117 protein-coding genes and 2 pseudogenes (2 of these 119 cut by a window edge) are annotated in these 112711 nt (G+C 68.5%); 45 read left to right on the top strand and 74 right to left on the bottom strand.

The annotated features are described in order from the left end of the window. Together NF4_RS18115 and NF4_RS18120 are read right to left on the bottom strand one after the other, a co-directional pair. On the bottom strand, positions 1 to 80 hold the beginning of the coding sequence (locus tag NF4_RS18115) for a manganese catalase family protein (protein WP_063128500.1). It extends 811 nt beyond the left edge of the window; the window shows 80 of its 891 coding nt (coding positions 1-80); its start codon is at positions 78 to 80; its stop codon lies off the left edge, out of view. Between the two features lie 293 nt (positions 81 to 373). Further along, the gene (locus tag NF4_RS18120) at positions 374 to 1306 is read right to left on the bottom strand and encodes an AMP-binding protein (protein WP_063128501.1); all 933 of its coding nucleotides are present in this window, start codon (positions 1304 to 1306) and stop codon (positions 374 to 376) included. Between the two features lie 165 nt (positions 1307 to 1471). On the opposite strand from NF4_RS18120, the gene NF4_RS18125 reads away from it, so the two are divergent. Then, complete coding sequence (locus tag NF4_RS18125) at positions 1472 to 2761, top strand: PucR family transcriptional regulator (protein ID WP_063128502.1); 1290 nt, start codon at positions 1472 to 1474, stop codon at positions 2759 to 2761. A 13-nt stretch (positions 2762 to 2774) separates the two neighbouring features. Here NF4_RS18125 and NF4_RS18130 read toward each other — a convergent pair whose 3' ends face one another. From NF4_RS18130 to NF4_RS18140, 3 genes and pseudogenes are all read right to left on the bottom strand, one after another. Next, a complete protein-coding gene (locus NF4_RS18130; RefSeq protein ID WP_063036269.1) occupies positions 2775 to 2960 on the bottom strand; it encodes a rubredoxin in 186 nt (61 codons plus the stop codon). 1 nt (position 2961) lies between these two features. Further along, positions 2962 to 3141 (bottom strand): rubredoxin, encoded by a 180-nt coding sequence (locus tag NF4_RS18135; RefSeq protein ID WP_063128503.1) that lies wholly within the window; start codon positions 3139 to 3141, stop codon positions 2962 to 2964. Beyond that, positions 3141 to 4363: pseudogene (locus NF4_RS18140) on the bottom strand (alkane 1-monooxygenase). Before NF4_RS18140 ends, NF4_RS18135 begins: the two are co-directional and overlap by 1 nt. Before the next feature lie 176 nt (positions 4364 to 4539). On the opposite strand from NF4_RS18140, the gene NF4_RS18145 reads away from it, so the two are divergent. The 3 genes from NF4_RS18145 (at position 4540) to NF4_RS18155 (ending at position 6136) form a co-directional block, all read left to right on the top strand. Beyond that, complete coding sequence (locus tag NF4_RS18145) at positions 4540 to 5145, top strand: TetR/AcrR family transcriptional regulator (protein WP_063814623.1); 606 nt, start codon at positions 4540 to 4542, stop codon at positions 5143 to 5145. Between the two features lie 117 nt (positions 5146 to 5262). Next, positions 5263 to 5772 (top strand): Zn-ribbon domain-containing OB-fold protein, encoded by a 510-nt coding sequence (locus tag NF4_RS18150; protein ID WP_232330536.1) that lies wholly within the window; start codon positions 5263 to 5265, stop codon positions 5770 to 5772. After that, positions 5759 to 6136: a hypothetical protein gene (locus NF4_RS18155; protein ID WP_157120430.1), complete on the top strand. Its 378-nt coding sequence runs from the start codon at positions 5759 to 5761 to the stop codon at positions 6134 to 6136. Before NF4_RS18150 ends, NF4_RS18155 begins: the two co-directional genes overlap by 14 nt. Positions 6137 to 6174: 38 nt before the next feature. On the opposite strand, the gene NF4_RS18160 is transcribed toward NF4_RS18155, so the two are convergent. Then, the gene (locus tag NF4_RS18160; RefSeq protein WP_063128506.1) at positions 6175 to 7023 is read right to left on the bottom strand and encodes a TIGR03620 family F420-dependent LLM class oxidoreductase; all 849 of its coding nucleotides are present in this window, start codon (positions 7021 to 7023) and stop codon (positions 6175 to 6177) included. A gap of 112 nt (positions 7024 to 7135) precedes the next feature. Between NF4_RS18160 and NF4_RS18165 the strand changes: the two genes are divergently transcribed. The 5 genes from NF4_RS18165 to NF4_RS18185 all read left to right on the top strand — a co-directional run bounded on the left by NF4_RS18165 (position 7136) and on the right by NF4_RS18185 (position 13410). Next, positions 7136 to 8017 carry a LysR family transcriptional regulator gene (locus NF4_RS18165; RefSeq protein WP_063814624.1) on the top strand — a complete coding sequence of 294 codons (882 nt, stop codon included), beginning with the start codon at positions 7136 to 7138 and terminating at the stop codon, positions 8015 to 8017. Positions 8018 to 8192: 175 nt separating this feature from the next. After that, positions 8193 to 9992 carry an ABC transporter substrate-binding protein gene (locus NF4_RS18170; RefSeq protein ID WP_063128507.1) on the top strand — a complete coding sequence of 600 codons (1800 nt, stop codon included), beginning with the start codon at positions 8193 to 8195 and terminating at the stop codon, positions 9990 to 9992. 2 nt (positions 9993 to 9994) lie between these two features. Further along, the gene (locus NF4_RS18175; protein ID WP_063128508.1) at positions 9995 to 11008 is read left to right on the top strand and encodes an ATP-binding cassette domain-containing protein; all 1014 of its coding nucleotides are present in this window, start codon (positions 9995 to 9997) and stop codon (positions 11006 to 11008) included. A gap of 56 nt (positions 11009 to 11064) precedes the next feature. Then, positions 11065 to 11691: an ABC transporter permease gene (locus NF4_RS18180; RefSeq protein WP_063128509.1), complete on the top strand. Its 627-nt coding sequence runs from the start codon at positions 11065 to 11067 to the stop codon at positions 11689 to 11691. A 192-nt stretch (positions 11692 to 11883) separates the two neighbouring features. Beyond that, complete coding sequence (locus tag NF4_RS18185) at positions 11884 to 13410, top strand: sulfatase family protein (RefSeq protein WP_063128510.1); 1527 nt, start codon at positions 11884 to 11886, stop codon at positions 13408 to 13410. Positions 13411 to 13453: 43 nt separating this feature from the next. Here the strand turns inward: NF4_RS18185 and NF4_RS18190 are convergent, their stop codons facing one another. The 4 genes from NF4_RS18190 to NF4_RS18205 form a co-directional block, all read right to left on the bottom strand. Further along, positions 13454 to 13711, bottom strand: a complete 258-nt coding sequence (locus tag NF4_RS18190; RefSeq protein WP_063128511.1) for a DUF4235 domain-containing protein — start codon at positions 13709 to 13711, stop codon at positions 13454 to 13456. Continuing rightward, a complete protein-coding gene (locus tag NF4_RS18195; RefSeq protein ID WP_063128512.1) occupies positions 13708 to 14100 on the bottom strand; it encodes a DUF3618 domain-containing protein in 393 nt (130 codons plus the stop codon). Before NF4_RS18195 ends, NF4_RS18190 begins: the two co-directional genes overlap by 4 nt. Continuing rightward, the gene (locus NF4_RS18200; protein WP_063128513.1) at positions 14097 to 14519 is read right to left on the bottom strand and encodes a phage holin family protein; all 423 of its coding nucleotides are present in this window, start codon (positions 14517 to 14519) and stop codon (positions 14097 to 14099) included. The genes NF4_RS18195 and NF4_RS18200 overlap by 4 nt, the downstream gene beginning before the upstream one ends. Before the next feature lie 97 nt (positions 14520 to 14616). After that, positions 14617 to 15057, bottom strand: a complete 441-nt coding sequence (locus NF4_RS18205) for a MarR family winged helix-turn-helix transcriptional regulator (RefSeq protein WP_063128514.1) — start codon at positions 15055 to 15057, stop codon at positions 14617 to 14619. A 162-nt stretch (positions 15058 to 15219) separates the two neighbouring features. Here NF4_RS18205 and NF4_RS18210 point away from each other — a divergent pair, with 162 nt between their 5' ends. After that, positions 15220 to 15603 (top strand): DUF5313 family protein, encoded by a 384-nt coding sequence (locus NF4_RS18210; RefSeq protein WP_063128515.1) that lies wholly within the window; start codon positions 15220 to 15222, stop codon positions 15601 to 15603. Positions 15604 to 15853: 250 nt separating this feature from the next. Here NF4_RS18210 and NF4_RS18215 read toward each other — a convergent pair whose 3' ends face one another. Further along, positions 15854 to 17290, bottom strand: coding sequence for an MFS transporter (locus NF4_RS18215; protein ID WP_063128650.1), 1437 nt, complete (start codon positions 17288 to 17290; stop codon positions 15854 to 15856). A gap of 99 nt (positions 17291 to 17389) precedes the next feature. On the opposite strand from NF4_RS18215, the gene NF4_RS18220 reads away from it, so the two are divergent. Then, positions 17390 to 18709 (top strand): APC family permease, encoded by a 1320-nt coding sequence (locus NF4_RS18220; protein ID WP_084533212.1) that lies wholly within the window; start codon positions 17390 to 17392, stop codon positions 18707 to 18709. Positions 18710 to 18742: 33 nt separating this feature from the next. Here NF4_RS18220 and NF4_RS18225 read toward each other — a convergent pair whose 3' ends face one another. Then, positions 18743 to 19696, bottom strand: a complete 954-nt coding sequence (locus NF4_RS18225) for a DNA polymerase domain-containing protein (protein WP_063128652.1) — start codon at positions 19694 to 19696, stop codon at positions 18743 to 18745. Positions 19697 to 19859: 163 nt separating this feature from the next. Here NF4_RS18225 and NF4_RS36580 point away from each other — a divergent pair, with 163 nt between their 5' ends. From NF4_RS36580 to NF4_RS18260, 7 genes are all read left to right on the top strand, one after another. Continuing rightward, entirely contained in the window at positions 19860 to 20048 is a 189-nt protein-coding gene (locus NF4_RS36580) for a hypothetical protein (protein WP_084533213.1), read from the top strand. Between the two features lie 91 nt (positions 20049 to 20139). Then, entirely contained in the window at positions 20140 to 20325 is a 186-nt protein-coding gene (locus NF4_RS18235; protein WP_063128517.1) for a hypothetical protein, read from the top strand. Positions 20326 to 20374: 49 nt separating this feature from the next. After that, on the top strand, positions 20375 to 22021 hold the full coding sequence (locus NF4_RS18240) for an alkaline phosphatase D family protein (RefSeq protein ID WP_439956760.1): 1647 nt from the start codon (positions 20375 to 20377) through the stop codon (positions 22019 to 22021). A gap of 116 nt (positions 22022 to 22137) precedes the next feature. After that, positions 22138 to 23175 carry an ABC transporter substrate-binding protein gene (locus NF4_RS18245; protein ID WP_063128518.1) on the top strand — a complete coding sequence of 346 codons (1038 nt, stop codon included), beginning with the start codon at positions 22138 to 22140 and terminating at the stop codon, positions 23173 to 23175. Then, on the top strand, positions 23175 to 24035 hold the full coding sequence (locus NF4_RS18250; RefSeq protein WP_084533215.1) for an ABC transporter permease: 861 nt from the start codon (positions 23175 to 23177) through the stop codon (positions 24033 to 24035). The genes NF4_RS18245 and NF4_RS18250 overlap by 1 nt, the downstream gene beginning before the upstream one ends. Continuing rightward, positions 24011 to 24757: an ABC transporter ATP-binding protein gene (locus tag NF4_RS18255; RefSeq protein WP_063128519.1), complete on the top strand. Its 747-nt coding sequence runs from the start codon at positions 24011 to 24013 to the stop codon at positions 24755 to 24757. Before NF4_RS18250 ends, NF4_RS18255 begins: the two co-directional genes overlap by 25 nt. After that, a complete protein-coding gene (locus NF4_RS18260; protein WP_063128520.1) occupies positions 24754 to 26100 on the top strand; it encodes an LLM class flavin-dependent oxidoreductase in 1347 nt (448 codons plus the stop codon). The genes NF4_RS18255 and NF4_RS18260 overlap by 4 nt, the downstream gene beginning before the upstream one ends. A gap of 7 nt (positions 26101 to 26107) precedes the next feature. Here the strand turns inward: NF4_RS18260 and NF4_RS18265 are convergent, their stop codons facing one another. Continuing rightward, complete coding sequence (locus NF4_RS18265) at positions 26108 to 26536, bottom strand: MarR family winged helix-turn-helix transcriptional regulator (protein WP_063128521.1); 429 nt, start codon at positions 26534 to 26536, stop codon at positions 26108 to 26110. A gap of 69 nt (positions 26537 to 26605) precedes the next feature. Between NF4_RS18265 and NF4_RS18270 the strand changes: the two genes are divergently transcribed. After that, the gene (locus tag NF4_RS18270; RefSeq protein WP_063128522.1) at positions 26606 to 26851 is read left to right on the top strand and encodes an SDR family oxidoreductase; all 246 of its coding nucleotides are present in this window, start codon (positions 26606 to 26608) and stop codon (positions 26849 to 26851) included. 15 nt (positions 26852 to 26866) lie between these two features. Here the strand turns inward: NF4_RS18270 and NF4_RS18275 are convergent, their stop codons facing one another. The 8 genes from NF4_RS18275 to NF4_RS18310 are packed head-to-tail and all read right to left on the bottom strand — an operon-like array spanning position 26867 to position 35707. Then, a complete protein-coding gene (locus NF4_RS18275) occupies positions 26867 to 28000 on the bottom strand; it encodes an LLM class flavin-dependent oxidoreductase (protein WP_063128523.1) in 1134 nt (377 codons plus the stop codon). Beyond that, the gene (locus tag NF4_RS18280) at positions 27997 to 29361 is read right to left on the bottom strand and encodes an NtaA/DmoA family FMN-dependent monooxygenase (RefSeq protein ID WP_063128524.1); all 1365 of its coding nucleotides are present in this window, start codon (positions 29359 to 29361) and stop codon (positions 27997 to 27999) included. Before NF4_RS18280 ends, NF4_RS18275 begins: the two co-directional genes overlap by 4 nt. Before the next feature lies 1 nt (position 29362). Beyond that, positions 29363 to 30451, bottom strand: coding sequence for an LLM class flavin-dependent oxidoreductase (locus NF4_RS18285; RefSeq protein ID WP_063128525.1), 1089 nt, complete (start codon positions 30449 to 30451; stop codon positions 29363 to 29365). Beyond that, on the bottom strand, positions 30451 to 32079 hold the full coding sequence (locus NF4_RS18290) for a dipeptide ABC transporter ATP-binding protein (protein WP_063128655.1): 1629 nt from the start codon (positions 32077 to 32079) through the stop codon (positions 30451 to 30453). Before NF4_RS18290 ends, NF4_RS18285 begins: the two co-directional genes overlap by 1 nt. Continuing rightward, positions 32076 to 32288, bottom strand: a complete 213-nt coding sequence (locus NF4_RS18295) for a hypothetical protein (protein WP_063128526.1) — start codon at positions 32286 to 32288, stop codon at positions 32076 to 32078. The genes NF4_RS18290 and NF4_RS18295 overlap by 4 nt, the downstream gene beginning before the upstream one ends. Next, on the bottom strand, positions 32285 to 33184 hold the full coding sequence (locus NF4_RS18300; protein WP_084533217.1) for an ABC transporter permease: 900 nt from the start codon (positions 33182 to 33184) through the stop codon (positions 32285 to 32287). Before NF4_RS18300 ends, NF4_RS18295 begins: the two co-directional genes overlap by 4 nt. Continuing rightward, complete coding sequence (locus NF4_RS18305; RefSeq protein ID WP_063128656.1) at positions 33135 to 34094, bottom strand: ABC transporter permease; 960 nt, start codon at positions 34092 to 34094, stop codon at positions 33135 to 33137. Before NF4_RS18305 ends, NF4_RS18300 begins: the two co-directional genes overlap by 50 nt. A gap of 5 nt (positions 34095 to 34099) precedes the next feature. After that, positions 34100 to 35707: an ABC transporter substrate-binding protein gene (locus NF4_RS18310; RefSeq protein ID WP_063128528.1), complete on the bottom strand. Its 1608-nt coding sequence runs from the start codon at positions 35705 to 35707 to the stop codon at positions 34100 to 34102. A 470-nt stretch (positions 35708 to 36177) separates the two neighbouring features. Here NF4_RS18310 and NF4_RS18315 point away from each other — a divergent pair. Further along, positions 36178 to 36803 (top strand): annotated as a pseudogene (locus tag NF4_RS18315) (MerR family transcriptional regulator). A 258-nt stretch (positions 36804 to 37061) separates the two neighbouring features. Here the strand turns inward: NF4_RS18315 and NF4_RS18320 are convergent. After that, positions 37062 to 38099, bottom strand: coding sequence for a cupin domain-containing protein (locus NF4_RS18320; RefSeq protein WP_063128529.1), 1038 nt, complete (start codon positions 38097 to 38099; stop codon positions 37062 to 37064). 561 nt (positions 38100 to 38660) lie between these two features. On the opposite strand from NF4_RS18320, the gene NF4_RS38655 reads away from it, so the two are divergent. The 3 genes from NF4_RS38655 (at position 38661) to NF4_RS18330 (ending at position 41396) form a co-directional block, all read left to right on the top strand. Beyond that, the gene (locus NF4_RS38655) at positions 38661 to 38816 is read left to right on the top strand and encodes a DUF6131 family protein (protein WP_168165651.1); all 156 of its coding nucleotides are present in this window, start codon (positions 38661 to 38663) and stop codon (positions 38814 to 38816) included. 99 nt (positions 38817 to 38915) lie between these two features. Continuing rightward, positions 38916 to 39284, top strand: a complete 369-nt coding sequence (locus tag NF4_RS18325) for a hypothetical protein (RefSeq protein ID WP_063128530.1) — start codon at positions 38916 to 38918, stop codon at positions 39282 to 39284. Between the two features lie 693 nt (positions 39285 to 39977). Then, positions 39978 to 41396 carry a lipase family protein gene (locus NF4_RS18330; RefSeq protein ID WP_063128531.1) on the top strand — a complete coding sequence of 473 codons (1419 nt, stop codon included), beginning with the start codon at positions 39978 to 39980 and terminating at the stop codon, positions 41394 to 41396. A gap of 49 nt (positions 41397 to 41445) precedes the next feature. On the opposite strand, the gene NF4_RS18335 is transcribed toward NF4_RS18330, so the two are convergent. Beyond that, positions 41446 to 42798 (bottom strand): lipase family protein, encoded by a 1353-nt coding sequence (locus NF4_RS18335; protein WP_232330537.1) that lies wholly within the window; start codon positions 42796 to 42798, stop codon positions 41446 to 41448. 116 nt (positions 42799 to 42914) lie between these two features. After that, the gene (locus tag NF4_RS40265) at positions 42915 to 43349 is read right to left on the bottom strand and encodes a manganese catalase family protein (protein WP_439956762.1); all 435 of its coding nucleotides are present in this window, start codon (positions 43347 to 43349) and stop codon (positions 42915 to 42917) included. Here NF4_RS40265 and NF4_RS18340 point away from each other — a divergent pair. Continuing rightward, positions 43343 to 43861 (top strand): DUF1360 domain-containing protein, encoded by a 519-nt coding sequence (locus tag NF4_RS18340; RefSeq protein ID WP_063128533.1) that lies wholly within the window; start codon positions 43343 to 43345, stop codon positions 43859 to 43861. The genes NF4_RS40265 and NF4_RS18340 overlap by 7 nt on opposite strands. A 56-nt stretch (positions 43862 to 43917) precedes the next feature. Then, complete coding sequence (locus NF4_RS18345) at positions 43918 to 45453, top strand: ATP-dependent DNA ligase (RefSeq protein ID WP_063128657.1); 1536 nt, start codon at positions 43918 to 43920, stop codon at positions 45451 to 45453. Between the two features lie 143 nt (positions 45454 to 45596). Here NF4_RS18345 and NF4_RS18350 read toward each other — a convergent pair whose 3' ends face one another. Further along, a complete protein-coding gene (locus tag NF4_RS18350; protein WP_063128534.1) occupies positions 45597 to 46796 on the bottom strand; it encodes an acetyl-CoA C-acetyltransferase in 1200 nt (399 codons plus the stop codon). Between the two features lie 39 nt (positions 46797 to 46835). Beyond that, a complete protein-coding gene (locus tag NF4_RS18355; protein ID WP_063128535.1) occupies positions 46836 to 47975 on the bottom strand; it encodes an acyl-CoA dehydrogenase family protein in 1140 nt (379 codons plus the stop codon). A 99-nt stretch (positions 47976 to 48074) separates the two neighbouring features. On the opposite strand from NF4_RS18355, the gene NF4_RS18360 reads away from it, so the two are divergent. From NF4_RS18360 to NF4_RS18370, 3 genes are all read left to right on the top strand, one after another. Further along, complete coding sequence (locus NF4_RS18360) at positions 48075 to 48656, top strand: TetR/AcrR family transcriptional regulator (protein ID WP_063128536.1); 582 nt, start codon at positions 48075 to 48077, stop codon at positions 48654 to 48656. A gap of 112 nt (positions 48657 to 48768) precedes the next feature. After that, complete coding sequence (locus tag NF4_RS18365; protein WP_063128537.1) at positions 48769 to 49761, top strand: hypothetical protein; 993 nt, start codon at positions 48769 to 48771, stop codon at positions 49759 to 49761. Between the two features lie 272 nt (positions 49762 to 50033). Further along, on the top strand, positions 50034 to 50549 hold the full coding sequence (locus tag NF4_RS18370) for a hypothetical protein (protein ID WP_063128538.1): 516 nt from the start codon (positions 50034 to 50036) through the stop codon (positions 50547 to 50549). A 314-nt stretch (positions 50550 to 50863) separates the two neighbouring features. Here NF4_RS18370 and NF4_RS18375 read toward each other — a convergent pair whose 3' ends face one another. Further along, entirely contained in the window at positions 50864 to 51208 is a 345-nt protein-coding gene (locus NF4_RS18375) for a DUF1801 domain-containing protein (RefSeq protein ID WP_063128539.1), read from the bottom strand. 97 nt (positions 51209 to 51305) lie between these two features. On the opposite strand from NF4_RS18375, the gene NF4_RS18380 reads away from it, so the two are divergent. Together NF4_RS18380 and NF4_RS18385 are read left to right on the top strand one after the other, a co-directional pair. After that, entirely contained in the window at positions 51306 to 51833 is a 528-nt protein-coding gene (locus NF4_RS18380; RefSeq protein WP_063128540.1) for a MarR family winged helix-turn-helix transcriptional regulator, read from the top strand. A 379-nt stretch (positions 51834 to 52212) separates the two neighbouring features. Further along, positions 52213 to 53418 (top strand): lipase family protein, encoded by a 1206-nt coding sequence (locus NF4_RS18385; RefSeq protein ID WP_063128541.1) that lies wholly within the window; start codon positions 52213 to 52215, stop codon positions 53416 to 53418. A 130-nt stretch (positions 53419 to 53548) separates the two neighbouring features. On the opposite strand, the gene NF4_RS18390 is transcribed toward NF4_RS18385, so the two are convergent. Then, a complete protein-coding gene (locus NF4_RS18390) occupies positions 53549 to 55519 on the bottom strand; it encodes a neutral/alkaline ceramidase (protein WP_063128542.1) in 1971 nt (656 codons plus the stop codon). A gap of 148 nt (positions 55520 to 55667) precedes the next feature. Between NF4_RS18390 and NF4_RS18395 the strand changes: the two genes are divergently transcribed. Continuing rightward, positions 55668 to 56138: an RsbRD N-terminal domain-containing protein gene (locus NF4_RS18395; RefSeq protein ID WP_501193527.1), complete on the top strand. Its 471-nt coding sequence runs from the start codon at positions 55668 to 55670 to the stop codon at positions 56136 to 56138. Here NF4_RS18395 and NF4_RS18400 read toward each other — a convergent pair. The 6 genes from NF4_RS18400 to NF4_RS18425 all read right to left on the bottom strand — a co-directional run bounded on the left by NF4_RS18400 (position 56114) and on the right by NF4_RS18425 (position 61724). Further along, positions 56114 to 56407, bottom strand: a complete 294-nt coding sequence (locus NF4_RS18400; protein ID WP_063128544.1) for a DUF427 domain-containing protein — start codon at positions 56405 to 56407, stop codon at positions 56114 to 56116. The two genes, NF4_RS18395 and NF4_RS18400, sit on opposite strands and share 25 nt — an antisense overlap. Before the next feature lie 186 nt (positions 56408 to 56593). After that, on the bottom strand, positions 56594 to 57742 hold the full coding sequence (locus NF4_RS18405; RefSeq protein WP_063128545.1) for a glycerate kinase: 1149 nt from the start codon (positions 57740 to 57742) through the stop codon (positions 56594 to 56596). A 41-nt stretch (positions 57743 to 57783) separates the two neighbouring features. Then, positions 57784 to 58587 (bottom strand): ABC transporter ATP-binding protein, encoded by an 804-nt coding sequence (locus tag NF4_RS18410; protein ID WP_063128546.1) that lies wholly within the window; start codon positions 58585 to 58587, stop codon positions 57784 to 57786. Positions 58588 to 58599: 12 nt separating this feature from the next. Further along, positions 58600 to 59640, bottom strand: coding sequence for an ABC transporter substrate-binding protein (locus NF4_RS18415; protein WP_063128547.1), 1041 nt, complete (start codon positions 59638 to 59640; stop codon positions 58600 to 58602). A gap of 44 nt (positions 59641 to 59684) precedes the next feature. Further along, on the bottom strand, positions 59685 to 60557 hold the full coding sequence (locus NF4_RS18420) for an ABC transporter permease (protein ID WP_063128548.1): 873 nt from the start codon (positions 60555 to 60557) through the stop codon (positions 59685 to 59687). A 126-nt stretch (positions 60558 to 60683) separates the two neighbouring features. Next, positions 60684 to 61724, bottom strand: a complete 1041-nt coding sequence (locus NF4_RS18425) for a LacI family DNA-binding transcriptional regulator (protein ID WP_063128549.1) — start codon at positions 61722 to 61724, stop codon at positions 60684 to 60686. 176 nt (positions 61725 to 61900) lie between these two features. On the opposite strand from NF4_RS18425, the gene NF4_RS18430 reads away from it, so the two are divergent. The 4 genes from NF4_RS18430 (at position 61901) to NF4_RS18445 (ending at position 66578) form a co-directional block, all read left to right on the top strand. Continuing rightward, on the top strand, positions 61901 to 63064 hold the full coding sequence (locus NF4_RS18430; RefSeq protein WP_063128550.1) for a Gfo/Idh/MocA family protein: 1164 nt from the start codon (positions 61901 to 61903) through the stop codon (positions 63062 to 63064). Beyond that, on the top strand, positions 63061 to 64251 hold the full coding sequence (locus NF4_RS18435) for a dihydrodipicolinate synthase family protein (protein ID WP_157120432.1): 1191 nt from the start codon (positions 63061 to 63063) through the stop codon (positions 64249 to 64251). Before NF4_RS18430 ends, NF4_RS18435 begins: the two co-directional genes overlap by 4 nt. After that, positions 64248 to 65120, top strand: a complete 873-nt coding sequence (locus tag NF4_RS18440; RefSeq protein ID WP_063128551.1) for a sugar phosphate isomerase/epimerase family protein — start codon at positions 64248 to 64250, stop codon at positions 65118 to 65120. Before NF4_RS18435 ends, NF4_RS18440 begins: the two co-directional genes overlap by 4 nt. Before the next feature lie 174 nt (positions 65121 to 65294). Beyond that, positions 65295 to 66578, top strand: coding sequence for an SAM-dependent methyltransferase (locus NF4_RS18445; RefSeq protein ID WP_063128552.1), 1284 nt, complete (start codon positions 65295 to 65297; stop codon positions 66576 to 66578). Positions 66579 to 66701: 123 nt separating this feature from the next. On the opposite strand, the gene NF4_RS18450 is transcribed toward NF4_RS18445, so the two are convergent. Both NF4_RS18450 and NF4_RS18455 read right to left on the bottom strand, forming a co-directional pair. Further along, positions 66702 to 67616 (bottom strand): tyrosine-protein phosphatase, encoded by a 915-nt coding sequence (locus tag NF4_RS18450; protein ID WP_063814625.1) that lies wholly within the window; start codon positions 67614 to 67616, stop codon positions 66702 to 66704. A 261-nt stretch (positions 67617 to 67877) separates the two neighbouring features. Then, positions 67878 to 68345, bottom strand: coding sequence for a nitroreductase family deazaflavin-dependent oxidoreductase (locus NF4_RS18455; protein ID WP_198165370.1), 468 nt, complete (start codon positions 68343 to 68345; stop codon positions 67878 to 67880). Positions 68346 to 68443: 98 nt separating this feature from the next. Here NF4_RS18455 and NF4_RS18460 point away from each other — a divergent pair, with 98 nt between their 5' ends. After that, a complete protein-coding gene (locus NF4_RS18460) occupies positions 68444 to 69064 on the top strand; it encodes a TetR/AcrR family transcriptional regulator (protein WP_063128660.1) in 621 nt (206 codons plus the stop codon). 154 nt (positions 69065 to 69218) lie between these two features. Here the strand turns inward: NF4_RS18460 and NF4_RS18465 are convergent, their stop codons facing one another. The 25 genes from NF4_RS18465 to NF4_RS18585 form a co-directional block, all read right to left on the bottom strand. Then, on the bottom strand, positions 69219 to 70259 hold the full coding sequence (locus NF4_RS18465) for a phosphotransferase family protein (RefSeq protein ID WP_063128553.1): 1041 nt from the start codon (positions 70257 to 70259) through the stop codon (positions 69219 to 69221). 144 nt (positions 70260 to 70403) lie between these two features. Continuing rightward, positions 70404 to 71531 carry an FAD-dependent monooxygenase gene (locus NF4_RS18470; RefSeq protein WP_063128554.1) on the bottom strand — a complete coding sequence of 376 codons (1128 nt, stop codon included), beginning with the start codon at positions 71529 to 71531 and terminating at the stop codon, positions 70404 to 70406. Positions 71532 to 71540: 9 nt separating this feature from the next. Further along, positions 71541 to 71981: a RidA family protein gene (locus tag NF4_RS18475; protein WP_063128555.1), complete on the bottom strand. Its 441-nt coding sequence runs from the start codon at positions 71979 to 71981 to the stop codon at positions 71541 to 71543. Then, complete coding sequence (locus tag NF4_RS18480) at positions 71978 to 72319, bottom strand: hypothetical protein (RefSeq protein WP_063128556.1); 342 nt, start codon at positions 72317 to 72319, stop codon at positions 71978 to 71980. Before NF4_RS18480 ends, NF4_RS18475 begins: the two co-directional genes overlap by 4 nt. After that, positions 72316 to 73401: a Rieske 2Fe-2S domain-containing protein gene (locus NF4_RS18485; protein WP_063128557.1), complete on the bottom strand. Its 1086-nt coding sequence runs from the start codon at positions 73399 to 73401 to the stop codon at positions 72316 to 72318. The genes NF4_RS18480 and NF4_RS18485 overlap by 4 nt, the downstream gene beginning before the upstream one ends. A 1-nt stretch (position 73402) precedes the next feature. Continuing rightward, on the bottom strand, positions 73403 to 73630 hold the full coding sequence (locus NF4_RS18490) for a recombinase-like helix-turn-helix domain-containing protein (protein ID WP_063128558.1): 228 nt from the start codon (positions 73628 to 73630) through the stop codon (positions 73403 to 73405). Then, positions 73623 to 74213 (bottom strand): alpha/beta fold hydrolase, encoded by a 591-nt coding sequence (locus tag NF4_RS18495; RefSeq protein WP_063128559.1) that lies wholly within the window; start codon positions 74211 to 74213, stop codon positions 73623 to 73625. The genes NF4_RS18490 and NF4_RS18495 overlap by 8 nt, the downstream gene beginning before the upstream one ends. Before the next feature lie 4 nt (positions 74214 to 74217). Further along, the gene (locus NF4_RS18500; RefSeq protein ID WP_063128560.1) at positions 74218 to 75894 is read right to left on the bottom strand and encodes a thiamine pyrophosphate-binding protein; all 1677 of its coding nucleotides are present in this window, start codon (positions 75892 to 75894) and stop codon (positions 74218 to 74220) included. Between the two features lie 56 nt (positions 75895 to 75950). Then, on the bottom strand, positions 75951 to 76739 hold the full coding sequence (locus tag NF4_RS18505; RefSeq protein ID WP_063128561.1) for an SDR family oxidoreductase: 789 nt from the start codon (positions 76737 to 76739) through the stop codon (positions 75951 to 75953). Between the two features lie 51 nt (positions 76740 to 76790). Then, on the bottom strand, positions 76791 to 77531 hold the full coding sequence (locus NF4_RS18510) for an SDR family oxidoreductase (protein WP_063128562.1): 741 nt from the start codon (positions 77529 to 77531) through the stop codon (positions 76791 to 76793). Further along, positions 77528 to 78355 carry an alpha/beta fold hydrolase gene (locus tag NF4_RS18515; RefSeq protein ID WP_063128563.1) on the bottom strand — a complete coding sequence of 276 codons (828 nt, stop codon included), beginning with the start codon at positions 78353 to 78355 and terminating at the stop codon, positions 77528 to 77530. The genes NF4_RS18510 and NF4_RS18515 overlap by 4 nt, the downstream gene beginning before the upstream one ends. Positions 78356 to 78371: 16 nt before the next feature. After that, a complete protein-coding gene (locus NF4_RS18520; protein ID WP_063128564.1) occupies positions 78372 to 79334 on the bottom strand; it encodes a VOC family protein in 963 nt (320 codons plus the stop codon). Positions 79335 to 79362: 28 nt separating this feature from the next. Then, positions 79363 to 80316: a PDR/VanB family oxidoreductase gene (locus NF4_RS18525; RefSeq protein WP_084533220.1), complete on the bottom strand. Its 954-nt coding sequence runs from the start codon at positions 80314 to 80316 to the stop codon at positions 79363 to 79365. Between the two features lie 31 nt (positions 80317 to 80347). Beyond that, positions 80348 to 80866 carry a cupin domain-containing protein gene (locus tag NF4_RS18530; RefSeq protein ID WP_063128565.1) on the bottom strand — a complete coding sequence of 173 codons (519 nt, stop codon included), beginning with the start codon at positions 80864 to 80866 and terminating at the stop codon, positions 80348 to 80350. 44 nt (positions 80867 to 80910) lie between these two features. Continuing rightward, positions 80911 to 81252 (bottom strand): RidA family protein, encoded by a 342-nt coding sequence (locus NF4_RS18535; RefSeq protein WP_063128566.1) that lies wholly within the window; start codon positions 81250 to 81252, stop codon positions 80911 to 80913. 12 nt (positions 81253 to 81264) lie between these two features. Further along, positions 81265 to 82869: an aldehyde dehydrogenase gene (locus NF4_RS18540; RefSeq protein WP_084533239.1), complete on the bottom strand. Its 1605-nt coding sequence runs from the start codon at positions 82867 to 82869 to the stop codon at positions 81265 to 81267. A 180-nt stretch (positions 82870 to 83049) separates the two neighbouring features. Further along, positions 83050 to 83892, bottom strand: a complete 843-nt coding sequence (locus tag NF4_RS18545) for an aspartate dehydrogenase domain-containing protein (RefSeq protein ID WP_063128567.1) — start codon at positions 83890 to 83892, stop codon at positions 83050 to 83052. 64 nt (positions 83893 to 83956) lie between these two features. Next, complete coding sequence (locus NF4_RS18550) at positions 83957 to 86374, bottom strand: xanthine dehydrogenase family protein molybdopterin-binding subunit (protein ID WP_084533221.1); 2418 nt, start codon at positions 86372 to 86374, stop codon at positions 83957 to 83959. Then, positions 86371 to 86919 carry a (2Fe-2S)-binding protein gene (locus NF4_RS18555; protein ID WP_063128568.1) on the bottom strand — a complete coding sequence of 183 codons (549 nt, stop codon included), beginning with the start codon at positions 86917 to 86919 and terminating at the stop codon, positions 86371 to 86373. Before NF4_RS18555 ends, NF4_RS18550 begins: the two co-directional genes overlap by 4 nt. Continuing rightward, on the bottom strand, positions 86912 to 87787 hold the full coding sequence (locus tag NF4_RS18560; RefSeq protein WP_063128569.1) for an FAD binding domain-containing protein: 876 nt from the start codon (positions 87785 to 87787) through the stop codon (positions 86912 to 86914). The genes NF4_RS18555 and NF4_RS18560 overlap by 8 nt, the downstream gene beginning before the upstream one ends. Continuing rightward, a complete protein-coding gene (locus NF4_RS18565) occupies positions 87787 to 88608 on the bottom strand; it encodes an ABC transporter ATP-binding protein (protein WP_063128570.1) in 822 nt (273 codons plus the stop codon). The genes NF4_RS18560 and NF4_RS18565 overlap by 1 nt, the downstream gene beginning before the upstream one ends. Then, positions 88601 to 89500, bottom strand: coding sequence for an ABC transporter permease (locus tag NF4_RS18570; protein WP_084533222.1), 900 nt, complete (start codon positions 89498 to 89500; stop codon positions 88601 to 88603). Before NF4_RS18570 ends, NF4_RS18565 begins: the two co-directional genes overlap by 8 nt. Continuing rightward, the gene (locus tag NF4_RS18575) at positions 89500 to 90291 is read right to left on the bottom strand and encodes an ABC transporter permease (RefSeq protein ID WP_063128571.1); all 792 of its coding nucleotides are present in this window, start codon (positions 90289 to 90291) and stop codon (positions 89500 to 89502) included. Before NF4_RS18575 ends, NF4_RS18570 begins: the two co-directional genes overlap by 1 nt. 1 nt (position 90292) lies before the next feature. Further along, positions 90293 to 91264 carry an ABC transporter substrate-binding protein gene (locus NF4_RS18580; protein WP_063128572.1) on the bottom strand — a complete coding sequence of 324 codons (972 nt, stop codon included), beginning with the start codon at positions 91262 to 91264 and terminating at the stop codon, positions 90293 to 90295. A gap of 307 nt (positions 91265 to 91571) precedes the next feature. Next, complete coding sequence (locus NF4_RS18585; protein ID WP_232330539.1) at positions 91572 to 92126, bottom strand: MarR family winged helix-turn-helix transcriptional regulator; 555 nt, start codon at positions 92124 to 92126, stop codon at positions 91572 to 91574. A 211-nt stretch (positions 92127 to 92337) separates the two neighbouring features. On the opposite strand from NF4_RS18585, the gene NF4_RS18590 reads away from it, so the two are divergent. Beyond that, entirely contained in the window at positions 92338 to 93477 is a 1140-nt protein-coding gene (locus NF4_RS18590) for an XdhC family protein (protein ID WP_063128574.1), read from the top strand. 41 nt (positions 93478 to 93518) lie between these two features. On the opposite strand, the gene NF4_RS38660 is transcribed toward NF4_RS18590, so the two are convergent. Then, positions 93519 to 94493, bottom strand: a complete 975-nt coding sequence (locus tag NF4_RS38660) for a DJ-1/PfpI family protein (protein WP_198165371.1) — start codon at positions 94491 to 94493, stop codon at positions 93519 to 93521. A gap of 98 nt (positions 94494 to 94591) precedes the next feature. Between NF4_RS38660 and NF4_RS18600 the strand changes: the two genes are divergently transcribed. Beyond that, complete coding sequence (locus NF4_RS18600) at positions 94592 to 95539, top strand: GlxA family transcriptional regulator (protein WP_063128575.1); 948 nt, start codon at positions 94592 to 94594, stop codon at positions 95537 to 95539. Positions 95540 to 95940: 401 nt separating this feature from the next. On the opposite strand, the gene NF4_RS18605 is transcribed toward NF4_RS18600, so the two are convergent. Next, on the bottom strand, positions 95941 to 96339 hold the full coding sequence (locus tag NF4_RS18605) for a PPOX class F420-dependent oxidoreductase (protein ID WP_063128576.1): 399 nt from the start codon (positions 96337 to 96339) through the stop codon (positions 95941 to 95943). A gap of 479 nt (positions 96340 to 96818) precedes the next feature. Further along, positions 96819 to 97277, bottom strand: a complete 459-nt coding sequence (locus NF4_RS18610) for a hypothetical protein (protein WP_157120433.1) — start codon at positions 97275 to 97277, stop codon at positions 96819 to 96821. 392 nt (positions 97278 to 97669) lie between these two features. Between NF4_RS18610 and NF4_RS18615 the strand changes: the two genes are divergently transcribed. Beyond that, positions 97670 to 98239 carry a DUF8020 domain-containing protein gene (locus NF4_RS18615; protein WP_232330540.1) on the top strand — a complete coding sequence of 190 codons (570 nt, stop codon included), beginning with the start codon at positions 97670 to 97672 and terminating at the stop codon, positions 98237 to 98239. Positions 98240 to 98273: 34 nt separating this feature from the next. Here the strand turns inward: NF4_RS18615 and NF4_RS18620 are convergent, their stop codons facing one another. From NF4_RS18620 to NF4_RS18625, 3 genes are all read right to left on the bottom strand, one after another. After that, on the bottom strand, positions 98274 to 99533 hold the full coding sequence (locus NF4_RS18620) for a cytochrome P450 family protein (protein WP_063128665.1): 1260 nt from the start codon (positions 99531 to 99533) through the stop codon (positions 98274 to 98276). Positions 99534 to 99826: 293 nt separating this feature from the next. Next, positions 99827 to 100063 carry a hypothetical protein gene (locus NF4_RS37850; protein ID WP_157120434.1) on the bottom strand — a complete coding sequence of 79 codons (237 nt, stop codon included), beginning with the start codon at positions 100061 to 100063 and terminating at the stop codon, positions 99827 to 99829. Further along, positions 100060 to 100941, bottom strand: a complete 882-nt coding sequence (locus NF4_RS18625; protein ID WP_063128579.1) for a sigma-70 family RNA polymerase sigma factor — start codon at positions 100939 to 100941, stop codon at positions 100060 to 100062. Before NF4_RS18625 ends, NF4_RS37850 begins: the two co-directional genes overlap by 4 nt. 310 nt (positions 100942 to 101251) lie before the next feature. On the opposite strand from NF4_RS18625, the gene NF4_RS18630 reads away from it, so the two are divergent. Genes NF4_RS18630 through NF4_RS18640 form a run of 3 tightly spaced genes read left to right on the top strand, consistent with a single transcriptional unit; the run spans position 101252 to position 103464 of the window. Next, positions 101252 to 102424 carry a serine hydrolase domain-containing protein gene (locus tag NF4_RS18630; RefSeq protein WP_084533224.1) on the top strand — a complete coding sequence of 391 codons (1173 nt, stop codon included), beginning with the start codon at positions 101252 to 101254 and terminating at the stop codon, positions 102422 to 102424. A 34-nt stretch (positions 102425 to 102458) separates the two neighbouring features. Then, positions 102459 to 102902 carry a DoxX family protein gene (locus NF4_RS18635; protein ID WP_063128581.1) on the top strand — a complete coding sequence of 148 codons (444 nt, stop codon included), beginning with the start codon at positions 102459 to 102461 and terminating at the stop codon, positions 102900 to 102902. A gap of 46 nt (positions 102903 to 102948) precedes the next feature. Next, positions 102949 to 103464 carry a carboxymuconolactone decarboxylase family protein gene (locus NF4_RS18640; RefSeq protein ID WP_063128582.1) on the top strand — a complete coding sequence of 172 codons (516 nt, stop codon included), beginning with the start codon at positions 102949 to 102951 and terminating at the stop codon, positions 103462 to 103464. 154 nt (positions 103465 to 103618) lie between these two features. Here the strand turns inward: NF4_RS18640 and NF4_RS18645 are convergent, their stop codons facing one another. Further along, positions 103619 to 104242 (bottom strand): TetR/AcrR family transcriptional regulator, encoded by a 624-nt coding sequence (locus NF4_RS18645; RefSeq protein WP_063128583.1) that lies wholly within the window; start codon positions 104240 to 104242, stop codon positions 103619 to 103621. 215 nt (positions 104243 to 104457) lie between these two features. Between NF4_RS18645 and NF4_RS18650 the strand changes: the two genes are divergently transcribed. Both NF4_RS18650 and NF4_RS18655 read left to right on the top strand, forming a co-directional pair. After that, positions 104458 to 104988, top strand: a complete 531-nt coding sequence (locus NF4_RS18650) for a LuxR C-terminal-related transcriptional regulator (protein ID WP_198165372.1) — start codon at positions 104458 to 104460, stop codon at positions 104986 to 104988. 449 nt (positions 104989 to 105437) lie between these two features. Then, entirely contained in the window at positions 105438 to 106910 is a 1473-nt protein-coding gene (locus NF4_RS18655; RefSeq protein WP_084533226.1) for a cytochrome P450, read from the top strand. A gap of 139 nt (positions 106911 to 107049) precedes the next feature. Here the strand turns inward: NF4_RS18655 and NF4_RS18660 are convergent, their stop codons facing one another. Genes NF4_RS18660 through NF4_RS38665 form a run of 3 tightly spaced genes read right to left on the bottom strand, consistent with a single transcriptional unit; the run spans position 107050 to position 108814 of the window. Continuing rightward, positions 107050 to 108027 (bottom strand): cyclase family protein, encoded by a 978-nt coding sequence (locus NF4_RS18660; RefSeq protein ID WP_157120436.1) that lies wholly within the window; start codon positions 108025 to 108027, stop codon positions 107050 to 107052. After that, positions 108024 to 108608 (bottom strand): alpha/beta hydrolase family protein, encoded by a 585-nt coding sequence (locus NF4_RS18665; RefSeq protein WP_198165373.1) that lies wholly within the window; start codon positions 108606 to 108608, stop codon positions 108024 to 108026. Before NF4_RS18665 ends, NF4_RS18660 begins: the two co-directional genes overlap by 4 nt. Beyond that, positions 108515 to 108814 (bottom strand): FAD-dependent monooxygenase, encoded by a 300-nt coding sequence (locus NF4_RS38665; protein WP_369690940.1) that lies wholly within the window; start codon positions 108812 to 108814, stop codon positions 108515 to 108517. Before NF4_RS38665 ends, NF4_RS18665 begins: the two co-directional genes overlap by 94 nt. A gap of 136 nt (positions 108815 to 108950) precedes the next feature. Here NF4_RS38665 and NF4_RS18670 point away from each other — a divergent pair, with 136 nt between their 5' ends. Beyond that, positions 108951 to 109871: a LysR family transcriptional regulator gene (locus NF4_RS18670; RefSeq protein ID WP_063128586.1), complete on the top strand. Its 921-nt coding sequence runs from the start codon at positions 108951 to 108953 to the stop codon at positions 109869 to 109871. 121 nt (positions 109872 to 109992) lie between these two features. On the opposite strand, the gene NF4_RS18675 is transcribed toward NF4_RS18670, so the two are convergent. The 3 genes in view from NF4_RS18675 to NF4_RS18685 are tightly spaced (at most 59 nt apart) and all read right to left on the bottom strand, a layout consistent with a single transcriptional unit that may run on beyond the window. Next, the gene (locus NF4_RS18675; protein ID WP_063128667.1) at positions 109993 to 111048 is read right to left on the bottom strand and encodes a cupin domain-containing protein; all 1056 of its coding nucleotides are present in this window, start codon (positions 111046 to 111048) and stop codon (positions 109993 to 109995) included. Between the two features lie 59 nt (positions 111049 to 111107). Next, a complete protein-coding gene (locus tag NF4_RS18680; protein ID WP_063128587.1) occupies positions 111108 to 112472 on the bottom strand; it encodes an MFS transporter in 1365 nt (454 codons plus the stop codon). Positions 112473 to 112476: 4 nt separating this feature from the next. Further along, positions 112477 to 112711: the end of a fumarylacetoacetate hydrolase family protein gene (locus NF4_RS18685; protein WP_063128588.1), read on the bottom strand. The gene runs 650 nt beyond the window's last position; the window shows 235 of its 885 coding nt (coding positions 651-885); the start codon falls outside the window, past its right edge; it ends in the stop codon at positions 112477 to 112479.

Genomic DNA, 112711 nt, shown 5'->3' on the forward strand with positions numbered 1-112711 from the left:
TCCTGCAACAGAGTGGCGAACCGCGGGTCCGGGCGCTCCACCCGCACCTCGAATTGCAGATCCTTGTTGTGGATGAACACTCGCGCTCCTCATGGTCGGCGCCGTGGTCCGTGGCGTCTACCCGGGACCCTGGCGGGGAAACAGCAAGGAAGGAAGATCGGACAAATGGGCGCCGGTGCTCACTCGGAGGATCGACACGCGGAACACACGAGCCGAGTCGCCCGGTCGCCGGACCGGTACGCACCGTCGAGCTCGGCCGCATCGCATCCCTGAGCGCGATGCCCACCGTAGGCGAACCCCCACCATCGGGCGGGGACATCGCGGGTGCGTGTTCGGCTCCGTCGCAACGTTCAGCGCTGTGGGCCCGGGTACGTCATCGAGGATGGCCGGGTCTCGGAGGCCGGTGTGCGGACGGCCGTGGTCGCGGTGGGAAGTCGGTCAACCCGTGATCGTGCACGATCGGTATGCCGTAGCGGTGCTCGAAAGTGGTCCGCAGATCCGGGCCGGTTTGCGCGGTACTGCAGATGGCGATCCGCACCGACGCGCCAGGCGGTCGTATCCCGGCGGGCAGCTCGGACAGCTGCCGGTACACCGCCGGGGCCGCCGCGAAACAGGTGGCGCCGCAGGACTCGATCCGGTCGAAGAATGTCGCGGGATCGAACGCGCCGGCGATGGTGGCACGACCGTCGGCGAGAAGCGGCGCCAAGACCCCCAGGACGATGCCGTCGACATGGGACAGCGGCTGGATCGACAGACTGTGGTCGGTGCCGGTGATCGCGAAGATCTCGATCGCCAATCGGCACAGCGCGTTGAGGTTCATATGGTCGAGCACGGCGACCGTCGAATCGTCCCCGGATCCCCCGACGGGCACGAACAGTGCCGGTGCGTCGTCACTCACCCGCGCCGGCTCGGCCGTGTCGAGATCGGCTGCGGTGAGCCGGTCGGCGGAAACGACGGAGCGCACCGGGTGGGCAGGGGCCGCCGAGTCGTGCGGGGCGACCAGAACCCGGGAGCCCGCACCGGCCATGCGGCGGCCGGCTTCTCCGGCGGGTAACGCCGGATCGAGCGGGACGACAGCGGCACCCGCCCGCCATGCGGCGAAGAGGGTGACGACGAAGGTGGCGGTATCGGGCAGCATGACCGCCAGCACATCACCGGTCGATACACCGGCGGCGCGCAGCGACGTGGTCGCCCGCCGCACGGCATCCAGAAACGCGGCGTTGTTCAGTTCGGTGCTGTCGTCGGAGACGGCCGCGGCGTAGGGAGCGAGTACGGTACGGCAGTCCGGGAGTACTGCAAGGTTCATAGGCGATCCTCGGGGCAGTGGTCCAGGTGTCTGCGTCCACGGTAGGAATTTCCGGCCGCCGGGTCGCCGTCGCGCGCCGATGAAGTACACGGCGGTCTTTGTCTCCGGAGCACAAGCGGATGGACAGTTCCGGCGGGCGGCCGGGCCGGAGGTACGGTTGACGGTGTGACGAGCGCACGTCACGACACCGCATACGGAGACCGCTTCATCGCGGCGACAGCTGCCCGGATGAACGAACGGGTGAGCGAGATCAGCGCGGCCATCCGCACCCATATCGAGGACGATATCGCCGATCTGCGACACGATCCGCAGACCGGCGACCTGCTCGGTGAGAGCGTCGAGGCGAATATCGCCACCGTGCTGCACGCCCTGCGCTACCACCTCTCCGTCGCCGATATCCAGGCGGCGCCCGCCGTTGTGGACTACGCCAGACGCCTGGCTCAGCAAGGGGTACCGGCCAACGCCCTGGCTCGCGCCTATCGGATCGGACAGCGCCGGCTGACCGAGATGGTGTTCGCCGAACTACACACGATGGCCATCCCGCTCGCCGAACGGATCAACGTGGTCGAACGCATCACCCCCACGCTGTTCGAATACATCGACCACATCACCGAACAGGTTCTCGACATCTACAGCGACGAGCGCGAACAATGGCTGGAAAGCCAGAACAATATCCGCGCGGTGCGGGCACGCGAGGTGCTGGGCGGTCACAAGGCCATCGACGTCGATGCGGTCACCGAGGCGATCCGCTACCCGCTGCGCTGGCACCATCTCGCCCTCGTTCTCTGGTGCTGCTCCGACGGTGAACTCGACAGCGAGGCGGTCTCGGACCTGCAGCGGTTCGTCCGCGAGCTGGCCGACGCCCTCGGTGCCGCATCCAACCCGCTGGTCATCGCCGCCGACCGGATCAGTGTCTGGGCGTGGCTGCCCTACCGGTCCGAGCGGGCGGACCTGGTGGCCGCGGTACGGAGGTTCGTATCCGGCCGCCACGATGCCCCCGACATCGCGATCGGCACCCTCGCCGCCGGTGTCGACGGTTTCCGCCGCTCTCACCGCAGCGCGCAACGCGCCTGCTCCGTGGCCCTGGCACACGGGCTGCCCACACCCGGCGTCGTCGCCGCCGACGACCCCGGGCTGACCACCGCGGCACTGCTCGGCGGCAGCGTCGACGAGGCGCGCTACTGGGTGAGCGAGGTGCTCGGCGACCTGGCCGGCGACAACGAGCACGACGCGCGACTGCGCGACACGCTCCGGGTGTTCCTGGGCACCGGATCCAGTTACAAGGCCGCCGCCGTCGAACTGAATCTGCATTCCAACTCCGTCAAATACCGGGTCGGGCGCGCCATCGCGCGACGCGGCCGCCCGATCGGCGCCGACCGGCTCGATGTCGAGCTGGCCCTGCTGGTGTGCCACTGGTACGGCCCACCGGTCCTGCGGCCGGAACCCCACCGGTAGTGCCCGGATCCGATCAGGCGCGGTCCACCTCGACCATGAAGAAATCGGCTTTCGCCGCGCCACAATCGGGGCACGACCAGTCGTCGGGAATATCGTCCCAGCGGGTGCCGGGCGCGATACCGTCCTCGGGCCAGCCGAGCGCTTCGTCGTATTCGAAACCGCACTGCACGCACTGGAACAATTTGTATCCGGTGGTCATATCACTGTCCTTTCCTCGGGACGGCCGGTTCGAAATCGATCTTTTCCCGCACACCGCAGTCCGGGCAGCACCAATCGTCCGGCACCGCCGACCACGCCGTGCCCGCGGGGAAACCTTCGCGCGGGGCGCCGGTGGTCTCGTCGTAGCGGTAGTCGCACACCGGGCAGGAGAAGACGGCCATCAGCCCGCCACCCCGTAGCGGGCGAGCACGCGGTGCCGCTTGCTCGGCTGGATGTTCACGCGCGTGATATCGCCCCGTAGTGGGCCAGCACGCGGTGGTCCATCACTTTCCGCCACAGCGGCGGGAAGTAGGCCAGGGTGATCATGCCGGCGTAACCGGCAGGCAGTTCGGGTGCGCCGTCCATACTGCGCAGGGTCTGGTAACGCCGGGTGGGCGCCGCATGATGGTCGCTGTGCCGCTGCAGGTGGAAGAGGAAGATATTGGTGACGAGGTGATCGGAGTTCCAGCTGTGCTCCGGCGTGCACCGGACGTAGCGGCCCGATTCCGTGCGCTGCCGGAGCAGGCCGTAGTGCTCGAGGTAGTTCACGGTCTCCAGTAGCGAGAATCCGTAGACGGCCTGGAGCAGCAGGAACGGCAGCACGCCCGGTCCGAACAGTACGGCCAGCGCACCCCACAACACCACGGTCATCGCCCAGGCATTGAGCACATCGTTGCGCACGGTCCACGGGCCCTTGCCCATACGCCGCAATCGCGTGCGCTCCAGCGCCCACCCCGACCGCAGGCCGCCCCATACGCTGCGCGGCAGGAAACTCCAGAAGGATTCCGCGAACCGTGCGCTGGCCGGGTCCTCCGGTGTGGCGACCCGGACGTGATGGCCGCGGTTGTGCTCGATGTAGAAATGCCCGTAACCGGTCTGCGCCAGCGTGATCTTGGACAGCCAGCGTTCGAGTTCGTCTTTCTTGTGGCCGAGCTCGTGGGCGGTGTTGATACCCACGCCACCCATGACGCCGACGGTGAACGCCACCCCGATTTTCGACCACAATCCGAGCCCGCCCTCGATGCCCAGCCAGGACAGGTCCGGTGCGGTCCACAGGTAGGCGGCGAACACCAGGCTCGTCAGCTGGCACGGGATGAAGGCGTAGACGCACCAGCGGTAGTAGCGATCGTGCTCCAACTGCTCCATCACCTCCTCGGGCGGGTTCTGGCCGTCCGGTCCGAAGAACCGGTCCAGGATCGGCAGCAGCACATAGACCAGCAGCGGGCCGATCCACCACCACACCGCCGCCGGCCGATCCCACCCCAGCCGATGACTCGCCCACACCAGCACCGCGGCCAGGCCGAGCGAAGTGGGCGCCACCAGCCCGAACAACCACAGGTACCGCTTCCGGTCACGCCACTGCGGTGTCACCTCGCCGTGCGAACTCTGCTCGGACGTCGTCATCGTCGCCCTCCTCACTTCCGTGCGGCCGCCGCTCCGGACGGGCGCTCGGTCGGCGCCGGGGTGCACCTCACCGGCACCGGCCGATTACACCTTGTCGATAAGTGTATTCATTACATACACATCAATCGACCATGTCAATAGAGGAACATTCACGCAGGTGATGTAAGGTGATTGCCGTGGCTGACGCGCCGAACTTCCAGAACGAGATGCGCCGACTACTGCGGGAGCGGGTGATCGGCACCGCGCGTGAGTTGGTCTGCACCGAGGGGTGGGGCGCGGTCAACATGTCCCGGGTCGCCAAGGAGGTCGGGGTGAGCCGCCCCGTGCTCTACAAGGAGATCGGCACCAAACAGGATCTGGCCGAGGTCGTCATCGCGGAGGAACTCGACTCCTTCCTCGCCGGCGTCACCGAAACCGTCACCGCAGAGCCCGGCGACCTGCTCGCCGGAATTACCGCCGCCGCCGAGTACACCCTGCGTACCGCGGCCGACAACACCCTGCTCAAGGCCGTCCTGGCCGGCCGTTCCGGAGCCGACACCACCTTGCTCCCCACCCTGATGACCGAACCCGAACCCGTCCTGGGCCGGGCCACCGCCGCGTTCACCGCCATCCTCCGCGCCCGATACGACCTCGACGCGTTCGGCGAGCCGGAGATCGACACCCGGGTCGAAGCGGTGGTGCGGCTGGTACTGAGCCACCTCTTCCAGCCCGCCGGGACCATCGACCGCGCCGTCGCCCAGATAGCCCTGGTCGCGGGGCCACTGTTCCACCGCGAGTTCTAGGGACGAAGCCGACCCGCGTCGAACGACTCGGCCCGGCGGCGCGCCTGCGCCGCGGTCTGGTGACGGGGTTCACGTCACAAATAGGTATACCCCCGGTCATTCGACCGTGGTCGAGACATGCCCGTGCCGAGCACGCTGGAGAAATCCGTCGGCTCATTCCGCGAGGTCTCCATGTACCCATCCGATCCCAACCACGCCGGCAGCAGCGGCGACATGGGCGTTCCGCCCTCGGAAGACATCTTGATGATCCGCCGATGCGCACGGTGCGACAGACTGTACGCACCACTGACCGTCGACTGCGCGTCGTGTGCGTCCGACAGCCTGGAATGGGTGCCGTCCAGCGGCGCCGGTTCGATCCTGTCGTGGCGGGTGGTCGACCGCGGTGTCATCGGCGGGCGCGGGGAGACGACGCCGCTGACGGTCGCCGTGGTCGAACTCGACGAAGGCCCGTGGGTCTACACCTCGATCGAAGGGCAGGTCCCGCTGGTCGCGAGCGGTCCGGTGCGGGTGCGCTTCCGACCGCGACCCCGGGACGGCAGATTTCCGGTTTTCACCGTGGCCACCGAGACCGACACCCGCGGCCGCCGTGCCGCCGACCGCGCGGGGGGCGAACATGCCCGCACCTGACCGGCCGCACACCGAATTCTCCGGTGCCACCGCATGGGTTCGCACCGCACTGCGGCAATGCGCTGCCCTGGAGGCCACGAGGTCCTTGCTTCCGGGGACGAAACCGATACTCGTCTTCGCCATCCGCTGGGCGCCGTTCGGCGGCGCCACCGCCGAGGAACTCTTCGTGAACTTCGGCGTCACCCGGCAGCAGTTCCTGCGGATGACCGGTGCGGCGCTGACCACTCGACGCTCCGACGATCCGAGAACGTCCCAGCTGAAACAGCACCTGATGATGTCGCTGTCCCGGGCCTGGCGAGCGGACCGCGAAGCAGAATCGACGCCGACGACCCCGGCGCAGGGTGCTGGCGAGCACGCGTCGTAACACCCGCGTCCGGGGCGGGGCTCCTCACCTCGAGGTGGTCACCCACCGGGTGGGGTGTGCGCGCCGAGGAACGCTTCCGCGACGCCACGCAGGGTGGCGATCGGGTCGGCGCCGAGCGGGTACACGCCCACATGATCGGCCCCGGCGTCCAGATGCGCGGTGAGCCCTGCAGCGACGGTGGCGGCGTCTCCATGCGCGGTCAGCGCGTCGATCAGCGCGTCACTGCCGGTGCCGGCCAGGTCGTGGTCGGTGTAACCGAGCCGGCGCAGATTGGCGGCGTAGTTGGTGACCCGGAGCGCCTGTCCCGGTGGCCCGGACCTGGCGGTCGCCCGGGCACGCTCGGGATCGGCGTCCAGCACCACGAAATGTCCGGGGAGCAATACCCGGTCGGCGCCGAGGATCGCCCGGGCACCGCGAGTGTGGGCGGGCGGAACCATGCAGGGGACGGTTCCCGCCGCGCGGTCGCGGGCCAGTCGCAGCATTCGGGGGCCCAGCGCGGCCAGGACGATCCGATCGGCGGGTACCCTCGCGCCGTTAAGCACGTCCAGGTAGGAGACAAGAGTGTCGTACGGCGCGGCGTAATCGGTATCGGTCTCCCGGTGGCCGATACCCACGCCGAGAAGAAAGCGTCCCGGGTGCGCCGCTTCGATGCGATGGTACGAGGCCGCGACCGTCACCGGGTCGGCGCTCCACACGTTCACCACGCTCGTCGCGACGGTCAGCCGGGTCGTGGCATCGAGCAGCCGCTGCACCAGCGCCAGGTCCGCCGGCGGTGACGCGTCCAGCCACAGCGTCCCGTACCCGGCCTCCTCGAGGTGCCGGGCGACCTGCGGACTCACCTCGTGCTCCCGCAGATGCGCGCCGAGCAACCCTGTTTCGATAGTCATACAACGACTTCAGCAGGCCGGCAGGACCTGCGGCCAGACCCGAAACGCACGCGCAGCGATAAGCTGTGCTTATCGTTCGGCACGCACGGTGCGATGCCGGCAGGAGGACGCGATGGAACTGCGGACGCTGCGGTACTTCGTGACCGTGGCCGAGGAACTGCACTTCGGCCGGGCGGCCGAGCGACTGCATATCGCCCAACCCGCGGTCAGCCAGCAGATCGCCGGATTGGAGCGAGAACTGGGGGTCCGGCTGCTCGATCGTTCCTCGCGCCGGGTCCGGCTCACCGCGGCGGGCACCCGAGTACTCGATGCCGCGCGGACAGCGCTCGCGGCCGCCGAACATGTCCGGCTCGCCGCCGGACCGTCCACCGGCACTCTCCGCCTGGGCGCGGCCGCCGGGCTCACCGCCCGGCTGGAACACGGAATCGACACGTTGCGCGGTGCCGGCTCACCGTTCGAAGTGGTCCTGGTCGACCTGCCGCTCACTGCCCGCCTCAACGCCCTGCGCCGGGGCGAACTCGATCTGGTGCTGGCCCGCGGCGAACCCACCGAACGTGGAATCGAGGCGATTCCGACCTGGACAGAACAGCTCCTGGCGATCGTATCCGCCCGGCACCCACTCGCGGGCCGCGTCACCGTCGGGGCCGACGAGCTGGCCGGCACCGCGCTGCGAATGCCCGGGCGACGGCACGATCGGCACCTGCACGAAGCGGTCGCGGCCGCGCTGCGCGGCACCGGGGTGCGGCTCGAGCTGGGCCGCCCGGCGGGCGCGGCCCGCGATACCGTGATCGAAATCGGCTCCGATCCACGCAGCTGGACAGTGCTGCCCGCCGACCAGATCACCGAGATCGGCGCCACCCGGGTGGCCGCGATACCGCTCGAACCGCCCCTGACGATCACCGGGTCCGTCCTCGTCCCCGAGCGCGGTCCCGGTCACGCCGCCCGGTGCGCGGCGCCCGCGTTCGGAGGCGCGCCGACCGGTCCGGCGCGGTGAACTACATACGCCCGCATTAAATTCTGCGACAAGGTAATCCTTCAGCCGAGGCCCCGTCGGGTCCAGAGTGGGCGCGTGAGCCACGTGGACGCCGGAGACGGGCGATGAGCCGATACGTCGAATCCCTACGCCGTCCATGGCTTGTCGACCGCACCCGAGACATCAGGGGGAACCAGTGACGACCGCTCGAACGTCCCGCCTCAGACGCTACGGTCTCGGGACGGCCGCCCTCGCCGCGGCCACCATTCTCCTCACCGCGTGCTCCGGCAGCGCGCCGGTGAACCGCGGATCGGAGACCGGCGAGATCACCGTCGGCGGAACCCTGCGGGTGGCCTCGCTTGCCGCCGACATGGATTCGCTCGACCCGCTCACCGGCTACGATACGAACGCCTGGGCGGTGCAGCGCGCGATCACCCGCCAGCTGGTCACCTTTCCGGGCTCCACCGGCGAACTCCGCGACGATACCCGGTTGACTCCCGATCTGGCCGAGTCGTGGGAGGTGAGTGCCGACGGCACCACCTACACCTTCCACTTGCGGGACGGCGCCACCTACTCCGGCGCCTCGACCCGGGAGATCGTCGCCCGCGACTTCGTCTATGCGATCGAACGCTTCTGCGATCCGAACAAACAGGTCGCCGCGATCAACTACTTCCATTCGGCGTTCGTCGGGTTCACCGAGTACTGCGCGGAATTCGCGAAGGTGCCCACCGGGGATCTCGCCGCGTCCAAAGCCTTCATCGACACCCACGAGATCTCGGGTATCACCGCGCCGGACGACCGGACTCTGGTCATTCGCACGCCCGCGAAGGCCTACGACTTCCTGGATATCCTCGCGATGAACTTCGTGACCCCACTCCCCGAGGAGGTGGCGTCCCGCTACTTCGGGGACTCGCTCGAGTTCCGGCAGAATTTCGCCTCTTCCGGTCCGTACCGGATCGGCGAGTACCAGCCGGGGCAGCACTTGGTGCTGAAGAAGGTCGAGGGCTACAACCACGACCTGGACCCCGTACGGAAGGCCTATGTCGACGAGATCGTCGTCGACTTCACCGCCAACAGCGAGGACGCCGTGGTCCAGAAGGTGCAGGCCGGCGAAGCCGATCTCACTCTCTACCTGGACGTACCGCCGCGCGCGACACTGCAGCAGTACAGTTCCGCGAACGACCCCCGGCTGCACACCTCCGACAGCGGAGCGGCCAACTTCATCGTCCTCAACGCCAAACCCGAGGTGAAGTCGCCGGGGGCGACCGCCCTGCGCGATCCCCGGGTTCGCCAGGCCCTCGCCTACGGTGTGAACAAGAAGAATCTCGTGCAGGGCCAGGGCGGTCCGATCGCGGCGAAGCCGAACGGACAGATCGTCACGTCGACTCTGCTCGGGCACCAGCCCTTCGACCCGTATCCGACGCCGGACCACGCGGGAGATCCGGTTCGGGCGCGGCGGCTGCTCGCCGAGGCCGGCTACCCGAACGGCATCGCGCTCGACGCGGTCTACCGGTCCACCGCCCAGTTCGAGAGCATCGCGGTGACCCTGAAAGAAGACCTCGCCGCGGCGGGTTTCACCCTGAACCTCATCGCCCTTCCCGGCACCGAATACCAGTCCTACCTGCAGAATCCCACCAGCCGCTACGACGTCTCGCTGAGTGGGTCGTTCACCCCGGACTGGCAGGGCCGGTCGACCCGGATGTTGCTGGGTGGCTGGCTGAACTCGGAGGCGGCACCCTGCGGAAAGGGCAACGTCAACGCCATCTGCTACAGCAATCGCCAACTCGACGACCTGGCCCGCCGGGCCTTCCCGTCCGACGACCCGGGCAGGCTGTGGGCCGAGGCCGACCGGATCGTCTCGAGTGATCTGCCGTGGATACCGCTGTTCGAGAAGCGGAAGAATCTGCTCTCCTCGGACCGCGTCACGAATTGGACCTGGTCGTCGCTGCCCGCGCAGGCCGACTACACCAATATCGCACTGCGCGACGGGGAATAGCGGTGGCCGTCCTGACAGTCGAGGACCTCGCCGTGTCCTTCGCGCATCGCGAAGGCCGGACCGAGGCGGTCCGCGACGTGTCCTTCTCGATCGAGCCGGGCCGGACGCTGGGGATCGTCGGCGAATCGGGGTCCGGTAAGAGTGTTTCGCTGCTCGCCGCCACCGGACTTCTCGGGCCGGGGGCCCGGGTGGGGGGCCGGGCCGTGCACCAGGGGATCGATCTGATCGCGGCCGATCGCGCCCATCTGCGGTCGATCCGCGGGATCGATATCGGGTTCGTCTTCCAGGATCCGCTGAGCAACCTGCATCCCCTGATACCCATCGGACGACAGATCGGCGAGGCGATCACCGCCCACCACCGGGTCCCCCGCGCGCGGCTTCGGGCCCGGGTCCTGGAACTGCTGAAGGAGGTGGAGATCCCCCGGGCGACGGACCGCATCGATGATCATCCGGTCCACCTGTCGGGCGGTATGCGCCAGCGGGTGATGATCGCGATCGCCCTCGCGTGCAATCCGGGCCTGGTCATCGCCGATGAACCCACGACCGCCCTGGACGTGACCGTGCAGGCGTCGATCCTGGCGCTGCTCGGACGTCTGCAGCGAGACCACGGCACAGCCCTCGTCGTGGTCAGTCACGATCTCGCGGTGGTCTCCGATATCGCCGACGATGTCCTGGTCATGCGAGACGGCGCGATCGTCGAAGCAGGCTCCGCGCGGGCGGTCTACACAGCGCCGAAAACCGCCTATACCCGTTCACTTCTCGCTGCCCACCGCACGCTCGGCAGCCGATCCGCCGAACGGGCGGAGTCGCAGCGGCCCCCGCTGCTGCGGGTCACCGGAATCGAGAAATCCTTCCGCACCCGCGCGACACCGCTGCTCGGAGGCTTCTTCGCGCGCCGGTCGGCGTCGGATACAGCCCCGGTGCTGACCGGTATCGACTTCGAGATCGGCGCCGGAGAGATCGTCGGGCTGGTCGGTGAATCGGGCTCCGGCGCCAGACCCCGGTCACCGAGCTGATCCTGTCCAAGGTGCCCGTCACCGTATCGCTCGCGCTCGGCGCACTGGTGATCTGAATGACCCTGTCCATCGTGTCGGGTGTCGCGGCTGCCCGCCGCCGCGGTACCGCCGTCGATCGTGGGCTCTCCACCGCCGCCTATATCGCGCTGTCACTTCCGACCTTCCTGACCGGAATGCTGCTGTCCTACTTCCTGTTCTTCAAGCTCTCCACCTACGGGCTGTACTGGTTCCCCAGCAGCGGTTACGTACCCTTCGCCGAGAGCCCGTTCGAGTGGGCCCGGCATCTACTGCTGCCGTGGCTCACCCTCACCATCGCCGAGATCGGGCTGTTCCAGCGGGTCGTACGGGGTTCGGTGCTGGAAGCGCTGAGCGCCGACTACATCCGCACCGCCCGGGCGAAGGGGGTGTCCGAGAACGCCGTGTACTACCGCCACGCGCTGAAATCCGCCCTGAACCCGGTGATCACACTCGGCGGCCTCGAACTCGCGGTGATCATGGGCGGCGCGATCGTCACCGAAACCGTCTTCGGGCTCGACGGAGTGGGCCGCCTCGCCATCAATTCCGCCCTGGAAGGTGATTTCCCGGTGGTCATCGGGACGACGATCTTCGCGGCCGCGGTTTTCGTGCTGTGCAATCTCGTGGTCGACGTCGTCACCCGACTCCGCGATCCGGCCGCACGCTGAGACGCCGTCACGACCGAGACGTGCCGTGATCACCGACGGTCGGTCTCGGGCGGTGACCTGCGCGGATTTCCGTGACCTGCGCGGATTTTCCGTGGCGCCGACGCATCCGGCCGGCTCGCCGGGCTAGGGTTGGGGCCGCTGGTACCGGGCGCCGCCCGGACGGCCGTCGACCAACGCTCGCGAGGAGTTCTCATGGGTTCTGCTCGGTCAGTGCGCACTTCCCTGTCCGCGGTGGTCGCGGCGCTGCTGGCGGCGACCGGGTGCGTCTCCATGGTGTCCGCCGCCCCGGAACCCGTCGATCAGCGGCCGAACGTGGTCGTGATCCTGGCCGACGACCTCGATTCGGCGACCACGCCGGTGTGGCAGGCGATGCCGCGGACCGCCGCACTCATCCGTGACCGTGGGATGGAGTTCACCGACGCGTTCGCGCCGATGCCGATCTGCTGCGCGGCCCGTGCCTCCATCCTGACCGGTGAGTACGGGCACAACACCGGTGTCCTCACCAACGCCGGCGAAGTCGGCGGCTTCGAGGCCTTCCGCGCCCGGGGCAACGAATCCCACACCATCGCCACCGCGCTGCACGGCGCGGGCTACCGCACCGGTATGGCCGGCAAGTACCTCAACGGGCTGGAGGACGACCCCGGGCACATCCCGCCCGGCTGGGACGACTGGCACGCCGGAGTCGACAATTTCCTGTACTCCGGCTACAACTACACGCTGAACGAGAACGGCACGTTCGTGAAATACGGTGTGGCGCCGCAGGATTACGAAACCGACGTGATCCGCGCCAAATCCGAGCGGTTCCTCACCGACGCCGCCGCCGCGGGGCAGCCGTTCTTCTGGTACGCCGCCTCCACCGCTCCGCACTTCCCGATTCCGCCCGCGCCCCGGCACCTGGCCGAGACCCGTCCGACAGCCGCACCGCGGTCACCGAATTATCAGGAGCCCGACGTATCGGACAAGCCGTCGTGGCTGATCGATACCGCGAACCCGCGGGCGGCGACCATCACCGTGACCAACGATCCCGACTACACCAATCGGCTCGGGGCACTGAAATCCCTCGACGAGATGGTCGCCGGGATCGTCGAAACCCTCGACCGCACCGGCGAACTCGACAACACCTATCTGGTCTTCACCTCCGACAACGGTTACAGTCTCGGCGCGCACCGGCTGACGCAGAAGATGGCGCCCTACGAAGAATCCATGCGGGTGCCGCTCGCCATCGCCGGGCCCGGAATCCGGCCCGGTCGCAGCGGGGCCATGGCCCTGTCCACAGATCTCGCCCCCACCATCTTCGCCTGGGCCGGCCTTCCGATCCCCGAGCGGGTCGACGGCCGCTCGCTCACGCCCGTGCTGGCCGGCGAGACCGCCGGGTGGCGTGGCGATTTCGTCGCCGAGTACGGGGGTCCGGGCAGCGAGGGCCGCGACGGCATCGCCCAGGAACAGATCCCGGGCACCGACACCCCGCTCATCTACACACTCGATATGCCGTCCTGGAGCGCCCTCCGCACCGACCGCTACCTGTACGCCCGGTGGTACGAACGCGAACGCCCGCTCGACCAGCGCGAATACGAACTCTACGACCTGCGCACGGACCCGTACCAGCTGACCAACCTCATCAAGACCCCCGAAGGACGCGCCGCGCACGCCGACCTGGTCACCGCCCTCGATCGGCGCCTGGCCGCCCTCACCACCTGCGCCGGGGTGACCTGCCGCTGACGGCCGGATCGCAGTCGGCGACGCAGCCGCCGTCCCGGATTTGTCAGGTCGGCCATTTCCCGGTCAGCCGGTGGTACGCGAGCACCCCGCCCCGGTCGACCGATGCTTTGACCAAGCCGAACACCGCGCCCTGGAGGGCGGCCGCGAACAGGACCTCACGCCAGCCGTAGTCGGGAGAGGTCGCTGCCGGGGCTTCGTCCTGTCCGGCCGCCCGGCGCCAGAGCTGACGGAACACCGCGTGCGCCGCGATCCCGCCGAGGACCCCGGCCACGGTGCCGATCGGCTTGTACAGCAGGTTCATGATTTCCTGCTTCGTACGAGCAGCCACGCGACCAGCGCGGCGGCGAGGGCCGCGGTCACAGCGGGTACCGGATACCCGCGCAGCAGTTCTGCCGTCTTCCGGCCACCCGCCGCCACGGACTCGGGTGTCCCGGCTTCGGCCCGTTCGAGGAGCTGATGGGCCTGCGCCTGCACCTGACCGGCGCGATCGCGGACCGTACGCTCCACCTCCCCGGCCCGGTGCCGTACCTCCTCGGCGGCGTGGTGCGCGGTGTCCTGCGCACGCGCCCGTACATCGAACTTCCCGGCGAGTTCGTCCACCGTCTCGCGAAGTTCCTCCCGGACCTGATCGCGGTCGCGTCGCAATGCGTCCCGGTCGTCGTGCACGGATCGTCCTCCGTTCTCGCTCATCGCGACCTCCGGTGGGTGACGGTCTCGATATCGGCGCGCGCCCCGGCCAGGGCGTCCGTGGGCACCGGCGGCGCGCTCGCCGTGATATTCCGCTTCCCGAGCCAGGTGAGTGCGGCCCCACCGGCGAGGAGTACGGCGCCGACGATCAGGGACGCCGCCCACCCCGGCAGGGCCAGCGCCAGCGCCAGCACCACGGCCGCGATCACTGCCGCGCCGCCGTAGAACATCAGCAGGCCGCCCGCGCCCGCGAGCCCGGCGCCTTTGGCCGCGGCGCTCGTCTTTTCCTGCATCTCCAGCCGGGCCAGGCGCATTTCGTCACGCACCAGCCTGCTCACCTGGATGGTGGCCACATCGACGAGTTCGCCGACCGACCGGTCGTCCCCTGACTGCCGCGTAGGCGGCTGTGCCGTCCGAGTCATGTGCTACCTCCTGTCCGGCGGGCGGATACCCGCCGGATCCGGAGCCAAACGACACCGCCACCGGGTGAGAATTCGATCCGGCCTGCGGGCGGCGCCTCTAGCCGCGGGCCGCCCGGTTCACGCGGGTCAGGACCGCATGCAGTTCCTCGAGGTCGTCGAGGCCCACACCCAGCCGTTCGACCACCGCCGGCGGGATCTTCTCGGCCTCGGCACGCAGTGCCCGGCCGGCGGGCGTGAGGTCGACGACGAGGTTGCGTTCGTCACGCGGGTCGCGGGTGCGGGTGAGGTAGTCCAGTGCCTCGAGACGTTTGAGCAACGGGGACAGCGTCGGCGAATCCAGTTGGAGCAGTTCGCCGATCTCCTTGACCGACAGCGGCGCGTCGCCCCAGAGGGCGAGCATCACCAGGTACTGCGGATGGGTGAGCTTCATCGGCTCCAGCAGCGGGCGGTAGATCGCCAGCACGGCGCGGTTGGCCAACGCCAGGGCGAAGCACACCTGCCGCTCCAGCCGCAGCGGGTCCTCGCTTGTGCCGTCCATGGACACCTCCTCGGAGATCGGATCATACGTCCGTGCCCCGCCGGGCCTGTGGGAGCCGGGCGGACAGATAAGTCGTGCACTAATTGTTAGCGTACGATACATTATCGGACAACTGGAGCGGGTGGGTCGTCCGATCGACCACCCGGAGTCGAGGAGCTGCCGATGCCCGCACGAACAACACCGACCCCCGTGCAGCGGATCCGCTATATCTGCGGCAAATCCTTACCGCCCCCGCTGACGGACTGGGTGCTGGCGGACCTCACCGGCCCCGGAGCCACCCGGCGCTATCTGCTGCGCTTCCTGGTGCCGGTGATCGCGCCGCTGTGCCTGCTCCTCCTGCTGCCCGGGCCGCTGTGGATGCACCTGTCCATGATGGGACTGCTCTACATTCCGCTCGCCTACTTCACCGTCGCGCTGCTCTACGTCTACCGTCGCCACCGCCTGGTCCAGCACGGTCTCGACCCCGGCCTCGCGGACGTGGCGCAACGACGCCGGCGCGCCGGGGACCGCCTGGCCTACGAGCGCCGCTACGGCAGAGCGGCCTAAGGAAGGAGACCGCGTGGTAGGCCCGCCGAGGGCTGCTCATCGGCGGTGAATCGCTCGACCGGTGCTGTGCCGAGGCCCGCGCACCGGGCGGCCGGCTGCGCGAGATCCGACGGATCATGAGCCATGACAACTCCCCCGGGATGTGGGACGACGCCCCGATGCCCGGAATCCGACCCGGGCACAGCGTTCGGGAAGGTCGTGCTCGCGCCGCTGCCGTGGTCGCGGCCATACCGGTCGGACGCCCCGGTTTTCAGCCGGTGCGCTGCGAACTCAGCGGGGCGGCGATATCTTCCAGCGATTGCCGCTCGGCGCGCACGCCGAAGAGCAGCTCGACGATTCCGCCGAGCATCATCGTGACCGCGCCGATGGTGAAGGCCAGCGCGGTGCGACCAGGGTCGCCGTCACCCGTGAGCTCCGCGAAAACCAGTGGTCCCGCGATACCGCCCGCGGCGGTGCCCAGGGCGAAGAAGAACGCGATGGCCATCGCCCTGGTCTCCATCGGGAAGATCTCGCTCACCGTCAGGTAGGCCGAACTCGCGCCGCAGGACGCCACGAACAGCACCGCCGTCCAGCACGCGGTGAGCGTGACGGCGGTGAGGTCGCCGCGTACCAGCAGTAAGGCGGTGAGCAGCAACAGCACTCCCGATCCCAGATAGGAACCCGCGATCATGGGTTTGCGGCCGACGGTGTCGAAATAGCGGCCGAGCAGCAGCGGCCCGAAGAAACTGCCCAGGCACATGACGGCATAGAAGTAGCCGGTGCGATCGCTGGGTACGTCGAATGATTCACCGAGGATTACGGCGAAATTGAAGGTGACCGCGTTGTAGAGGAACGCCTGGCCGATGAACAGCGCCAGCCCGAGTACGCTGCGGCGCGGATACTTCCGGAACATGACCGAGGCGATCTCGCCGAACCGGGTGGAACGCCGTTGCCGCACCTCGATGGTCTCCGCCACCGGTGGCAGGTCGGCACCGGTGTCCCGGCGCACCTGTTCCTCCACTGCGTCGACCAGCTCCTCGGCCTGCCGGTCACGGCCGTGGATGAACATCCACCGGGGACTTTCCGGTACCTGCCGACGCACCACGAGCACCAGCAGCCCGAAGAGCACGCCCATGCCGAACATGAGGCGCCAGCCGATATCCGGCGCGAACAGTTGCGGATTCAGCGCGGCCACCGAGAGCAACGCGCCGCCGGAGGCGCCCAGCCAATAGGTGCCGTTGATGACGATATCGATCCGGCCGCGGTATCTGCTGGGAATCAGTTCGTCGATCGCGGAATTGATGGCCGCGTACTCACCACCGATGCCGAGTCCGGTGAGGAACCGGAACAGGACGAACCACCAGACCGAGAAGGAGAACGCGGTCATGGCGGTGGCCACGAGATACACCACCAGCGTGACGATGAACAATTTCTTGCGGCCGTAGCGGTCGGTCATCCGGCCGAAGACCAGCGCCCCGATACACGCGCCCGCCACATACATTGCCGCCGCGAGCCCGGACACCTGCGCCGACGAAATGGCCAGACCACTGTCGGGCTCGGACAGTTTCGCCGCGACACTGCCGACGACGGTGACCTCGAAACCGTCGATGATCCACACCGAGCCGAGCCCGATCACGATCATCCAGTGCCACCGTGCCCAGGGGAGCCGGTCGAGGCGGGCCGGGGTCCGGGTACGCACCGTCGCCATGGGGCGGGTCTTCCCGCTCGCGGAAACGGCAAACCCGGGCACGCGCACGGGTGGGCGAAGCCACTGGTGAGAGCGGCGCGCGGCGGGTATACGGGCGCTATGGCGACCACGTTGCGGCGCACTGTGCCCACCCACCTGCTGTACTTCTTCGTACTCGGTGACGTACTGGGCGCCGGGGTATACGTACTGATCGGCGACATCGCCGCGCAATCGGGTGGCGCGGTGTGGGCGCCGCTGCTCACCGCGCTCGTACTGGCCTGCCTCACCGCGGGCTCGTACGCGGAACTGGCCACCCGGTTTCCGCAGGCGGGCGGCTCGGCCCACTACGTGACCCGAGCGCTCGGGCCGGCCGCGGGCGCCTTCATCGGCTTCTGCATGCTCGCGGCGGGCGTCGTCTCGGTCGGGGCGCTGGCGCGCGGCTTCGCCTCGGATTACCTGGCCGAACTGATCACCCTGCCCACCGCGGCCGTCGTCGTACTGTTCCTGGGCGCACTCGCCCTGCTCAACATCCGCGGTGTCAAGGAATCGCTCGGCGCGAACGTGGTCGCCACGGCGGTCGAGGTCGGCGGGCTGCTCCTGATCATCGGTCTCGGCGCCTGGGTTCTCGTCCGCGGCGACGGAGAGCCGGGCCGGCTCGTCGAGCTGGGCACCGCCGAGCACGGCGCGGTCGGGGCGACCCTCGCGGGTGCGGTACTCGCCTACTACTCGTTCGTCGGGTTCGAGACCTCGGTGAACCTCGCCGAGGAGGTACGGGATCCGCGCCGGGCCTACCCGCGGGCACTGTTCGGCGCGCTGCTGACCGCGGGTCTGGTGTACGTGCTGCTCGGGGTGGTCGCGGGGGCGGTCGTGCCCACCGAGGTCCTGGCGGAGTCGAGCGGTCCGCTACTGGAGGTGGTCCGGGTGGCCGGCGGGGTGCCGGAGCGCCTGTTCGCCGTGATCGCGCTGGTGGCGGTCGCCAACGGCGCACTGCTGACCGGCATCATGGCCTCCCGGCTCGCCTACGGGATGGCCCGCGACGGTCTGCTGCCCGGGATCCTGGCCCGGCTTCTTCCACGCCGCCGGACCCCCTGGGTGGCCGTACTCGCGACCACGACTCTCTCGCTGCTGCTGGCGCTGACCGGCGAGATCGCGGCCCTCGCCGAAACCCTGGTCCTGCTCCTGCTGGTCGTGTTCGCGGCGGTCAACGCGGCCGTGCTCCTGCTGCGCCGGGAACCGGAGGGCACGGGCGGGTTCCGCGTCCCGACCGTGGTGCCCTGGCTCGGCCTGGCGTCCTGCCTTTTCCTGTTCACGCGGATCGACGGTGCGGTGTGGCTGCGCGGACTGATCCTGCTGGGACTCGGTCTGGTGGTGGGCGGTGCGCAGTTCGTCCCCGCGCGCCGGACCCCCGAATCCGGGCCGACGCACTCCGAAATGCGGTGACCGCCAACGGTTCCTGTCCGTGAGTCGGCGCCGTCAGGGAGTCCTGCGGGCCCGGGCCCGCCGTTTACCCTCGTGCATCGCCTGGACCCGGGGGATCGGGATCGTATGGCCTTCGGCGATCAGATCGGCCGGAATCGCCTGCGGTTCGGGCATGGTGGCCGACCAGGGGTCGGTATCCGCCAACAGCGCCGGCACCGTCCGAATCGTGAAGTCCGCCGGCGTCACCTCCTCGAGATCGGACCAGGCGAGCGGGAACGAGACGGGAACGCCGGGGCGGATACGCGGGCTGTAGGCCGCGACGACGGTCGCGCCGCCCGTGCGTGTCGGGTCGAGGAAGACCTTGCCCCCGCGGTCCTCCTTGATGAACGCGGTGGTGGCGAAACCGGGATCCAGGCGCTCGGCCCTTGCCGCGATCGCCCGGGTCGCCGCGGCCGCGTCCTCGTGGCGGGTACCCGGCGCGATCGGCACGAACACATGGGCTCCCTTGGCGCCGCTGGTCTTCACCGCGCCGGTCAACCCGGCGTCCGTCAACGCCACCCGGATCAACTGTGCCGCCTCCGCCGCGTGCCGGAAGGCCTGCCCGGGTGACGGGTCGAGGTCGAGGACGAGATGCGTCGGCGCCGTTCCGGGATCGGAAGTGACCAGAGTCGGGTGGTATTCGACAGCGCGCTGGTTACCGAACCACAGCAGGGTCGGCATATCGTCGCACAGCGCATAGGAGATCTCGCGCCGCGAACTCTCCGCCCAGACCGTCGTCCGCCGGACCCACTCGGGCGTGTACTTCGGCAGGTTCTTCTGCATGAACGGCTCCTGCCCCGGCCGGACGCGGACCACCGACAGCGGGCGGTCCCGCAGTACCCGCACCAGGCGCTCCCCGACCGCCTCCAGGTAGTCCAGCAGGTCTCGCTTGGTCGCCTCGGCGCCGTCGAACAGCGGCTGATCCGGATTCGTCACCGGAACCCCGCGGCGGACCTCGTCACCGGTCATCGCCTCACCATGCCCGCCGGCGGCACCGCGGTCAACCACGGGCCGCCCACCGCGGCGGCCACCCGGACCCGCCGCGCACCCGGTTCCCGGACCGGACGGCCGCGACAGCGCGAAGGACCATATTTCGGTTGCGCACCGCGCGCACGATCCGGATCGTTGCCCTGTGCCCCCACGAACCCCGATACCGACTCCGCCCAACTCCCACCCACCCGAAGAACGCCCGGACCTCACCGGCTGGCGGCGCCGGCACGCCCGGCGCTCGTCGAACGCCGCCCGGCCGATCCCGTCCGGTAAGCAGTACCGCCGCAAGCAGAAGCACTCGAAACACCAGGATCCCGACGCCCGCCGGTGACGGCGGGCCGACCGGTCCGCGAAACATCCGGTGCCGCAATCACGATGTCCGGACAACGCGCTTTCCCATTTCCCGGCCCATCGGAGCAGCTATGAGCGACACCACCCGGCGCGACACCCTGTGGATGCGTGCGGACCTGCGACACGCCTGCCGGCTCCTCGGACTCGACGACCGGCACGGTGCCTGGATCGCCCGCGAGTTCGCCCCCTGGGCGGCCGGATATCTCGCACGCCGGGTAACCCTCGAACTCCGCCACCGGGACGCGGACGCGGCCTGAGGTCTCCCCGATTTGCCGAAATCCGCCCGATCGGCTGTGATCGGAAAACGTGAGCGGAAACGGCAGCGTTTCGAACATCGGGGTCCCGATCGCACTGGACCGCCGGACCGTACTACGCGCGGGGGCGGTGACCGCCGCGGCAGCCGCGTTACCCGTCCCGACCGCGTATGCGGCGAGCCCGGTGTTCGGGCACGGCGTCGCCTCCGGTGATCCGCTCCCCGACGGCGTCATCCTCTGGACCCGGGTGACCGTCGGGCCACAGGCCCTGCCGGGATCGGGAATCGGCGCCCCGGCCACGGTCCGGTGGGAGATCGCCGAGGACGCCGGGTTCACCACGGTGGTCGCCGCCGGCTCGCTCACCGCGGACGCGGACTCCGATCACACGGTGAAAGTGGACGTACGCGGTCTGGGCCCGGCGCACGACTACCACTACCGGTTCCATGCCCTCGGCGCGACGTCGCCGACCGGCCGGACCCGCACCGCCCCGGCCGATGCGGACTCCCCCGCCCGGCTGCGTTTCGGTGTGGTCTCCTGCGCCAACTGGGAAGCGGGGTATTTCGCCGCCTACCGCCACCTCGCCGCCCGCGACGATCTCGACGCCGTCGTCCACCTGGGCGATTACCTCTACGAATACCGCTCCGGATCCTTCGCCGGCCGCGCCGGGACGGTCCGGCAGCACGAGCCGGTGCACGAAATCGTCTCGCTCGCCGACTACCGGATCCGGCACGGGCAGTACAAAACCGACCCCGATCTCATGGCCCTGCACGCGCGGGTGCCGTTCATCTGTACCTGGGACGACCACGAATCCGCGAACAACGCCTGGTCCGGCGGCGCGGAGAACCACGACCCCGCGTCCGAGGGCAGCTGGGCGGATCGGCGCGCCGCCGCGACCCGCGCGTACGTGGAATGGATGCCGGTCCGGCTGCACACCACGGCCGGAGAGACCCGGATCTACCGCCGGCTGCGGTTCGGCACTCTCGCCGAACTGTCGATGCTGGATCTGCGCAGCTACCGGGACAGGCAACCCGAGCGCGGCACCCGGGAAGGTGACGACCCGGCCCGTACGATGACCGGCGCGCGCCAGATGGAATGGCTCACCGCCGGATTGGTTTCCGGCTCCGCGCGGTGGCAGGTGGTCGGTAATTCGGTCATGATCACGCCGCTGGCTTTCCCACCGCTGGACCCCGCGACCACCGCGGCGGTCACCGAAGTAATCGGTATCCCCCGCGAGGGTCCGGCGCCCAACACCGACCAGTGGGACGGCTACCCCGCCGACCGCCGCCGCCTCCTCCAGGCCCTCACCGACCGCGGCGTCGGCGACGTCGTCTTCCTCACCGGCGATATCCACAGCTCCTGGGCCTCCGATGTCCCGCTCGACGGCGCGCGATACCCGGGCGGCCCCACCGCCGGAGCCGAATTCGTGGTCCCGTCGGTGACCTCCGCCGGAATCGGGGATCTGCTTCCGACCCCGCCGCGCACGGCTTCGGTCACGCTCGCGGAGTCGGTGCGGGCGCTCAACCCGCACATCCGCTACACCGAGCTCGATTCCCACGGCTACGGCGTGGTCGAACTCGTGCCCGACCGGGTGCGGATGGAGTGGTACTACGTCGGTGATGTCACCGACGCAGGCACCGGCGTCCGAGTAGCGGCCGCCTGGGAACTGCCCCACGGCGGCCGCCTCCGGCCGGGCGGATGAACACAGTTCGGATCACGGTCTTATTAATCATTCCCTCGTGACCGCGGCATTGTTTCAATGCCGCTATGCACCAGTCTCGTTCTCTTACCGCACGTTTCCGATTCCGATCGGTCGCGATGCTCCTCGCCGTCGCCGCTGCCGGGGTGGCGCTGACCGGGTGCAACAGCAGTGACGGGCCCGGTGGCGCCGCGCTCGATACGCCGCTGCCCACCGAGGTCCCGCCGGGCACCACCCTGGTGGTCGCCGACCAGCAGGAACGTTTCCAGACCGCGCTGCGCGCCTCGGGTGAACTGGACAAGTTGCCGTTCAAGGTGGAGTTCGCGAATTTCATCGGCGGTCCGGAGATTCTGGAGGCGTTCCGGGCGGGGGCGGCCGATGTGGCGCCGGTGGGCGATGTACCGCCGATCCACGCCCTCGCCGCCGGCCAGGACGTGCCGATCATCGCCGCCTATCAGACCGATCCGGCGGGGATCAAACTCGCTGTCGCGCCGGGTGTCACGGCAACCCGGCTGGCCGATCTCCAAGGTAAGAAGATCGCCTATGCCGAAGGGACGGCTCAGCAGGCGGCGGTGTTGCGCGCACTGGACAAGGCCGGTCTGACCACGTCCGATGTCGAGCTGGTGCGGCTGCAGCTGGCCGATTTCAACGATGCGGTCCGCACCGGGCAGGTCGATATCGCGCCGTTGAACGAGCCCCGGCTGACCCGTTTCCTGCGTACTCCGGGTGCGACCGTGATCGCCGATTCCGAGACCACCGGTATCTATTTCGGCCTGGGCTATCTGTATTCCCGGCGGGAAGCGACCCAGGATCCGGCGAAATCCGCCGCGCTGCGCGCCCTGGTCGGCGCCTTCGTGCGGTCGTTCCACTGGACCAATACGCACCGGGACGAGTGGGCCCGTATCTACTACATCGAGAATCAGAAGCTCAGCGCCGACGATGCCGGCCGGATCGTCGATTCACTCGGGGAGTTCACCTTCCCTCATCTGGATCAGAAGTTGATCGACGCGCAACAGGCGACCATCGACGTCATCGACGCGGCCGGTCAGTTGCCGCGCAAGGTCGAGGCCGCGGACGGTTTCGATACGCGGTTCGACCAGGTGATCAGCGAGACCGTGCCCGCCGTGGGCGCACGATTCGAACGGGAGGCACACTAGTGGCCACCTTGGATATCTCCGCGGGCGCACGGGCGGATTCCGCCCCGCTCGCACCACCGGCCCGGTCCGCCCGAACCGGGCGCCGGGTCCGCCTCGGGCCCGGCCGGCCGATCCCGTTCGGTTTCGCGCTGGGTCCCGTACTGCTGCTGGCCGCCTGGGTGATCGGTTCGCTGTCCGGCGCCCTCGATGCCGAGACGCTACCCGCGCCGTGGGATGTGGCCCGGACCGCGGGTGATCTGATCGCCGAGGGCACCCTGCAGTCCAATCTGCTCACCTCGCTGCAGCGGGCCGCGATCGGTCTCGTGCTCGGGGTATCGATCGGTGTGGTCCTCGCGCTGGTCTCCGGTCTGAGCCGGATCGGTGAGGCCCTCGTGGACGGCCCGGTGCAGATCAAACGTTCCATCCCGACCCTCGCGCTGATCCCGCTGTTCATCGTGTGGTTCGGGATCGGCGAGGAGATGAAGCTCATCGTCATCACCGCCAGTGTGCTGGTGCCGGTGTACATCAATACGCATGCCTCCCTGCGCGGAGTCGACGCGCGGTATGTGGAGCTGGCGCAAACGGTCGGCCTGTCCCGGTGGGGTTTCATCCGCCGGGTCGCGCTGCCCGGTTCACTGCCGGGCTTCTTCACCGGACTGCGGCTGGCGGTCACCATCTCCTGGCTGGCCCTGGTGGTGGTCGAGCAGGTGAACGCCACCAGCGGTATCGGCTATCTGATGACCCAGGCACGTACCTACGGGCAGATCGACGTGATCGTGGTGGGACTGGTGATCTACGGACTGCTGGGTCTGTTCGGTGACCTGGCCGTCCGCGCGCTGGAGCGGAGGGCGCTGGCATGGCGACAGACACTGTCGGACTGACCGTACGGGTCCGCGCGCTGCGGCGCGGGTTCGGTGACCGGGTCGTGTTGCGCGGGGTGGATCTCGATATCGCGCCGGGCGAGTTCGTGGCGCTGCTGGGCCGTAGCGGTTCCGGTAAGAGCACCCTGCTGCGGGCACTCGGCGAACTGGACCACGATATCGCCGGCGACGGTGAACTGACGGTTCCCCGGGAGCGGTCGGTGGTGTTCCAGGATTCCCGGCTGCTGCCGTGGCTCGAGGTGCTCGACAATGTCACGCTCGGTCTGAGCGGTCCGGGCGCCGCACAGCGTGGCCGTGACGCACTGGCCGAGGTCGGCCTGGCCGGTCGGGAGAAGGCCTGGCCCCGGGAACTGTCCGGCGGCGAACAACAGCGGGTGGCGCTGGCCCGTTCCCTGGTCCGCGAACCGGCGCTGCTGCTCGCCGACGAACCGTTCGGCGCGCTGGACGCGCTCACCCGGATCCGCATGCACGGACTGCTACAGGATCTCTGCGCCCGGCACCGCCCGGCGGTACTACTGGTCACGCACGATGTGGACGAGGCGGTGCTGCTCGCCGACCGGGTGCTCGTCCTCGACGAGGGCCGCATCGCCGTCGACCTGTCCATCGAGCAGGCCCGCCCGCGCCGGCACGGTGATCCCGCCGTCGCCCACTACCGCGAACAACTCCTGGCCGCGCTCGGTGTCTCCACCGAATCCACTCAGTACGAGGACGATGCACGATGACCGAACCACGCCGGCTGAGTCTCAACGCGTTCATCTACCCCGCCGGGCACCACGAGGCGGCCTGGCGCCATCCGGCCAGCCGCCCCGACCGGATCTACGATGTCCGCTACTACCAGGAGATCGCCCGGACCGCCGAGGCCGCGACCTTCGACGCGGTGTTCTTCGCCGACGGACCGGCACTGCGGACCAATGTGGCCTACAACGCCGCTCCCGGCCTCGAACCCATCACGCTGCTGACCGCGATCGCCGCGGCGACCACGCATCTGGGTTTGATCGCCACGGCGTCCACCACCTACTACGAGCCCTACAACCTGGCCCGGCTGTTCTCCTCGCTGGACCATATCTCCGGCGGCCGGGCGGGCTGGAACATCGTCACCACCGGAACCGATCTGGCCGCCGCCAATTTCGGGCTGGAACGTCATCCCGATCACACCGAGCGCTACGCGCGGGCCCGCGAATTCGTCGACGCCGTCACCGCGCTGTGGGACAGCTGGGAGGACGACGCCATCCTGCTGGACCGCGCCGGCGGCCGGTACGCGGACCCGGACAAGATCCATCCCATCGATTTCGCCGGCGAACACCTGCGGGTCCGCGGGCCGTTCAATTCGGCCCGCACGCCGCAGGGGTATCCGGTCCTGGTGCAGGCGGGAGCGTCCAACGACGGCCGCGCCTTCGCCGGGCGGTACGCCGAGGCGATCTTCACCGCGCATCAGCGGCTGAGCGACGCCCAGGCGTTCTACCGCGATATCAAACAGCGGGCGGCGGGTTTCGGCCGCGCACCCGACCAGGTGAAGATCCTGCCCGGGATCAGTCCGTTCATCGCGGGCACCGAGTCGGCGGCGAAACAGCTGGAACGGGAGTTCAACGAGCTCACCGTGCCCGAGTACGGCATCAAACAGCTGGAATCGCTGGCACACGAATCACTGCGGCATCTCGAACTCGACGAACCGGTACCGGTCGAATTGTTCGCCGACGCCGGTGATGTCACCGACAATTCGGCGAGCCGGCGGCAGGTGGTGGCCGGGATCGTCCAGCGGGAACGGCCGACCCTGCGCGGTCTGCTGCACCGGCTGGCGGGCGCGCGCGGGCACCGGGTCTTCGCGGGCACCCCGGAGCAGGTGGCCGACACCATCGAGAAGTGGTTCCGCTCCGGTGCCGCGGACGGTTTCAACGTGATGCCGCCCTACTATCCCGGCGGCCTGGAGGTCTTCACCGAAACCGTGGTCCCGATCCTGCGGCAGCGCGGGCTGTTCCGGACCGAGTACACCGGCACCACCCTGCGCGACCATTTCGGGCTGCCCAAACCGGCGAGCCGTTACGCGCCGCAGCCGGTGGCCGGGTAACGGCAGGCTAGCGCGCTCCCCCGCGGTCGGACAGGGCGGTGACCAGATCGGACGCGGCGGTGGCCAGTTCGATCCGCGCGACGTGCGGCAGGGTGGCGGCGAGTTTTCCGGCGATGGCCGCCTGGATATCCGCGCCGATCGCCACTCCCGCGGCGGTCGGCGCCACGCGGCTGATCCGGCGATCTGCCGGATCGGGTTGCCGCGCAACATAACCACGGCGTTCCAGCCGGTCCACCATGCCGGTGATATTGGTCTTGTCACAGCCGAGCGCCGCGGCGAGTTCGCCGAAGGTCGGATGCTGGGCCTGCACCAGGCAGAGCAGCGCGATCTGCTGGGCGGTGAGGCCGAATTCGCGGGCTATCGCCCCGTAGAACGCGTTCACCTCACGGTAGAGCCCGCCGAGGGCGGCAACCAGGTCGTGATCGTTCACTGCCACGCGAGCAGTTTAGATGATGGACGGTTGACGAGGCACGATAGTTAGTCGAGTATATCGACTATCTATTTGGTGCGGGTACTCGCCCGGGAACTCGCGCCCCGCGCGATCACGGTCAACAGTGTGCTGCCCGGTGCCGTACGCACCGACGCGCTGGCCGCCGCGGGGGTCGGGCAGGTCGACCGGATCGCCGCGACGATCCCGATGGGCCGAATCGGCGAACCCGCCGATATCGCCGATATCGTGGGCTTTCTCGTTTCCGAAGAGGCCCGGTGGATCGCCGGCGCGTCCCTACCCGCCTCGGGCGGGGCCTTCTGAGCTCGACCGGCCCGGCTACGCGGCGCGGACGCGGCTCAGGCCCCACTCCTCGGCCAGGAGGCGGTGCGAGGTGAGGCGGTCCTCGTGCCGGTGGGTGACGCTGGTGACGACCAGTTCGTCGGCGCCGGTGAGATCGCGCAGCGCGGTCAGGCGTGCGGCGACCGAGCCGGGGGTTCCGACGAATTGGGTATTCACCCGGTCGTCGACCAGCCGCAGCTGATCGTCGGTCAGCGGTGGCGCGGTATCGGGGTCGAGGTATTCCGCGGCCCCCGCACCACTGCGGATACTGGCCACCCAGTGGCCGTAGGTGGAGGCCAGATGGCGGGCGGTCGACTCCTGCGTGGCGACCACGACATCGGCCGAAACCACCAGATACGGTTCCGGATAGCGCGGCGAGGGACGGAACGCTGCCCGGTAGGCCTCGACGGTTTCCAGGACGGTCCCCGGGGAGACGTGGTAGTTCGCCACGAACGGCAGCCCCAGCGACCCGGCCAGCCGGGCGCTCTCGCCACCGCTGCTGCCGAACAACCACAGTTCGACCCCGGCGCCCTCCCCGGGTACGGCGTGCAGGGCGACGCCGTCGGCGGTCGAATAGGTGCCGGCGAGCAGCGCGCGGATCTCCTCGACCTGCCGGGTGTAGTCGAGCGGTTCGGCGCCCGGTAGCCGCAGCGCTTCCAGCGAGGCCACCAGCCGGGTGGTATCACGGATCCCGTTGGGCGCGAACGGCGGTGGGACGATCACCCCGTCGTGGACCTCGGTCGGACGTTGCCGGGCGGGAGCGGCCGGGGCGGCCGCGGACCGGAGCTGTTCGATCCGATGTGCCGAACGACCCAGCCCCAGATCGAGCCGGCCGGGGTACAGGGCATCGATGGTGCCGAACGATTCGACGACCGAGGCCGAGGTGCGGTACCCGGCCTGCACCGCGGCCGAACCGACGCGGATGGTCTCGGTGGCGCCCGCGATGAGGGCGATCAGTTCGGTCGGCGCCGAGGAGGCGACCGCGACGAAATGGTGTTCGGCCACCCAGAACCGCCGGTAACCCCACGCTTCGGTGTGCCGGGCGAGGTCGATGGTGTTCCGGATCGCCTGCCGGGCGGTGGATCCGGTGCTGATCGGCGACAGGTCCAGAACGGACAGGGGTACCGTCATGATGCGCGCACTTTCTCGTCGGCTCGATGGGGGTGGCGCAGACCCAGATGCTCGCGCAGGGTCGTGCCGGTGTACTCGGTGCGGTAGGTGCCGCGGTCCTGAAGTTCCGGGACCACCTTGTCGACGAACTCGTCCAGCCCGGCCGGGGTGAGGTGGGGCACCAGGATGAACCCGTCGGCGGCGTCCTCCTGGACGTAGCGGTCGATTTCGGCGGCGACCTCCGCCGGTGACCCGACGAACTGCTGACGCGCGGTGACCTCGATGATCAGTTCGCGGATCGTCAGGTTCTCCGCTTCGGCCCGGGCCCGCCACTGCTCGGCCACCGCCCGCGGATCCCGGGCGTGGCGCACCCGGCCCCGGGTGATGGTCACATCGTCGAGCGGTTCGATATCGGGTAGTGGGCCGTCCGGGTCGTAGGCGGACAGGTCACGGCCCCAGACCTGTTCCAGGAAGGCGATGGCGGTCTGCGGGCCGACCTGCTGCCGCCGGATGTGCTGCGCGCGTTCCTCGGCGTCGGCCCGGTTGTCGCCGAGGACGAAGGTGGCCGCGGGCAGGATCAGCAGGTCGTCGCGGTGGCGGCCGTACTTGGCGAGCCGGCCTTTCATATCGGTGTAGAACTGCTGTCCGGCCGCGAGTTCGCCGTGCCGGCTGAAGATCGCGTCCGCGGTGGCGGCCCCGAATTCCCGGCCCTCCTCGGAATCCCCGGCCTGCAACTGCACCGGATATCCCTGCGGGCTGCGCGGGAGGACGAAGGTGCCCTCGATATCGAACTGACTGCCGCGATACCGGAATTCGGGGAGCGGTGTCGTGAACACGCCCCGTTCCCGGTCGACGACCACCGCGTCGGCGGGCCAGCTGTCCCACAGCGTGCGAGTCGCCGCAACCACCTCCGCGGCCCGCGTGTACCGCTGGGCGTGCTCGAGGTACCCGCCGCGGCGGAAGTTCTCGCCGGTGAACGCGTCGGAGGAGGTGACCGCGTTCCAGGCGGCCCGCCCGCCGGACAGGTGATCGAGGGTCGCGAACTGTTTCGCGAGTTCGAACGGTTCGTTGAAGGTGGTGTTGATGGTGCCCGCCAGGCCGAGCCGGTCCGTGACCCCGGCGAGGGCGTTGAGCACCGTGAAGGTGTCGGGGCGGCCGACGACGTCCAGATCGTGGATCCGGCCGCGGTGCTCGCGCAGCCGCAGACCTTCGGCGAGGAAGAAGAAATCGAACAGTCCGCGTTCGGCCGTCCGGGCCAGATGGGTGAACGATTCGAAGTCGATCTGGCTACCGGATTCCGGATCGGTCCAGACGGTGGTGTTGTTGACGCCCGGGAAGTGGGCGGCGAGATGGATCTGCTTACCCGACTGGGTCTTCGGCATATCAGCCCCGTTCGGTCGCGTAGCGGTTGTGCGGACGCGGCAGGCCGAGCCTGCCGCGCAAGGTGGTGAGCGGGGCCGGGAGCCGGTCCAGGAACGGGGCGAGGGCCAGCGGCCGCAGCACGATCCCGTCCGCGGCGCATTCCCGCTGCACCTGCTCGGCCAGCTCCCGCAAGGTGTCCGTGGTTCCCACATGGCGAAGGCCGTCCGGACCGCCGGTGGCGGTCCACTCCTCCAGTTCGGCCACCTCCTGCGCGGCCAGCGCCGCCGTCGGCGCGAGATGGACCTCGAGATCGAGCAGCACCCGCACCTGCCGGGGATCGCGGCCGGCCGCGGCCACCGCGGAGCGCAGGACCGACCGGGTCTCGGCGGCGGTGGCCCGGTCCGGGGCGGTGATCCGGATGAGGTCGGCGTAGCGCACCGCCGTCCGGGTGGCGTGCGGACCGGCGGCCCGCACCGCGATCAGCGGCTGCCCTTGCGGCGGGCGCGGCGTGATCGACGGGCCTTTCACCGAGAAGTTGTCCCCGGCGAAATCGATGTAGTGCAATTTGCCGCGATCGATGAACCGCCCCGTGCCACTGTCGCGGATCTCCGCGTCGTCCTCCCAGCTGTCCCACAACCGGGTGACCACCTCGATCGCCTCGCCGGCTTCGTGCCACAGCGAATCCTCGGGCTGCTCGGATTTGCGGCCGAACAAACGGGCCTGCTCGGCGCCCGGTGAAACCGTCACCTCCCAGCCCGCGCGGCCGGAGGTCGCGTAGTCGAGGCTCGCGACGGCCTTGGACAGATGGAACGGTTCGGTATGGGTGACCGGCGCCTGCGGGATCACGCCGAGCCGGGTGGTGGCCGTCGCCACCCGCGCGGCGATACCGACCGCTTCGAGGCGTCCCCGCGCGCCGCCGGCTTGCAGGGCGAACGAATCCGGCAGGAAGACCAAGTCCAGACCGGCCCGGTCGACGGCGGCGGCCGCGTCGACCCAGTATCCGGCGGTGAAGAGGTCCTCGGCCCGTGAGTCCGCGCGGCGCCAGGACGCGGGATGCACGCCGGTACCGGACAATTCGACGGCGAGCAGCAGGGGCGAGACCTGCGTCATCAAGCGGTCCTCTCTCTCGGCCGGTGCCGGCGGGCGGCCCCCGGCACCGCCAGCAGCAGTTCCCGGGTGAACTCGTGCCGCGGCGCTTCGAAGATCTCCGCGGTCCGGCCCGTCTCCACGATGCGGCCCTCCCGCATGACCGCCACCCGGTCGCTCATCCCGCGGACCACCGCGAGGTCGTGGGAGACGAACAGATAGCTCAGCGACAGTTCGGTCTGTAGAGCGTCGAGCAGGCTCAGGATCTGTTCCTGCACCGAGACATCCAGCGCCGACACCGGTTCGTCGAGGATCACCAGATCCGGGCGCAGGGCCAGGGCGCGGGCGATGGCCACCCGCTGACGCTGCCCGCCCGACAGTTCGGCCGGGCGCCGTTGCGCGGCGGAGACCGGAAGCGCGACTTGCTGGAGCAGTTCGGCGACCCGGTCGCCGCGGGTCGACCGGTCGCCGATCCCGAAGGCTCGCAACGGTTCGGCGACGATGGCGCCGACGGTCAGCTTCGGGTTCAGCGAGGCGTACGGGTTCTGGTAAACGATCTGGACGCGCCGCCGCCACTCCCGCAGCCGGGCCCCGCGCAGCCCGCCGATATCGGTGCCGTCGAATTCCACGGTGCCGCGATCGGGCTGCTCCAGCCGGGCGATGATCCGTGCCGTCGTGGACTTACCGGAGCCGGATTCGCCGACGATCGCCAGGGTTTCGCCGCGATCGACGCTCAGCGAGACATCGGTGACGGCCGCGAGCGTGGTGCCGCGCGCCACCCGGAAGGATTTGTGCAGACCGCGGGCCGACAACAGGGGTGTGGCGGCGCGGGCACGTTCGGGTCGGCGCGTCCGGCCCGTTCCCGAGGCGGCGGCCAGCAGTCGGCGGGTGTACTCGTGTCGTGGCTCGGTGAACACTTCGGCGGCGGTGCCGGATTCCACGATCCGGCCGTGCCGCATCACCACGATCCGGTCGGCGCGGTCGGCGGCGACACCGAGGTCGTGGGTGATCAGCAGGACCGCGGTGCCCGATTCGGCGGTGCGGCCGGCCAGATGGTCGAGGATGCGCCGCTGGACGGTGACATCGAGCGCGCTGGTCGGTTCGTCGGCGATGACCAGGCGCGGACCGCACGCCAGGGCGATCCCGATCAGTACCCGCTGACGCTGGCCGCCCGACAGATCCTGCGGGAACTGCCGGGCCCGCAGGGCCGGGCGATCGATTCCGGCCTCGGTCAGGATCCGGATCGCCTCGGCGCCCGCGGTGCGCCGGTCCGCGCGGCCGTGGATCCGCAGCGTTTCGGCGACCTGGTCACCGATGCGCAGCACCGGGTTCAACGACACCGCGGGATCCTGTGGTACGAAACCGATCTGGGCGCCGCGGATCCGCCGCCATCCGGGAGCCGGCAGCCGGTCGAGCCGTTCTCCGGCGAAGGTCACGCTGCCGGCGGTGACCGCTCCGGCGGCGCTCGGCAACCCGATCACCGCGTGGGCCAGACTGGATTTCCCCGATCCGGACTCCCCGACCACGGCGACCGTCTCCCCGGTGCCGATCGTCAGGGATATCCCGTCGACCGCGGTGGTCGACGCCGCGGCGGTGCGGTACTCGACCACCAGATCCTCGACCTGTAGCAGTGGGTCCCCCGTCGCGCTCACCACGACCACCCGGTCAGGTACAGTCGCGGCAGTTGTTCGGCCAGGCGGGCCTGGAAGCGCCAGCCGTCGCGGAGGAATCCGCGGATCCGGCGCGCCGTGTCCACCAGCGGGTCGCCGGCTTCCGGTCCGACGGATGCCGCTTCGCGGCCGGCCCACGTACGGGTGGTGTGGTGACCGATCCGTGCACGGGCGACTTCGTGACGTGTCACCGCAGTCCCTCCTGGGCGAAGGCCCGGCCCAGGCGCTGGGTGGCGAGCACCACCGCGACGATGACCAGACCGGGTAACGTGGTCAGCCACCAGGCGGTGGCGAGATAGTTGCGTCCCTCCGAGATCAGCGATCCCCATTCCGGAGTCGGCGGCGCGGCACCGTAGCCGAGGAAACTCAGCGACGACACCGCCAGCACCGCGAGACCGAACTCGACGGCGGCCAGCGCGGCGACCGGCGCGTAGGAATTGCGCAGGACGTGCCGGAAGAGCACCCCGTACCAGCGCACTCCGCAGGCGCGGGCGGCCTCCACGTACGGCGCCTGCCGCACCCGCAGCACCTCGGCGCGCATCACCCGGGCGAATCGCGCGATGAGCGCGACACCGACGGCGAGCGCGACATTGCCGGTGCCGAAACCGAGCACCGTCACCAGGGCCAGCGAGACCAGCAGTTCCGGAATCGACAGCAGCACATCCACACAGCGCATGACGATGCTGTCCAGCGTTCCACCCACCACCCCCGACACCACCCCGAGCAGCGACCCGGCCACCAGCCCGATCGCCACGGCGAGCACGGTCGCCGTCAGCGACAGCGCGGCCGCGTGCACGACCCGGGTGTAGAGGTCGCGACCGAGATTGTCGGTACCGAACCAGTGCTGCGGGCTCGGGCCCCGGAACTTCTCGCTCGGTACACCGGTCAGCGGGTCGCCCCGGGTGAACAGGGCGGGCACGGTCGCCCAGCCGAGTACGAGGACCAGCACCGCCCCGGAGATCACCACACCGGCCGCGGTCCGCCCGCGGCGCGGTGTCCGAACCTTCTCACCCGGTGGTGCGACGAGTTCGCGAACCTCAGACACGGACCGTCTCCTTCCCGCGGGCCCCGTCCACCACCCGCGCATCCACCAGCGGATACACCAGATCCACCAGCAGATTCACCAGCACATACACCGCCGCGCTGAACACCACGATGCCCTGCACCACAGGGATGTCCTGGTTCAGCACCGCGGTCTGGGTCAGGCGGCCGACACCGGCGCGCGCGAACACTGTTTCCACGATCACCGACCCGGCGAGCACCGTGCCCACCCAGACTCCCGCGATGGTCAGCGCCGGGCCGACCGCCGCGCGCAGTACATGCCGCCGCTGCACCCACGCGCGGGACGCGCCCTTCGCGAAGGCGACCGCCACGAACGGCTGGTTCCAGGTGGCGATCAGATTGCTGTAGAGCACCTGCGCGATCACCGCGCCCACCGGCACGGCAAGGGTGATCGCCGGCAGGATCGTCCCGCTGAACCCGGTCCCCCCGAACGCCGGCACCAAGCGCAGCTGGAACGAGAACAGATGCAGCAGGATCAATCCGACCCAGAAGGTGGGCATGGCCGCCCCGACCGGCGGCAGCGCGGTCAGCAGATCGCGCAACCACGTGCGTTCGGTATAGGCCGCGGCCAGTGCGAGGGCGGCGCCGAACACCACGGCGAGCACCAGCGTCGTACCGGCCAGCGCCAGCGTGGAGGGCAGCGCCTCCCCGATGGCCTCGACGACGGTCTGCCCGGTACTCAGCGAATGCCCCAGATCACCGCGCACCGCGTGGACCACCGCGGTCGCGTACTGCTCCCACACCGGTTTGTCCAGCCCGTACCGGGCCTGCAGTTCGGCGACCGCGGCGGCGTCGACCGGGGTACCGGGACTGGCGTCCACGGCGAGCTGCACCGGATCGGCGGGGAGCAGGTACAGCACCGCGAAGGAAACGGTGAACGCCGCCCACAGTACGCCGGCCGCCTGAAGCACCCGCAGCAGCACATACCGGGTCAGCGTGGTCATCGGCCGCTCAGCCAGGTGTCGTAGAACTGCAGTCGCGCCGAGGCCTCGAAGGTCAAGCCCTGCACCGTGTTCGCGACCCCGATGGCCTGGGAGAGCTCTATGGTCGGGATCCACAAACCCTCGTCGAGCAGCAGCCGCTGCGCCTGCTCGATCAGCTGGACCCGCTGCCCGCTGTCGACGGCGGCCAGCTGGCCCGACAGCGCGGCGTCGAGCGGAGGGATCGCGCCGCGGTCGTTCAGGTTCCGGGCATCCAGGCCGAAATTGGTGCGCAGGATATCGCCGTCGGCGCGGGTCACGTTGTAGTAGATGGTGTCGAAATCCTTGGTGTTCTGCCGCACGGTGTAGTCGGCGTTGGCGGCCGGTTCCAGCCGCAGCTCCACACCCGCCACCCGCAGTTGCTGCTGGAGGAGTTCCAGAATGGCCTGGTTACCGGCGAATGCCGCGCTGAACAGCACCCCGAACGACAACCGTTCACCGTTCTTGGCGCGGATACCGTCGCCGCCCGGGAGCCAGCCCGCCGCGTCCAGGGCCCGCTTCGCCGCCTCGGGATCGAAGCCGAGTTCCCCGCTCAGATCGATATAGCCGGGCGTCGTATGGGCCAGCGGGCTGCTCGCGGGCCGGAACTGCGGGCCCAGCACCGTATCGACGAGCTCCTGACGGTCGACCGCGGCCAGCAGCGCGGTGCGTACCGCGCGGTCGCGCAGCGGGCCCCGCGTCACATTCGGTTGCAGACCGAAGGTGATGCCGGGGTTGGAGGCGGTGGCCACCTGTCCGCCCGCGGCTTCGATCTGCGGGGCGTCCTGGGGTAGGGCATCGCTGGTCGCGTCCAGCTGACCGGACACCAGGCTGCCGGTACGTACTCCGGATTCCGGGACCACCGTGAATTCGATCCGGTCCAGATACGCCTCGCCCTGATGCGCGAACACCGCCGAGCCCCAGTGGTAGCCGGCGCGTTTGGCGAGCGTCACCGAATCACCCTGACGGTACTCGGCGTAGGTGAACGGGCCGCTGCCGATCGTATCGCCGAGGCAGCGCTGTTCGGCCTCTTTCGCGGTGGTGGCGGCGGCGAGAATGCCCAGCTGCGGGGTCGACGTCGCCTGTAGGAACTGCACATTCGGGGTGCCGAAGCGCACCCGCGCGGTCCGCGGGTCCACCACGTCGGTGCCGGTGTAATTGGCGAGGTAGGTGGCTGCCAATGGCGCTTTGGCGCCGCCCAGTACGTGCACGATCGAATCGAGCGTGGCACGGACCGATTCCGCGGTCAGCGGGGTACCGTCGCTGAAGGTCACGCCGTCGCGCAGATGGAAGGTGAAGGTCCGCGCGTCCGGGCTCACCTCCCAGCGCTCGGCCAGCCACGGCCGGATCTCACCGGTCTCCGGGTCCTGGTCGGTCAGCGAGTCGGCAATCTGACGGGTGACATAGATCGTCTGATTGGTACCACCCTGCGCCGGATCGGAGCAGGTCGGCGCCTGGGAGAGTCCGTACCGCAGGGTTCCGCCGGGCTGCGGCGGACCGCTGACACCGGTCTGGGTCACCCCGCCTCCGCACGCCGCGAGGGCGAACGTTGCGGCGAATACCCCGAACAGGGCAACGGGTCGTTTCATCGAGTTCTCCGGATCGCACCGCGCCGGGAACCGGCCGCGGCATCGTCGGGCCGGTGCCGCCCCGCGGCGGTCTCCCGGATGCTGGAAAAGACGTTAAGGAGCGAGCGGCGGCGCGTCGCCGGTCTCGATCACTCTGAATCCAAACCTTTCGAACCGGCCGCCTCGGAAATGGCCGGCCGATGGCTGCCCACTCGCCCCCGCCACGATCCGCGACACCGTGCTCCTGGCCGATCTGACCGGATTCGGCGTGGTCGCCCTCAACGACGTCTGGGGTGTGCTCAGCGGCCAGGCACGGGATGTGATGCCGTATTCGGGGTCGTCCACCTGGCTTTCGCCGCGGCCTTCCTACTCACCTGGTGGCGCGCCCGGCCGGCGGCCACCTGAGCCTCGACCGGACCGCCGGGCCGGGACGACGGCTGACATGATCGACCCTCGGGACGACACGAGAGAAGAGGCGGCAGCGGATGCGGATGGCGGAACTGAGCCGGGAGTCGGGCGTCGCGATCGCGACCATCAAGTACTACCAGCGCGAAGGACTCCTGCCGCCCGGCGAACTGACCAGCCCAACCAGGCCCGCTACGGTCCGGCACATGTGCGACGGCTCGCGCTCGTCCGGGCGCTCACCGAGGTGGCCGGACTCTCGGTGGCCGCCGTGCGCGACGTCCTCACCGCGATCGACGAACCGGGAAGCTCGCTGCACGACGTACTCGGCACCGCCCAGCCGGGCCTATCGGCCGCACCCCCGGAAACCGTCTCCGCGGCCGACCGCGAATGGGCCGCGCGCCGGATCGACGAGGTGGTCGCGGAACGCGGCTGGCAGCCGCCACCGCGATCACCGCTGATCGAGACACTGGCCGGGGTGCTGTGCACCTACCGGGCGGTCGGCCACGAATGGCCGCTCGACAACCTCTCCGCCTACGCCGAACACGCCGACCGGGTGGCGGCCGCCGATATCGAGGCCCTCGCCGGGCTGGACTCGGCCGAGAACATGGTGGAGGGCGCGGTGGTCGGCACGGTACTCGGCGACAGTCTGCTGGCCGCGCTGCGCCGGGTGGCACACGCGGAAGCCTCACGGAAACGCTTCGGCCGAACCTGACACGCGAAGGCTTCGGCTCGGTCATCGATGGAAAACGCCGCCAGGTGAACCACCTGGCGGCGTAGAGCCGGACGCCCGTCGGGCCGCCGCGACTCGGGTGCCGACGTCCCACAAGCGCCTCTCGGCGAGTGGTCGCTCGTAGCGACAAAGGGGTGAGGCCCGGGGCTGTCCGGACGCCGACAGGTGTTCCAACCGGTGGGTCGACCGGACTATTCCGGTCGGCGGATGTGACCCGGCGGACAACCCGACCGCGCCAGGCTAGGGGTCGAGTGGATTGTTCCGCGTCACGATCAAGGGGTCGGCCGGGGTGAACGGTAGCTCCGGCAGTTCGTCCAAAGCCTTACCGAAGGTGGCTGCCAGGACCTTGCGCGAATAGGCGCTCATAGAGGCGCGGTAGCCGATATCGGCCGGTGTCGGCTGATCGAAGAAGATCAGCAGGTGCACCCGGGGGGCGTCGACCACCTCGATATGGTGCGGGTAGGCGCGCGGGACGAAGTACACTTCGCCCTCGTTCACCGTGTAGGTGTCCAGGTTCCCGTCGGGGTCCATGATGGTCATCCGCGCCGAACCCTGGTGGACGTACCCCATTTCGGCGGTCACCGGATGCCAGTGTGGTTCGCGCATACCGTCCTCACGCACCCGCAGCGAGTACATCGAGATATCGTGCAGCGCGGGCCAGAACTGCCGGCGGGCGGTGCGCGCGGACCCGACCGGGGAATCGACCGGAGCGGGCATCGCCTCGACAGCGAAGTGGTGCGGGTCGCCGAAGTGGGCGCCGGGGGGAATATCCGGCTCGCCGTCGCGGCGCGCCACCAGGCGTGCGGTCGTACTGCGGCGGATATCGGCGAAGGCCGCCGCGGGCAGATCGTAGGTGTTGCCGAGCACGGCATCGGTCATCGCACCCACGGCGGCGCTGAGACCGAAATCCTCGGGGCGTTCGTGCCGGAACGCCAGGACGAATTCGGCGTCGGTGTCGCCGATGTTCTCGACGTGGTGCAGGGCGCCGGAGTCGATATGGAACATCTCCCCTGCCGTCACCAGGAACGAGGAGAAGCGGCTGCCGTCGTCCAGCACCGAGACCAACGCCCGGCCTGCGGTGCAGTAGGTGAGCTCGGTGGCATTGGCATGCCAGTGCGGTTCGCGGAAGGCTCCGGGAGCCAGCGTGAGGCGTTTGATGGAGAGCCCCGAGAGGATCGGGAAATTGTCGGCGGTGAGTCTGGTCAGCGTGCCGAGTTCGCTGCGATAGATCTCCTCGCCCTGCCACAGCGAGGCGACGTGGACCGATGGACTGCGCATAGATCCTCCTCGAGCGCCGATGGCCCCCTATCGATCATGCGCCCTCGGCGGACCGCCGGCCCGCACCGGACGCCGGCGCCGCGCACACCCCGGCGATTCGCCGCCGTTACCTCGACGCAGCGTCTCGGTCGAGACCCTCGGTGGCGGCGTGCGACGACGTTGACTTTGCCGAGGGCCAGGCGTGTACTGAAGATCTGAAAGGTCGAGCTCGTTGCAGCTGGTGGTGGGTGTGGTGAGCGATATGAACAGCGCGGACGGCGTGACCGGCGAAGCCATGGCGCTCGCGTGTGTCATCGGCGCACGCACGGATCGCGAACCCGACCGCTTCCTTCTCGTCTCGGGCCGGCCGACAGCCCGTCGGCTCCAGCCCTCGGCACCACGCTCCCGGACGGCCGTTTCTCCGGCCCGCGCGCCCCTCCGGCGGACACTCGCCGCGGCTCCCGGCCCCTCGCGGCCGCGGCGCCGGGCGGCTGTGCGCACGCCGGCGCACTCGATATGGACCACCGGGGTACACAGTGGCCTCTGGTCCCGTAACTCCCGATACCGAATTCAGGTCCTGTCGTGATCATTCTCGGAATCATTCTGTTGGTCATCGGATTCCTGTTCAACATCCAGATCCTGTGGATTATCGGAATCATCCTGCTCATCATCGGGCTGGTGCTCCTGGCACTGGGGTCGATGGGCCGCGCGGTCGGCGGGCGACGCCACTATTACTGACGCCGCCGGAAACGGTGCCGCGCGACCGTGCCCGTCGTCGGCCGATGACCACTGTCGATCGATGCCATGGACGAATCACACGCGAGGTGAGGAACAGAAATGGCAACCAGCACAATTGTCGCGATTGTTGTGATCGCGGTTGTCGTAGTCCTGATCGTTGCCGCACTGATCTGGGTGACCGCGAAAAAACGCAGAGAACACCGCCGGATCGAGGCGGAGAATATCCGCGGCGAGGCGGCCGAACGCGCACACCGGGTCGGACAGCGCGAAGCGCTCGCCGACGAGACCGCCGCCAAGGCCCGCGCGGCCGCGGCCGAAGCCGATGCCCAGAAAGCCCGGGCGACCGGCCTCCAGCAGCAGGCAGCCGCGCATCGAGGTGAGGCGGCCGCCTCTCGCGACGAGCTGGATCAGCAGTTCGAGCGCGCCGACGAGATCGATCCGGACCAGAAGAAGCGCGGAACCACCTAGCAACGCGCGGTGCGCCGGTCCGAGCAGAACCGGCGGCGGGCAACAGGTATCGGAACGTGCCGCTCCGGCCGTCGGGCTGTCGTGGCTTCCCCGGCACTCGGTGCGCAGGGCGGAGGAAATCCATGGGAACAAGCACCCCGTCCGAGGGCACCGAGGCCGGTCGGAGCGAGGATGCGACGGCCGCTGGGCACAGCTATCGAGATCAATGCGCCGCAGTACGCGCACGCCATCCCGACGACGGAGGAGTTCCTCGCCGCAGTCAACGACCGGTCACCGGCCGACCGGCCTGCTCGGCGACCCACGCAGCGATCTGGGTCCTGACCCCGCGCTCCGCGTCCGAGCCAACGGAACCGGGTCCCGGATGTCTTCATTCGGCGGATGATTCGGCTCCGACTATGGCCGGCGATCATGATCGTGGCTCCCCCGGCGGCGAGGCCGGCCGAGAGGGCGGCCGGACCGCACGCGATGACCGGGCACGAAGGCCGTCTCGCTCGACACGATGGGAGTGGCAGCGGCGTCTTCGTCTCGAATCAGCAGCAGGTCGTCTCAATATTGTGACGTATCACAGTAATCGACATCCGGTCACGTAACCTGGTCCCCTGGCCCCGGTATGAGAGGGGACCTTTCGGAGCACGCAAACCCGCATCTCCCCGGGTGCCAGAGGTATCGACAGAGCACCCAGGGGCGTGTGCCATGAGACGTTTACGTGCCGTCACTCTCGCGTTGCTCGTCATCGTGCCGCTGCTCACCGGGCAGGCCGCCGCCCAGCCGCCCCCACGGCCCGCTCCGCCCTTCGCCGGACTCCCGGCCCCGCCATCGCCCGCGGAGGCGAGCGGCGCGATCCTGCCCGATATCCAGCAGTGGATCGACCAGGTGATCCCGCCGCCGCCGCTCGCACCCGCACCCCGACCGGCGGCGCCGCTGGAGGAGACGAACGACCTGGCACCGGCGCTCGCGGCACTGCGTCAGGCGGTGCTGCCCGCGCCGGTCGGTGACCCGATATTCGATCTGTGGCCGGCGAACCTCGCCGACTTCGCCCCGGGCGCGGTGATCGAGGTCCGCGATATCACCGCTTCGGCGGCGCCACTGGTCATCGTGCCGATCCGGCAGGCGGTGCTGTTCAAATACCGGACCACCGATGCGCACGATCGCCCCTCCTTCGCCACGGCCACACTGGTGATTCCGGCGACCGGCCCGCCGGTGCCCGGGGCGCGGCCGGTGCTGGTCAACAACCTTCCGATCGACGCTCTCGGCCGCCGGTGCACGCCGAGTTACACACTGGCGCACGGCCTCTCCTTCGAGAGCGCGCTCACCGACTTCGTGCCGCCCACCACCCAGCTGGCCGCGCTGCGTGGTTACGCCGTACTCATTCCGGATCACGAGGGTCCGCTGATGGCCTACGCCGAACCCTACGTCGCGGGCCACGCGGTGCTGGACGCGGTGCGCGCGGTGCGCGGCTGGCGGGCGGAGGAGTTCGGCGCGAGCAGGTTCGCGATGACCGGCTACTCCGGCGGCGCGATCGCCACGCACGGCGCGGCGAAACTGATCGAGAGTTACGCGCCCGAACTCGCACCGGCACTGGTCGGTGCGGCGCTCGGCGGGGTACCGGCCGACTTCGAGATGCTGGCCCGCAGTATGAACGCCAATCTGGCCTCGGGCGTGTTCATGGCGGCCGTCTTCGGTATCGCCCGCGAGCGGCCCGAGATCCTGGCCCGGATGAACCACCTCGCCCAGTGGGTGACGACCTCGCCGATGAAAGACCAGTGCATAAGCGTTTTCGCGCTGCCGGGTGCGCTGCTGCTGCCGATCGATATCGCCGCGAATATCGCCGACCCGCTGCGATCGACGCTGGCCCGCGACATCTACGAGGTGACCCGCATGGCCGGCCGCGCCTCGGCGACGCCGCTCTACATCTACAACGGCGAGCAGGAGTTCTGGATCCCGGCCGAGGGCGCCCGCAACCTCTACCAGGAGCAGTGCTCACTCGGTGTCACCGCGGTCTACCGCAGTGTGCTCGGCGAACACATCATCGCGGCGGGACTCGGCTATCCCGACGCCATGATCTGGCTGGACGAGCGGCTCCGCGGTATCCCGGCGCACAGTGAATGCTGACGGCGCGCGCCGGGAGATCCCGAACAACCCGACCGGTACGCGGTGCACCTCAGCATTCGCTCGGTGCGGGTTCGCCGCGCAAGCGCGCGTCGATCCAGCCGCTGAGTTCGGGATAGCCGCTGACGTAACCGAGCAGATGTTCCCCGCCCACGACGCGGAAGACGGCGGAGACCCCGCGGTCGCACTGTTGCCGATACATGTGCTCGGCGTCGTCGAGCGGAATCCACGGGTCGTGCAAGCCGTGGTAGACGAACAGCGGCACGGCGGAGGTTCGTCCTGTCAGGTCCAACCGCTCGAACATCTTCGCCGCGAACGGACTGTCGAGCGCGTTCGCGGTATTCGCCGCGACGTCGATCGGAATGCCGACCACACCGAGGGGTCCGGAGGCGTCGCCGCAGATATCACGCAGTGGCGAGGTCGCCACCCACTGCCCGAGATTGTTCATGTAGCGCAGGATTTCCGGATGTTCGCGCGCGACCGCCAGCGCGACCGTCAACAGGATCCCGGAGGAAATGTTGCCGTTGAACTGATGGGCCACGCTCGAATTGTCGGTGACCAGGCCACCCGCCGCCGCGCCGATCAGCACATCGCGCAGTTCCGGCGCGTACTCGTCGAGCAGCATGGCCGCGGCGTAGGAGGCGATCGCGCCACCGGAATAGCCGATGGCCACGTACCGACTGTCGGCGAATTCGTCCGGCGCATAGGTGCGGACCGCGCGGATGGCGTCGAGCATCACGTGCCCGGCGGTATTGGGTTCGGCGTACGCCATCAGCGGGCCCTCGTGGTCGGGCATGAGGACCGCGTGTCCCTTGCTCAGCGCCAACCACACGGACGGCAGGAATACCGGGAGGTCGGTGTTCGGGCGATCCAGCAGGTCGTGCGACAGCTGGAATCCGGGGGTGCAATGCGATCCGAGTGAATTGATCGGCATCGCGTTCACCTCCACCGGCCGGGGCCCCGGTCCGGTCCACGCAGCCGCGGGGACGATCAATGTCGCGGTTCCGAAAGAGGGGCCGCCCGAGGCGGAGGTGGACCGGAACTTCAGCAGTGTCGCCCGCGAAATGGGCGTCGCCATTCGCGCGGCGGTCGTCGCGGTGACGTCCCGTCGTTCGATGATCTGACCGGGCGAGAAATTCGTGAGGTCGGCGGGCCAGGTATCGAAGATCGGATCGCCGGTCGCCGACGGCAGCACCCCACGCCACAGCGACACACCGGGCTCGTCACCGGCGAATTGCGACGGAGCCGGGATCGTGCCGTCGATCCACTGCTGCAGCGGTGACGGAGCGTTGACCTCCGGCTCGGCCGGGGCGGCCGATGGATCCGCGTACGCACGAGTCGGGGGCCCACCCAACCACGCACAACCGACGAGCACAGTCCCCAGGATTGCCAGAAGCGGCTTCACGACCCTCACCCTCGAATAAGCAAATTTCCATCAGTATCGACAGGTGCCCCCGGATTCGCCAAAGATAGAAGGGATTGGGTGACAATCACAGCGGATCGCCGGCCCCGCTGTGTATTTCACCATTCCGGCCACACGCGCCCTCCCGTGCCGGCCATGGCCCCGTCGACTCCCGGAACGCCGGGTGCCGGACGCCCGGCACAGCGCGAGAAGTTCGCCCCGGCGGGACGCGGCACCGCTGGTACCGGTGCAGCGCACCATGGCACATCGGGCCACCGATGCGGGCCGCGTTCACCAGCTCGTGGCGTCCCGGTGTAGCGGCCGTTCCAGGGCACACCGTTGCTGTCGGACAGCGTGGGCCCGCCGCCGGAGATGATCGCCTGCTGCGGGTCCATCCCGCCCGAGACCGCGCCGATCATCGGGTCGGCGGCGGCTTCCTCGGGCCGCGGGCACGACGCGCACGCCTCCCGGTGGGCAGTTGGTCGGTGTTTACCCGTCCACAGCCGGGGTAGGCGATGGCACAGGACGGTGAGAGGAGGTATGGACGATGCGATCGAGCAACGATCCGCGTCCCCTCAGTGGGTATATCGCCACGATCCTGGCCTATGCCGGGTCGGTCGGCGCGGTGACGCTGCTGGGCGGTCTCACCGGCCGCCGGCTCCCCGACTCCATGGGTACCCGTGACCTCGTCGTCACAGCTCTGGCCGCGCACAAGTTGTCGCGGCTGATGACAAAGGGCACCGTCACCGCTCCCGTACGCGCCCCGTTCACCCGGCCCACCGGCGACGGCGGCCCCGGAGAGGTCATGGAGCAGCCGCGCGCCGAGGACGGCGTCGGCCACAGTATCGGAGAACTGCTCACCTGCCCCTTCTGTTTCGATGTCTGGCTCATCACCGCCATGACCATCGGCCACGTCTTCGCACCACGGGCGACCCGAACGGTGGCCGAGGCGACGGCGGCGCTGGCCGGCGCCGACTTCCTGCACCTCGTCTACGCGACCGCCCAGCAGATAGCCGAAGGTGAATATCCGGCGATCGTCCCGACCGGTGAACACGGGCGGGCATAGCGCTGTATCGGTCGCGCTGATTGCCCGAGGCCGGTGGGCATGCCAGGCTGTTCGACGTGCTGCTAGCCGAGGTCGCCGCCGCGTCCGCCGATATCGCGTCGGCGTCGGCCCGGCGGGCCAAGACCGATCGTCTCGCCGCGTTGCTGAGTCGCGCCGCGGCAGACGGCGACGCACACCTGGTCGCGGTGACCGCGTCCTGGCTTTCCGGGGAATTGCCGCAACGCCAGATCGGTGTGGGCTGGGCCGCGCTGCGGTCGCTGCCCCCGCCTGCCGCGACGCCGACGCTCACGGTCGCCGATGTCGACGCGCGGTTCACCCGGATCGGCGCGGTCGCCGGGAAGGGCGCCCGGACCGTGCGCGCCGAACTGGTACGCAATCTGTTCGAGACGGCCTCCGGCATCGAGCAGACATTCCTGCGCCGGCTGCTCAGCGGTGAATTGCGTCAGGGCGCGCTGGCCGGAGTGATGTCCGACGCGATCGCCGGAGCCGCCCGGGTACCCGCCGCCGAGGTCCGGCGCGCGGCGATGCTGACCGGCGCGCTGCCCACCGTCGCGGCCGCGGCTCTCACCGGGGGCCGGCCGGCGCTGGCGGGGTTCCGGTTACGCGCGGGGCAGCCGGTCGGGCCCATGCTCGCCCAGACCGCGACCGGGGTTGCCGACGCGCTCCAACGACTCGGCGGCACAGCCGTTCTCGAAGCCAAGCTGGACGGCGCGCGGGTGCAGATCCATCGGGCCGGATCGGCGGTCTCGATCTATACCCGCAGCCTCGACGAGGTCACCGGCCGGCTTCCCGAGGTCGTCGCGGCCACACTCGCCCTTCCCGCCACCGATCTGATCGCCGACGCCGAGGCCATCGCGTTGCGACCCGATGGACGGCCGGATCGCTTCCAGGTCACTGCCGCCCGGTTCGGCCGCAAACATCCGGGCGATCTCGAACCGCTGTCGGTGTTCTTCTTCGACCTGCTGCATCTCGACGGCAGAGACCTTCTCGATCTACCCACCCAGGACAGGCTCGCCGCCCTCGACGCACTCGTTCCCGGCACCCAGCGGGTCGACCGCCTGGTGACCGCCGACCCCGAGGCGGCACAACAGTTCCTGGACCGCACGCTGGCCGCCGGGCACGAAGGAGTGATGGCGAAGTCACCGTCGGCACCGTACGAAGCGGGCCGCCGTGGCGCCGGGTGGCTCAAGGTCAAACCCGTGCACACCTTGGACCTGGTGGTTCTCGCGGTCGAATGGGGTTCGGGCCGGCGCACCGGCACGCTGTCCAATATCCACCTGGGCGCTCGTGATCCGGCCACCGGCGGATTCGTGATGCTGGGTAAGACCTTCAAAGGGATGACCGACGCCATGCTGGAGTGGCAGACCAGGCGCTTCACCGAACTCGCCGACGGCTCGACCGAAGGCTACGTCGTGCGCCTGCGGCCCGAACAGGTCGTCGAGATCGCATTCGACGGAGTGCAGGGTTCGACGCGCTATCCCGGCGGCCTGGCGCTGCGGTTCGCCCGCGTCGTGCGCTACCGCGACGACAAATCCCCGGCCGAGGCCGATACAGTCGACACTGTCCGCGCGCTCTACGAACGGGGCGGTTGAGCCGCCCGCGGCAGCTGTTTCGACTGCCGGTGGACGTCGCGTCGTCTCGGCCGCCCTGGCCGCACGAATTCAGCGCCCCGGCAGTAGCCGTCCCGTCGGGACGTACCGCCGCCCGGCCGCCACCACGCGACCAGACCCGGGAACTACGGTCGGTTCGCGTCGGCCGGCACGCGCAGGATCAGGGCATCACCCTGGCCGCCGCCACCGCAGAGGGCGGCGGCGCCGAGACCGCCGCCGCGCCGCGCGAGTTCCAGCGCCAGGTGCAGGGTGATCCGGGCGCCGGACATACCGATCGGGTGGCCGAGCGCGATGGCGCCACCGTTGACGTTCACCCGCTCGGCGTCGATACCCAACGCGCGAGTGGAGGCGATTCCGACCGCTGCGAACGCCTCGTTGATCTCGACCAGATCCAGCTCGGACGGGGCAATACCCTGCACGGCACACGCTGCGGTGATCGCATTCGACGGCTGCAACTGCAGGCCCGAATCCGGGCCGGCGACCATACCGTGGGCACCGATCTCGGCGATCCAGGACAGGCCGTGCGCCTGCGCGTACTCCTTGCTGGTCACCACCAGCGCGCACGCCCCGTCGTTGATACTGGAGGCATTGCCCGCGGTGATGGTGCCGCCCGCCCGGAACGCGCCGGGCAGCCGGGACAGTGTCTCGCCGGTGGTGTCCGGGCGGATCCCCTCGTCCCGGGTCAGCCAGGTACTCGAGCCCTTGCGGGCCGGGATCTCGACCGGAATCACCTCGTCGTCGAAAACACCGTTGTCCCAGGCCTTCGCGGCCAGCCGATGCGAGCGCGCGGCGAACGCGTCCTGGTCTTCCCGGGCGATCGTGTCGCGGTCGTTGCCCGCTTCGGTCAGCAGCCCCATGGGTTGATCGGTGAAGGCGTCGTGCAGGCCGTCGTAGGCCATATGGTCGAGCAGAGTGACCTCACCGTATTTGTAGCCGGTGCGGGAACCGGGCAGCAGGTGTGGTGCCCGGCTCATCGATTCCATACCACCGGCCACGATCACCTCGAAGGCACCGGAGCGGATGAACTGATCGGCCAGGATGATCGCCTCGACGCCGGACAGGCACACCTTGTTGATGGTCAGGGCCGGTACCGACATCGGGATTCCGGCTTTCGCCGCGGCCTGCCGGGCGGGCATCTGCCCGGCTCCGGCGGTCAGCACCTGACCCAGGATCGTGTACTGGACGTGGTCCGGGGCGACCCCCGCTTTGTCCAGGGCTCCACCGATGGCGACGGCGCCGAGGTCCGCGGCGGTGAATCCGGCCAGCCCGCCCTGCAGACGGCCGATCGGGGTCCGGGCACCGGTGACGATCACGGAAGTGGGCATGATGATCCTCTCGAGAACTCTTCGGAAGCGGCGGGCCGGTCAGCCGGCGAGGTGGCGGCTGATGACCAGGCGCTGGATCTGGTTGGTGCCCTCGAAGATCTGAGTGATCTTCGCCTCCCGCATATAGCGTTCGACCCGGAAATCCCGGGTATAGCCGTAACCACCGAGCACCTGCACCGCATCGGTGGTGACCTTCATCGCCGCATCGGTGGCGACCAGTTTGGCCACCGATGCCTGCCGCGAATACGGCAGTCCGGCGTCGCGCCGGCGGGCGGCATCCAGGTAGGTCGCGCGTGCCGAATCCACCGCGGCGGCCATATCGGCCAACAGGAAACCCAGCCCCTGATGATCGATGATCCTGCGGCCGAACGCCGTCCGCTCCCGCGCGTAGGCCACCGCCTCGTCCAGCGCGGCCTGGGCGAGCCCGACCGCGACCGCGGCAATGCCCAACCGGCCGGAATCCAAGGCGCTGAACGCGATCTGCAAGCCCTGCCCCTCCGCGCCGATCCGGCGTTCGGCGGGCACGAAGGCATCGTCGTAGTGCGCGGAGGTGGTCGGCACGGCGTGCAGTCCCATCTTCTCTTCCGGCCTACCGAAACTCAGCCCCTCGGTGTCCTTCGGCACCAGGAAACACGAGATACCCTTCGACCCCTCGCCGGTACGCGCGAACAGGTTGTAGAAATCGGCGATACCACCGTGGGTGATCCACGCCTTGGCACCGTCGACCCGGTATCCGCCCTCGACCGCGGTGGCCTTGCAGGTCAGCGCGGCGGCATCCGAACCGGCCTGGGGCTCGGACAGACTGTAGGCACCGATCGTGCCGCCGCCCAGCATGTCCGGCAGCCACCGCTGCTGCTGCTGCGCGCTACCGAACTCCATCAGCGGGTAACAGGCCAGACTGTGCACACTCACCGCCACCGCCACCGCGGCCCAGCGCGCGGCGATCTCCTCGAGCACCTGCAGGTACACCTCGTACGGCTGACCGCCCCCGCCCCACTCCTCCGGGTACGGCAGGCTCAGCAACCCCGCCTCCCCCAGCGTGGCGAACACACCGTCGGGATAGGTCTCGGCCTTCTCGTGCTCGTCGACGATCGGGGCCAGCACCTTATCGGCCACATCGCGGGTCAGCTGAATGAGATCCCGCGCCTCGTCGGTGGGCAGAAGTCGATCGACAGCCACAGGAAGATCCTCCGGTGATACGCAGGGCAGTACCTTACTCCCCGCTACAGTACTGTTCAGGGATCAGTACTGCAAGGAGCTCCGCAGTACTATCCCCCCATGGAACAGCGCTCGACCTTCGCGACCCCCCGCCGCACCGAACTGTTCGACGAACTGGTCGAGCTGTTCCTCGCCGAAGGATTCGCCCACCTGACGCTCGACGCCATCGCGGCGCGCCTGCGATGCTCCAAATCCACGCTCTACACCCTCGCCGGCAGCAAGGAACAGCTGGTTACCGCCGCCACCGTGCATTTCTTCAAACGCGCCACCGAAGCCGTCGAAGCCGAGGTATCCGCGACCACCGGCGCCCTGGAGCGCATCGCCGCCTATCTCACCGCGGTCGGCGCAGCCCTCGCCGCCGCCTCGGACCGGTTCATGACCGACCTCGACGCCTTCGCTCCCGCCCGCGAGGTCTACGAACGCAACACCCGCATCGCCGCCCGCCGGGTCCAGGAGCTCATCGACGACGGCGTCGCCACCGGGGAATTCCGCGGCGTGCACGCCGCGTTCGCCGCCGACCTGGCCGCCACCATGATGGTGCGCATCCAGCAGGGCGGCGTCCGCGGCCGCACCGGACTCGACGACGCCGCCGCCTATCGCGAACTGGCCGCTATCCTCACCCACGGCATCAGCGCCCGGTAGTTTCGTCGCCGCACCCGATTCCGGCACCGGACCGAGCCGGCCCGGACCCGAGCCGGGTGGCCGGCCGCCGACCTCAGAGAACTCACAATGACGAACGTTAACGTCGGCGATCGTGCGTTCACGTGTTGTCACGATATCCATCGCGGCGGTCGGCCTGATCCTGATCGCGGCCGGCTCCATCTTCGCCTACTCCGGCACCCCGGAGACAACGGCGACCGCAGCCCGCTCGACCGGACAGTCCGACGACCCGAACGGCGGCGTCGGCCCGGCGCGGAGCAACCTGCAGCAGGCCGGGCTGCCGCTGGCGATGCTCGAGGCCGGCGTCGGACAACTCGCCGACGGCAGCCATCAACTCGACGACGGGGCCCGTCAACTCTCCGACGGTCTGCGGCAGGCACGAGACGGCGGCGAGCAACTCGCCACCGGACTCGACCAGCTCAACGGCGGCGTGGGCCTGCTCGGCGACGGTGCCTCGCAGATCAGCGGAGGAGTCGACGAGGTCGTCGACCGGCTCGCCGAATTCGGGGGCATCCAGGACGGAGTGACAGCGCAGCTCACCACCGTCGCCGACGCCCTCGGCAGATCACCGGACCCGGTGTCCCGGACCATCGCCGCACAGCTCCGCACGCTCGTGGAGACGCTGAACACCCAGGGGCCGGTTCCGGCGACTCTCGATCAGCTCGCACAGTTGCGCGACGGCGCACGCCGACTCGCCTACGAACTCACCGACCCGAACGCGCAGTTCGTGGCGGGGATGGCCCTGGCGGCCGACGGGTCGCGACAGCTCCGCGACGGACTCGTATTGCTCGACGACGGTGGGCACGCATTGACGGGCGGGACGGGACAGCTGGTCGACGGTGTCGGATTGGTCGCCGGTGTCGTCGCGGGGATCTCCGACAACGTGCGATCGGCCACCGACGCACTGCCCCGCGCCACCGCGACGCCGGCGGAACCAGCGGTCACGACCTCCGATCGTGCACGGTGGCCGTATGCGCTGATCGCTCTCGGCGCGGCGGCACTCGTTGCGACTGCAATCCTGCCCCGCGGGCAGATATCGCGGCGAGCGACCGCGCACAGTCGACCGGAGACCGAAGCCGCCCACTGAACTCTTCGAATTCTCGATGACCCCGGACGGGGCCCGGCGGATCCACGGCATCGGCAGAAAGGCGTCCCGGCGGATTCACCGGTACGGCCGATGATGGAGTGGAACCCGACCGTGCTGCGACGGAATAGATCTGCACCGGTTGCACCAGGATGGCGACCACCACCCGCGACCCGACGGGATTATGCCGGAACACATCCGGTCGGAGAGTGTCACGAATTCGCCGCCGTACGGGTCATGAAATAAGCTCGCAGCAACGCGGAAATGGAGAATCGATGCCTTCGACAGGTGAACCGACGACGGTCCGGGATACGCCGGAGTACCAGGAAATCCAGAACGACGAACTCTTTCGGGCGTGGCTACAGATGCAGCAGGAAGCCATGGAGAACGAGTTCGTCGAAGTCGACGCTCCCGAACTCGCCGGCCACCTCTGGACCCGGGAAGGGCTGGTAATAGCGGAACACGAGATGCTCCGCCGCCATCCGAACTTCGACGATATGGTCTCCGAGGAAAACCTCGAAGTCGCCGTGCGATTCATCTACTTCGTCGGCGAGACCTTTCGACGGGCATTGGAGGGGATCTGGGTGCTCCGGCCGGCGAACCCGCCCGAGCGGCCGGAGCCCCTGTGTGTCATCGACTCCCCGATGTGGACCGCTTTCCATGAGCCCACGCATATGATCGAGCTGGCCTTCGACCGGCGTACCGGAAAAGAGATTTCCTGGATCTTCGACCGCACGGTGAAACGACACCAGAAATGGGTGGCGGCCGGCCGGCCCGCCCGCGGTAGCTAGCGGTGCTCCGGAGCGCGTTCATTGTCCCGTACGCGCTCCGGAGACCGCGCCGGCACTCGCCGCGCACCGACCGCCGGCGCTTCGTCGAGCATCCGCCCCTCCGGCGCCGGCCTCGCCAGCGCGACGAGAACCGGCGCGCCCGGCTCAGGACCGCCGCCGGTCCGACCCATCATCCGGCCGTCGCGATCGCCGGAACCTCGGCGGAATACGCCGCGAGAACATCCGAGCTCGCCTCAGCACATGCGCTCGACGAGCAACCTGCGCGTGACTCGGCCTCGGACGACGGCTTCCACGACCCCGAGCGGGCGGCCCGCTCAGAGACCGGCGCTCGTCTCGGCCAGCACTCCGGCGAGCAGGTCGTAGTCGACAACGTGCCCCTCGGGGATATCGGCGACCTTGCGTTCACCGGTGCCCATCGACCTGAGCACTCCCTTGACCGCCTCGATCTCGGAGGCGTTGAACACCATGAACGACACTTTGCTCTTCGCCACGTGGATCACCGCGGCGTGGCTACCGTTCTTCGAGAAGTGCGGTTTGCCGTACTGGATCTGCTCCTCGACGGCGGGGATAGTCGTGTGGATCATGGCGCGCAACTGCCGGCAGACGTCGGCCTGCCAGGGCTGCAACTCGTCGATGTATCGGGTGACTTCGGCGTTCATGGTTTCCTCCGCGAAATTCGATGGTGATGGCGTGCGAAGATCGTCACATATCTGATTATTAGATGTCAAACTATCAGATATCGAATAGGATGCGGGCATGAGTGAGAACCCTCCCGAACCCGACTCCACCGACGCCGTCATCGCCGCCTGGGCTCGGGAACGCCCGGACCTCGAGCTGACCGCGATCGGTATCGTCGGCCGGCTCGGCCGGGCGGCCCTCCTCCTGCGCCCCGCCCAGGAGCGGGTGTTCACCGAGTTCGGTCTCCAGCCGGGCGAATTCGATGTGCTGGCGACCCTGCGCCGGGCGGGCGAGCCGTACACCCTCATCCCCTCACAGCTCTCGGCCGCGCTGTTGCTCACCAGAGCGGGGATGACCAACCGGATCGATCGACTGGTCGCCGCCGGCCTCGTCGAACGCACTCTCGACCCCAACGACCGGCGCAGTTTCCACATCCGGTTGACCGAGAAGGGCTACACCACGGTGGACGAGGCGATGACCGCGCACACCGCCAATGTCACGCGACTACTTTCCACACTCCCCGAGACCGGGCAAGCCGCCCTCGAAGACCTCCTCCGAACTCTGCTGCACGCGCTGGAAGCCCCGGACGACCGGGGCACCGAGTAGCCGCTCGTGATCGGCGTGCCGGCCTGGGCGTGGCCGACCCGCGAGCAGTGCGCCCCCGGACGCCACCAGTGACCCGCCGGGCCGCGGGTTCGGCATACTCGCCGACCGGCCCAAGGCCTTCGGGCCGCCACGCCCGGGCGCTACGCCGAGGACGGATCGGTGAGGTCCGGCCTCGGTGCCCGGGGGCGGAACCGGCCGCACCGGCGCTCGGCGACCGGCCGATACGGAGTTCGGAAACGCCATACCTTTTCGCAGGTGAACGCGCCTTTCTTCAATACGGTCCCACCTCGGATTGTCGTGATAGCTTGCTCACCGAAGCGATCTGTTCCAGCTGCGAATCAGCAATTGCGGCGAACCATTCCCCCTCCTGGAGGTTGAGATCGTGACTCGTCCCCTTGTTCGGTTACTGGGTGCGCTCGGCGGCGTGGCATGCGCCCTGCTGGTGGCGACACCGGCCACCGCCGGGCCCATCTATCCGGCCCCGGACCCCGACCGGTTCTACGCCGCCCCCGCCGATCTGGCCGCGCACCGGCCGGGCGACGTGCTCGGCGTGCGGGTCCTGCCACCGGTGGCCGTCTTCCCCGGCGCCACGGTCCGGCTGATCAAGTTCCGTTCCACCGATTCGCGGGGCGCGCCGATCGCGGCGACCACCACGATCGCCACTCCCGCGGGCCATCGACCCGGCGCGCCGCTGCTGTCGTATCAGCATTTCATCAATTCGCTCGGCACCGACTGCGCGGTATCGCACCGGCTCTACGGCGCCGACCTGAACCTGTCGGTGATCATGCCGGCGTTGGGAACGATGCTGGCGCGAGGCTGGAGCGTGGCGCTGCCGGATCATCTCGGACCGCACTTCGCACTCGGGGCCGGGCGTCTGGGCGGCCAGATCACCTTGGACAGCGTCCGGGCAGTGAAGCAGGTGCCCGAACTCGCCGTCGCGGACAGCCCGGCGATATTGGCCGGCTACTCCGGTGGCGGCCTCGCGACGGCGTGGGCGGCCGTCCTGCAACCGTCCTACGCACCCGAGTTGCGGCTCGCGGGCGCGGCCATCGGCGGAGCCCCGATGAACCTGGTTTCGATGGCCGAGGGGCTGGGCCACAACCCCCACCCGGCTTTCGGGCTGGCGATGGCGGCGGCCATCGGCCTCGAACGGGAATACCCCGACCGGGTACAGGTGAGTGCGAATCTCAATCCGCGTGGTCTCGCGATGCGTGACGCGATGGCCAATCTCTGCACCAATGACATCCTCGCCCTCGGCGCCGGTGGCAGCGCACACGAGTTCGCCACCGGGCCCGCTGTCTTCGAACAACCCGAGGCCTGGGACGTGGTGAAGGAGAACAGCGTGGAACTCTACGACCGGGTTCCGGAGATGCCCATATTCGAATGGCATTCGCCGACCGACCCGCTGGTCCCGATCAACGCCATCGACAACACCAACCGGCGGTGGTGCGCGGCCGGGGTGCGATTGCAGACGCTGCAGGTCCCCTCGTTCGAACATTTGTCCGCGGCGGTGGCCGGCACACCCGCCATGCTGGCGTGGCTCGAAGGCCGAGTCCGCGGCGAGCCCGCGCCCGTCGCCTGCTGACGGAACACCTGGTGACAGTCCCGGGTTGCCCGCAGTCGATGGACGAACCGCTGTGGGCGACCCGGGGCCGGGCGACGACAAACGCTCGGTGCCGGTAGCCGGACTCGGCCGGCTACCGCACCCGGGGTGATCAGTCGCCCTGCTCGTCGTCGTGGATCCGGAACTCGGGCGAGGTGCCGCTGATAGGGACGCGGTCGGTGCCGGACTTCACCGCGTCGCCGAAGTACCGGATCCGGTAGGTGCCGGGTGTTGCGTCGGCCGGGCTGTCCCACGTGATGGTGACTCGCGAGCTCGAGGCGGTGCCACGCGACCAGGCGAAGGTGGTCGACCAGTCGCCATCGTCGGCGATCGTTCGCCAGCGCTCCCCGTCGCGCCGCTGCACCATGAGATAAGTGCTGCCGCGATGTAGGTCGTGGTTGGGGTGCGCGCCGGCGAACTCGACGCTCACCTGCTCCCCCGCGCGATAGGCCGGCGCGGGCTCGCTCAGCACGTCGCCGAAGTCGTGCCCCACCGGCGGAAAGTCCACGGGCGGGGTTGCTTTCGCAGGCCGCTGCACCTCCGACAGATCGGGCGCCTCGGTACCGGACGGTACCGGGCTGCCGTCGTGCATTGCGGTCGCGAGCTGCGCCGCGATCTGCTGCAGGGCGGGCAGCTCCCAGCGACCGAACAAGGTGCTCGCGCCCTCGTAGTGCTGCGCGTCGTACTCCTCAGGGGTGGTGACGTAATGGATATAGGCGTTGCTGTATCCGGCGACCAGGACGTTGGCCGGTTCGGCGCCGAGGATGGCCGCCACCGTGCGCCGCAACCGCAGTCCGGCGGCGATCGTCACCTCGCCCGGAATACCGATCAGATACAGCTCGCCGATCTGGAGGAGTTGTACCGGAACGATCTCTTGCACATAGGGCCCGAGCCGATTGAGCAGCCCGCCCGGAGCCACGATCGCCTTGGGCGCCTGCGCATCCCGGAGCGACGGCGCGAACCGGTACACCAGCCGCGACAGCAGATCCCAGCCCGGATTACGTCCTTCGTGAAAGGTCTTCCAGTGGGTGGGCCCGTCATATCCCGCGCCGGCGAAGGCGGCCGCACCCCCGGCGGGCCGCCCGGTGCGGTGCTCGCGCTCATCTCCGGTGAATTCCGCGGAGACGGTCACCGCGGACAAATCGACGTGCACGACGCGGTGATCGATGCTGCCGGCCATGCGCGGCACATACCCCGCGGCGAGTTTCGCCGCGGCCTCGTACTGGCGCAGACCGAGGGTCCGGGTGTTCTCGCGCTCGTCGGCGGCGTCACCGGGCCTACCGTCCAGATTGGGCGACATATCACCGGCATTGGTCTGCGCGAAGGCCGCCACGAAGTCGGGATCCGGGTCCGCCAGATAGTTCACGCCTTCGACCACGTGCTCCCAGTGGTAGGCCGCGTACCCCTTGTTGTCGCCACTGATCAGCGTGTTCCGATTGCTCATCGAGGTGCCGTGCGTGGCGAACCAGTTGATGGCGCCGACCGGTTCGCCCTCGCGATCGATGCGCAACAGGGTCGTCTGCGGATCGATGGCATCGGGAAAGAATTCCTTGTCCTCCTCCGGGTTCCGGTCGAACGCCGCACGCGATCGATTGACGCTGGCCTCACGCAGCTCGCCATGCACCAGGCGCAGGGTGGCCGGTGCGAGATCCTCGTGTGCTCGTTCGACCGCCTCGAGGATGCCGTCGACAATCGCCGCGAACGTTTTGGGACGGAATCCGGCCGAGCCGTTGTACAACCGGTGGTGCGAATAGCCGCCGGGCCCGCAGTGGGTGTGAGTTGCGGTGAGCATCACGTTGGACTGGGTGTAGGTGTCGCCGAAGCGCTGGGCAAGCCGGCGCAGCACCTCCTGAGTGATGCTGGAGAAGATCAACGGCAGATCGTTCACGATCAACAGCACCCGCCGATCGACCAGCGGGTCCACGAAGACGAAAGCGCGGGAGCGCAGCCGGAGGTGTATTCCGGTGGTCTTCTGATCGGCCTTACCGTAGCCGAGCATGCCGACCTCGGCCGGTTCTCCGGTGATGTCGGCAATGGCGCGCCCGACCAGGTGGCGGTCGGTCGCATAGTTCGTTTCCGGCATCGACCTCTTCTGTCCTTGTGGATTCGGCCCGCGGCAGCGGTTCGGGTTCATTACACAGACAAACTAGCAAGGACGAAGTCGGGTTTCGTATTGCGCGATCTACGGTTTCGCGGTCACCGTCATCGGGAAGGCGCCGGGCGACCACGCGATCGACTACACCCGGGCCGATCCGCGGCTCTCGGATCTGCGGACCGCCGGCATCCAGGCCGATGTGACCACCATGGTCGAGATCTCGGCCGGCAATATCCCGGTCGATCACCTCCAACAGCCGATAGCAGCTGTCGAATACGCGCGGCGGATGGCGCAGCGCGATATCCCGTCCAACTTCCTGGTGCGGGCCTACCACATGGGCCAGAACACCATGATGCGCATCTGCTACGACGAGGTCGCACAGCGGAGCTTGCCGACAGCGCTGGGACCGGCCGTACCCAACGCCTCACCGAGAGCCCGGGCGCCAGAAGTGCCCGCGGCAGCGATCCCCGACTGCGCAGATGAGCACGGCCACGGGCTGCGTGTTCCCCGCCGGGATGGCTTCGGGCCGCCCTGCTGCCGGAAACGGCACCGGGTTCACCCGGGCACCGGGCTGTCAGTGGATCAGTCGTCGAGAATCTCGACCTGATTCTTGTAGAAGGCGACGTAGTTCTCGATCTCGGCCGCTTTGGTCTTGGGTTCGGGGTAATACCAGGCCGCGTCGGTCAGCGGCTCGGTGTTGCCGACGTCCACGGTGTAGTAGCTGGCCCGCCCCTTCCACGGACAGAACGTATGCGTGTCGGTGGGCTCGAAGAACTCCTTCCGTAACGAGTCCGGCGGGAAGTAGTGATTACCTTCGACGATGACGGTGTCGTCGCTGGACGCGATCGTTACGCCGTTCACGACTGCCTTTGTCATCCCTCGATTCTGCCTCAGCACCCCGGGGCAGCCCGATCCCGCGGGTCGCCGTGACGGCCGCCACCGGGCAGAGTTCCCGGCCCGCGGCGTCGGGGTCGGCGACTCCCGGGGTGACTGCAACCCGCCTCGAAACCGCCCGTAGGCCGCGGTTCGGCGACAACCGGCGAGTCCGGCCGACGAGTTGGTTCATCCGGTTCGCGTGACGGGTGGGCGCGTTCCCGGCGTCCCGGCCGGGAGGCGGCCGATCTGCCGGCCGATGCGGGTCAGCAATTGCCGGGTCAGTTCGGGGTCTCCGGCGGTATCCCTGTCGGTGTAGTCGCCGAGGGAGTAGATGGTCGCGAATCCCGCCGCGCCCCATCGGTCCGGGGACAGCGTGCTCCGGCCCGCAACGGCAACGACCGGAACGGGGTGGGAGCGGCGGGCCAGTACCGCGGGCAGTTTGCCGTTCGCGGTCTGCTCATCGATACTTCCCTCCCCGGTGACGACCAGGTCGGCACCGGACAGGTGCCGATCGAACTCGAGCAAGTCGAGAAAGTACTCGGCGCCCGACACGATCGTGCCGCCGAGCAGTAACGCGGCGAAGCCGACTCCGCCCGCACCGCCCGCTCCGGCCGCGGCCGCGAAGGCCATCGCGTCCGGGTAGCCGCTGCGGGCGAACGCTCGGACGAGGTTGTTCAGTCCGGCGTCGAGAAACCGCACCTCGGCGGCGGTGGCCCCCTTCTGCGGCCCGTACACCGCCGCCGCGCCGTCCGGTCCGAGCAAGGGATTGGTGACATCCCCGGCGACCACGATCTCGACCCCGGCCGGCTTCGCCGCCCGCGACGAGTCGACGGTGTGGACTCGGCCCAGGCTTCGCCCGCACGCTCGCAGTCGTATTCCGTTCGCGTCGGCGAAGGTGAAGCCGAGCGCGGCGAGCAGTCCCATTCCGCCGTCGGTGCCGGCACTGCCACCGAGGGCGAGGACCAACCGGTGCGGCCGGAACCGCAACGCTTGCGCGATGGCCTGCCCGAAGCCGAGACTGCTCGCATCCAGTGGCAGTGCGCGGCCGTTCGGCAGGGTGGTGAGGCCGCAGGTGTTGGCGACCTCCACCACGGCAGTACCGTCGCCGACGGCGATCCGCCCGTATCTCGGTGTTCCCGCCGCGCCGGCCACCGTCACCGGATGCGGCGCGAAACCGGCCGCTACCGCGGCGTCGACGCTGCCGTCACCGCCGTCGGCCAGCGGCAATCTGTCGCTGTCGGCCCCCGCCGCCGCCAAGCCCTCCGCCAGCCGGTCGGCCACCTCGGCGGCGGAGAGGCTTCCTTTGAACTTGTCCGGGGCAACCAGAACCCTCACGCTGTCGGCTTCCTGTCGGTGAGTCGGCGGGGATCGACATATCAGTCCGCTTGCGCCACCGCGCCGAGCAGATCCCGGACCCGGTTGGCGACCGTGATGAATTCCGGCGTCTCCATCGTCGTGGCGTAGTTCCGGTGCGCGGGCAGATCGACGTCGAGCTGTTCGATGATCCGGCCCGGCCGCGGGCTCATCACGACCACCCGGTTGGCGAGGTATACGGCCTCGGCCACCGAATGGGTGACCAGCAGTACCGTGGTGCCCGTTTCCCGCCAGATCCGGTGCAGCTCGACGTTCATCCGTTCCCTGGTGAGCGCGTCGAGAGCGCCGAACGGCTCGTCCATCAGCAGCACTTCCGGTTCGTGCAGCAGGGCCCGGCACAGCGAAACCCGCTGCTGCATACCGCCGGAGAGTTCGTGCGGCAGGGCGTCCTCGAATCCGCTGAGCCCGGTCATCTCGATCAGACGCGCGCATTCGGCCGCGGCCGCCCGTTTGTTCAGGCCGCGCATCTCGGCCTGGAGCAGGATGTTCCTGCGTACGGTCCGCCATTCCAGCAGTGCGGCGCGCTGGAATACATAGCCGATATTGCGCTGCGGCCCACGGACGGGGGCGCCGCCGAGTTCGACACTGCCCCCGCTCGGATCGGTGAGACCGGCGACGACTTTCAGCAGCGTCGATTTGCCGCAGCCGGACGGACCGACGATCGAGACGAATTCGCCCCGGCGGACCTGCAGGTCGACGTCGTGCAGTGCGGTGACCTCGCCGCGCTTGGACGCGAACCGTACGGTCAGGTCGGCTACCGCGACCGCGGTATCGGTGCCCGCGATGGTGTCGGTGGGTGTGCTCATATCGTCACCTGCTCACGGCTTGCCGGTGGGTGTGAACTTCGCGTCCCAGTACTTGGCCGGCTCCTCGGCTTTGTCGAGGAGCTTGGCGCTGCTGAGAACGTCGATGGTGGCGCGCCAGTTCGCTTCGGAATTGGTTCCCGGGGCCTTGCCGGCGGTTTCCGGGGTGCTGAGCAGCGGGATCGTCTGCTGCCACTGCTGGAGCAGTACCTGCCGCGGCGGCAGTTGCGGGTCCTTACCTTCCATCGCGGCGACCGCGGCCTCCGGGTTCGCGACGGCGGCAGCGAAGGCCTCGCTCGTCGCATCCACCATGGCCTGTACCAGTTCGGGCGAGGATTCGATGGTGGCCTCGTTCGCGATCAGCCCGTTACTGAAGAAGTTCAGGCCTTGGTCGGAATACCGTAGATAGCGGACCTCCTTGCCGCTCTTGTTCGCGATGGTGGGGCCCTGGTCGTGCGCGAATCCGATGAGCCCGTCGACGCGACCCGAGAGCATCGCCGACATCTTGCCCGCCGAGTCGAGGCTCTGCTGGGTCACCTGATCCGCCGGAACGCCCGCCTTGTCGAGATAGACCGGAAAGGTCGTGGTCGGCGCGTCACCCGCGGAGACGGCAATGGTCTTACCCGCCAGATCGGCCGGTGTCCGGATATTCGAATCGGCGAATACCTGCACTGCCGAGGGCGTGGTCTGGAGGTAGACGCCGACGCTCTTGATCTTGACGCCCTTATCGATATTGCTGAGGACGGCGGGGGTATCGGCCCAGCCGAAGTCGGTCTGCTTCGAACCGGTCGCCTGTGCGGTTTTGGTCGAGCCCTGGCCGGCCGAAATCTGCAGATCGATACCGTGCTTCGCGAATATCCCTTCTTGCACCCCGTAGTAGAACGGGGCGTGCTCGCCATAGGGATACCAGTTGAGCATCAGCGACACCGCGGTGGTCTTCCCGTCGGTACCGGGATCCTTCGCCGCGCTGCCACCGCCCCCGCAGCCGGTCAATACCAGGACCGATGCCACCGCGGCGGCGCCGATCGTCGTGAGTGTGCGAAATCCGAATTTCATGCGACTTTCTCCAGCTGTGGCGCGTATGCGGTGGTTCGGCGTGCTCATGCCGCGCCGACGGCCGAGGCCGTGGATCGACGGGAGGCATGCCATGGAATGAGGAACTGCTCGGCGATTTCGATGATCGCGAACAGGATGATGCCCAGTACGGACATGATGATCAGGGCGGCGAACAGCATCGCTGTGTCGATATTCCCGTTGGCCTGCAGAATCACGTAGCCGAGCCCCTCGTTCGCGCCGACGAATTCGCCGACGACGGCACCGGTGACCGCGAGGGTGGCGGCGATCTTGAGGCCGGACATCAACTGTGGCAGCGACGCCGGAAAACGAACCTTCACGAACGTCTTCCAATTACTGGCGCCCATGGTCGAGGTGAGCTCGAGGATTTCGGGATCCACCGAGCGCAGCCCCGCCATACCGGCGATGACGATCGGGAAGAATGCCATCAGTACGGCGACGAGGATCTTGGGGCTGGTGCCGAACCCGAGCCATACGATGAACAGCGGGGCGATCGCGATTTTGGGGATGACCTGCGCGAAGAGGATCAGCGGGTACATCGTTCGCTCGACACCACGCGAGTAGATCATCACCAGTGCGACGGCTTCGCCGATCAGTGCGGCGATAATGAAGCCGACCACTGTTTCGTAGGTCGTCACCCAGGTGTTCTCGAGCAGGTATGCCGAGTTGTCGGCGGCGGTGCGCCAGGTATCCGCCGGCGACGGCAGAATGTAGGGCTCGACGAGCTCGAACTCGGTGACGGCCCACCAGGCGACGACGAGCGCCGCCACCAGGGCGAGCGGCCGCCATACGGTCGACCAGAGAGTGGAGGGGGAGGGGAGCTTCCGGCGCCGCGTACGGACGGGTTGCGCCGCTTTCGGTGGGGAGGAACCGGCCTCGACGGACGTGACTACCGCCATCTGGAGTCCTAAAGCTAGTAGTGGAGCGGGGTTCGCACTACACCCGCTGGGAATGCGCTTTCCGAAGCTGCCACCGAGGCTAGTGTGACCGGACCCACAGTGTCAAGGGTTCGTAACTTTCCCAGTTCAGGCGGTCCGCGGAACACTGCTTTCGCGCAGGATCACGCGTCCGGGTACGAATTCGTGGACATGCGCGGCCGTCGCGGAGTCGTCGAGCGCGAGCCGGACGGCACGCTCGCCGATCTCCACCAGCGGCAGCGCCACCGTCGACAGACCGGGCACATGATCACGCAGCGTCGGGATATCGTCGAACCCGGCGACGCAGACATCGTCGGGGACCGCGAGGCCCAGCTCACGCCACGCCGCGATCGCCCCGATCGCCATTACGTCGCTCACCGCGAAAACGCAGGGCGCGACGTTGCCGGCCCGCCCCGGGCGCAGGTCCAACGCGGCGGAAAGGCGACGGGCGGCACCGGCGCCCCCGTCACGGGAGAAGTCCCCCGCGATCTCCACCAGCGGTGTCACGCCCCGCGTCGCGAGCGCCTCGACGAAGCCGTTGCGCCGGTCGACAGCGGTCCTGATATTGCCCGGCCCGCCGATGACGGCGAAATCCCGGTGCCCCTGCTCCAGCAGGGCGTGCGCCAATTCCGCTGAGGCCGAGTAGTTTTCGGGTTCCACGGCAGCACCGAAGGACAGCGGCTGCCCTATCACGACAACCTTGCCGCTGTTGTCCAGATACCGTGCGCATTCCTTCTCGAGATCGCGGTCGAGATCTCCGCTCTGGCGTGACCCCGCCAGGATGATCGCATCGGCACGGTGCGAGATGAAGGTACTCACGGATTCGCGTTCGATATCGAAATCGCGTTGCGTACTGGCCAGCAGGACGAGTTTGCCCGCCCGGCGCGCGGCCGCCTGGACGCCCTGCACGATCGAGGAGAAGTACGGATCGGCGATATCGTGCACGACGAGTCCGATCAGTCCGGTCGAAGCCCGCGCAAGGGCCTGGGCCTGGGCATTTGCCACATATCCCAGTTCGGCGGCGGCGGCGCGCACCCGGTCGGCGACACCTTCGCCGGGCACCCGCGACGAACCGTTGAGCACCCGGGACGCGGTCGCCAGGGAGACGCCCGCCCGGGTCGCGACATCTTGCAATCTCACAGCCGCCATGGCCAGGTGCCTCGTTCTCTCGTCAGGCGTGGGGGTTGACCGGACTTCGGGACTAGCATAGCTTGGAAAGCGCATTCCGACGCTGACTCGTCCACTCGACGTATGCGGGTCCATCCGCATCGTCCACGACCCATTCTGCGGTCGTCAGCCACGCAAATCAGAAGAGGCACAGACCAATGCCCGATTCCACTGCCCCGCGCACGCTCCGCATCGCCATGAACGGCGTCACCGGTCGCATGGGCTACCGCCAGCACCTGATGCGATCGATCCTGCCGATCCGCGATGGCGGTGGGCTGCTGCTCCCGGACGGCACCCGCGTCCTGGTGGAGCCGGTCCTGGTCGGCCGCAACGCCGCCAAGCTCGCCGAACTCGCCGAACAGCACGGTATCGCCGAATGGAGCACCGACGCCGCCGCCGTCATCGCCGATCCGTCCATCGATATCTACTTCGACGCGCAGGTCACCTCCCGTCGCGCCGAGGCGCTCGCGGCGGCGATGAAGGCGGGCAAACACGTCTTCACCGAGAAGCCGACCGCGGAAACGCTGGCCGAGGCCGTCGAACTCGCCCGGGTGGCGGCGAACGCCGGCGTCACCGCGGGAGTCGTGCACGACAAGCTCTACCTGCCCGGCCTGGTGAAATTGCGCAGGCTCGTCGACGAAGGCTTCTTCGGCCGCATCCTGTCGCTGCGCGGCGAATTCGGGTACTGGGTCTTCGAAGGCGACGGCCAACCCGCCCAGCGACCCAGCTGGAACTACCGGGCCGAGGACGGCGGCGGCATCGTCGTGGACATGTTCTGCCACTGGAACTACGTGCTCGAGGGCCTGCTGGGCAAGGTCGAGGCGGTCACCGCGAAGGCGACAACCCATATACCCACCCGATGGGACGAACAGGGAAAGCCGTATCCCGCCACCGCCGACGACGCCGCCTACGGCATCTTCGAGATGGAGAACGGCGTCGTCGCACAGATCAACTCGTCGTGGGCGGTGCGTGTGTACCGCGATGAGCTCGTCGAGTTCCAGATCGACGGCACGCACGGCTCCGCCGTCGCCGGCCTGCGCAAATGCGTCGCGCAGCATCGCTCGCACACGCCCAAGCCGGTCTGGAATCCGGATCTCCCGGTCACCGAGCCGTTCCGTGAGCAATGGTTGGAAGTCCCCGCGAACGCGGATCTGGACAACGGTTTCAAATTGCAGTGGGAGGAGTTCCTCACCGATGTGGTGAACCAACGACCGCACCGCTACGGGATGCTCTCCGCCGCCCGCGGTGTTCAGCTGGCCGAACTGGGGCTGCGCAGCTCCGCCGAAGGCCGCCGGATCGAGATCCCGGAGGTCACGCTGTGACCGCGACATCCACGGGTATGTCGGTCCTACTGCCCACGGACGGCCGGCTCGAACCGTACGTTCTCGGTGCGCCGGGTAGGTGGACGCGACCGGCGCGGCCGATCACCTCGCGCGTGGCCTTCGCTGCCGCGCATGTGATTCCGCGGGTGACCGGCGACAACACACCGGGCGCGCCCGCAGGCCTCGACTGGGACGCGACGTTGGCCTACCGGCGCGAATTGTGGTCCTACGGGCTCGGTGTCGCCGATGCCATGGACACCGCACAGCGCGGTATGGGCCTCGACTGGCAAGCGAGCGCGGAACTGATCCGGCGATCCGGCGCCGAGGCGGCCGCGGTCGGTGGCAGGCTCGCCTGCGGAGCCGGAACCGATCAGCTCGACCTCGCCGGACTCCCCGCCGGATCGGCCGGACTCGCCCGAATCGTCGATGCCTATCGCGAGCAGATCGACGTGGTGACCGACGCCGGAGCCCAGGTGATCCTGATGGCCTCGCGGGCACTCGCACAGGTCGCCCGCTCCGCCGCCGACTACCTCGCCGTCTACGAGAAACTGCTGGCCGGTGTGGATCGGCCGGTGATCCTGCACTGGCTCGGCACCATGTTCGACCCCGCGCTGCACGGATATTGGGGCAGCGCCGATATCCATACCGCCACCGAGACCTTCCGCACGCTCGTCGAGAACAACCGATCGAAGATCGACGGCGTCAAGGTGTCGCTGCTCGACGCGGCACACGAGATCGCACTGCGACGCGCACTGCCCGACGGGGTACGGCTGTACACGGGCGACGATTTCAACTATCCCGAACTGATCATCGGCGACGCCCAGGGGCATTCGGATGCACTGCTGGGTATCTTCGCGGCGATCTACCCGGCCGCGTCCACCGCGCTCCAGGAACTCGACAACGGGAATATGACGCGTGCGTCGGAGATCCTCGGCGCCACCCAGGCACTCGGGCGGCATATCTTCGCCGCACCGACCTACTACTACAAGACGGGTATCGCGTTCTTGTCGTGGCTCAACGGCAAGCAACCGGGTTTCTCGATGGTGGCGGGACTGTCCACGGGCCGCTCCGTCCCTCATATGGCCGAATTGTTCCGGCTCGCGGACAAGGCCGGCCTGCTGTCGGACCCGGAACTGGCCGCGCACCGGATGCGGGTCTACCTCGAACTGAACGGATCGATCTCATGACATCGGTTGCGGCACGGCACACACCATTCGATCTTGCGGATCCGTACCGGTCGCTGTCGCTGAATACGGCGACGACGAAACGGTGGACCCTCACCGAGGCGGTGGACGGCGCTGCCCGGGCGGGACTCGGCGCGGTCGGGCTGTGGCGCGATCGGGTCGACGAAATCGGTGCCGCCGCCGCGGCGAAGATCGTCGCCGACGCGGGGTTGCGTGTTTCCAGCCTGTGCCGCGGCGGCTTCCTGACCGAGCCCGGTGACGGGCAGGCGGCACTCGACGACAACCGCCGCGCCATCGACGACGCGGCGACACTGGCCACGCGGGAACTGGTGATGGTGGTCGGCGGCATACCGGACCGGGATCTCGTCGCCGCGCGGGCGCGGGTGGACGAACGACTCGCCCAGCTGGTCCCGTATGCGGCCGAGCGCGGTGTCCGCCTGGCCCTGGAACCGCTGCACCCGATGTTCTGTGCCGACCGTGCGGTGATCTCCACCTTGGCGCAGGCGTTGTCGATGGCGCGGCCGTATCCGGCGGAGACCGTGGGCGTCGTCGTCGACACCTTCCATATCTGGTGGGATCCTGCCGTGGCAGAGCAGATCGCACAGGCCGGGGCCGCCGGACGGATCAGCTCGTATCAGGTGTGTGACTGGCTGAATCCGATGACCGCCGATCCGCTGCTGTCGCGCGGCATGATGGGCGACGGCGTCATCGATTTCGCGACCATCGGGCAGTGGGTTCGCGCCGCCGGTTACCGCGGCGACGTCGAGGTCGAAATCTTCAATGCCGCACTATGGGCCGCCGACGGCCACGAAGTGATCGAGACGATGAAGCAGCGCTACCGAGATCTGGTCCTTCCGTCCCTCGTGGACTGAACCGGACACAGTAGTCCGGCCAGGAGTGGACAGTCGTGGGCCGGTGTCGGGCCGATCAGCCCACCGGGTGTGGGCGGACCGCTCTTTTATCGGCGGGCACCGCAGCCTCGACCTGTGCACGGATGGCCCGCGTCGTTGCCCCACCGGCGGCGCGCCGCGGGCCATAGTGGTCGGATGGGTGACAAGGCCACGATCGCCGCCGCGTTCGAACCTCTGATGCGAGCCACCTTGGGCCCGCACCCCGCGGTGGGGTTCGAATTCTGGGACGGCAGCACGATCCGACCCGCGGGTGAGATCCCCGGCACGATGCGCGTGCGATCCGCGGACGCGCTGCGCCACCTGATCTGGGCACCCGGCGAACTCGGCTTCGCGCGGGCGTTCGTCTCCGGCACGGTGGATCTCGACGGCGACATCTTCGACATGCTTCGAGCACTCCAGTCGACCGCGGTGAACGACACCCGCCTCGGTCTCGGGGCGGCCCGGCAGGCCCTCGCCGCGGCGCGGCAGCTCGGAGCGCTCGGTCGCCGCCCGGCGCGACCGCCGGAGGAGGCGCGACCGCAGCGCGGACCGTTGCACACCAAACGTCGCGATGCGGCGGCGATCAGCCATCACTACAACGTCGGCAACGATTTCTACCGGCTGGTGCTCGGACCGAGCATGACCTACTCCTGCGCACGGTTCGTCCCGGACGACGACGGCTCCTTGGAGGACGCCCAGCGCGCCAAGCACGACCTGATCTGCCGCAAATTGGGCTTGGCCGAGCAGCCGGCCATGCGCTTACTCGACGTGGGATGCGGCTGGGGATCCATGGCGATACATGCGGCGTCGACCTATGGGGCACAGGTAGTCGGTGTCACCATCAGCAGTGCCCAGGTCGAGCTCGCCCGCCGGCGAGTGGCCGACGCCGGGCTGGCGGGCAGTGTGGAGATCCGGCTTGCCGACTATCGGGACCTACGCGGCGAGGAGTTCGACGCCATCTCCTCGATCGGCATGTTCGAACACGTCGGTTCCCAACGCGCCGCCGCGTACTTCGACATCCTGCGCGCCCTGCTGCGCCCGCGCGGCCGGCTGCTCAACCATGCCATCTCCTCGCCGGGCGGCTCCATCATGCGGAATCGCTCCTTCGTCGGGCGCTATGTCTTCCCGGACGGTGAACTCGTCGACGTGGGCGAGGTCGTATTGGCCATGGAACGCGCCGGATTCGAAGTTCGTGACGTGGAGGCCTTGCGCGAGCACTACGCGCGCACCCTTCGACAGTGGGTTGCGAACCTGGAAAACGGTTGGGAACAGTCGGTCGCCCTCGTCGGCGAAGGGCGAGCACGAGTGTGGCGGCTCTATATGGCGGCCTCCGCACTGGGCTTCGAGGACGGCGGACTCGGAATCCACCAGGTGCTCGGGGTGGTACCGGAAGCAACGGGGAATGCCGATATGCCCGCGACACGGCGTGCCTGGGGTTAGCCGGTGCGGAGCGGTGCATCTTTTCCCGGTCGCTGTTCAGCCCCTCGCCGACCCGCTTCCCGCCAGGACGAACAGGTCGGCAAGAGCGTGCTGCCCACTGAATATCGGCCCGAGCCTGCCTGATCAGCCGGCCAGTTTCGTTCGCAGCGCCGCGAGAGTGGCGTCGTCGGCACCCAGACCGCTTCTGACGAAGTCGTCCATCGAGCCGAACGACTGCCGTACCTGATCGAACGCGGCGTCCAGGAAATCGCGCTGGACACCGAGCACGGGCTCCCACAGCGTCGGATCCTCGACCAGGCCCTGCTGCACCAGCGCGTCCATCAGTGCTTTGTTCCCGGCGGCCAGATTGTCGTTCGAGTGCAGATAGTCCTGATAGATCTGCCCGTCGGGTACGCCGAGCACGGACATCAGTATCGCGGTCATCCACCCGGTGCGGTCCTTGCCCGCGGTGCAGTGGTACAGCACCGCGCCCGGTTCCGTGGCGATATCGCGCAGCGCCGCCGCGAACCGGGTGCGGGAGGTCGGGTCGGTGACGAGCCAGCGGTAGTAGTTCCGCATGTACTCGGCGCCCTTGCCGTCGCCGAGTGCTGCCCGCTGCGCCTCGGGGCCGCCGGCGATCAACTGGTTCATCATCACGTAGAGATCGTTCTGCGCGTCGTACACCGGGTATTCGGTGCGCCGTACCCCCGCCGGAAGCCGGTCCTGCCCTTGGGACACCTCGGTCGGACTGCGGAAGTCGATCACGCGGGTGATACCCAGGTCCACTAGTTTCTGCTGTTCGCCGGGATCCAATTTCGCGAGGGCGTCGGCGCGGTAGACAACGCCGAACCGCACTTTGTTCCCGCCCCGTATCGGGTAGCCGCCGATATCGCGGGCATTGGGCGCATGCGGCAAACCCAGCGCCCGGTCCGACTTTCCGGGTGCCTCGAGCGCGGGAACCGCCGGGCCGGCCAGAGCCGGGGTGATCGTGAGAGGTAGAACACCGACGAGGACAGCGGCGGAAGCGGCCAAGACACCGCGGGCGGTAAGTGAGAACATCACCGGGTTTTCCTTTCGAGCGTGAGCCGAGCCGGCCGAGGGGTTCCGGCAACGAGCGGGCGCAGCACACCGTCCCGGTCCACCGGAGCGAACGCGATGCGCCCGGTCACGGCCGGGACGGTGGTGCGGCTCACACCGTAGGGACACCCGGCGGCTCCTGATCCCGGTCTTCCCGATCAATGGGCAGGTTCTAAGCGAACCGATTCCGGGAAGCTTCGGGTTACCGCCACAGATCGGTCCGGGCCCGGTCCGCGCGCTCGGTCAGCCGACGTTCAGATCATCGCCCCGATCGACGACCCGGAACACCGCGATGCGCTCCGCGCTGGCGGCCACATCGTCGGGTGCCGGACTCGAAGACAACCCGTTGTCGGCGTAGCGCTTCCCGACACTGGCCGGGCTCTCCTCGACCAACCGGCGCAGCACGGGGCGGCGGCTCTCGACCGGTAGTTCCACCAGTCGCGCCTGCGTCGAGCGACGACCGCGGGTCAGGGTGACCTGCTCGGCCGCACGAGCGTTCGCCACCCAGGCGGCCTTCGGAAACGCCTGCACGATATAGCGCTGACCCGCCACCACCACCACCGCGATCGCGAACGTGCGCAATCGGCCGGTCCGCCTTCCGGCGACGGTCAGCAAGTGCATGGGCCCGAACGCTATACCGACTCGTTGCAGCGCGATGATCACGAAGTTCACCGCATTGACCAGGCGTCGCTTGCGTTGCTGGTTCGACATGAAACACCCTCTCAGGGTAAGTAAGTGCTTACTCACCGATCATGAGTGAGTACTTGCTACCCTGTCAAGACATGATCAGCGCGAGGAGGCGGACCTGGATGAGCCCAGCGACGGCGGGGGCATCGCCCCGGGCACAGTCGACCCGTATCCGGATCCTCGATGCCGCCGCGGCGGTGATGAGCGAACGCGGCCTGGCCCACGCCACCACCAAGGAGATCGCCCGCGCCGCGGGTTTTTCCGAGGCCACGCTGTACAAGCACTTCCAGGACAAAGAGGACCTGTTCCTCACTGTCATGCGCGAACGGCTGCCCACCGATTTCGTCGGCCACCTCGCCGGACTGGCCGACCGCGCGGGAACCGGCACTGTCCGCGTCCTACTACAGGAGGTCGCCGCCCGCGCACTGCCGTTCTACCGAGGCCTCGCGCCGATGCTGGGCGCGGCCTTCGCCCAACCGGAGCTCCTGGCCCGGCACCAGGAGGCCCTGAGCGCCACCGGTCTGGGCCCGCATCTGGCGCTCTCGGCACTCGCCGACTACCTGCGCGCCGAGCAGCGGCTGGGCAGGCTCACCGAGCGAGCACTACCCGACGCGCTCGCCGCGCTGCTGCTCGGCGCCTGTTTCCAGCGCGCGTTCCTGATCGAGTTCGAGGGCGAACATCTCGATGATCAATCCGCGGACGAGTTCGCCCGCGGATTGGTCGACAGCCTGCTGCCGGATTGACCGGGCAGGTTCCGGCCGACCCCTCCCCTGGTGCCGGAACCCGCACAGTCGTACCGGGTCGCGCCGATCGCCGGTCGACCATCCGGACCTGGACCCGGCCGTCTACGTCCCGCACCAGGTGACCCCGGTGCGGGAATTCCGTTGCGCCGACCGTTCAGCCGATGAGTACCGCGCGTGCGGATTCGGCCAGCCGGGCGGGCCGCTCCGACAGCTCCGTCACGTCGATATCCTGCGCCCCCATCACTCCGGCGCGGAAACGCGCGGCCACTCCCTCCGCGATGGCCGCCAGCCGCCACAGCGCGAACGCCTGGTAGTAGGCGAGGTCGTCGAGGGCCCGGCCGGTGGCGTCGGCGTAGCGTGAGAGCACCGTGTCGATATCGAGGTAGCCCTCGGCGGGGTCGGGAGCCCAGCCGAACGGTTCGGCCGATGTCCAGGCCGCGGTGAGCCAGCCGATATCGGCCATCACATCGCCGACGGTCCACAGCTCCCAGTCCAGCACGGCCCGGACGGTACCGTCGGGCCCGATCAGCAGGTTGCCCGGACGGAAGTCGCCGTGGGTGATCCCGGTCCAGCGCTCGTCCGGCATCCGCCGGGCGAGGAGGTCGTGGACCTCCCGAAGGGGTCCGGGTCCGATGCCGCCGGCGGTGAGCTGACGGTGCCAGCGGCGCAGCTGGCGTTCCAGATAGCTACCGGGTCTGCGCAGCTCGGCCAGCGGCCCGGTGGTGGTGTCGACGGCGTGGACGGCGGCGAGCGTATCGACGATGTCACGGGAAGTGGTGGCGCGACTCTCCCGCGGGATCGCGGCGGCCGCGGCCGCGTCGTCGGGAACGATACCTTCCACGTTCTCCATGACGTAGAAATCGGCGCCGGTCACGGCGTGGTCGGTGCAGCAGCCCAGCACCGGCGGAACAGGAACCGGACTGCCGGCGAGCAGATCGAGGATCCGGAACTCACGGACGACATCGTGTGCGGAGGCCAGGACGTGCCCGGTGGGCGGTCGGCGCAGCACCCAGCAGCCGCCGGACCCGTCGCGGACACGGTAGGTGAGATTGGACCGGCCGCCGGTGATCAGCTCGAACCGCAGGGGCGGCGCGACCGCGGGGACGTGCTCGGCGAACCAGGCGGTGACCCGCTCGGCATCGATACCGGCAGCGACACTCGGGACCTCCGGTAGCTCACTTCCGTCGTCGCTCATCGACTCACCATCTCCTCGGGTTCGGCCACCGGTACCGCAGCACGGTCGTCCTGCCTCCGCCCAGTCTGCAATATATGAGACGTTTACCGCTAGTGCCCCATATAGCGAACGCGCACCGTTCCTAGCGCGCGACGGCCGGCGTTCCTATGCGCCGACCAGTGGCACATTCCAGGCGTCGTACTCGTACACCCAGTCACCGTTGCCCGCCGTTTTCAGCCAGTCGTTGGACCGGGAGCCGCGCTGGATCCGTGCGGTCCGGTCCATCCGGGTGTTCTCGTACCCGGCCAGAGCAGCGGCCACGCCGGCGTAGCCGTCCGACCCGAGGCAGCGCGCCAGCACCACCGCGTCTTCGATCGCCTGCCCCGCGCCCTGCGCCATGAACGGCATCATCGGATGGCACGCGTCGCCGAGCAGTGTGACCGTGCCCGCGGTCCACGCGGGGAGCGGATCACGCACGTACAGCGCGGATTTCAGGACGTCGTCACAGGCGTCGAGCAGGGCGCGCGCTTCCGGGTGGAAGTCCCGGTACAGGTCGCGCAGTTCGTCGGCGCTGCCGGGCGTCGTCCACGACTCCTCGGTCCACTCGTCCTGCGCGCAGGTGGCGAAGATGAAGATGTCCTTGCCCTGGCCCAGCGGGAACGTCACGATCTGCGTCGCGGCGTCCGGCCCCCACCATTTGGTGAAACAGTCCAGATTCGGCACCGCGGCGACCGCCGCCGCCGGGACGACCGCGCGGAATGCCACGACACCGGTGAAGGTGGGGTGCTCCGGACCGAACAACGCGGTGCGGACGGCCGAATGGATACCGTCCGTACCGATGATCACGTCGGCTCGATGCACACCGCCGTCGGCGAAATGGACGGCCCCGTCGCGGACATCGACGACCTGCCGGCCCAGCGATACGCTGCCGCTCGGCAGCGCCGACTCGAGAGCGGACATGAGATCACCGCGGTGCAGGGTGAGCTGCGGTGACCCGTAACGTACCTCCGCCGACGAGCCCATCTCGAGCCGTGAGGTCTCCGCGCCCGTATCCCAGGTCCGGCTGATCCGGAACTGCGGCCGGGCCGCCGAATCCCGCAGCGCCGCACCCAGACCGAGACCGTCGAGCGCCCGGACGGCATTCGGCGTGAGATTGATATCCGCGCCGACCCGGGCGAATCGGCTCGTCCGCTCGAAGACCTGCGCGTCGATGCCGATCTTCCGGAGCGCGAGGGCCGCGGTGAGACCGCCGATACCCGCCCCGCAGACGGCCACACTCGGTGCCTTGCTCATGATTCTTCCTCAACTTTCGAGAGTGTGCGTGCGATCCGAACCGGCGGCGGATCGGGTGCCGCTGTGTGACCCGATGACCCCCTGGGCCTCGATCTCCACCTTCAGGCCGGGCTCGACGAGCGCCGACACCTCGACGAGCGTCGAGCACGGGAAGTCGCCGGAGAACACCTCGGAGCGCGCCCTGCCGACCACTGCCCGGTCGGCGATATCGGTCAGATAGACGCGTAATACGAGGATGTCGTCCACGACGGCCCCGCAGGCCTCGGTAAGCGCCCGGACCCGCCGGAACGCCTCCTGGGCCTGCAGGTAGATGTCTGCGCCGCCGACGATCCCGCCCGGCCCACCGGCATGCATACCGGACAGGAAGAACTGATCGCCGTGCACCCTGGCGTTGCTGAACATGCCCGGCCGCGGCGCTTCCGCGACCGTTTCCGCCGCGACCCGGGTCATGCGCCGCGCCGCTCGCCGGATTCGCGGATCAGCCGCTCGCGCACCGGCACGAAGTCGTAGGTCGGGTAGAAGTCGGTGTGGAACACACCCCACGCCCGCCGTTCCAGCTCCACATTGACAGCGGCGAGCCGCGCCACCGGTAGCCGCAGTGTCACGATCTGTCCCACGCCCATCGCGACCACCCAGGAGACGACCTCGCAGCCCGCGGGCGGAAAGTGCTGCCACCAGCCGGCCTCGTCGAGCCGGCCCTGGATCTGCTCCAGGTTCTGCGACTGGTCGTGCCGCAGGAACACTGTCAGCATCATGGTGTCGGTGCAATCCGCCCGGGCCGCGCTCATACTGGTTCGCCCGCCAGAATCGCCGCCTGTTTCCTCGCGTCCGCCCGGTAGATGCGGCGGATCCGCGAGACACCGAGATCGTGCTGGTACAGGTGCTCTTCGTGATCGGCGTCGGCGGCCAGTGCCTCGAGCACCTCGCGGTCCTGTTCGAGCACCTCCCAGTGCCGGGCCTCGAGCCGGGTGCGGTAGAGGAAGCGCCACACCTCACGCTCCCAGCCGTCGACGCGGCGCGTGCGCCAGTGGAAAATCGCGGAATTCTCGGTATCGATCGGCGTGGCCATACCGACGATGCCGAAAACGCCGCCGGGGCCGGCGTTCGGCGCGTAGGGGATCTCCAGGTCGACATAGTCCATGGATCCGCGCACGTACTCGACCCAGTCGAAGTTCACGCCGACCTGATCGGTTTTCTCGAAGAAGAAGCCGCGGTCGGTTTCCCGGATCCGGAAGCGCGCCGAGGTGTCGCCGCCGAACATCGAATGCGAATCGCGGTGCAGGAACGCACCGTGCATCGGATCGAGGACGTTGTCCATATAGAAACGCCACGGCCCCGCCCATTCCGCGAAGTTCGGGAACCAGGACACGGCCTCGTCGGTGAGCCGGTCGGGCAGGACGAACGGCGTGGGCTCGGAATCGTGGGTCAGCGGCACGAACGCGAAGATGGTGTCGGCGGCCTCGACGACGCGCAACGACACGGTCGCCCGCTTACCTTCGAGCGCGCAGCCGGGCATACCGGGCACGGAGACGACGGTGCCGGTGCCATCCACCTGGACACCGTGGTATTTGCAGGCGAGCCGGTCACCGAGATGCTGACCGACCGACAGCGGCGCGCTGCGATGCGGACAGCGGTCCTCGAGCATATGGACGGACCCCTGCGGATCCCGGAAGAGCACCCAGTCGACGGACAGCCGGGTGACCTTCTTGGATTCACCGGGTTTCACCATGCGCGAGGGCAGGATCGGATACCACCGGTCGCGCAGCCCGGCGGCGGCGATATCCGCGGCGGTCATCTCCTTGCGGACACCGACTGCGCGCTTCTTCGAACCGCCGGTCGCGGTCGGGGCGGATGTGGTCGCGGTGGTCATCTCAGTCTCCCAGTCGTCGCATCTCGGCGCGGAAATTGTCCTCGGTCCAGGCCTGCCCGCCGGGTGCGTGCAGGCCCAGATCGTTCAGTCCGGCGATCAGCCCGGGCAGATCGTGGGTGCCCCGGCCGAAAATCTCCATGATCGAACCGGACAGCTTGGTCTCGTAGGGGCTGATCGGTTCGGGGTGTGTCTGATTGGGCTCGAGGTAGTGCTCGGTGGTGTCAGGCATTGGTTTTCTCCTGTTGCGGCGATGCCATGGCATCGAGACCTTCGGCGATGACGGTGAACGCGGTAACCCATTCGTTGAACGAGGCGGCACGTTCGCGGTGGGCCGGGATCGCGGCGCCGTCGATGACGACGAACACCCCGTTGTCGATCCCACCGGCGATGCTCTGGGCGTGCGCGATATCCACGCGCTCGTCGGGAACCGAGGCGATCACCAGGGTCGGGGCGACCACCTGCGCCAGGAGTTCGCCGTACCCGGGTGCGTCCGGGTCGACGTCCGGGTCGCCGAGCACCAGGCTGGTGACGAGCGCGGGGTACCGGCCGGCCAGGGCTATGGCGCCGTATGCGGTGGCGCCCGTGGCCAGGAGGTGCACCCGGTCGTGGCCGAGGGCTGTCACGGCGGATGCCACCTCGTCGGCCCAGGCGTCGACGTGCTCCGGGTAGGCCGCGTCCAGCGCCCGGGACCGGTGCGCGATCGCGCCGAGCGTTTCGACCTGGTCGGCGAACCAGCGGGCCGGATCCGGTCCGGCGTGCAGGCACACCAGGGCGTGCATCGGGGTGTCGTCGTCCCATTCGTTACCGGTCATCGGATCAGCCCTCCCGGACCGGGATGTGCACCGGGGGTGTGAACGGACCGGGCGGCGGTTCGACCGCGGCCACGTCGACCTCGACGATCGCCGGACCGCGTGTCGCCACCGCGTCCGCGAACGCTTTCGCGAAACGCCCCGGACCCTGCACCAGGGTGTAGGGCATATCGAGTGCGGCCGCGAGCAGATCGAACCGGGGCGTGAACAGGTCGACACCGGACCGGTCGAAGCCGTTGGCCGCCTGCATGTTCCGCAGGACGCCGTAACCGCCGTCGTTGAAGATCACCACGACGCACCAGGCGCCGCTGCCGGCGAGCGAGGCGAGTTCGCCGAGGTGTACGGCGAGACCGCCGTCCCCGGCGATCACGGCGGTGGGCACCTCGGGCCGGCCGAGCGCGGCGCCGATCCCCATGGCCAGCCCCTGTCCGATACCACCACCGAGGGGAAAGATATTGGTCTCGCGTTCGTAGAAGGGCAGCAATCGGTTGCCCCACTGACTGGAGGGGATGGTCACATCGCGCGCGACCACGGATTCGCGTGGCAGTACCGACCGCATCCCTTCGCAGATCTCCGCGTACCCGCCGATATAGGCCGTGAGCGCCGCGCGGACCGCCACCCTGGTGTCGGTGACCCGGCCGGACCACCCCGGGTCCACTGAAGTGCTCGTCAGGCCGTCGTTGATCGCCGCGAGGGTCGTTCCGGCATCACCCACGAGGCCGACCTTCGCCGGATAGATACGGCCGATGGCCGCCGGGTCCACATCGATCTGGATCTGGGTGACCGGTAACCGCAGGTGGTAGCTCTTGGTCTCGTTGGAGCGGAAGTGGGTGCCGATCGACAGCAGCAGGTCGGCGTCCGCGAGCAGTGACGCGACCTCGGGCGCCGTCGCGAAGTTCCCGATCACCAGCGGGTCGTCCTCGGGCACGATGGCGCGCCCCGAGTTGCTGGTCAGCAGCCCCGCCCCGAGGGTGTGCAGTAGAGTGGTCAGCTCGGATTTCGCGCCGGCCGCTCCCCCGCCCACCCAGAGCAGGGGCCGCTCGGCCGCCGACAGCAACGCGACGGCCTCGGCGATCGCGTCGCGCTCCGGTACCGGCACGTCGAAGACCGGCGGCTCATATCCGCGCTGATCGGCCGGACGCGCCAGATACTGCAGATCCGAGGGCCATTCCACGCTGGCCGGGCCCTGCGGAGCCGCCAGGATATGGGCGATGGCGGTTTCCAGATCCGCTTCGACATCCTCCGCGCGCTCGATGGTCGCCGCATAGCGGGAGACGGCATCGAGCATCTGCAGCTGTTTGGGCACCTCGTGGATGACACCGCGGGTCGACCCGCCGGAACCGAGGTACTCGCTCTCGATCTGGCCGGTCACATGCAGCACCCGGCTACCCGCGGTCAGCGCTTCGAGCATCGAACCCGCGGCATTGCCGGCTCCGGTCCCGGTGCTGGTGATCGCGACACCGATCTTTCCGGTCGCGCGCGCGTAGCCGTCGGCGGCGTTGACCGCCGCCGCCTCGTGCCGCACCTCCACGAAGTCCAGCTCCCGCGCCACCGCCTCGACGAGCGGCAGGTTGTGGATGCTGATCACGCCGAAGGCGGTATCGATGCCGTGCCTGCGCATCACGGCGACGAGCACATCGCCGCCGGTGGGCTCCTTCGCGCCGGGGCTGTCGGTGGTCGTCATTGGTGTGTCCTCCGGAGAGATCTGGGAACGGCGGATCCGCCGGGCCGGGCTGATGGTCAGATGTAACGGCCGACGCCACCGCCGACGTCGATGCTGGTGCCGGTGGTGTAGCCGCTCAGTGGCGAGAGCAGGGTGACGATAGGGAACGCGACCTCCGCGGCGGTCCCGAACCGGCCCAGCGCGATACCGCGGTCGGCGGCGATCTCCGCACTCCACGCGTCGTAGTCGAGTGCGGTCCCCGAGGTCTCGAACCGGCGACGCCACTGGCCGGTGTCGACAAGCCCGAGCAGCACGGAGTTCACCCGGGTTCCGTCCGCGGCGAGATCCTCGGCCATGGAGTGGGTGAGGTTGAGCAGCGCGGCACGCGCGGCCGAGGTGACGGCCAGCCGGGGCTCGGGCTGCCGGGACAGGATCGCGTTGACATTGACGACGGCGCCGCGGTCCGCGGCGGCCAGCGCACCGCGGGCCGCGCGCACCAGATTCCAGGAGCCGAAGATCTTCAGGTCGAATTCCGCGCGGATCTGCTCGTCGGAGGTCTGCGCCAGCGGCGCCATCAGGGAACGACCGGCATTGCACACCAGTCCGTCGATACCGCCGAAACGGTCGGCGGCGGAGCCGATGAAGGCCTCGACCTCGGCGCGGTCGGTGACATCGCAGGCCGCGAGGTGCACCGCGGCGGGATCGATATCGCCGACCGAATCGATCGCGGCGCGCAACCGGTCCAGATCGCGGGCGCAGGCGGCGATCCGGGCGCCCTCGGCGAGGAGCATCCGGGTCGTCGCCAGGCCCACCCCGGAGCTCGCGCCGGTGACGACCACGGTGCGGCCGGTGAGTTGCAGATCCATCGAGGGTCGGTCTCCTTGTGCGGGGTGAGTTTCGGAAAGCCGGGGATACGGTCAGTTCATGACGAATCCGCCGTCGACCACCAGGGTCTGGCCGGTCAGGTAGCTCGCCGCGTCCGAGAGCAGGAACTGCACCGTGCCCGCGACGTCGTCGGGTGTCTGTTCGCGGTCCAGAACCTGGTTGTCGGCGTAGAGCCGATACCGCGACGCCGGCACCGTGGCCGTCGCCTCGACCCGGGTCAGGCCGGGTGCGACGGCGTTGACCCGCAGCCCGTGCGGGCCCCCGTCGCGCGCCATCGTGCGGGTCATCGCCATGACCGCGCCCTTGGAGCCGACATAGTGCACCAGGCGTGGCGAGCCGTACAGGGCGGCGTCGGAGGCGATGTTCACGATGGCGCCGTTGCCGCCACGCGCCAGCTGGGCGAAGAGATGCTTGCTGACCAGCCAGGTCCCGAACGCGTTGACGGTCATCACCTTCTGGAAGAACCCCTCATCGAGTTCCCAGAACGCGTCACCGCCGACACCGTCCGCGAGCGCCGCATTGTTGACCAGCGCGTCCGCGCCACCCAGGGCCTCCACCCGGCTCGCGAGGGCCACCACCGAATCGCGGTCGGCGATATCGGTGACCACCGCGGTGACGTCGTACCCCTTGGCCCGCAACGTCTTCTCGGCATCTTCGGCCGACTCGGCGCGCATCTCCGCGATGACGACCCGGTCGCCCGCGGCGGCCAGCCGCTCGGCGATCGCGAAACCCAGTCCCCGGCCCGCCCCGGTGACCACGACAAGTCTGCTCATTCGTCCAGTTCCTTCCAGAACCGCAGGATGTGCGCGGCCGTCTCGACCGGCTTCTCCTGCACTGCCGCATGTCCGGCGCCCAGGATCAGCCCGAAGCGGGCTCCGGGAATCGCGTCGGCCAGCAACCGGGATTCGTCGACCCCGGTGACGATGTCGTCCGCCCCGACCAGCACCAGCGTGGGTGCCGCCAGGGTGGCCAGGCTCGGCCCGGTATCGGTGCGGGCCATGAACTCGGCGGCGGCGGTGTAACCGGGCAGCCGGACTCCTGCCATATCGGATTCGACAGCGCGCGCGATCTCGTCGCCGCAGGCGGGCGAGACCAGTCGCGGCGCGCGGGCCGCCGCGAACGCCGCGCCGCCGAGTTCACGCAGCTCACCGACTCGTGCCCGCATCGCCTGCGCCCGCTCCGGGTGCACACCCGAGCCGCGGGTGCTGTCGGCCAGGACGAGCGAACGGACCGACACCGGGTGCGCGGCGGCGACCGCGGTCGCGATCACCCCGCCCCACGACGTGCCGAGCAGATGTATCGGCCCGCCACCGAGCTCGGCGATCAGTTCCGCGACCACCAGCGCGTGGTCGTAGCCTTCGGTGGATCCGTCCGCACTCGGCGCCGGATCGGCGGACCGCCCGTATCCCGGCGCGTCCCAGCAGTACGTGCGATAGCCGTGCGCGCTCAGCACCTCGGCCAGCGCACCGCAGGCCGCCGCACTTCCGCCGATACCGTGCAGGAGCAGCACCGGATCGCCCGCGCCGCGGACCTCGAGCGAGATCCCCCGCGCCGAAACCCATCGGGTCGTCCGGGCCGGCGCGACCGTGCCGGTCACGGCTGCACCCGCCGCATCACTGTCCCCCGTAGAAGTAATCGTCGATCCCCGGCGTGACCAGGTCGCGATGCCCGAGATCGGGTACTCCGGCCATCGCCGCCCGGACCGTGGTCGGCGGCGGACCCGCCGTCCCCCACTGGTCGGAGAGTTCGGGAGTACGCTTCCAGGTCCGGCACAGCCAGCGGTCCTCGTCGATCTGGGCCACTTCGGAGGTGTATTCGCACACCAGCCCGGCCGGATCGGTGAAGTACGAGAAGGTGTTGTCGCCCGGTCCGTGCCGGCCGGGGCCCCACTGCGGGACGATGCCGCTGCGTTTGAGACTGCCGAGCCCCCGCATGAAATGGTCGAGACTCTCCATCTCGTAGGCCACGTGGTTGATCGAGGGGAAGTCGGCCTGGTTCAGGGCGATGACATGGTGGTCGGAATTACAGCGCAGGAAAGTCATCTGGTGTTCGGACCAGTCGGAGATCCGCATACCGAGGACCTGGGTGTAGAAGTCGGCGGTGCGATCGATATCGCTGGTGTTGAGCACGACATGCGCGAGCTTGCGGGGGATCGCCCGGCGGCCTGCCGGTTCCTGCGCCGAGACGGCGAACGTATCGGCGGACAGTTCCAGGCAGCGGCCCTCCGGGTCGACGAGTTGCAGGCCGTAGCCACCGCCCGCGTCGTCGAGCGGACCGGGTTCGCGCAGGAGCGGGATACCCAGCTTCTGGAGTGCGCGGGCCGCCGCGTCGACCTCGCGCGGAGTCCCGAGCGCGAACGAGATCCGGTCCAGCGCGTTGCCGGTGCCGGCGCGCAGTTCCAGCACGTGGTGCTCGCTGCCCGTGGCACGCAGCCAGAAGGTGTCACCGTCTTCGTCGACGGTGCTCAGCCCCCAGGCCTCGTGGTAGAAGTCGCGCGAGCGGACCGGATCGGGCACTGTGACCGATACCGACCGCAGCGCGCGCAGAGTACAGACCGGTGTTCCGGAGAATCGCATGATCGACCTTTCTGTCGAGGGTGGCCGGTTACAGGTCGAGGACGAGTTCGGCGGAGCGGCACCGGGAAACGCAGACGAACATGGTGCCGCCGGTCTGCTGTTCCTCGGGCGAGAGCAGGAAGTCGCGGTGCTCGACGTCGCCCTTGACGACGCCGACCTCGCAGGTCCCGCAGATACCTTCCGTGCACGAACTCTCCACCGGCACACCGGCGTTCTGCAGTGCGCTCAGGACCGAGACCTCCGGGCCGACCGGGATCCGGCGCCCACTGCCGGCGAGGATCACGTCGAATGCCGTGTCCTCCCCGGTGGCGATCGGTTCGGGTGCCTTGAATCGTTCGATACGCAACTGCCCGGGGTCCGGCAGCGCGTCCCGGCAGGCGGCCATCAACGCCTCGGGACCGCAACAGTAGGCGACGGTATCGGCGTCGATATCGCCGAGTAGCCCGGCGAGGTCGGGGTATCGACCCGCTGCCGCGTCGTCCGCGTGGATCGTCACGCGGTCGGCGGGCAGGGAGTCGATCTCGTCGAGAAACGCCATCGTCGACCGGGATCGTCCGGTGTAGAGCAGCGTCCAGTTCGCGCCGTCACGGTGCAGGGTGCGCACCATCGACAGGATCGGGGTGATACCGATCCCGCCCGCGACCAGGATGTGGCGGGCCGCGGTGTCGAGCGCGAAGTTCTGGCGGGGCCCCTCGACCTCGAGGAGCCCACCGACCGGCAGGAGGTCGTGGATATGGGTGCTGCCGCCCCGCGAATCCGGTGTGCGCAGCACCGCCACCGTCCAGCACGACCGGTCCGACGGGTCCGAGCAGAGCGAATACTCCCGGACGAGCCCGTTCGGCAGATGCAGCGCGAGATGCGCGCCGGGTTCCCAGGCGGGCAACTGCGCACCGGACGGGTCGGCGAACGTAATGCTGATGACGCCGTCGGCTTCCCAGGTCTTCTGCTGGACGCGCAGCGTCCGCCTCATCGGCTCGTCCATCGGGCTCTCCTCGTACTTCTTCCGGCTCGGATCAGCGGGTGACGCCGAACATTTCGGAGCTGGGCGGGTAGGTGGGCAGCTGCGGCTTGGGGGTGCCGATGATGACGCAGAACAGCGCGTCGGAATCGGAGACGTTCGCGAGGCTGCGCGGCACCCCGGCGGGGACGCGGATCAGGTCGCGGTAGCCGAGCGTGCGCACCGCCTTCTTCGTCCCGTCCTCGACATCGTGCACGGCGACCTCGATCTCGCCCTCGAGAACGTAGAAGACCTCTTCGACGTCGTGATGGGTGTGCTCGGGGCCGACCGCGCCCGCGGGCAGGCGCATGTTGGAGAAGGTGAAGTGGTCGGCCTGGATGATGTTGTTGTCGGTGTCGTGGTTGCCGGTGGCACCCGAGCCGATGTACCGGATCTGCGCCCGCTTGAAGCGGTCGCCGCCCTTGGCCGCCTGGAACCCGAGCGTGTCCCAGTCCTCGTAGCGCGTTTCGGCGGCGGCGATGCAGGAGTCGATCAGGGCTTCGAGATCGACGCCGGTCTTTTCGGTGCTGGACATGATGTGTGCCTTCCTCTGGGGGTGATCCGTGGGACGCGGGTGCGTCACCCGCGGTGGGCGATGGCCTCGATCTCGACCGTCGCGCCGTAGGGCAGCGCGGCGACCTCGACGAACGACCGCGCCGGACGCGGTTCGGCGAACACCGCCTCGTAGTGCCGGTTCGCCTCGTCACGCAGGGCGACGTCGGTGACGAAATAGGTGGTCTTCACGACGTTCTCGAGCGTCATATCGATGGTCGAGAGCCGCTCGCTCAGCCGCGCCATCGCGGCTTCGAGGGCCGCCCGGCGGCCGGGGACCGCGACCCCGTCCTCGTCGACCGACAGGGCGCCGGAGACGAATCCGAAGCCGGCGATACCGAAGGCCGGACTGTAGGGATGAGCGCTCATGGTGCTCCCTTCTCACAGACCTGCCCAGGGCAGCGGCTGCCCGGACACGTCGAGGTAGATGCTCTTCTGGTTCATGTAGGACCGGATCCCGTCGCGGCCCTTCTCGGTCCCGATACCGCTGTCCTTCAGCCCGCTGAAGGGGGTCGAGATGCTGAACTGCTTGTAGGTGTTGATCCACACCGTTCCGGCCTGGACAGCGCGGGCCGTGCGCCAGGCGCGCCGGTAGTCCGCGGTCCAGATCCCGCAGGCCAGGCCGAACACCGTGTCGTCGGCCTGGGCGACGACGTCGGCCTCGTCCTCGAACGGGAGCACGACGGCGACGGGCCCGAAGATTTCCTCCTGGCAGATCGTCGCGCTGTTCGGGACGCCGGTGAGCACGGTGGGCAGGTAGTACGCGCCTTCGGCGAGTGCGGGATCCGCGGGAGCGGCACCGCCGCACAGCACCGTCGCGCCCGCGCGCACCGCGTCGTCGACCATCGCCGCGACGCCGTCCCGGTGCTCGTGGGTGATCATGGGCGCTACCTGGGTGCGTGGATCGGTACCCGGTCCCACCCGCAGCGCCGTGGTCGCCGCGACGAGTCGGTCCACGAACTCGTCGTACACCGCGCGCTGGACGAAGACCCGGGAACCGGCGATGCAACTCTGCCCCGACGAGGAGAAGATGCCGTACAGGACCCCGGCGAGCGCCTGCTCGAGATCGGCGTCGGCGAAGACGATGGTGGGCGATTTCCCGCCGAGTTCGAGCGTGATCGGCATCAGCTTCTCCGCGGCGATATGCGCCAGCGCGCGACCGGTCCCGGTGCCACCGGTGAACGAGATCTTGCCGATGCCCGGATGCCGGGCGAGCGCGTCGCCGACGGTCCGGCCCGGACCGGGCAGCACCGACAACAGTCCGGGCGGCAGACCTGCCTCCTCCGCCAGCCGGGCGAGCAACAGGGTCACCCACGGTGCCCAGACCGGCGGTTTGGCGACCACCGCGTTGCCCGCGGCGAGGGCCGGGGCGATCTTCTGCGCGTCCGAGGCGATCGGCGAGTTCCACGGGGTGATGGCGCCGACGACGCCCATCGGTTCGTGGGTCGCGAAGGTGAGGAACGGACCCCGCCGGGGCGTGATCGCCTCCTCCATCGTCTCGAGCGCCGACGCCATGAACCGGAAGGTGCCGGCGGCGCTGCGCGCGAGTGCGCCGGTCTCGGCCAGCGTCTTTCCGGTGTCGACGGTTTGCAGGGCCGCAATGCGGTCGGCGTTGGCCTCGATCGCGGTGCCGATGCGGTACAGGACAGCCGCGCGCTCGTGCGGTAGTAGTTGGGCCCAGCCCGAACTCGCGACGGCCCGCAGGCCGCCATCGACAGCCAGGTCGACATCATGTGCCACGGCGCCGTGCAGGCGGGCGAAGACCCGGCCGGTGGCCGGATCGACCGATTCGATGACCTTGCCCGAGCCGCGCACCCACCGGCCGGCCACGAAGATCTCGTCGGTCGTGTCGGGAACCGGTCCGGCTGCCCACGAACGGTCGAGGTCCGCGGTGTCGGCGGGCACGGCCGGGGCTTCCGGCCCGAAGGCGGAGATCCCGCTCGACGCCTGCGGCGAACGAGTGCTCGTGCTGCTCTGTAAGTCCATCGGAGTCTTCATCCGTTCCCTCTGTCGCAGCACTTGTCCGGGGCGGTCACCGCTCCGAATCCCTCCGGTAAAAGAGTCTGAGCTAAAAGATACTTACCGTCAAGATGTCTGCGTGAATTTGTCGTGACGGGCCCCGTCCGGGCCGCTTCCGGGTACTCGTCGTAGCGTCGAACGGGCCGGTCAGGCGATGAGATTCGGCGAGCCGGTCAGGTGCGCCAGCGTCCGCAGGATCGAGTACGGCACCACCGCGCTGGTGCGCGGATTGTCCGCGCTCGGCAGATTCTCGATCTTGATCGAGTACCTGCCGATCGGCCCCGAGGCCTCTATCTCGTGACAGGTCAGCTCCGCGTCCGGATCGGCGTACAACTCGACCGCTACCGTCTCCCAGTCGCTCACCGCGAAACTCACCGCGGCGGCGACATTGAGCGATTTCGGGAACAGCCGGGCCGCTTCGGCCGAGTTGCCCGCGAACACGCGCAGCCGCGTCGCGGTGGTACTGATCCGGTGCTGCTGGGCCGCGTCCATCCACGGTTGCACGAGCGACCCCGGCGATTTCGTCGACCGGACGAGCACGCGGTCGAACGGCGCCGCGTCGCGTGCGGCCGCGAGCAGATCGAGACCGCCGACCGCACCGTGCGTACACACGACCCGTCCCGGTCCGCTCCCCGCGATCCGCTGCGCGAACACGGGATCCGACAGCGCCCCGACCGAGGACACCAGAAGGTCGCGCCCGGCGTCGACCACTTGCCGCCCGACCTCCCAGACCGCCTCCTGCGAGGCGCATTCGACCACCACATCCGCGATCTCGAGCGCTTCCGTGAGCGAGAGCGCGGGCGCGGGGAGGTTCTCGACCGGGGACCGATTGACGATCCCGACCAGCTCGGCGCCGGGCACATCGCCGCGGACCAGCCGATCGGCCACGACCGCGCCGATACTCCCGTAACCGAGCACACACACCCGTACCGGATCCCGCCCTCCGAGCACCGCGGCGGCCGACCGTGTGCCGTTGTACCCCGAATTCATCCTGCTCCTCTGGAGAGAGTTACCTGCGGTCGGCGGAGGCCGTAGCGCAGGCGGAGGTACCGCCTCATAATGCCCCCTCCGCCCCGCGCGCGGCGATCGCCTCGTAGACCCGTTGCGGTGACAGCGGGAGTTCGGTGAGCTGTACGCCCACCGCGTCGGCGACGGCCTGGGCGATGGCACTGGCGACGGGTAGCATCCCGCCCTCCCCCATACCTTTGCTACCGAACGGTCCCGCGCCGTGGCCCTGCTCCTGTGTGATCGAGACGAACCGCTCGGGGATGTCCTCGGCGAGCGGCACCCGGTAGAGCAGCGCCTCGGCGTTGAGCAGTTCACCGTCCGGGTCGTACCGGAGTTCTTCGAACAACGCCTGTCCCAGTCCGAACACGGCGGCCCCTTCGTCCTGACCGCGGCACGCTATCTTGTTGATGACCTTGCCGGCGTCACCGCTGACCGCCAGTTGCAGCACAGTGATCCGGCCCGTCTCGGGGTCGACCTCCACTTCGGCGGCCGCCCAGCCGATCTCCCAGAACACGCACGGCGCCTCGAGCGGCGCACGGTGATCGTTGCGCGCCTTGTAGAAACCGTCGGCGGAGAACTCGAATCCGGTGTTCCCGAAGACGTCCATGATCATCGGGAACAGGTCGTGCACGGTCCCGTCCCGGGTACGCACATGCCAATCCACGAGCTCGAGCGCGGCGGGATCCACCGCGAGTTGCGTACCGGCCCAGTCGAGTACCTCGTCCCGGAGCTTCGCGGCCGCCGTCCGCACCGCCTGCCCCATCACCGCGACTCCCGAGGACGCGTTGGTCCCCTGGTCGAACGGGGTGTTGTCGGTGTCGATACGCGCGTAGGCCACCCGGGCGGGATCGCAGCGCAGCACCTCGGCGACCAGTTGCGCCATCGCGGAGTGCCCGCCCTGCCCCATCTCGGTGAGCGCACAGTTGAGCAGAACGTCACCCCGCGTGGTGACCTTCACCCTGGCCATCGCCGGTTTGTTGATACCGCCGCCGTCCTTGACGCCGACCGAAACGCCCATCCCCCGGTTCCCGGTGCGAGCACGCTCGTGGTAACCGATCGCGTCGGCCACCAGCCGCATCCCCTCCGCCAGGTCGGAGTCGATCCCGGACTCCCCCGGCACGAATTCCTCACCGAGCGCCTTGAGATTGCGTACCCGCAGTTCGTACGGATCCAGGCCGAGACGATCCGCGATCAGATCCACCTGGCGTTCACTGGCCCACGTCGCCTGGGTGCCACCGAACCCGCGATAGGCCCCGGCCGGCACGGTGTTGGTGGTGACGACCTTGCACACCGAATCGATATGCTGCCAGCGGTATGCGCCGGGCATCCGGTAGCCGGCCTTCTCCGCGACCGCCGGGCTGTGCTCGGCGTAGGCACCGCCGTTGAGCAGCACCGTCGACTGCCGTGCGACGAACGTACCGTCGGCCCGTACACCCGATTTCACGATGAGCGTCGCCGCGTGCTGCGAGACCGTCAGGAACACCTCCTCGGTGGTCATACAGAACCGGACCGGACGCCCGCCGCTGAGCTGGGATAGCCGGATCGCGACCGGGTCGGCTTTCGGTCCGTTCTTCGCGCCGAAACCGCCACCGATCAACGGCACATGGACGCGGATCCGGTTCTCCGGCAGCCCGAAAACGCGCGCGAGTTCCTTGCGCAGGTTGAACGGCGCCTGCGTCGAGGTCCACACCTCGATCTCGTCGGTGCTCGCCTCGGCGACGGTCACGAACGGTTCGAGATGCATATGGTTCATCCGCGAGAACTCGAAGGTGTCCTCGAAGATGTGGTCACACGTCTCCCAGACGTCGGGCGAGCCGGTGCGATACCGGAACTCGTAGCTCACGTTCGGTTCGCTGCGCAACGACGCCGACGCGCCCTGCCCGTACTTCGGGATCACCCCGAACGGCTCGTCCGGATGGATGACCGGCGCCGATTCCGCGAGAGCCGCCTCGACGGTGAACGCCGCAGGCAGCACCTCGTACTCGACCCGGATCAGGTCCAGCGCCGCGAGCGCGGTGCGCTCGTCGACGGCGGCGGCCGCGGCCACCACGTCACCGACGTATCGGACGACGCCGGTCGCGACCACCGGCTGGTCCTTGACCATCGTCCCGTAGCACTGCAGTCCGTCGATCTCGTCCTGGGTCACGATCGCGGTGACACCCGGGAGCGCCCGGGCGGCCGAGGTGTCGATGGAGACGATGCGGGCGTGCGCGTGCGGACTGCGCAGCACCTTCGCGTGCAGCATGCCCGGGCGCACGATATCGGCCCCGTACACGGCCCGCCCGGTCACCTTCGCCGTCGCGTCCGCCCGCGGGCCGTCCCGGCCGACCAGCCGGTGTTCCGGGGGCGCCGTGGGCAACTCCCGGATCCGATACTCGCCGACCGTTTCCCCGTCGCCGACCAGGTGGGTGCGCGCCTCGACCAGCGGGCCGGCGACCGGCAACCGATCCGATACCGCCGTCATTCGCGATCCCCGTCCTGCGCGGCCGTCAGCTCCGCCGCGCGTTCGACGGATTCCATGATCATTTCGTAGCCGGTGCAGCGGCAGGTGTTCGAACTGATCCACTCGCGAATGGTGCCGCGGTCCGGCCGGGGTTCCCGGCGCAGCAGACCGGTCGTCAGCATCAGCATGCCGGAGGTGCAGAAACCACACTGGTAACCACCGCATTCCGCGAAGGCCCGCTGCTGCGGCGAGAGAGTTCCGTCCACGGCCGCAAGTCCCTCGACGGTCTCCACGGCGGCGCCGTCGACCGCGAACGCGAACGTCGAGCAGGAGGCGACCGGAACGTCGTCGACGAGTACCGTGCAGGCTCCGCAGACACCGCGCTCACACGAACGCCGCACGCCCCGGCAGCCGAAGTCGTCGCGCAGGACATCGAGCAGGACCGCGCTGGAATCGATTCTGCAATTCCGCTTCTCGCCGTTCAGGCTGAACTCTATGGAGGTGTCGAGTGCGCTCGGCGGGACTTCCGCGCCGGCCGGTCTCGTCTCGGTATCGGGATCACACATGCGGTCGGTCCTCACGCTGGGGGGTGGCAGTGGCTGCCTCGTGGAGCAGCCTGCGGGTCAGCACGGTGACGAGGTGCCTGCGGTACTCGGCGGACCCGGTGTAATCGCCGATATCGTCCGGGAGTTGCGCGGCGAGGGCCGCGGCGGTCGGCACCGCGTCGATACCGGCCGGCGACGTGGCCTCGGTATCGACGCGCAGCGAGATACCGCGGCGGTACTCCGACCCCGCGGTGGCGTGGACGGCCAGGGTGGCGTCGGCACCCCGCCGGATCGCGAGCGCGACCGTCGTGGTGGGGCGCATCGAGCGCTCGTACCCGAACCACACCAGATCCGTGGTGGACACCTCGATACCGGTGAGCAGCGCGGTGGTGTCGTCGGTCCACAATCGGCCGGGTGCGAGAGTGCGGCCGTCCGAAATCGACAACCGGGCGTCGAGGGCGCCCAGTAGCAACGGCATCTCGTAGCGATGGCGCCGGGCCATCAGATTCCCGCCGACCGTGCCGGTGTACCGGATCCGGACGGTGGCGATCCGCGACCATGCCGCCGCGAGTCCGGGGATCGCCGCGGCCACGGTCGCACTGGTCGCCCCCTCGTGATGGGTGACCATCGGTCCCAGGTGCAGGACTCCGCTGTGGTGCGTGATCGTTTTCAGGCCCGCCACTTTCCGCAGCGATACCAGTGCCGCGGGCGCGCAGCCCTCCCGGATCCTGGCGACGAGATCGCTGCACCCGGCAGCGATCACCGCCTCCGGGTCGGCGGCGAGCGCCGCCTCCACCTCGGCGACCGATTCCGGGCGGTACAGCCGGAACGGCGCGAGAGCCGATTGACTCTGCGCGACGATTCCGGATCCGTCGACCGTGGCCCGCATCAGTGCGCCTTGCTCACAACCGAATCGCGCGGGCCGTCGGCTGCCACGCCCTCACCGCGCAGCAGCCTTGTCACTCGCGAGCGGATCTCGACGAATCGCGGATCCGTTTTGGTGGTGATGTGATCGCGCGGCCGTGGCAGATCGACCTCGATCGTCTCGGCCACGACGCTCGGCGGTTTCGACAGCACGATGATGTGATCGGCGAGGTAGACGCTCTCGTCGATATCGTGGGTGACGACCAGGACGGTGATCCCGAGCCGCGCCTGGATCGCCAGGAGCAGATCCTCGAGTTCGGCGCGTGTCTGGGCGTCGACCGAGGCGTACGGCTCGTCCATGAGCAGCAGCTTGGGATGGCTCGCCAGCGCCCGGGCGATGGCGACGCGCTGCTGCATACCGCCCGACATCTGCCAGGGGTAGAGCTTCTCCTTGCCCGACAGGCCGACCGCGTCGATGGCCTCCTGGACCCGGGCGGCACGCTCCGGCCGCGGCAGATGCTGGAGCGGGAAGGCGATGTTCTTGTCCACCCGCATCCACGGGAACAGCGAGCGCGCGTAGTCCTGGAACACCATGGCCAGGCCGTCGGGCACCCCGGACACCTGCCGCCCGTCGAAGGTGACCGCACCGGTCGTCGGGACATCGAGTCCGCTGATGATCCGCAGCAGGGTCGACTTGCCGCAGCCGGAGGGCCCGACGATCACGCTGACCTTTCCGGCCGGGGCGTCGGCGGTGATATCGCGGACCGCGAGGTTGGTTCCATAGGACTTCGAGATGCCGGTGAGGACCAGCTCCGCGGACGTGGTCGTCACATGTGTACTAGTCATTTTGCTGAGTCACTCCTCGGTGCCAGGCCAACGCCCGCCGTTCGGCGAACACGAAGATGAAGTTGAGTGCGACGCCCAGGGCGGCCAGCACGATCAGGACCGACCAGAATCCGGTGTAGTCGAAGTCGCGCTGTGACCGGATCAGGAGATATCCGAGACCGTTCTCGGCCTTCTGCAGTTCGGAGATGATCATGATGATGAGCGACAGCGACATCGCGGTCCGCACACCGGCGAATATCTTGGGCCCCGCGCCGGGAAGGACGATCTGTGTCAGCACATTCCAGCGCGAGATCTTGAACACCGCGGCCGCCTGCATCCGGCCGGTGCCCACGCTCTGCACACCGTCGATCGTGTTGAACAGGATGGGCCAGACCACGGAGAACGTGATGAGGAAGATCTTCGGACTGTCCCCCGTGCCGAACAGGAAGAAGAACACCCCCAGCAGGGCCGGGCTGGGCAGCGACCGCCCGAGGTGGATGAGCGGCTGGAACAGGGCCGTGAGCACGGGAACGATACCCAGCGCGACTCCCAGCGCGACCCCGACCACGACGGCCAGCAGCAGTCCCGCCAGCGCACGGTAGACACTGGGAAAGAAATGGTCGAAGGTCGCGTCGCCGAGGAAGAGCCGGCCGGCGTCGGCGCTGAAGAAGTCGGTGAAGACCCGTTCGAAGGCCTCGACCGGCGGCGCCACGATCAGCGAGCCCACCGCCGACTGCGACAGACCCCACCACGCGGCGAGGATCAGTATCGGAACCAGCACCCGGATGCCCGTGTTGCCCAGCAACGCCGGCAGGAAGCCGCGGGTGCGCGCGGCCGAGCCGAGCGCGGGAGACTTCGGACCCGGCCGCACGGCCGGCGCGGCGAGTCCCGTGTCCTCGGTCGATGCGACCATCACTGGGCCAGCCCCTTCTTCCATGCGAACACCTTGTTGTCGAGGGCGGTGAAGACGGTGCTCACCGCCAGGCCGAGGACCCCGGCCACCAGCGTCGCGGCGTATACGGTGTCGAGGTTGGTGGCGTTGGCGCTGTTGAGCAGGATGTAGCCGCCGATCCCCTGCCCGTTGCCGATCAGTAGTTCCGCACTGACGGCGACGATGAGCCCGATCGATGCGGCGATCCGGATCCCGGTGAACGCGAAGGGAAGTGCGCTGGGGATCTTGATCCGGCGCAGGATCGCGATTCCCGAGAGACCGAAGGTCCGGGCCGTCTGAACGGCGGTGGCGTCGGTGGCGCGGACGCCGTACAGGGTGTTCAGCAGGATCGGCCACATACAGGCGAGCGCCACCGTGATCGAGAGCGGCAACATCCCCGAACCCAGCAGCAACACCAGCACCGGGCCCAACGCGACCGACGGCAGGACCCGGAAGACCTCGACCGGAAGTTCGAAGGCGAGGAACACCTTCGCGAAGGCGCCCATCAGACCGCCGAGCACCATCCCGGCCACGGTCGCGATCAGCAGGCCGAGCATCCATTCGCGGAGGGTGAAACCGACCTCCTGCCAGAAGGTCTGATCTCCGAACAGTGCACCGGTCTCCGCCAGCACCCGGCTCGGCACGGGCAACCCGGGCGTGGCGATCACTCCGGTCCGGATGACCAGTTCGGTCAGCGCGGCCGTCCCGAGCACGCCCACGATTCCGTAGGCGATCTGCTGTTTCCGGCCGAGCGGCTCACTGAGGAGATTCATCTCAGTCCTCGAGCGTGATGAGGTGCGGGGTGACGTCGAAGCCTTCGGGGATACGCCCCTGGGCGGCGAGCATCTCGGCGACGGACTGCATCTTCGCCGGATCCATACTCGACGCGAAGATCGGCAGCGACATCGACTGGGCCACCGCCGCGGGGACCTTCGCGACACCGGGTAGCCAGCTGCGGAATTCGGCCTCGTGGGCGGAGATATCGGCGCCGGCGGCGTAGATCGCGCGAGCGAACGCCGCGGTGGTGTCCGGGTTCGCGTCCACGAAATCGTCTCCCGCGACGAAGATCGACGCCGGCAATGCGTTGTTGGTGTCCGTGGTGAGGTCCGCGATCTCCCGCATCCCGGCGCCGCGCGCGGCCGAGGAGAACGGCTCGGGGGCGTACCCGACGTCGATCGAGCCGGCCTGCACTCCGGGCAGCATTTCGGGGAACGGCACCTCGACGTACCGCGGTTCGATATCGACGCCCTGGTCGGCCGCGAGGTTGCCGATGGTGACATCGCCGATGTTGTTGGTGGTGTTCACGCCGACGGTCCTACCGTTGATATCGGCCAGCGACCGGATCGGCGAATCCGGCTTCACATACAGGATTCCGCTGCCGTCACCCAGCGAAGCCGTATGCGCGACGGTGGTGATCGGCGTCTTGCGGGACTGCGCGATCGCCGCGGAGATCGAGTTGGCGATGCTGAAGTCGAGTTCTCCCGAGGCGACCTTCTGGATGCCGATGGGTCCACCCTGGATCGGCTCGAGGGTTACCGTGAGCCCTTCCTTTTCGAAGTAGCCCTTCTCGTCCGCCCAGTACACCGCCGCATAGTCGGCCAGTGGCAGAACGCCCACCGAGACCTCGGTCTGCTCCAGTGTGCCGTCGGTGGCCGCGGCGGTGCGCTCGCCCGAACCGCTGCACGAGCTCAGAACCAAGGCGGAGCCGGCCAGCAGGGCCGCGGCCGCGAGGCGGATTGTCGTCATGAACGTCTCCTGTCGGGACGATGGTGGCGACCGGGCTGGATTCCACCGCGGTTGCCGAACATCTTGGCTGCAAGAGATTTGTACTTCCTTACCGCTAAGAGGTCAACGCCGGATGGGCGGGAATTCGATGATTAACAGGCGGTTAACCCCAGCGGAATCTGTCGTCTCGAACAGAGAGATGCAGGTCACACCTCGAATTTGAGTGTGGTGGCCCCCACAGAAAAGGCCGGAAAGGTTTCGCGAAGACGCCCCCGAAAACGACGAACGCTCCCAGATCGTGGGATCCGGGAGCGTGCAGAGCAGACGCTCAGGCGGTGCGATCGACCGCGGCACCCTCCCCCGCCGGCAGCGCGGACATCCGCAGCGACCCCTCGAGCACCGTGAGCAACCCCGCCAGCTGAGCCTTCTGGTCGGGGTCCAGGCCCACCAGCATGTGCGCGAGTTCGGCGAAGTGCGCATCGGCGACCCGGTCCACGAGATCGCGCCCCGCATCGGACAGGGTCACATAGACCACCCGGGCATCCTCGGGGTCGCGCTCCCGCAGCACCAGCCCGGCCTCCTCCAGCCGGTTGACCCGCAGAGTCAGGCCGCCCGTCGTGACGAGCGTCTGCTTGGCCAGCTCACCCGCCGTACGCCGGAACTCCGGCTCCGCGCGGCGCAGGCACGCGAGGACATCGAACCCCGCCTCGTTGGTGCCGAACTGCTCGAACACACTGTTGATCCGGGAGCGATAGAGCAGGAAGCTGCGATGCATGCGCCCGAAGATCTCCAGCGCGGAGACATCGAGTTCGGGCCGCGATTGGGCCCATTGCCGGATGATCTCGCCGACACCGTCCGAGTTTTCCGTCACTGCCTCTGCCACAACCCATCCCTCGTCGCCCGACCGGCTTACCTTTGCGCAAAGGTACTGTACGATCTTTTCTATCATCCCACCAGCGCGGGACTCCGGCGATCGTCTCGCCGGGACAGCTCGGTCGCCGAGTCGACGTGAACGCCGACAGCGACCACCGGCCGCGAACCGCGTATCGGCCGCCGGTACGCGGACCGGCACGACAAGGCAGAGGGTAGCCCGGATGCACCAGGTGCTGAACACAGTGGCCCGATGGCAGGCAGCCGGAATCGACTGTGCCCTGGTCACAATTGTCCGATCGGCGGGCTCGATTCCGCGGCCCGTCGGCACCGTCATGGCCGTCGCGCGAGACGGGACCGTCGTCGGCAGCATTTCGGGAGGTTGCATCGAAAGCGATGTCTTCCATCTCGCCACCGACGTGATGACCACCGGGAAAGCGGCCGTCCGCCGGTACGCGGTCGACGATGCCGGCGCCGGATCCGTCGCGCTGATGTGTGGCGGCTCGATGGATGTCCTGGTCCAACGCGCGGGGCCGACGGATATCCCCGGCCTCGCACTGGTCGCGGACAGCGTCGCGGCGGGCCTGCCGGTCGCTACGGCGACCGTCGTCTCCGAGGGCGCCCATCTGGGCAGGTCGATTGTCACGACCGGCACCGCATGGACGGGCACCTGCGGCGATCCGCTCCTGGATACGGCAGTCGTCGCCCGGGCCACTCGGCACCTCGAGGCCGGCACGGTGACGACGGTGCAACTGGGCGAGACCGGAGACTGCGCCGAAACCGGACTGTCGGTCTTGATCTCGTCCATCGCCCGGCCACCGAGCATGCTGGTGTTCGGCGCGGTCGACTTCGCCCACGCGCTCGTCCGGGCGGCGAAACTCCTGGGGTACTCGGTGACGCTGTGCGACGCCCGGCCGGTTTTCGCGACTCGCGAACGCTTCCCGGAAGCCGACGAAGTGGTCGTGATGTGGCCCCAGGATTACCTGAAGCGGGCGACGATCACGCCGTCCACCGCCATCTGCGTTCTCACCCACGATCCACGCTTCGACGTTCCGGCCCTCGAGATCGCCCTGCGCTCCGACGCGGGCTACGTGGGCGCCATGGGCAGCCGGCGGACACACACCGACCGGATGGAACGTCTCCGCGCCGCCGGGGTGACCGAGGCCGAGCTGAGTCGGCTGTCCTCCCCTATCGGTCTCGATCTGGGCGCCGCGACACCGGAGGAGACCGCCGTCTCCATCCTCGCCGAGGTCATCGCCCTGCGCCGCGGCGGCAGCGGCCGGCGGCTCGGACGCATCGCCGGACCGATCCACCCACCGGAACCCGCCGATATGAACCTCCGAGATCTCCTCGACACAGCGTAGGAGCCGCGGCCCGGTAGGCCCGGCCGCTATCGCGCTGTATATCAGGGGTACTCGGCGGCGACTCGATACAGTGCCGGGTGGGCGGTGGCGATCGTTCTCGCTTCGTCGACCGAGGCGAGGACTGTGGGATTCAGACCGGCCGCCGCGCATGCTTCGGCGCTGTCCCAATGCGCGATGTTGACGAGTTGGAACCGCGCTTCCGGCAATATCGCCCGGTGCAGGCGGACATCGCGGAATCCGGGTGCTGTGCGCATGAGCGCGGCACGGGCCCGCCACTGGTGGACGAATTCGTCGATCCGCTCGGCGGGGAGTTCGATGGCATTGACGAATGTGACGCCCTCGGTCGTCCGAGGTTCGCCCCCGTCATGGACAGGCGGCACCTCTTCGACCGGGTCGCGCCGGGTCGTCCGTCCTCGATCACCGGCACGGTTCGCCTCCCAGGCATCGCTGCGGCGTTCGTGCTCGAGAACCTGCTCGGCCAACGCCGCGGTCTCGGCGCCGAAGAGCCGCTCGACAAGCCACAGTCCGAGGTCGATTCCGGAGGTGACCCCGGCCGAGGTAACCAGATCGCCGTCGTCGACGACGCGACCGCCGACCACGATCGCCCCCTGCTGCCGGAGATCGTTCTCGGCGATGTGATGTGTCGTGCACCGTCGTCCGGCGGTGATCCCGGCCGCCGACAGCAGCAGCGTTCCGGTGCAGACGGCCGCGAGGATCAGTCCCGGACGTCGAGCCGCGGTCAACGCACGGGGCACAGTGCCACGGCGGATCTGTTCCTGGACGGGCGACCCTTCGCCGTAGCCGCCGCCGGGTACCACGATCAGATCGGCGCGGTCCGGGGACCACGGGGTGCGGACGGTGATCTCGAGACCTGCCGCGGTGGTGACGGTGCCCGGACCGTCGACGGTGACGAAGCTGTGCCGCACATCGTCGACGACGCCCAGCGCGGTGACCGGGCCGATGAAGTCCTGGTCTTCCACCCCGTCGTAGAGCACTGTGTGTACGCGAAGAGTCATCGAATCCTCCGATGGAAGTTGCGGTTACGCCCTGAGTATTGCGGTGATCGGTCCGGCCGAACAGTGGCTTGATCGCCACAGTTACGTAAGATCTGGCCATGCATTCTGTCGCTGTGCTGGCCGTCGACGGAGTCGTGGGTTTCGAACTGGCCATTCCGTGCCAGGTCTTCTCCCTCGCACCCGGCTACCGCGTCCGGGTGTGCGCCCAACGGAAGAAGAACATGATCGCGACGGCCGCCGGGGAGGAAGTGTTCGCCTTCTCCTCGCGCTACGGCCTCGACGACGCGCTCGACGCCCAGACGGTGATCGTCCCGGGAGCCGACCCCGATGCGGTTCCCGACCCGCGCGTTCTGCGGACGGTGCAGGCGGCGGCAGACCGTGGCGCCCGAGTGGCCTCGATCTGCACCGGGGCCTTCGTACTGGCGGCCGCGGGACTACTGGACGGCCGGAAGGCAACAACGCACTGGATGCTCGCCGACCACCTCGCGGACCGATACCCCTCCGTGACAGTGGACCCGTCGGTCCTGTTCATCGACGACGGAACGATCCTGACCTCCGCGGGCGTCGCGGCGGGCCTGGATCTGTGCCTGCACCTGGTGCGCCGCGACCGGGGCGCGGCGGTGGCGACCGACACGGCACGGCAGATCGTGATGCCACCCCAACGGGCAGGCGGGCAAGCGCAATTCATCGAGCGGCCGGCGCCCGCCGCGCCATCCGACGATCTCGGCCCGACATTGCAGTGGATGCAGGACAACCTCGCCACGCCGATATCCCTGGCCGACATCGCCACCAAGGCCTCGATGAGCACGCGCAGTCTGTCACGGCGATTCCGAGCCCACACCGGTACGACGCCGACGCAATGGCTGCTCGACCGCCGTCTCCACCGGGCACGGGAACTACTCGAGACGACTGCCCTCCCTATCGAGATCATCGCGCGAACGGCAGGATTCGGATCGATCGAAACCTTCCGATACCACTTCATCCGGCACGTCGGCACCACTCCCGCGGCATACCGGTCGACATTCCGAACGAATCCGCCCGCATAACCCACGGCCTCGGCACTCGGACTGGCGACCGCTTTTCCACTGCCAGAAGTGGTGTCGCGTTACTACGGTTGTGGCGTGACCGCATCCAGCACGGCCGATCACCGCGCGGCGCTGCTCGCAGAAACCGACTCACTGGCCGATCTGCTGCGCGAAAACGACCCCGCGACGCCGATCCCACCTGCCCCGGCTGGACACTGGCGAATGCCCGGGTCCCGGCGCGGATACTCGCAGTCCGGGGCCGGCCGCCGGATGGGCCGAGATGAGCGGCGGAGACGAAGCAGAACGGCGTGGGCGCGGCCTGCTTCGGCGGGCGTACCGGCCACTCGGCCGCAACCGCCGGAACGACATCAACTCCTACGATCGGTGACGGCCCTTTCTTTTGGACCACCCACGATGTCCGGCTACTCGGCGCCGCGACTGGTGAAGTCGAAGGATCCGCCGTCGATACCCCAGGAGATGATCCGTTCGGGATGAATTCGGATGACCGCGCGTTCCTGGGATCGGAACGGTGGCTCCTCGTCATCGAGCGCCTCGGCCGTGCCGCGCACTTCGATGCCGCGAATCACGTAAGGATCCAATGAAACCTGTTGGTCGATGACGAACGACACCCGGCTGCCCGCCTCGACATTGCGATACTTTCGGCTGCCACGCATCCGCATGCCGCCGATATCGATCGTGCCGTCGGCGTTCACCCGATAGCCGGTCGGGTTGTTCTGCACCACGCCGTCGGGCGACACCGTGGCCAGCCGACCGATCCCGGCCTCCGCGAGGAACTGCTGTTCATTGATGGTGAAGGTCATGTCGATTACTCCTCGGTGAATCCGATATGAGGTGCGCCCGGCGATCAGCCGGACGTTGTCGGGTGCGGGAAGCGAGCCGTTGCCTGCCGAATCCCGCGTGTTTGCGTCGGCGACATCGCGGAAGATAGCTACCCCCTCCGATCTCGATATCGGTTTCGCCGGTGATGAACGCGTACCGCAGCCGGTCGGCAGACGGCGGCAATGATCCGGCCGGAGGAACCGAGCATTACACTTCCCTTCATCGAAATAGCATCGCTAGGAACTAGAGCAACGGTATCATTGGGTCGCTACTTTGTCTAGCGTTGCTAGATTCCAGACTGCCCTGCGAAACCCTGCTCCAATCGGCGAGCTGCACAGGCCCGTTCCGGCCGAGCGGAGGCCTACACCGGAGACCGCGACCACCCGGAGACACCCGACGCCAGGTCGCGCCCCAGCTCGTGCGGTACGAGCTGTTGCCTGCACGGCTGCATCAGGCGCGCCTACTGGTCGGCGGTGGTGGTAGCCCGCCGGGCGAGCTCCTTGCGTTCGGTGAGGATCTGTTCGACTTCGGCAGGGTTCACGCCGTCCTCGGCCCACTGTGCGGCAGTGTCGGAGAGCCGATCGGCCAGATCCCGCAGGGCGGCCCGCGCTTCGTTGAGCGGCACGTCGTCCACGTACTGGATGATCGCGCTGAGAACATAGTGAGAGGCGAGCAGCTTGTGCTCGGACCCGGCGGTCGGACCGAATTCCGGTTCGTCCAGCCAAGACGGCTTCTGGACCCACAGAGCGAGACCCAGCATGCCGAGGGCGGTTCCGTACTGGAAGGCGACCAACTGACCGGTGCCACGGTTCGGGAACCATAGCGGGTTGGTGTGGGCCACCTCGGTCTCGTAGTCGTCGAGCATTCCGCCGAGAACGGAAAAGTTGCTTGCCCAGGCGCTCAGATCGGCAGAAGACATGGTGATGCCCACTTCCTCTAGTCGGGGTGAGGCGTAGGGCACCGCCGGCCTGTCTCCCTGCGCGCCGGATGCCGGTGCAGCCTCGGCTGATTGATCTCCACCGTGCCCCGTCTCGTTACCGAGGCTTCGCTGCGTGGTCGCGGCCGGCAGGGCTTCAACGGGAAGCACGGCGGCCGGCTGCGCGGGCACGACCGTGGCGGGAACTGCGGGTGTACATTACCGCGCGGTCGGATATCGGATTCGAGCCTTCGAACCGTGTGGCATACACGCTATTCGAATTCGGCACCGCCTAAGGTCTCACTCGGTCCGCCCATCAGGGGCTGCTGAGTGGAGGGGTTCGACGAATGAAGTGCGAGAAAGCGACTGCTGCCGTTTTCATGACCATCTCGGCCGTGGCTATCACTGCGGCGACCGCCCATGCAGAGCCGGCCGTACCGAAGCAGTCGACCGCCGTGACCGTGGGGGATACGACTTCCGGTGTCGATCACGGGATCGACTACCGGATCACTGTTTCGCCGGTCGACGGGGTCGTCGTCACCACCGTCGAGAATGGCAGGTTCGAGCTTGCGCACAACGGTGCGGTGGTGCTCGAGACCGGCGACGGAGCGGCGGCGGCCGAAGTGCCGCAGTGGTACGCCGCCGATGGCCGTTCGATCACGATGGCGCAGCATATCGGCGCGGACGGCCACACCCTGACGCTGACACCGGCCACGACGGCAGCAGACAACGCGCGAGTGAAGGACATCAGCTCCTACAGCCGACTCTCGGAGCAGATCAACAAGAACCTGCCCGGCGTCGTCGGCGGTGCCATCGTGGGCGGCATCCTCGGGGCATGTCTGTTCCTGATCTGGGGGATCAGCATTCCAGTGGGTGTGCTGATCGGTGGAACAGTCGGCGGATACGTCATGGGTGGCCCGGAGTTCCTCGACGCCGTACAGGCGTTCGCCACCGGCATGCCCTGAGCACGGGCAGGTGAAACAGCCTCGACTCGTCAGGCTAGATCGTCAGCGGCGCGGATTCGGGAAACTCCACCGGCAGTGCCGTCAGCGCACGTTGGAAGGGTCCGGGGCGCCAGGTGAGCTCCCCGGCCGGTACGGCGAGACGCAGTTCGGGCAGTGCGTCGAGCAGCTGGTCGATTGCCTCCTGCGCCACCAGATAGGCCACCTCTTTCGCCGGGCACATATGCGCTCCGATACTCCATGCGAGGTGGGCGCGGTTGTCGGTGTACTCCCCGGTATCGATGGCCGGATCGTTGTTGCACGCGGCGAGGCTGATCATCACCGGCTGATGGGCGGGTAGCCAGACGCCGTCGATCAGAACCGGCTGACGGGGAAAGGAGACCGCGTAGTTCGCCACCGGCGGGTCGGTGAACAGCACCTCGTCCACGGCATCCCGGGTCGACAGGCTGCCGCCGAGTATGCCGCCCGCGAAGCGCTCGTCGGTGAGTATCAGCCGGAGCGTATTGACGATCAGGTTCTGCAGCGGTTCGATCCCCGCCCCGTAGAAGCTGAGTACGTTGTGCATCATCTCCTCGTCGTCGAGCTTCGCCGGGTCGTGCACCATCCGCGTGACGATGTCCTGACCGGGTTCGGCCCTTTTCAGACTCACCAGATCGGCCATGGCCTGTTCCAGCATGGCACCGCCGGCGCCGGCGTCCGCTCCCGTTCCCTCCACCATTGCGGCCATTCCCGCCGCCGCGCGTTGGCCGATTTCGGATGGACAGCCCAGTATGTCGTTGAGGAGCGCGAAGGTCAGCGGAAACGCGTACTGCTCGATGAGTTCCGCCGAACCGGTGGTGCAGAAGGCGTTGATGAGTGGCACCGCGATCTTTTCCACTCGGCTGTGCAGCGAGAAGAGATCGACCCCATTCACCCCGGCGACGGTTGCCTGCCGGTAACGGGCGTGCACGGGGCCGGAGTTCCGGACAGCCGACGGACGCCATTCCAGTAGGGGCAGGACGGGGCAATCACGCGGGATATCTCGCTGCCACATACGCGAATCCGCCGGGAAGTGCTCAGGGTCGTTGAGAATGCGCACCGCGGTGTGATAGCCGACGACGAGTGTCGCCGGGACGCCTGGAGCCAACTCGACCGGCACCAACGCACCGTATCGGCGGCGCATTTCGCGATAGGCGCGGTGCGGTTCCTGGGCGATCTCCTCGGCGTAGAACGGAACCCGGGGCCCGTCGGTGCTCTGTGGTGATCCGTGGATGAGCGGAAGTACGGTGGACTGAGCGTCGGGCGGCGGCGAAAACAACTGTGTCACTCCATATGTACAGGCGGATGTGGCGCCCGGAAGCAGCTCTGCCGACACCACCGGAACGCCCGAGGCGAGACTACTCGAGGAAGACGGCCGATCCGAACCGACCGCCCGGCTTCGATCACTTCGTATCCGATCTGCAATGCGCGGTTTCGTGTTCGCCCGCAGGTACTTCTACAGGTTTGCCGTGCGTATTCCGACGACCGACGGACAGGCCTGACGTGTGCGGATTTCCGCGGACCTCAGACCGATACCAACCCTGCGCTGCTCCCGGATTCTGCGATGCGTGCTCAGCTCGCTGAGGTAGGTAGCCAGCACTCGGAGTGGACGAACATCGGTGCACGAAGTACTGGTGGCAGCTCATCGTCGGCCACCGCGGCCAGGGTGCGCAGCGAGAGGAGGCCGAGGCGGCCGACGTCGATGATCAGCGCGCTGTCCCCGTACTGCGCCGGACCGGTATCGGGCGTTCCAGGTGCACTCGGGTGCGCCCCGCTCGCTGAATCGAAACGTAGAACTGGTTCGTTCATCCGAGGGCGGCGGTCAGATCGAGGTGGGCGAGGCGCTCACGATCGGAAAGGATGTCGATCGCAGTGATGCGGTCGCCGGCGACGGTGAAGCCGATAACGGAGAAGGGTGCGTTGTCGATGGTGTTGACCAGTCCTGCGTGGCCGTTGACGCGGGCGGGGTGGATAGTGCACAGGGTGACCATGCGCTGGAAGGTTTCGGCCTGGCCGGCGACGGCGGTGGCGCCGCGGATCACGCGCATCGCCTCGCCGGAGTCGGCGCGCAGCACCACGTCGGGATCGAGGATACGCAGGAGTTCGTCGAAGTCGCCGCCACGGGCGGCGGTGAGGAAAGCGTCGACGACGCGGCGCTGACCGGCCGGATCCGGACTCGGGTCCGGGGTGGTCCCCTGGACTCGGCGCCTGGCCTGGCTGGCGAGTTTCTTGGCGGTCTGGGGGGTGCGGTCGACGATGGGCGCGATCTGCTCGTAGGGCAGGGCGAACATATCGTGCAGGACGAAGGCGAGTCGTTCGGCCGGGCTCAGAGACTCCAGCACGACCAGTAATGCCAGGCCCACCGAGTCGGCGAGCAGTGCTTCGTGTTCCGGGTCGGGGGTGGACTCACTGGTGATCACCGGGTCGGGCAGGTGCTCGGCTTCCAGTGGTTCTTCGCTGCGGGTTTTGCGGGTTCGCAGCATATCCAGGCAGACCCGCCCGACGACGGTGGTCAGCCAGCCGCCGAGGTTCCCGACGTCGCTGGTGTCGGTGCGGGCCAGCCGCAGCCACGCCTCCTGGACTGCGTCGTCGGCGTCGGTGAGCGAGCCGAGCATCCGGTAGGCGACCGCCCGCAGGTGGGTGCGGTGTCCTTCGAATTCTTCGGCCAGGAACTGTTCGTCGTGCACGGGGTCCTCCTCGATCTCGTCCCGTACCGATGACGAATGGGCGGCGGGAAACGTGACCCTCTAAGTCTTCGCCGGTTCTTCCCGTCACCGGCTCGTTGCCGCGTTGTTCCGGCACGGCCATCCGTTCGCCGGAAACGGACCCGAGGGTGTCGGAGCCGGCTTCCTGGCATCTACCTGCTCTTTTCCGTGCTGCGGTCACGTTTTCTCGCCGCCGTCCGTCAGTGCACCGGAACACCGACCGCGGCGGATTTCGGAGCCGAGCGCTCCCGCCGCGTCGGCCATCTCGGCTGCTATGGAGAGGAACAACACTGTGAACGCGATCGAAGTACACGGCACCGTCGCCGCCGGATACGAGGAGGTGCGTGCCGAGTTCGCCGCCGTCGTCACCGAGGAGGACGGGGAATCAGGTGCCCAGCTGGCCGCGTTCGTGCGAGGCCGGAAAGTGGTGGACCTGTGGGCCGGCCGGGAGGTCTCCGGCACCTCGTTGACCGGTCTGCATTCCACGACCAAGGGCGCCGCGGGCCTGGTGGTGGCGCTGCTGATCCAAGACGGCGCCCTGGATGTCGACCGGCCGGTCGCCCACTACTGGCCACGGTTCGCCGCGGCGGGCAAGGAGCGCATCACCGTGCGGGACGTGCTGGTGCACCGGTCCGGGATCGTCGGGGTCGACGGCGGATTCACCGTCGCCGAACTCGCCGATGAGCAGGTCATCGCCGAACGATTGGTCGGGCAGCGGCCCTTCTTCGAACCGGGTTCGGTGCACGGGTACGGCGGGTTCGTCACCTACGCCATCATCGGTGAGGTGACGCGCGCGATCACCGGCAGCACCATCCAGGAACTGTTCGAACAGCGGATCCGCGCCCCCTACGGACTCGACGTCTATCTCGGGCTGCCCGCCGAACTCGACCACCGATACCTGCCCATCCTGCCGTGGCGCGCGAGCCCGGAAATGGAAGCAGCCTTCGCCGCGAACTCACCGGCCCCGCACAGCATCGCGGGGATCTCCTACAACCTCAACGCGCGCGGTTTCACCGCCGCCGACGTCATGGCACTACCCAACGACCCCACCCTGCGTCGTCTGGGCCAGGGCTCGGCCGGTGGTGTCGGCAGCGCGAACGGCGTGGCAGCGATGTACGCGGCGGCCACCACCGGCCTCGACGGCCGGGACCCGCTGCTGTCACTGGAAACCATCGCCACCGTCTCCGCCATCCATTCCAGCGGCCCGGATCTGGTACGTGGCGACCGCGCCCCCTACACGCTGGGTTTCGAAGCCAAGAGCCTGCTGTATCCGTTCCTCGGCGCCCACGCCTTCGGACACACCGGCTCCGCGGGCTCGGACGGATTCGCCGACCCGCACAGCGGCCTGGCCTACGGCTATACCCGCCGCCGCGCCGCCTTCGCCTTCAACGCCCCCGAGAACGCCCGGCTCGCTGCCGCCGTGTACCGCGCCGCCACCGGCACCCCGATCGCCTCGGCCGCCTGACCCGCTACCGGCCGACCAACTCTTCAGGAGCACCATGTCTACTCGCACCACGTCGATGATCTCCCGCGGCCTGAAGCTCGCCCGCTGGGTTCCCGTGACCGCCGTACTCGCCGAAACCGCGGTCGGCGCGTACTGGGACCTGGCCCGGATCTCCTACGTCCGCGACTCTTTCGATCACCTCGGCTACCCCATATATTTCGCCACCATCCTGGGTGTCGCCAAAACCGCCGCCCTCGTCGCGATCCTGACCCCGGGCCACCCGCAAACGAAGGAATGGGCCTACGCCGGGCTCGTTTTCGTCTACGGCGGCGCCGCCACCTCGCACCTGGCCGCCGGGGACGGGCCCGACAAGTGGGCGATGCCGCTGTTCTTCGCCGCCGCCACCTTCGCCGCCCGCGCCTGGCTGCCCCAGGGCAGCTCCACCTCCACCGCCTTGCGTGCACTCGGTGGCTCCCGCCGTCGGCCTCGGCCCGCCTGAGCCGACCGATCCAACCATGAATTCACCACAACAGAGAAGGAACACGATGAACACGAACACCACCACCCAGCAGCGCAGCGGCTCCCGGCTGCCCAACCCTCAGCAGCTGGTCCCCGAACTCGGCGAGGTCGGCGCGGCGCTGTTCAAGGCCACCGGCAACGGGGCGATCCCGCGGACCACGATCGGTCTCGTCCAGCTACGCGCCGGCCAGATCGTCGCCAGCACCTACCTCGCCATCCTGCACGCGGGCAACCTGCGCACCGCCGGGGAGGCCGAGGAGCGGATCGCCGCGGTCGCGACCTGGCGCGACGCGCCCTACTTCAGCGAGCCCGAACGCGCCGCGCTGGCCCTGGTCGAGGCTGTCCTGCAGCCGGCAACGCACGGTGAGCGGGTGCCCGAGGAGCTCTACGCCCACGCCGCCGAACACTACGACGACAAAGCCCTGGCCACTCTGGCCATGGTCATCGGCCAGGTGAACTTCTTCGTCCCGCTCGCCCTCATCGGACAGCCGCTGCCCGGCCGCCCGCCGGCCGAACAGTGGACTTCCGTCGCGGTCCGCTAGTTCGACGCCGCCGGCTGTGGGGCCGGGGCGATTGCGCTCCGGCCCCACAGCATTGCCGGTATTGGGTATCGCGCCAGGACCGCTGTTCTCCGGAGCGCATCCGCCCACCGGCACCGATGGTTCGACTGATGTCACGAACGCACCGGCGCTCGGGTCACTCGGCCGCACCGGGATCACCGGCAATGTCCGGTCGCATGGCTTTGAGGAAAACCTCGACGAGAGCGTCGGCGTATTCGGTGGTCAACGGGCCGGACCGGAGCAGCCAGCGCTGATAGAGAGGCGCGTAGAGCAATTCGAGCGCCAGGTCGAGATCTGCGTCGGCGTCGAGTTGCCCGGCCCGCTGCGCGCTGCGCAGCCGGTCCTTCTTGGCCTCGTCCAACGGGCCGGCCAGCTTGGCGTGGTATTGGGCGGCGAGGGCGGGATCATTGATGATCTCGGTGTTGAGCGCGCGGATCGGTCCCTCGAACGCGGGATCGGCGAATTCGGCCACCGTCGCCCGCATCACGGTCTCGAGGTCGGCTTTCAGGTCGCCGGTATCGGGCAGTGCCATGCTCTGGTCCGGGCCCTCCTCACTGAGCGCCAGGAAGGCGTCCAGGACCACCGCACCTTTGGACGGCCACCAGCGGTAAATGGTCTGTTTGCCCACGCCGGCCCGGGCCGCGATGGCCTCGACGGACAGCTTCGCATACCCCAACTCGGAGACCAGATCGCGGGCCGCGGCGAGGATGGCCTGCCGGGAGCGCTCACTACGGCGTGCGGGATCGGGCTGCTTGACCATTCTCGGAGCGTAACACTTGCACGAGACGATACGAGTCGTCTTGGACGAGTAGGCGAGACGCACCGTCTTGCCTCCTTACGGCAGATCGAGCAAGTTTGCCACTATGCCGAAGCCGATCCCACCGACATCGCCTGCGGGCATCGCCGGAATTGGGGGATCTCGCCGCCGCGGACAGGGTGGTACGGCGCATGGAGGCACACTCCGAGGCTTCACCGATGATGCCCATGCGCGCCGGCGACACTCGATACGCGCGGGCGCGTATCGAACTCGAACTGGGTAGAGCGCGGTCGGCGGCGAACCTCGCGCGGGAAGCCGTGCGGCAGTATGAGAAGAGCGGGACGCCGATCGATGCCGCGCAGGCCCGGGTGCTCTTGGGTCGTATCCTCGCGAGTTCCGGCAAGAATGCCGCCGCCCGGCGCGAGCTCGATACCGCGCTGGCGGTGTCGAACGCACACGGAGCGGCCGATATGGCAGCCCGGGCCCGCGAAGCGCGCACCCGGCTCGACGGAACCGCTGCGGAGCCCGACCGCACACCCGTATCCGCCTTCGACGGGCTCACCCGCCGGCAGCAGGAGATCGTCGGCCGGGTGGTCCGCGGACTGACCAATCGTCAGATCGCCGAGGAGCTGTTCGTCAGCGAGAAGACCGTCGAGGCCCACCTTTCCCGCTTGTTCACCAGGCTGAACGTCTCCTCTCGTGCGGCGCTGGCCGCTGTGGCCGCTGTCGAGTACGCGCGCCGGTCCTGACTTCCGGTCGGTACCGCGCCACCCCGGACCATCGGGGTCGGCGCCCGTGTATAGGGTTTCCCCTACTTGCCCGCATCGTGCGCTGTCGGCTTGAATATCGGCAAGGGAGTCACTACTTCGGGAGTTGTGATGAGTGCGGTTGGGCCAGAAACGGCGTCTATTTTCTATGGGGCACCGGTAGAATTTCTCGACACGGGTCACTGATGTCCGGGTGAAGCAAACTCTCGGGATTGCACCTCCCGCTCCGATCGGCGTCGGAAATTCTGTCTCGGCGTATTTCCGCCCCGGCGAGAACTGCGTTCCCGGCACACTGTGATCGCGCAGCGGTCGCGGCGCGAATCCATTACACGTCTGCGCGCGTGACCGACCGGGCGAAACGGCTGATTCCGTACCGATCAGTTGCGGTCCGTAATCGATACACAGGGGCCGGAGGTCCGTGCTCCCACAGTATGCCCGCTCCGGGCGGCCGACTTCCTCGCCGGAAAACACTCGCGGCATGCGGAGTTGATATTGCTTGTAGAAATACGAAATTCACCGATCGAGGAGTCGTGATGACTGCTGCCATTGTGCCCGGAAAATCGCCGCGACGAGCGTGGCCACTCATTGGTCACGGCCTGCAGTTGCAGCGACGGCCGTTGGAATTCCTGGCCGAGTTGCACGCGCTGCCCGAACCGATCGTTCGCATCCGGCTGGGTCGCGACGAGGCCTACGTGGTGACCGCCCCTGAGATTCTCGATTCATTACTGCGCGGGAAGATCTCACAGTGCGTGGAGAAGGGCGCGTTCTTCGATGCCATGCGAGTGGTACTCGGTGACGGAATCGTCGTCTCCGCCGAACCGAAACATATGCGTCATCGCCGGCTGATGGCACCGGGTTTCCATCGCGAGCGAGTCGCGGGATATGTCGACATCATGGCCGACAGCACTTCGAGCATGGTCGACGCATGGCACGCCGGGCAACGAATCGAACTGGACCGAGAACTGGGTGGGCTGGCCATGCGGATCGTGGCGCGGGCTCTGTTCTCCAGTGATATCGCCGAAGATCTGGTGAGCGAGTCGCTGCGGGCATTCCCGGTCATCGTCGCCGAGCTGCCGAAACGGACGATGATGCCGTGGCTGGCCCGGCTGCCGCTGCGTAACCGCGCTTTCGACGCCGCGGTGCGGCGGCTGCTCACCGTCGTCGACCGCATCATCGCGGAGTACCGGACCCGCCAGGAGGATCACCACGATCTCGTCTCGATGCTCATCGCGGCCCGCTTCGACGACGGCACCGGGCTCAGCGACCAGGAGATCCGGGACGAAGTCATGACCATGTTCGCGGCAGGTTACGAAACCGTCTCGAACACTTTGGCTTTTTCGTTTCACGAGCTCGGGCGACGCCGGGATATCCTCGACCGTTTGGAGCGCGAAGTGACCGAGGTCCTCGGTGACGGGCCGGTCCGCGCGGACAATATCCGCGATCTCGTCTTCACCGAGAAGGTCGTCACCGAAACGCTGCGCCGCTACTGTCCGCCCTGGCTCGGCATGCGGGAGACAACGGCGGAGATCGAACTCGGCGGCGTCCCCATCCCCGAGGGTGCAACGATCATCTACTCCAATTACGCGCTGCACAACGACCCGAACTATTTCGCGGACCCGGCGATCTTCGACCCGGATCGGTGGACCCCGGAATATCGCAAGGCGGTGACCCGCAGCGGGGCGTTCCAGCCTTTCGGCATCGGCAATCGCAATTGTATCGGCGAGCCTTTCGCCTGGCTGGAGGCGACGGCAATTCTGGCGACGGTGGTCGCCCGAGTCCGGCTGGAGCCGGTGCCCGGAGTCGCAGTGCGCGAGATCGCGGCGGCCACTGTACAGCTCGATCGGTTACCGATGATCGCGCACCCGCACGCGCCCGCGGGACGGCAGCGTTCGATCGTCACCTGAGCAGGACGGTTTCTCCGCATCGACGTCGCCGACCTCCTCCAACGGCCCGGAAACAGTCCTGACCTGAGCCGACAATCCGACATGGGACCGTTCACGACGATGTTCTCGAGGGCGCTGTCAGCGGGGCTCTCACCGGCGCTCATCGAAGCGCTACCGGGTTGACCGGTGCGCCGACCGCGCCGGTGACCTTGATCGGAGAGGCGGTGAGGAAGAAATCGTAGTTGCCGTCGTCCGCACAGGCCTGGGCCAGCGCGTCGAGGTCCCACATCTCCCCGAGGAAGAGGCCGATATGCGGGATCGCGACCTGGTGCAGCGGCTGGAAGGCGACATCGAACTCGTTGGGGCGCACCTCGAATCCCCAGGTGTCCGTGGCGATTGCCGCGATCTCGGTGCCGTGCAGCCAGTCGGCGGTGGTGAAGGACAGGCCGGGGGCCGGGCCGCCCGCGTACTCACCCCAGCCTTCCCGCCGGGCTCGGGTCAATTGGCCGGTGCGCACTACGACGATATCGCCGCGGCGCACTTCCGAGCTCGGACCTTGCGCGGCAATGGTCTGCTCGAGATGGGCCTGGGTGATCGCGAAACCATCCGGCAGTTCGCCGTTCTCCCCGATCGCATATCCGACATCGAGCAGGACCCCGCGGCCACAGATGACGTCGGCGACGGTTTCGATACCGGTGACCTGGTCACCGAGACTGGTGACGACCTGGTCGGCCGGGCGGCCGTTCCAGGCGCGGCCGTGGTCGAAGATATGGCCGAGCCCGTCCCACTGGGTCGAGCACTGCAGAGGCATGGCGATCACATCGTCCGCGCCGCCGAGCCCGTGCGGGAACCCCTGGACTCCGGCGACGGCATCGGTACCGGTATCGAGCATGGTGTGCACCGGGTTGGTGCGCCGGCGCCAGCCTTTCTGCGGGCCGTCCATATCGAAGGACTGCGACAGCGAGAACGATCGACCGGTCCGGATCGCACCGGCCGCGGCGCGGCGGGTGGCGTCGTCGAGGTGGTTCATGGTGCCCAGGACATCACCGGGCCCCCAGCGACCCCAGTTCGATACCCGGGCGGCCGCGGCGGCGATGGCGCCCTCGGGATCGGTACGGTCCAGCTCTTCGGGGGTCATGACAACGCGCCTCCGTCGAGCTCGGCGAAGGTGTCGCTTACCCAGTCGGCGATGAAGGTCGTGACGTACGGCAGGTGGTCGAGGCCGATGTGCTCGGTCGCGCCCTCTTCCGGAGTGAAGATCCGCAGTTCCCGCTTGGGGCTGTTGACCGCTTGCTCGTAGGAACGGTGCGCGTAGTCGAGCGGGATCTGCCGGTCCTTCTCACCGTGTGCGATCAGGAAGGGCACGGTGATGTTCTCGACCACGCCGTCGAGGTGGATATCCTCGGCGAATTCGATGAACGTGGCGATATCGGGCCGGCCCCAGACCCACAGCACATGATCCCAGTAGTGCGGAACCGGGTTCTCACCCTCGCGGTCGAGCCGTCGCTTCTGCACCGCGCCCCAGTTGTGATTGGCACCCCAGGCCACACACAGCGCGAGGCGCTTTTCGAACGCCGCGGCCCGCGGCACGTAGTAACCGCCGAGCGACCAGCCGGCCAGCCCGATCAGGTCGCCGCGGATATCGGTGCGGCCTTCGAGCCAGTCGATACAGGCGGCGGCCCACACCTCGGTATCGATCCGTGCGGTGAGTCCCTGCAACCGCAGCGCCTCACCGGGTCCCAGACTCCCAGCTGTCGCAGCACACGTAAGGCATTGCCCTGCAGGGTGATACCCGATCCCAAGGCGGCGATATCGGGTTTGGCCTCGACGAGTTCGACCGATACCCCGGCCTCGGCGAGCAGGATCGCGGCGGCGGTACCGGCGGAACCGGCGCCGATCACCAACACATTCCGGACAGCAGACACAACAGACTCCAGTGGCTCTCGTGACCTCGCCGAGTCCTCCGCGACGAGGTGGTAGAGACCACTGTGCGACCCAGATCACCATCACGGAAGGGCGGGTCGCTTATGTTCACCATCCACGGCGTTTATGGTTCGAGGTATGACTGCCGGCTCGCTGCGGAATCTGGATCTGAACCTGTTGACGACGCTCGACGCGCTGCTCACCGAACGCAATGTCACCCGGGCCGCCGAGCACCTGGGCCTGAGCCAGCCCGCGGTGTCGGCCGCGCTGCGCCGGCTGCGCCGCCATTTCCACGACGAACTACTTCATCGCAGCGGTAACCGATACGAACTCACCCCCTTGGCCGAACAACTCCGGGAGCCGGCCGCCGCCGCGCTCGTCGGGATCGCGCGGGTTTTCGACGCCGGCCCCGTGTTCGACCCCGCCGGATCCAGCCGGGAATTCACCGTACTGGTCTCCGACTACGCGGCGACGGTGTTCTGCGATCAACTCGCGACCGCCCTCGCCGAACGAGCCCCGGGCGTGCGGTTACGCCTGGATCAGCAGACCGGAGCCCATATCGACCAGGCCCCCGAATCGCTGCGCACCGCCGACGGCACCTTCCTGCCGCACGGCTTCCTGTCCGATATGCCGTCCCTCGATGTGTTCACCGACAGCTGGGTGCTCATCGTGTCGGCCGACAACACCGAGGTTGGTGACACGATCACGCTCGAACAACTCGCCGAGCTCCCCTGGGTGGTCACCTATCACGCACCGACCGCCTTCACCCCCGCCGCCCGGCAGCTGCGGATGATCGGTATCGAACCCGATATCCGGGTGGTGGTGCAAAGTTTCCTCGCGGTGCCCTTCATGGTCACCGGCACCCGATGCGTCGCACTACTGCAACGCCGCCTCGCCGACCGGCTGGCCGCCGCCGCGAACGTCCGGGTCCTCCCCTGTCCCTGGGAAGTCGTACCACTGGTGGAGGCGTTCTGGTGGCATCCCACCCACCGCGCCGACCCCGCCCACCAGTGGTTACGTACGGTGCTGGCCGAGGTGAGCGCCGAGGTGTCGCGCTGACCGGATCGCCCGAACAGCGCCGCGCTCCACCGCCCGCATCGTCCGGGCGGTGGAGCGCAGTTGTTCGGTATGGGACGGCCGGAGCGTTCGGCCCGGATTGTCGGGCCGAATGCTCCGATACTCACCGGGGCCGGTGGTACTGCAACTTTTCCACCACCGGCGCGTCGGAAAAGCGGAACAGGTCCAATTCCGTCTCGGCGTCGAGGGACCAGGGCACCCACGACGGGACGACGAAGAGATCGCCCGTGGTCAGCGTCCTTTCCTCGGTGCCCAGGGTCACGCGGCCGTCACCCTGGAACACCTGCCAGATCGAAGAACCGACTTCGCGGCGCGGCGCGGTGGCGGCCCCGGCGCGCAGCCGGTGGAATTCGCAGCGGATGGTCGGCAGGACATCGCCGCCGGTGGTGGGGTTCGTGTATTTCACAGCCGCATGACCGGGTTCGACGGTCGCCGCATGCCCCGCCTGCTCCAGCAGTAACTGTTCGGCGAGGGCGCGGTCGGTGTGCTCCCAGCGGTAGGCGGCGATCGGGGTCGAACCGGTGGGGGTCCGCGCCGAGAGCGGGGTGAGCCCGGGGTGCGCCCACAAACGCTCGGACCGCGAGATCGGCGGTGTGCTGGTATCGGTCACCGTTTCCGGACCGAACTCGAAGAACCCGAAATCGAGATCATGGGCGAGCGGGACATCGAGGCCGTCGATCCAGGCCATCGGCTCGTCGGTTTCGTTGTGGTGGCCGTGGAAGCACCAGCCCGGGGTCATCAGCAGATCACCGCGCCGCATCGCGACCGGGTCACCGTCGACGACGGTCCACACCCCCTCGCCCTCGATCACGAAACGGAAAGCGTTCTGGGCGTGGCGATGTTCCGGCGCGGTCTCGCGCGGCCCGAGCCATTGGATCGCGCACCACAGCGTCGGGGTGGCGTACGCGGTGGGAGCCAGGCCGGGGTTGGCCAATCCGATCGCCCGGCGTTCGCCGCCGCGCCCCACGGGCACCAAGTCGCCCGAGCGCCGGGCGATATCGAGCAGCTCCGACCATTTCCACACATGCGGTACGGCGGCGGGGGCCGGGGCCGCGGGCATCAGATCGGTGGTCTGGGTCCACAGCGGTGCTGTCGAGTTTCGCGCGAAATCGGCGTAGAGGCGGTCCAGTTCGGCAGTCGGTTCTTCGGTGGTGGTGATGTTCTCGCTGGTCACGAATATTCCTCGGCAAACGGGATGGGAAGGGTTCGGCAGGCCGGTCAGTGCACGACGACCGAGGCGCCCGGATCGGGCTCCGGTTCGGTGCTGCCGCGGTGTTCCGCGAGCACCGGCCGGCGGGTGCGCATGGCGTAGATCGCGACAGCGCCGGCCAGCATCGGCAGCACGAACAGGAAGTAGATACCGCGCGGCGCCCAGTCGAGGTCGAGGAGCGCGCCGGCGAGTATCGGCGACAGGATCGCGCCCACGCGGCCGAGACCGATGATCAGGCCGACCGCCGTCGCCCGGACCGACGACCCGTAGTACATGGGCCCGATCGAGAACATGCCGGCCATGACCGCGCTGGTGGTCAGGCCGAGCAGGGCGGCGGTCGCGAAGGCCGCGTTCAGCGATTCCACCGAGACCGCGTACAGCCCGAAGGCGGCGCCCGCCAGAACGAACAGCGCGGTGAGGGTCCGCCGGACACCGAACCGGCCGGCCAGCGGTCCGAAGATCAGCGCACCGGCGATTCCGCCCGCACTGAACAGCACGCCGGCCTGCACACCGTCGGCGTCGGTGAAGCCGCTGCTGGTGACGAGTTTCGGGGTCCACGAGTTGGCGAAGTAGAAACCCGCCATGAGCACGAAGAAGCTGAATCCCAGCAGCAGGGTCGTGACCGGATTGGCGCCGGCGGAAAGCTCTCGCCACCGTCCGGCGGAGCCCTGGGCGCGCTCAGGTGCGGGCGGCAGGGTGCCGAGTTCCGGCTGCCCCAGCCGGACCAGGACGGCATTGGCCCGTTCGAGCGCCTTCGCGGGACGCCGGGTGAGCAGATAGTCGAGTGATTCCGGCAGTACCGCCACCGCGACCAAGGCCGTCACCAGGGTCGCCGCGGCGCCGAACAGGAACACCGCTCGCCAATCGAACTGCACCAGCAGCACACCCGCGATGATCCCGCCGACCGTACCGCCGATCGGCTGACCGGCCGTGTAGACGCTGATCGCGGTCGACCGGGAGCGGGCCGAGGAGTATTCGGCCACCATGACATTCAGGCAGGCCTGCAGTGTGCCGATCGCCAGGCCGGTGAGCACCCGGACGACGAGCAGCATCCCGAAACCCGTCGCCACCGCGGACAACGCCATCCCGGCCGCGACCACGAACGCGCACACCACGATGGTCCGCCGGCGGCCGACGATATCGGCGACCTGCGAGATCACGATCGACCCCACCGCCATACCGATCAGGGCGGCACTGAGGAGCGCGCCCAGCTGCGAACCGGACAGCTCCCATTCGTCGGAGATATGCGAGGCGCTGAACGCCAGCGCCAGCACATCGAATCCGTCGAGCATGTTCAGCAGCACGCACACCGCGACCACGGCATACTGCACCGGCCGCATCGGCGACGATTCGATCCGAGCCTTGATATCCATGGCCCTATCCCCTTGCCATGCGCACGTCGTGCCGGGCGCCGGGCCGATCGGCGTAGGCGATGGCGTCCCGCCCGGTGACCCCGACCTCCAGAGTCCCGATACCGCCGATCTCCAGGCGGATCCGTGCGCCGTCGTACAGCGGGCCCACACCGGCGGGTGTGCCGGTGGCGATGATGTCGCCGGGATGCAGCGTCATCACCGAACTGCTGTAGGCGATGAGCTCGGCGACCGAGAAGATA

Source organism: Nocardia fusca NBRC 14340 (assembly GCF_001618425.1).
Taxonomy (GTDB): Bacteria; Actinomycetota; Actinomycetes; order Mycobacteriales; family Mycobacteriaceae; genus Nocardia; species Nocardia fusca.

Coding starts and splice junctions, on each gene's coding strand:
- NF4_RS18500 (WP_063128560.1), bottom strand. CDS start 75,894: ATGACGACCACCGACAGCCCCGGCGCGAAGGAGCCCACCGGCGGCGAT.
- NF4_RS18575 (WP_063128571.1), bottom strand. CDS start 90,291: ATGAATCTCCTCAGTGAGCCGCTCGGCCGGAAACAGCAGATCGCCTAC.
- NF4_RS18415 (WP_063128547.1), bottom strand. CDS start 59,640: ATGAAATTCGGATTTCGCACACTCACGACGATCGGCGCCGCCGCGGTG.
- NF4_RS18210 (WP_063128515.1), top strand. CDS start 15,220: ATGCCCGCACGAACAACACCGACCCCCGTGCAGCGGATCCGCTATATC.
- NF4_RS18510 (WP_063128562.1), bottom strand. CDS start 77,531: ATGAGCAGACTTGTCGTGGTCACCGGGGCGGGCCGGGGACTGGGTTTC.
- NF4_RS18555 (WP_063128568.1), bottom strand. CDS start 86,919: ATGTGTGATCCCGATACCGAGACGAGACCGGCCGGCGCGGAAGTCCCG.
- NF4_RS18485 (WP_063128557.1), bottom strand. CDS start 73,401: ATGACCACCGCGACCACATCCGCCCCGACCGCGACCGGCGGTTCGAAG.
- NF4_RS18655 (WP_084533226.1), top strand. CDS start 105,438: ATGCCCGCTCCGGGCGGCCGACTTCCTCGCCGGAAAACACTCGCGGCA.
- NF4_RS18390 (WP_063128542.1), bottom strand. CDS start 55,519: ATGCCGGAAACGAACTATGCGACCGACCGCCACCTGGTCGGGCGCGCC.
- NF4_RS18450 (WP_063814625.1), bottom strand. CDS start 67,616: ATGTTCTCACTTACCGCCCGCGGTGTCTTGGCCGCTTCCGCCGCTGTC.
- NF4_RS18205 (WP_063128514.1), bottom strand. CDS start 15,057: ATGGACGGCACAAGCGAGGACCCGCTGCGGCTGGAGCGGCAGGTGTGC.
- NF4_RS18200 (WP_063128513.1), bottom strand. CDS start 14,519: ATGACTCGGACGGCACAGCCGCCTACGCGGCAGTCAGGGGACGACCGG.
- NF4_RS18490 (WP_063128558.1), bottom strand. CDS start 73,630: ATGCCTGACACCACCGAGCACTACCTCGAGCCCAATCAGACACACCCC.
- NF4_RS18605 (WP_063128576.1), bottom strand. CDS start 96,339: ATGACCTTCACCATCAATGAACAGCAGTTCCTCGCGGAGGCCGGGATC.
- NF4_RS18445 (WP_063128552.1), top strand. CDS start 65,295: ATGGGTGACAAGGCCACGATCGCCGCCGCGTTCGAACCTCTGATGCGA.
- NF4_RS18120 (WP_063128501.1), bottom strand. CDS start 1,306: ATGAACCTTGCAGTACTCCCGGACTGCCGTACCGTACTCGCTCCCTAC.
- NF4_RS18600 (WP_063128575.1), top strand. CDS start 94,592: ATGCATTCTGTCGCTGTGCTGGCCGTCGACGGAGTCGTGGGTTTCGAA.
- NF4_RS18215 (WP_063128650.1), bottom strand. CDS start 17,290: ATGGCGACGGTGCGTACCCGGACCCCGGCCCGCCTCGACCGGCTCCCC.
- NF4_RS18525 (WP_084533220.1), bottom strand. CDS start 80,316: ATGGACGAGCCGATGAGGCGGACGCTGCGCGTCCAGCAGAAGACCTGG.
- NF4_RS18325 (WP_063128530.1), top strand. CDS start 38,916: ATGGCAACCAGCACAATTGTCGCGATTGTTGTGATCGCGGTTGTCGTA.
- NF4_RS18195 (WP_063128512.1), bottom strand. CDS start 14,100: ATGAGCGAGAACGGAGGACGATCCGTGCACGACGACCGGGACGCATTG.
- NF4_RS18375 (WP_063128539.1), bottom strand. CDS start 51,208: ATGAACGCCGAAGTCACCCGATACATCGACGAGTTGCAGCCCTGGCAG.
- NF4_RS18160 (WP_063128506.1), bottom strand. CDS start 7,023: ATGACTATCGAAACAGGGTTGCTCGGCGCGCATCTGCGGGAGCACGAG.
- NF4_RS18340 (WP_063128533.1), top strand. CDS start 43,343: ATGCGATCGAGCAACGATCCGCGTCCCCTCAGTGGGTATATCGCCACG.
- NF4_RS18550 (WP_084533221.1), bottom strand. CDS start 86,374: ATGACGGCGGTATCGGATCGGTTGCCGGTCGCCGGCCCGCTGGTCGAG.
- NF4_RS18220 (WP_084533212.1), top strand. CDS start 17,390: ATGGCGACCACGTTGCGGCGCACTGTGCCCACCCACCTGCTGTACTTC.
- NF4_RS18400 (WP_063128544.1), bottom strand. CDS start 56,407: ATGACAAAGGCAGTCGTGAACGGCGTAACGATCGCGTCCAGCGACGAC.
- NF4_RS18285 (WP_063128525.1), bottom strand. CDS start 30,451: ATGACGCAGGTCTCGCCCCTGCTGCTCGCCGTCGAATTGTCCGGTACC.
- NF4_RS18650 (WP_198165372.1), top strand. CDS start 104,458: ATGATGCCCATGCGCGCCGGCGACACTCGATACGCGCGGGCGCGTATC.
- NF4_RS18475 (WP_063128555.1), bottom strand. CDS start 71,981: ATGACCCGGGTCGCGGCGGAAACGGTCGCGGAAGCGCCGCGGCCGGGC.
- NF4_RS18430 (WP_063128550.1), top strand. CDS start 61,901: ATGCCCGATTCCACTGCCCCGCGCACGCTCCGCATCGCCATGAACGGC.
- NF4_RS18645 (WP_063128583.1), bottom strand. CDS start 104,242: ATGGTCAAGCAGCCCGATCCCGCACGCCGTAGTGAGCGCTCCCGGCAG.
- NF4_RS18225 (WP_063128652.1), bottom strand. CDS start 19,696: ATGACCGGTGACGAGGTCCGCCGCGGGGTTCCGGTGACGAATCCGGAT.
- NF4_RS18640 (WP_063128582.1), top strand. CDS start 102,949: ATGAACACGAACACCACCACCCAGCAGCGCAGCGGCTCCCGGCTGCCC.
- NF4_RS18590 (WP_063128574.1), top strand. CDS start 92,338: ATGCACCAGGTGCTGAACACAGTGGCCCGATGGCAGGCAGCCGGAATC.
- NF4_RS18540 (WP_084533239.1), bottom strand. CDS start 82,869: ATGGACTTACAGAGCAGCACGAGCACTCGTTCGCCGCAGGCGTCGAGC.
- NF4_RS18260 (WP_063128520.1), top strand. CDS start 24,754: ATGACCGAACCACGCCGGCTGAGTCTCAACGCGTTCATCTACCCCGCC.
- NF4_RS38660 (WP_198165371.1), bottom strand. CDS start 94,493: ATGACTCTTCGCGTACACACAGTGCTCTACGACGGGGTGGAAGACCAG.
- NF4_RS18135 (WP_063128503.1), bottom strand. CDS start 3,141: ATGGCCGTCTTCTCCTGCCCGGTGTGCGACTACCGCTACGACGAGACC.
- NF4_RS18530 (WP_063128565.1), bottom strand. CDS start 80,866: ATGTCCAGCACCGAAAAGACCGGCGTCGATCTCGAAGCCCTGATCGAC.
- NF4_RS18380 (WP_063128540.1), top strand. CDS start 51,306: ATGAGTGAGAACCCTCCCGAACCCGACTCCACCGACGCCGTCATCGCC.
- NF4_RS18320 (WP_063128529.1), bottom strand. CDS start 38,099: ATGCGCAGTCCATCGGTCCACGTCGCCTCGCTGTGGCAGGGCGAGGAG.
- NF4_RS18440 (WP_063128551.1), top strand. CDS start 64,248: ATGACATCGGTTGCGGCACGGCACACACCATTCGATCTTGCGGATCCG.
- NF4_RS18275 (WP_063128523.1), bottom strand. CDS start 28,000: ATGACGGTACCCCTGTCCGTTCTGGACCTGTCGCCGATCAGCACCGGA.
- NF4_RS18455 (WP_198165370.1), bottom strand. CDS start 68,345: ATGTCGAACCAGCAACGCAAGCGACGCCTGGTCAATGCGGTGAACTTC.
- NF4_RS18280 (WP_063128524.1), bottom strand. CDS start 29,361: ATGCCGAAGACCCAGTCGGGTAAGCAGATCCATCTCGCCGCCCACTTC.
- NF4_RS18155 (WP_157120430.1), top strand. CDS start 5,759: ATGCCCGCACCTGACCGGCCGCACACCGAATTCTCCGGTGCCACCGCA.
- NF4_RS18130 (WP_063036269.1), bottom strand. CDS start 2,960: ATGACCACCGGATACAAATTGTTCCAGTGCGTGCAGTGCGGTTTCGAA.
- NF4_RS18545 (WP_063128567.1), bottom strand. CDS start 83,892: ATGAATTCGGGGTACAACGGCACACGGTCGGCCGCCGCGGTGCTCGGA.
- NF4_RS18255 (WP_063128519.1), top strand. CDS start 24,011: ATGGCGACAGACACTGTCGGACTGACCGTACGGGTCCGCGCGCTGCGG.
- NF4_RS18245 (WP_063128518.1), top strand. CDS start 22,138: ATGCTCCTCGCCGTCGCCGCTGCCGGGGTGGCGCTGACCGGGTGCAAC.
- NF4_RS18150 (WP_232330536.1), top strand. CDS start 5,263: ATGCCCGTGCCGAGCACGCTGGAGAAATCCGTCGGCTCATTCCGCGAG.
- NF4_RS18350 (WP_063128534.1), bottom strand. CDS start 46,796: ATGCCCACTTCCGTGATCGTCACCGGTGCCCGGACCCCGATCGGCCGT.
- NF4_RS18580 (WP_063128572.1), bottom strand. CDS start 91,264: ATGACGACAATCCGCCTCGCGGCCGCGGCCCTGCTGGCCGGCTCCGCC.
- NF4_RS18565 (WP_063128570.1), bottom strand. CDS start 88,608: ATGACTAGTACACATGTGACGACCACGTCCGCGGAGCTGGTCCTCACC.
- NF4_RS18480 (WP_063128556.1), bottom strand. CDS start 72,319: ATGAGCGCGGCCCGGGCGGATTGCACCGACACCATGATGCTGACAGTG.
- NF4_RS18330 (WP_063128531.1), top strand. CDS start 39,978: ATGAGACGTTTACGTGCCGTCACTCTCGCGTTGCTCGTCATCGTGCCG.
- NF4_RS18185 (WP_063128510.1), top strand. CDS start 11,884: ATGGGTTCTGCTCGGTCAGTGCGCACTTCCCTGTCCGCGGTGGTCGCG.
- NF4_RS18660 (WP_157120436.1), bottom strand. CDS start 108,027: ATGACCCCCGAAGAGCTGGACCGTACCGATCCCGAGGGCGCCATCGCC.
- NF4_RS18465 (WP_063128553.1), bottom strand. CDS start 70,259: ATGAGCGACGACGGAAGTGAGCTACCGGAGGTCCCGAGTGTCGCTGCC.
- NF4_RS18535 (WP_063128566.1), bottom strand. CDS start 81,252: ATGAGCGCTCATCCCTACAGTCCGGCCTTCGGTATCGCCGGCTTCGGA.
- NF4_RS18635 (WP_063128581.1), top strand. CDS start 102,459: ATGTCTACTCGCACCACGTCGATGATCTCCCGCGGCCTGAAGCTCGCC.
- NF4_RS18610 (WP_157120433.1), bottom strand. CDS start 97,277: ATGTCTTCTGCCGATCTGAGCGCCTGGGCAAGCAACTTTTCCGTTCTC.
- NF4_RS18460 (WP_063128660.1), top strand. CDS start 68,444: ATGAGCCCAGCGACGGCGGGGGCATCGCCCCGGGCACAGTCGACCCGT.
- NF4_RS18680 (WP_063128587.1), bottom strand. CDS start 112,472: ATGGATATCAAGGCTCGGATCGAATCGTCGCCGATGCGGCCGGTGCAG.
- NF4_RS18670 (WP_063128586.1), top strand. CDS start 108,951: ATGACTGCCGGCTCGCTGCGGAATCTGGATCTGAACCTGTTGACGACG.
- NF4_RS18425 (WP_063128549.1), bottom strand. CDS start 61,724: ATGGCGGCTGTGAGATTGCAAGATGTCGCGACCCGGGCGGGCGTCTCC.
- NF4_RS37850 (WP_157120434.1), bottom strand. CDS start 100,063: ATGAACGAACCAGTTCTACGTTTCGATTCAGCGAGCGGGGCGCACCCG.
- NF4_RS18420 (WP_063128548.1), bottom strand. CDS start 60,557: ATGGCGGTAGTCACGTCCGTCGAGGCCGGTTCCTCCCCACCGAAAGCG.
- NF4_RS18300 (WP_084533217.1), bottom strand. CDS start 33,184: ATGCGCGGGTGGTGGACGGGGCCCGCGGGAAGGAGACGGTCCGTGTCT.
- NF4_RS18180 (WP_063128509.1), top strand. CDS start 11,065: ATGACCCTGTCCATCGTGTCGGGTGTCGCGGCTGCCCGCCGCCGCGGT.
- NF4_RS18520 (WP_063128564.1), bottom strand. CDS start 79,334: ATGCGATTCTCCGGAACACCGGTCTGTACTCTGCGCGCGCTGCGGTCG.
- NF4_RS18570 (WP_084533222.1), bottom strand. CDS start 89,500: ATGGTCGCATCGACCGAGGACACGGGACTCGCCGCGCCGGCCGTGCGG.
- NF4_RS18310 (WP_063128528.1), bottom strand. CDS start 35,707: ATGAAACGACCCGTTGCCCTGTTCGGGGTATTCGCCGCAACGTTCGCC.
- NF4_RS18505 (WP_063128561.1), bottom strand. CDS start 76,739: ATGGATCTGCAACTCACCGGCCGCACCGTGGTCGTCACCGGCGCGAGC.
- NF4_RS18470 (WP_063128554.1), bottom strand. CDS start 71,531: ATGAGCAAGGCACCGAGTGTGGCCGTCTGCGGGGCGGGTATCGGCGGT.
- NF4_RS18410 (WP_063128546.1), bottom strand. CDS start 58,587: ATGAGCACACCCACCGACACCATCGCGGGCACCGATACCGCGGTCGCG.
- NF4_RS18495 (WP_063128559.1), bottom strand. CDS start 74,213: ATGACCGGTAACGAATGGGACGACGACACCCCGATGCACGCCCTGGTG.
- NF4_RS18235 (WP_063128517.1), top strand. CDS start 20,140: ATGAGCGACACCACCCGGCGCGACACCCTGTGGATGCGTGCGGACCTG.
- NF4_RS18165 (WP_063814624.1), top strand. CDS start 7,136: ATGGAACTGCGGACGCTGCGGTACTTCGTGACCGTGGCCGAGGAACTG.
- NF4_RS18360 (WP_063128536.1), top strand. CDS start 48,075: ATGGAACAGCGCTCGACCTTCGCGACCCCCCGCCGCACCGAACTGTTC.
- NF4_RS18560 (WP_063128569.1), bottom strand. CDS start 87,787: ATGCGGGCCACGGTCGACGGATCCGGAATCGTCGCGCAGAGTCAATCG.
- NF4_RS18190 (WP_063128511.1), bottom strand. CDS start 13,711: ATGAACCTGCTGTACAAGCCGATCGGCACCGTGGCCGGGGTCCTCGGC.
- NF4_RS18370 (WP_063128538.1), top strand. CDS start 50,034: ATGCCTTCGACAGGTGAACCGACGACGGTCCGGGATACGCCGGAGTAC.